We start from the raw sequence: 114,637 nt of genomic DNA, 5'->3' as shown, positions 1-114,637 counted from the left end.
GCCCGCCGCCAAGGCGGTCATGGCGATCACCAGCTCAGTCAGGTTGCCCAGCGTGGCGTTCAGCAGCCCGCCCACGGTATCGCCGGTCCGGGCTGCCACCGCCTCGGTCGCGCGACTCAGCAAGGCGGCCAGCGGGATGATCGCCAGCACGGCCAGGATAAAGAGCAGCGTCGCCGCCTCGGGCCGGAGATGCTCGGCCAGCAGCACGGCGGGCACGAAGACCAGAAGCCAGAGCAAAGGGTTCTGTCGGATGAACAGCCAGAGGGGCCGCATCACGACGCCCTCGCCTTCGATTGCCGCATGCCCAGCACCCCAGCCATCCGCGCATCGGGAGGATGCGCGGAGCGGGGCGCATTTTACCCGCGCGCGCCCTCTTCCGCCTTGCGCGCGCTCAATCCGCTGCCGAATTGCGCCTGGGCCTGGGCGAGTGCCGCGGCTTCCGCCGCGGCCACCGCCTCGGATTGGCGCCGCCACATCTCGGCGTAGAGCCCATCGGCCGCGATCAGCGCGCCATGGGTGCCGCGTTCGGCGATGCGGCCATCCTCCAGCACCATGATCTCATCCGCCTCCACCACGGTGGAAAGCCGGTGCGCGATGACCAGCGTGGTCCGCCCGCGCGAGACATCGCGCAGGGAGGCCTGGATCTCCTGCTCGGTGCGGGTATCCAGCGCGCTGGTGGCTTCGTCCAGGATCAGGATGCGCGGGTTCTTGAGGATGGTGCGCGCAATCGCCACGCGCTGCTTCTCGCCGCCCGAGAGTTTCAGCCCGCGCTCGCCCACGCGCGTCTTGTAGCCATCGGGCAGCTTGAGCACGAAATCATGCACCTGGGCGAGTTTCGCCGCCTGCACTACCTCTTCCTCGGTCGCGTCAGGCCGGCCATAGGCGATGTTGTAGCGGATGGTGTCGTTGAACAGCACCGTATCCTGCGGCACCACGCCGATGGCCTGGCGCAGGCTGTCCTGCGTCACCTGGCGCAGATCCTGGCCGTCAATCAGCACCGCGCCGCCGGTCACGTCATAAAAGCGGAACAGCAGGCGGGAGATGGTGGATTTGCCGGCACCCGTCGGCCCCACAATGGCCAGCATGCGCCCGGGCGGGACCTCGAAGCTGATGCCCTTGAGGATCTCGCGGTCCGGCCGATAGGCGAAATGCACGTCCCGAAAGGCGACCGCGCCGGAGGCAACGACCAGCGGGGCGGCATTGGGCGCATCGGCGATTTCGCGCGGCACATCGAGCAGGAGGAACATCTCCTCCATGTCGGTCAGGCCCTGCTTGATCTCGCGATAGGCGAAACCCAGGATGTTCAGCGGCAGATACAGCTGGATGAGATAGGCATTCACCATGACGAAATCGCCGACACTCATCGTGCCGCCCGCGATGCCCCGCCCGGCCAGCAGCATGACGATGGTCAGCCCCGCCGCCATGATCGCCGCCTGGCCGGCATTGAGCATGTTGAGCGTGGTTTCCGAGCGCACATAGGCGGCCTCATAGCGCGTCAGGCTCTCGTCGTAGCGGCGGGCCTCGTGCCGCTCATTGTTGAAGTATTTCACCGTCTCGTAGTTCAGCAGGCTGTCCACCGCCTTGGTGTTGGCCTCCTGGTCGGTGTCGTTCATCACGCGGCGGAACGCGAGGCGCCAATTGGTGAAGATCAGCGTGAAGGCGATGTACCCGCCGATCGTGATCAGCACCGTCAGCGCGAAGGACAGCGCGAAAAACCACCACAGGATGGCCGCGACGAGGAAGATCTCCACGATCGTCGGCAGGATGTTGAACAGCATGAAATTCAGCACGATGGCGATGCCACGCGTGCCGCGCTCGATCACGCGGCTCAGCCCCCCGGTCGAGCGGTCCATGTGAAAGCGCATGGAGAGCGCGTGCATATGCTCGAAGACACTCAGCGCCACGCGCCGCGCCGCGCGCGCCTGCACCTTGGCGAAGACCGCGTTGCGCAGTTCCGCCAGGGCCGAGGACATGACGCGCAGCAGCCCGTAGCCGATGACCAGCGCTACGGGGATGGCCAGCATGGCTCCCACGCCGGCCTTGGGCGCCAGCGCATCCACCGCCCGCGCATAGGCAATCGGCACCAGCACATTGGCCGCCTTGGCCGCGACCAGGCAGACCACCGCGATCACCACGCGGATCTTCAGCCCGTCCTCCCCCTCCGGCCAGAGGTAGGGGAGGATGGTCCGCAGGGTCCGGCCGTGATTCGTGGTTTTCGCGCTCATTCCTGTCATGTGGCGCGTGGCGCGGGATTTGGGAACCACTGGCCCCCGCGAAGCCTCTCTTCCCGTGGGGCGCCGTCCCTGCCACATGCCGGGCATGAGCAAACCCCTCTCCCGCCATATCGAGGCCTGCAACAATGCGCCCTCCCCCGCGCACCTCCTGCCGTTCCACTTCGGCGCGCAGCAGGTGGGCTGGGTCTCGCCCGAGCTTGCCCGGGCGCTGACCTTCCTGCCGCGCGATTTCCATTTCGAGGGCCGCGGCGTGGCCATGGCCGGACGGCTGCGCAGCGCGGGCCAGCGCAGCGATGCACTGGCCTCCGCCGCGCAGAGCCTGGCGCGGCAGGGCTTCGGCCGCCTGCGCGGCGAGTTGTTCGATATCCGCGCAGCGGCGGAAGGGCCGGTGCTGGGCACGCTGGACCGCGGGATGATTCCGCAATTCGGGGTGATCGGCCAGGGTGTCCATCTGAACGGCCTGGTGCGCCGCGCCGATGGGCTGCACATCTGGGTCGGGGTGCGGGCACGCAACAAGGCGGTGGCGCCGGGCGCGCTGGATAACCTGGTCGCCGGCGGCATACCGGCCGGGCTCTCCGCCGAGGAGACCCTGTTGAAGGAGGCGGAGGAAGAAGCCTCCCTGCCGCCCGAACTGGCCGCCCAGGCGAAGCGGACCGGCCGCCTCTCCTACATTTTCACGGGCGAGGAAGGCCTGCGGCGGGATGTGCTGCACGTCTTCGACCTCGATCTGCCCGAGAGCTTCACGCCCGAGCCCCATGATGACGAGGTGGAGCGCTTCGAGCTCTGGCCGGCGCCGCGCCTGCTGGAGGCGCTGCGGGAGACTGAAAGCATCAAGTTCAACGTCAACCTGGTGCTGATGGACCTGTTCCTGCGGGAGGGGCTGATTGACCCCGCGGGTGCCGAAGGCCGCGCCCTGCGGGAGGGGCTGAACCAGGGTCCGTGATGCGGCGCCTCCTCAGGCCGCATCCAGCCGCAGCACCCGCCCGCGCGATTCATCGGTCAGCAGCAGCAATCCCCCATCGGGCGCGAACAGCACCTGGCGCAGCCGGGCGCGCCCCCAGAGCAGCCGTTCCTCGCTCACCACCCGATCACCGTCCATTTGCAGGCGAAGCAGGCCGGGCGTGTTCAGGCAGGCGACATAAAGCGCCCCACGCCACAGCGGCTGGGCATGGACCGGGGCGAACTGGATGCCCGAGGGGCTGACCGAAGGGGCCCAGTGGCGCAGGGGCTCGGTGATTCCGGGGCCGGAGGTGCGGCCGCCGGCGATCTGCCGGCCGGAATATTCGCGCCCATAGGACACTTCGGGCCAGCCGAAATTCCGGCCGGGCTGGATCAGGTTCAGCTCATCGCCGCCGCGCGGGCCCAATTCCGCGACGAGGAGCCCGCCCGTCGCCGGGTTGAAGGCGATGCCCTGCGGGTTGCGATGGCCATAGGTGAAGATCTCCCCGCGCAGCCCCTCGCGCCCGAAGAAGGGGTTGTCGCGCGGGATTTCTCCCTGGCGCGTCAGGCGGATCACCTTGCCGGCCAGGTCGTTCAGCTTCTGCGCGCGTTCGCGGTTTTCATTGCGCTCGCCCGTGGTCAGAAAGAGATGCGCGCCATCGGGCGAGAAAGCGAGGCGCCCGCCATAATGCAGCCGGCCGCGCGGCTGGGCGGGTGCGGCATCCAGCACGGGGCGCACCCCTTCGATCCCGCGGGGCGTGAGGCGCGCGCAGGACAGTCGCGTCAGCACGCCGCCTTCCACCCATGTGGCAGCGGTGAAGAAGATTTCGGCGCTGGTGGCGAAATCGGGCGCGGGCTGCAGGTCGAGCAGCCCGCCCTGGCCCTCTGCCACCACCTCCGGCAGCCCGGCCAGGGGTGGGGAGAGCCTGCCATCGGGGGACATCAGCCGCGCCCGGCCCGGCCTCTCGCTCACCAGCAGGCGGCCATCCGGCAGGAAGCCGCCGCCCCAGGGATTCTCCAGCTCGGCGGTCAGGGTGCGCAGCCGGAACGCGCCTTTCTCGCTTTGAAACACGTCCCCGGCGGCTTGCGCCGCGGCAAGGCCGGGGGCCGCGAGGAAGCTGGTCAGGAGAGGGCGGCGGGTGATGCGCATGGGGCGGGTTCCGGGCTGTCTTTCGCTCAGATAGGCACGATTTGTCACCCGGCAGCGTTTCCCGACGCGGGGAAGTTGCGTTATGGCGGGGGAATGTTCGGCCGAACCGCGTGACCCGCGCGAATCCAGCCCCCCCTCGCTTGCGTCCCCGCACGCGCTTCGGCGCGCGGCGGCGCGTGGCCGCGCGCCGGGAACCCCAACCCCCCAGCTGGCGCCCAAGCCCGCCGCGCGCGCGCTGGCGTGCGCCCGAGCCGACCAGGCCGATCTTCGGATTTCCGGGCTTCTGGCTGGGGTCCATCGCGGCGCATCTGCTGATCGCGGCGCTGTTCTTCTTCTGGCCGGAGCCGCGGCAGCGCCCCCCCGAGCAAATGCCCCCGCCAAGCTTCGATATCGTCTTCGAGAGCGGCCAGCCGGAACAGCCCATGGCCGAGCCGGTGGACGGCATCGAAACCCCGCCGCAGCCGCCCACCCCGCCCAATCAGGCGGAGGTGCCGCCCCCGCCGAATGCCCCCCCGGTGCCCTCGCAGCCGGCCCTGCCGCCGATCCAGCAGGCCTTGCCGCTGCCGCCGCCCCCCTCGCCAATCCCGCCGCCGCCGGCCCCCTTGCCCCCGATGGCGCAGCCCCAGCCGCCGCCCGTTCCGCAGCCGCCCCGTCCTGAGCAACCGGCCGTCGCGCAGGCGCCTTTGCCGCCCTTGCCGGGTGCCGTGGAGCTTTTCACCCCGCCCACGGAATTGCGCATTCCGGACCGGCTGGCCGAAAGCCTGCCGCCGCCGCCCCCGCCAACGCCGCCCGCGCCACCGCAGCGCCAACCCAGCCCGCCACAGCAACAGGCCCAGCGCCCGCAGCAGGCCCAGCCCAATCTGCCCGGAATCTGGGCGCCTGGCGGCGTGCAGCTGGGCCGCCCCGCCGCCCCCCCGGCCGGCCGGCCCCAGGCGCGCGGCACCGACACGACGGTGGATCCGCGCTTCCTGGAGGGCAGGCCGCGCACCGACCCTTCGGTCCGGGTCACGGGCGCCCAGGTCGGCGCCGATTGGCGGGCGGCCTTCCGCCGCTGGCTGGACCAGAATCTGAGCTACCCGCAGCGCGCCATCGCACTGGGCGAGGATGGCACGGTGCGCGTGATCGTGACGGCGGCGCCGGATGGCACGGTGCGCAATGTGCGCCTGGCCGGGCCTTCCACCTCGCCCTCGCTGAATTTCGGGACGACCTTTCCCTTCCAGGGCGCCCGGCTGCCTGCCTTCCCACCCGGATCGGACCCGAATGGGGTCACGATCGAGCTGACGGTGAATTATCTCCTGATCCGCCGCTGATTCGGAGGAGTCACAACCCACTGTTTCTGAATCCGAAACTGGAACGCCAAGGCTTTTCCACAAGTTTCTGGCGAATCGGAACAATCCAGTGCTTGTGTGTCAAGCCTGTCTTTTGCTACTCTATTTAGTATCAGGGACGGGGGATTGTATCCTATGGACTGGACCAACGAAGCCATTGACCGCCTCCGCGCCCTGTGGGCCGAGGGGCACTCCACCGCCGAGATCGGCCGCCGCATGGGCATTTCGAAGAATGCCGTGGTGGGCAAGGCGCATCGCCTTGATCTGCCGGCCCGGCCGAGCCCCATTCGCCGCGATCCGGCGGCGCCCCGCCCGGTGGCGACCGGGCGCCGCCCCACCCTGCCGCCGCTGCGCGCGGCCATGCCCATCGCGCCGCGGCGCGAGGAGCCCCGGCCGGTGGTGGAAGCGCCCGTGCTCTCCGTCGTGCCCAAGGCGCCCAGTGTCGTCCGGGCCTTCCCGCGCGTCAGCGCCAAATCCTGCTGCTGGCCGATCGGCGAGCCGGGCACCAAGGGCTTCCGCTTCTGCTCGGCCACCGCGATGGGCGGCAAGCCCTACTGCACCGAGCACGCCGCGCTGGCTTATGTCCGCGTGAAGGATCGCCGCGAAGACGCCGCCTGAACTGAGGCGAAGCCGCAAACTCAGCACCATCGGGCACGAAGTTCGTGTCCGGTGGGAGCTTCCCTTTACGCCTCCCGTCCGTCAGATTTGCCGCATGGCAAAGATCTTGGCGTTCACGGCGCAGATTCCAGGCACGGCATGCCGTGCAACGGATTGAATCGCGGGCACGGGCCGCCACCCAACCCTGAGTCCGCAAGGCAGGAACGCACCGCATGAAGGGCGTTTTGCTGCAACTTTGCGCCCTCATGATCTTTGTCATGATGGATACGCTGCTGAAGGTGATGGCGGCCGACTTCCCGGTGGTCCAGATCATCTGGGCGCGTTTCCTCTTTGCATTCCTCGCCGTCGCCATCGCGCTCAGGCTCAGCATGGGGCGCTTTCCCTGGCGGTCCCGTGCGCCCGGGCTTCAGGCGCTGCGTTCGCTGCTGCTGGCCGGGTGCAGCATTCTCTTCACGGCGGCCCTGGCCCGCATCCCGCTGGCGGATGCGACGGCGGTGGGCTTCGCTTCGCCGCTCATCACCGTCGCTCTTGCCGCCCTGCTGCTGCGGGAGCGGGTGAGCCTGCGGCGTTGGTGTGGCGTCGCGCTTGGCTTCATCGGCGTCATGGTGGCGCTGCGGCCGCCCTTCCTGACCGGCGCCGCGCTGCACTGGGCCTATCTCCTGCCCCTCGGCACGGCGACCATGTTCGCCTTCTACCAGATCCTCACCCGCCGCCTGGCTGCGCTGGATGACAGCCGCGTGACGATTTTCCACACCGGCCTTGCGGCCTCGCTCGCCACCTCGCTCGCGCAGCCCCTGGTGTTCCTGCCGCCAAATGCCCTGCAATGGGGCATTCTCGTGGCCGTCGGGGTGCTTGGCGCGGTGAGCCATGGGTTGCTGGTGCTGGCCTATGCCCGGGCGCCGGCCAGCCTGCTGGCGCCTCTCTCCTACACGCAGCTGGTATGGGCCACCTTCGCGGGCATCCTGGTCTTTGGCGATTGGCCGGATGGGATCACTCTTCTCGGCGCCGTGATCATTGCCGCCGGGGGGCTGCTGACGGCCATTCCGCAGCGCAGCCCACCGCGCGGCGCAACCTGATTCCGAGAAAGGCGCTTGCGCCCCCCCTGCCGCCGCGCTAACCCCTGACCCCGATCGAAAGGGAATTGTCACATTCCAACCTTCGGCCTTTCGGAGGGCGACCGCGCCCATCCTCGTGCCGCGCTTGACGCTGCTTCCGTCCGGAGTGCCTATCGGCGCTGGGCGGGGGTCTATGACCTGGTGTTCGGGGGCGTCTCGGCCTTTGGCCGGCGCAGCGCCGTCGCGGCCGTCAATCGCATCTCCCAGACCGCCGGGCGACGCATCCTGGAAGTGGGTGTGGGCACCGGCCTCGCCCTGCCGCATTACCGGCCGGACCTCGATGTCGTCGGCATTGATCTCTCGCGCGAGATGCTGCTCAAGGCGCAGGAGCGTGTGGCCCAGGAACGCATCACCGCCTGCCACGGCCTGCTGGAGATGGATGCCGAAAGCACCGCCTTCGCGGATGACAGCTTCGATATCGCGGTGGCCATGTTCACAGCCTCCGTCGTGCCCGATGCGCGCAAGCTCTACGCCGAGATGTCGCGCGTGGTGCGGCCGGGTGGTTATCTGCTGTTCGTGAACCACTTTGCCGCCGATGCCGGCTTCCGCTGGTGGCTGGAGCGCAGCACCGCGCCGCTCGCCCGCATCCTCGGCTGGCATCCGGATTTCAAGCTGAGCGATCTGCTCGGCGAGGGCGAAACCGAGATCGAGCGGATGGAAGCCTGCCCGCCCCTCTCGCTGTTCACTTTGGTCGAAGTGAAGAACTGCGCCTGACAATCCGGGCGGATTGCGCCACATGATGGGGCGATGACCCATCCACCCAGGACCATGCCCGGCCGCCCACCCATCGCCTGGCAGCGGCTCATTCTTCCAAGCTTCCTGGCGCTGCCCATCCTAGCTGTGCTGTTGGGTCTTGGGTCGTGGCAAGTGCAGCGGCTGGCCTGGAAGCAGGGGCTGCTCGCGGAGCTTGCCGCCGCCCAGGCCCGCCCGCCGATCGACGCCCCCGCCAATCCCTTGCCCTTCGCGCATGTCACCGCCACCGGCCGGTTCCGCCCGGGTGCGGAGGCCATGCTCGGGCTGGAAGTGCGCGGGACGGTGCTGGGTGGCAGCCTGATCGCCGTGCTGGACCGGCCAGGCGCCCCGGCCCTTCTGGTGGAGCGCGGCTGGGCCCCCCTGGACGGCGGCCAGGTGACCCGCCCCGAGGGCGAGGTGACCCTCAATGGCTATGCCCGCTTCTCCGACCGCCGCAGCCTGCTCGCCGCGCGGGATGATCCGGCGGGGCGGCGCTTCTACAGCTTCGATGCCGGCGCCATCGCGCGCAGCCTGGGCGCGGGCGATGCGCTGCCCTATGCGCTGGTGGTGGTGGTTCCCGCAGCACCGCTGGCACCGTCCGGCCTGGGGTCCACGCCGCCGCCGCAGCGCGGGCCGGTGCCCGATGCGGCCCATGGCTTTCCGGCGCCCAATAATCCCCATCTGGGCTACGCGATCACCTGGTTCGGCCTGGCCCTGGCCTGGACCGCCATTTTCCTTCTCTGGGCCAGCAGACGGATCCGCGAGACATGAGCAACGCCGCCTATCAACGCCTGACGCATCGCGCGGCCCGCCTCGGCGCGCTGGGTGAAGCGGCCTCCATCCTGCATTGGGATGCGAGCACGATGATGCCGCGTGGTGGTGGCGCCGCCCGTGGCGAGCAGCTCGCCACCCTCGCCGGCCTCGCGCATGAGATGATGACCGCGCCCGATGTGGCGGAGGATCTGCGCGCGGCAACGGCCGAAGGCGCCTGGGAGGGCGCCAATCTGGAGCTGATGCGCCGCGCCCATGCCCGCGCCACCGCCCTGCCCACCTCCCTCGTCGAGGCCACGGCCCGCGCCAATTCCACCTGCGAGAAAATCTGGCGCGATGCCAAGGCGGCCTCGGATTTTGCCATGGTGCGGCCGGCGCTGGAGGAGGTGCTGCGCCTGCAGCGTGAAACGGCGCAGGCCCTGGCCTCCGCCACCGGCCTCTCGCCCTATGACGCGCTGATGGAGAGCTACCAGCGCGGCGTCACCGCGGCCGAGGTGGAGCCGGTGTTCGAGGCCTATGAAGTCTTCCTGCGTGACGCCCTGCCCCGCGCCGAGGAAATCCAGGCGCGCCGTGGCCCGCCCCTGCCGCTGGCCGGAACCTTTCCCGTCGGCCGGCAGCGCAAGCTGTGCCGTCGCCTCTCGCTCCGGCTCGGGCTGGAGGCGGAGCATTCCCGGCTGGATCAAAGCGTCCATCCCTTTTGCGGCGGCACGCCCAGCGATGTGCGGATCACCACCTTCTATAATGAGGCGGATCCCGCCAAGGCCCTGCTCGGTGTGCTGCATGAGACCGGGCATGCGCTGTATGAGCGCGGCTTGCCGAAGGAATTCGCGCGCCAGCCTGTGGGGGAAGCGGCCGGCATGGCCGCGCATGAATCGCAAAGCCTGATCATCGAGATGCAGGCCTGCCGCAGCGATGCCTTCCTCGCGTTTCTCGGCCCCAGGCTGCACCAGCTGTTTGGCGGTGATGCGGCGCCCTATGCGGCGGAAAACCTGGGCAGGCTCTGGCGCCGCGTATCGCGCGGGTTCATTCGCGTGGATGCGGATGAACTGACCTATCCGGCCCATGTCATCCTGCGCTTCCGGCTGGAGCGGGCCATGATCGGCGGCGAGCTTGCCATCGCCGACCTGCCCGGCGCCTGGGCCGAGGGGCTGCACGCGCTGCTCGGCATCGCGCCGCCCGATGATGCGCGGGGCTGCCTGCAGGATATTCATTGGCATGATGGCGCCTTTGGCTATTTCCCCTCCTACACGCTCGGCGCCATGGCGGCCGCCCAGCTCATGAAGGCGGCCCGCGCCGCGACGCCGGGGCTGGACCAGGCCCTGGCGCTTGGAAACCTTCGGCCGCTGGTCACCTGGCTGCGGGCCAATGTGCATGGCTATGGCGCGAGCCTGGGCTTCCAGGACCTGCTGCGGGCAGCGACCGGAAAACCCCTCGACCCGATGGATTTCCAGGAACACCTGGCGGCGCGCTACCTGCAGGATGATGCGGCGATGGAAGCCTCCGCCGCCTTCTCCCTCCGCGCGCGCGGCGAGGGGATGTTGCGTTGACAAAGGCTTGCGGCACGGATGCCGGCCTGTTGTCCTTCGGTCATTCCGCTCCGTACAACCCATGCCGCATGAACGGATGATGCGCTAGCGATGCCACATGAAACCGGCCTGATCGCCACCATCGCGCTGGGCCTGACCTTCGCGCTGTTCCTGGGCCTTGGCGCGCGGGCGCTGAAGCTGCCCACCATCGTGGGCTATCTGGCGGCCGGCATCTGTATCGGCCCGGCCACACCCGGCTTCATGGGCGATGTGGAGGCGGCGCAGCAGCTCGCGGAAATCGGCGTGATCCTGCTGATGTTCGGCGTCGGGCTGCATTTCTCGCCGCGGGAACTGGCCGATGCGCGGGGGGTGGCCGTGCCCGGCGCCATCCTGCAGATGGCGACGGCCACGCTGCTGGGCTGGGCCTTGGCGCGGCTGATGGGCTGGGGCGATGCGGCGGGCATCATCTTCGGCTTCTGCCTCTCCGTCGCCTCCACCGTCGTGCTGCTGCGCGCGCTGACCGAACGCGGCGAGCTGGCCACCACCCAGGGGCATACCGCCGTCGGCTGGCTGGTGGTCGAGGATATGGCGATGGTGGTGGCGCTCGTCCTCGTGCCGGTGCTGGCCGCCGTCACGCAGGACCGCCCGGCCGCCGGGCTGGTGATCGGCATTGGCGGGGCCGAGGGCGTGGCGCTGACCCTGCTGATCACCCTGGGCAAGGTCGCCATCTTTGTGGCGCTGATGCTGGTGGTGGGCGCGCGGGTCTTGCCCTGGGCGCTGTCCTGGGTGGGGCGGCTGCGCTCGCGCGAGTTGTTCTCCCTCGCCGCGTTGGTGACGGCGCTGGGCATCGCCTACCTGGCCTATGTGCTGTTCGGCGTGTCCTTCGCGCTGGGCGCTTTCCTGGCCGGGCTGGTGCTGGGCCAATCGGCGCTGTCGCAGAAGGCGGCCGAGCAGACCCTGCCGCTGCGCGATGCCTTTGCCGTGCTGTTCTTCGTTGCGGTCGGCATGCTGTTCGACCCGACCATCGTGCTGCGTGAGCCCTTGGCCCTGCTGGCCACCGTCCTGGTCGTGCTGATTGGCAAGACGCTGGCCGCCTATGCCATCGCGCGGGTCCGTGGGCTGACGCCGAAGGCCGCGCTGAGCATCGGCGCGGCGCTGGCGCAGGTGGGGGAGTTCAGCTTCATCCTCGCCGGGCTGGCGGTGACCGAGGGCGTGCTGCCGGAGGCCGGGCGGGACCTGATCCTGGCGGCGGCGATCATCACCATCGCGGTCAATCCCTTCATGTTCCGGCTGGCCGATCGGGTGGCGGCGAAGCTCGGGCCGTGAGGGGGATGGAGCGGGCGAGGGGAATCGAACCCCTGACATTCAGCTTGGGAATATGAAACCGCACCCCCGGAAACTGTGCCCCCGGCCCTATTGATCGCGCTGTAACCCGCCAAATACCGTCTCGACAATCATACCGGAGCATCCCATAGTATCCTGGCGCCGCGCCTGAATTGTGCCCCCGGTGTGCCCCCGGCGAAAATCGGGGGCAAATTGGGGGCAAAATCGGGGGCAAATCTAAGCTGGAAATCGGGACATGAAGCTCGCAATCACCGATGCCTTCCTTCGCACCCTCGCCCCGCCCCCCAAGGGCGAGCGACTGGAGGTGCGCGACGAAACCGAGGCCGGTCTCATTCTCCGCATGACGCATGGCGGCGCCGCGACTTGGAGCGTCCGGGGCCGGGTGGGCACCGATGGCCGGCATTCGCGGGTGAAGCTGGGGACATGGCCGGCGCTGGGCATCTCGGCGGCCCGGAGCGAAGCCAGGAAGGCCAGGGGCACCCTAGAGACGGGCGCGGACCCCGTGGCCAGCAAACGGGCCGTGCGGCAGGCCAGGAAGGCGACCAAGGAAGCCGTGAAGGCCGCTGAGGGTGAAACCGTCTCCGCCCGGCTGCTGGAATGGCAGCGCGCGCGCCTGGGCGATCCTGCCGCCCCATGGTCCCCGCGCTACGCGGCCGAGGTGGTGCGGGTGTGTGACAAGGTGATTGTCCCCGCCCTCGGCGCCAAGTTGCTGCGCGCCACTACGCGCGAGGATTGGACCGCGCTGATTCAGGGCCGCAAGGCCGATGCGGTGGCGCGGAAGGCGAAGCGGAAGACGGATGAGCCGGCGAAGCGGGGCGCCCCGGCCAAGGGTGGCGCGGGTGCCGCCGCCTTCCTCTACCGGACGGCCTCGGCCTTCCTGAACTACGCCGAGGCGCTCGGCTGGATCGCCGCGCCGATGCTGCCCCGCAAGGGTGCCGCCACCATCGCCCCGCCGCCGCCTGACCGCGCGCGGGTGCTGACCGATGCCGAACTCGCCGCGATCTGGAAGGCCGCGGATCGGGAACCGCCCAAGCTGCGGGCCTTCACGCGCCTCTTGATGCTGACCGCCGCGCGGGAGCGGGAGGTTGCCGACATGGTGGCCGGCGAATTGGACCTTGAGGCCGGGCGATGGAGCATCCCCGGCGCCAGGACAAAGAACCGCGTCGGCTATGTGCTGCCCCTCTCCCCGCTGGCACTGGCCGAGCTCCGCACGGTCTGGCCGAATGAGGTGCCGGAGCCGGGAGACTTCATCCTTGGCCGATCCGCCAGCAATGGGTTTCGGGGTTTCGGCCGGTTGAAGCTGCGCCTGGATGCAGCAAGCAAGGTGACGGAATGGCGCTGGCATGATCTGCGCCGCACGGCCCGAACCGGCATGACGCGGCTGGGTGTGCCGCGTGACCATGCCGAGGCCGCCATCAACCATATCAGCGGGCGCAGCGCGCTTGAGCGGACTTATGACCGGCACGATTACGCGCCGGAGGTGATTGCCGCCCTGACCCTCTGGCAAGCCCATGTGGCCGGCCTGGTCAGTGCATCGGCCGAGGTGGTGCCGCTACCCAAGCGGCGGCGCCCTGCCGGATAAGGTGGGAATTTCCCACCTTATCGAGTGATCCGCGCGCGGCGGTTCCGCGCATCTGAGGGCGGCCGGCACGGGAGATACGACCTCCCGAACCGGCCTGACCCCGAACTTGTGGGTGAACACATGAACGAGGCTAGGAAGATGGTTAGCACGGCAGGCACAAGCGCCGAGATAGAGCCGCTGATCTATGATTTGACGGGCGCGGCATGTCTCGCTGCGCTGGTCCTGGAGGCGATTCGGGAGGATGGCAGCCGGGCGACCTCCACCTCCGTCCGGGAGGCATTGGGATGGCTGGATAACCGCTTGACCGTAGCGGCTGAGAATATGCTGGCCGTCCATGAAGACCGCGCGACGCATTGGTTCACGATGATGGAGAACGACTCCATCCGGAAAGCACTGGATCGTGCGGCGGAGCGAGGCGAGGCGCGGGAAACTGCACGGGCCGCGCGGGCGTGGGATGGTAAGGACGCGCCTCTGACCGAGTCGTGATGTAGTCTGACCCTCGGCGGGGCAGGGCCGGCCAGCCCGCGCGGTTTCCGCACCGCGCAGCCCCGCCGCCTCTCGTGCGGAGCGCCAGCGGAGGCGCGTGCGATGGATGATAAGCCCGGCGACTCGCCGCTTCTGACGCGGCTGCGCGCCCTCGCCGCCGAGCTTGGGCCGCCCTTCGATTCGCCGCATGGTCAACGCGCATTAGGCATGCTGCTGTCTGCCCATACCGACGCCGAGCATAGGCGCGGCGCGGCCGAGGTGGCGCTATTCCTCTACAGGGAGTTGGCGCGCGCGCTGCCGCCGCGTCCCGCATCTGATCCGCTAAACCCTGCCGCCCGCCTCGGCCATCTGCTAATTTCGCCGCCAAATCCTGGCGCGGGAACAAAGCCCGCGCGCGATCAGCAAGCGATAGATGACGCTTGGATGCTCGGCCTGAATACGGATTTCGATACGCTGGCGCGCAGCTTGGTGAAGAGCGATGGCGTCACCCTCGCCGCCGCGCGGCGAAGGCTGGAACGGGCCGAGAAGCTGACGGGATTGAAGGCGCCGCGCCGGCTGGCCTTTGGTCGTCGTTCTCCCGCAAAGAAAGATCACTAGAGCCCGTTTTTTTGTGCGGATACTTGGATCGCCTCACAACCATGTTGAGGCACTCCGCAAATGTCGCACCCTACGCCTGACCCCCTACTCCCGGCCGAGCTTGCCGCCGCCGAGGTGGGGCTCTCCCTGCCGGCCTTCTGGCGGGCGGTGGCATCGCAGCGTCTTCCGGCGCCGCTGTATCCCGCGCCCAAGGCGCCCCGCTGGCGCCGATCCGAGTTGAATGCCGCCCTGGACGCCACGCGCGCCCTGCCGCGCGATGCGATGATGGCGCGGCGCGCGGCGCGGCTGCTGAAAGGGGCTGCGTAATGGCCCGGGTGACGCAGAAGATGGATCGGGGGCGTAGCATCGTGGCGCGGCCTGCCAGCGAGCATCTGAGCCAGATGCTTTGGGACCTAGCCGAGCATCTGGTAGGCGCAGCTCACGACGCAAAGGTCGAGGCTGTCCCTCCCTACGTCGAAGCCGCGCAGCGCCTATACGACCACCTATACGACCACGCCGCCGATGATCTTCAGCAAGAGCCGGGATGGGAAGCCGAGAAACAGCGCCTCGAACTGCGCTTCCTCTACAGCTTGTGTTTGTCGGTGCAGGACGAGTAGCGCCCATGCCCTCCCCCCGTGCGAATCATCTCCGGCTTGTGCCGGAGGTGCGGCAAGACGCGCCGAAAATCTTCCGCGACAAGCTGCACGCGCTGGCGCGCAGCCTCGCCATGGTGCCGGCAACCGGCAATGAGCCGGTTTATGTCTCCCTCGCGCGCGGCCTGGTGCATGCCGCGCAGATGGAAGGCCACGCCCGGACGCGGATCGTCCGCCATCTGGAAAAGCAGTTGGTGGCCGAGCTCTTCGCCGCCCTGCCGGCGAAGGAAAGCAGCCTCACCATTCTGCGGATGCCTCTGCCATGAACGCGGCCGAGCTCGCCACACGATTCGCGTTGAAGCGCAACGGCCGTGAGTTTCGCGGCGCCTGCCCATGCTGCGGCAAGCCTTCCCTGACCGTCGAAGACAAGGCCGGCAAGACTTTCTGGCGCTGTTTCTACGGCTGCGATCAAGGCGACCTGACCCGCGCGCTTCTCGGCGGTGAGGTGATGCACTCGCCCATGCCGGCGAGCTCGCCGAACCCCGATGAAGCGGAACGGCGGCGCAAAGCGATGGACCTATGGGGCAAGGGTGTGGAGCTCACGCCAGCCAAGCCGAGCGGCGCCCATGGTTGATCCTGTCACGGTCTATCTCACGGGCCGCCTGGTGCCGCCGCCACCCTCGGCGCCGCTGCGCTATCTCCGGGACGCGAAGCACCCCAGCGACGTGCGCCTGCCCTGCATGCTGGCGCTGGTGACGGATGCGGCCGGCCGAGGTGTCGCGGTGCATCGCACATTCCTGGCGCGCGATGGTTCTGGCAAAGCGAAGGTGGACCCCGTGCGGATGACGCTGGGGCAAGTGCGAGGCGGCGCGGTGCGCCTTTACCCGCACGGGCCGCGCCTTGTGGTGGCCGAAGGGATTGAGACGGCCCTCTCTGCCGCGCTGCTGCTGAAGCTGCCGGCATGGGCCGCCATCTCGGCCGGCAATCTTGGCGATTCGCTGATCCTCCCCGCCGAGGTGCGAGAAGTCATCATCGCGGCTGACCATGACGCTCCAGGGCGAGCGGCCGCGCAGCGTGCGGCGGCCCGGTGGAAGGCCGAGGGGCGGAAGGTGCGGATCGCCCTGCCCGACAAGCCCGGCGAGGATTTCAACGACCTTCTGAGGCGGCACGCCCATGGCGAATGATGGCTTCAGCATCGCTGATGCGGGCGACGATCCGCCTGCCGATGGTGACGCGCCCAAGCGCAACCGCCGCGACAAGCTGGCGCTGTTGCTTTCGGATGTGGACCTCTGGCGCTCGCCCGATGGTGTGGCGCATGCCAGCGTCCCCATGGGCCGGCACCGCGAACATATGCGCGTCCAGTCGCGCGACTGCCGGACCTTCCTGCTCACGGCCTTCTATGGCGCGCATGGGGCCGGCCTCTCCGGCACCGCGCTCGGCGAGACGATCAATCTCGCCGAGGCGCGCGCCCTGAGCTCCGGGGATGTGAAGCTGCCATGGCGGCGCTTCGCGCAGCACGAAGGCGACATCTGGATTGATCTCGGCGGCGGTGATCCGGAGGGCGAGCGGCGCGCGGTGCGGATCACGGGTGAAGGTTGGCGCATCATCGCGCCAGCCGAGGTGACGCCCTGCTTCCTGCGCGCGCCCGATTCGCTGCCCCTGCCATGCCCTGAGCCCGATGGCGCGAAGCCTGCCGACCTGGCGCAATTCGTCAACGCGGATGAAGACGGCTTGGCCCTGATCTGGGCTTGGCTGTTGTGTGCTGCGCGGCCCTTCGCCGAGGGTGGCAGCTATCCCATTGCCCTGCTTCATGGCGAGCAAGGGAGCGGCAAGAGCGGTGCCTCGCGTGCCCTGCAAAGCCTCATTGATCCGAGCACACTCACGGGCCGCGCCCTGCCTCGCGAAGAGCGCGACCTCTTCATCTCCGCCGCGAACCGTCACCTTCTCGCCTTCGACAATCTGAGCGGCCTCGGCGATGCCTTCGCGGATTGCTTCTGCCGCATCGCCACGGGCGGCGGTTTCTCGGCGCGCGCGCTGCATACCGATGGCGATGAGAGCATCTTCACGGCCGTTCGCCCCCTGCTGTTCAACGGGATTCCAAGCACGATCCTGGCCCGCCCCGATCTGGCGGATCGCGCCCTAAGCATCGAGCTCCGCCCCCTCGCGCAGCGACGCGAAGAGGCGGCAATCCGCGGTGATTTCCAGCGGCTGCAGCCCGGCCTTCTTGGCCTCATCTGCGATGGCCTGGCCGCCGCGCTCCGCAACATCGCTGGCATGAAGATCGCCGATCCGCCGCGCATGATGGATGCGGCCCTCTGGGCCGAGGCGGCGGCGCCAGGGCTGGGCCTGGCGCCTGGTGTCATCGCAACCGCCTGGCGCGCGAATCGCCATCAAGCCGACCGTGCCGCGCTCGAGGTGGATGACGTGGCGCAAGCCCTGGTGGCGCTGCTGAATGAGCAACGCGAAAAGGAGGGCCGCGACGAATGGCGCGGCGGGCCAACCGAGCTCTTCACGCGGCTATCGTCACTGGTGCCCGAGAGGGTGTCGCGGTCACCACTGTGGCCAAAAACCGCAAATGTCCTGGGCACCAAGCTGAAGCGTATCGCGCCAGGTATGCGCGCGGTTCACCGCATAGACTTCATCGCAGGCAAGGGCGGCGCCGATGGCGCGCGCTGGTGGCACGTCCGGCGCCTGTAGCAGCTCGGCGCCGGGTGGTGGGCCGTCCCGCCTGGTGCTGCATCCTGACGGCTTGTGGAGTGGTGCAAATGAACTTGAAGACGTTGCTGGGCATGCGCCCGAAAACGGAGAGCGTGGCCGATATTGAGGCCGCGCTCGCCGCCGCGCGCGGCGCGGGTGAGGCCGCCGCCAGGGCCGAGGCCGAGCTTCTGGCAAAGCGGGGCGGTGTGCTGCTGAGTGGCACGCCCGAAGAAGTGACGAGGGCCGAGGAAGCCCTCGCGCGCGCCAGGACGGAAGCTGAACACGCGGCAACCATGGTGCCGATCCTCGAGGCGAAGCTCGCCGATGCCATGCGCGGGGTGCAGCTCAACGCCCTGCGTGCGAAGCTGGCTGAGGCCGGCGCCAAGGCCGACGCGGCGCGGGTGGCGCTCGGCGAGCAATACCCCAAGCTCGCCGCCGCCTTGGTGCATAAGGTGCTGATCCCGGAGCGCGAAGCCCTGGCCGCCATTGAGGATGCGCGCGTGGCATTGGACGCTGCGCTTCGTGCCGGGCTGATCCAGTGGGATGATGGGGCGCCTGTTCCGGCTGAGTGGGTGCTTCCCCCGGCGCCGCTGGCCGAGCTGGCGCCCATGGTGCCCGGTGGCGTGCGTCGCCCAGCCCTTGGGGTTGAGGTGCGGCTTCCGGCCCTGACCGGGCAGGGCTGGCCCGCCGATCCAGCAACGCCCATCTGGCCGGGCGCAGGCGCGTGATGGATGGTCAAACAGTGGGGGGCGCAATACCGGGCGCCCCCCTGCCGCCAGGCGATGATTGGCCCTCACGCGGCGAGACTACCGGGTGGGTGGAAGCCGGGGCCGGCACTCAGGCAGGCCGGGTGACTTTGCTCCTGGCTCGGGAAGAAGAGATCATCGTGCAGTCGGTCCGGTGCAAGCTGACCATGGCGCAGTGTGACCTCTCGCTTCTGTCAACCGGAAGGGCACCGTTGCTGATTGAGCACCGGCAGCCCATCGAATATCTGGCCGGGGTCATTGAGGAGGCGTGGATTGATGCGGGGCGCCTCTTTGCGGTGGCGCGGCTGGCGGGGACGCCCCGCGTGGCCGAGACGCGGCGGTTACTCCGGGAGCGCGTGCTTCGGAATTGCTCCATGGGGTTGCTGCTGCGCTATGGGCGGGAGCCTGGCCCGGATGGGGTGACGCCTGTTTCGTGGTGGCGGCCTTATGAGGTCAGTCTCTGCACCCTGCCGGCCGGATGGCTCGAGGCGCCCCGCGCGAGGGTGTGACGTGCCCCTGAGCCCCAACCATTGGCATCACCCCAATGGTTGGGGCAGAACCCCTGGCGCGCGCCTTCCCGGACCCTTCCTGTCTAGATCGCACGTTCGCCCGCAGGAACTGGGGTGTCGAACCGGAATATTTCCGGTCATACCCCCCTATGGGGTGGGTCCTTCCCCCTCCGAACTCAACACGGCGGCCAAAGGCCCGGCGCCCCGGTAGTGTTTTTGAGACGGAAGGATGCAACGCAACAGCGCGTTTCACCGGAAAAATTCCTCCCACCTCTTGGCGTATCAGGCGGTATCTCGCGCCGGTTGCTGGCTGTTGCGTTGGCGTCTTTTCCCATCGGCCGCCGATCTCAACCTCGGCTGACGGGCACGGATCGGCGCCAGGCTGGCGACCCCTGGCGCGGGCTGGCGACCTTGTTGCAGCGCAGCGAGCCTTAGACATAGGCGGGTTACGGTCGACCCGGACGCGGCTGGCGCGCCTTTTCCTTTAAAAAGACAGGGAGACAGGGAAGGGCGCCAGCGGCCGGCCGGTGCGAGTGTGTTGTCTGGCAGTAGGGAAAATGCCGCCAGCCGCGTCCGGGTCGACCGGAAGTGGCGGGTTTCTGCGGTTCCGTGCTGGCGGGGGCGGGCGACTGCGGGCGAGGGTGAAGAGGAAGGCGGCGGGCTTTTGCCTTCGGCAGGGGTGTCTGTCGGACTGACACCCTTTTCGCCCGCTTCGGCGAAAAGCCCTCCCTCAATGTGCCGGGTGGGCATATTTGCGCTCCCCATTCTCGGGGAGCTCAGGGGCCGAGGCGGCCGGGCGCCTCCCGGTAAGTGTGCCCCCCGTGTGCCCCCGGCGAAAATCGGGGGCAGGGGCAAGCTGGAAATAGGGTCTAAGTCGTTGATTTGATGGAGCGGGCGAGGGGAATCGAACCCCTGACATTCAGCTTGGGAAGCTGACGTTCTACCGCTGAACTACGCCCGCGCTCAGCCTTACCCTTAGCCCTGCGCCGGCCCGCACTCAAGCCCTGCAGCATGGGCCCTACAGCATGGGCCCTACAGAACGCGCCCCGGGCCCTCAGCCGCCCCGCGCGCCGGTCGCCTGCAGGATGGGCACCCAGCGCGCCGTCTCGGCGGCGAGGAAGCGCGCCAGCGCGTCGGGCCCCGGCGCCATCATCTGCAGACCCGCCTCGGCGAAGCGCCGTTGCAGCTCGGGGCGGGCGAGGGCGACGGCCGCCGCGGCCGCCAGCCGGGCCGCCAGCGGCGCCGGCAGCCCGGCCGGCGCATACATCCCCTGCCAGGAGGAGCTGTCAAAGCCCGGCACCACATCGGCGATGCTCGGCAGATCCGGCAGCATGACCGAGCGTGTGGGCGTCGTCACGGCCAGCCCTATCACTTGGCCCGCGCGGGCCAGCGGGGCAAGCAGCGTCTGGCTGTCAATCATGAAATCCAGCCGGCCGGCGGTCAGGTCCGTCACGGCCTGGGGTGTGCCGCGATAGGGCACCACGGTGAAATCCACCCCGGCCAGCTTCTTCAGCAATTCCCCGGCGAGGTGCGATGCCGCGCCAATCCCGGTGGTGCCGAAGGTCGCCGTATCGCGCTTTTCCCGCAGCCAGCCGAGGAAACCCGGCAGGTCCCGCGCCGGGTTGGAAGGGTGCACGGCCAGAAGGAAGGGCTGCTGGGAGATGAGCGTGATCGGCGTGAAATCCCGCGCCGGGTCGGGCGCGTCATTGTACAGCGCCGGCATCACCGCATGCGCCGCGCCGCTGACCAGCAGCGTCTGCCCATCGGCCGCCGCGCGCGCCACATTCCTTGCGCCGATGGTGGCGCCCGCGCCGGGCTGGTTCTCGATCAGCAGGGTCTGGCCCAGCTCCGCGCCCATCGGCTCGGCCATCAGCCGCGCGGCCACGTCAATGATCCCGCCCGCGCCGAAGGGCACGATCACCCGGATGGCGCGGGGTTGCGCCAGCGCGGGCAGGCTGAGAGCCAATGGGGCCAGGAGCGGAGGGCCCAGCAGCGGCAGGGCGAGGATGGAACGGCGGCGCATGGCGAACTCCTGAAACGCGCGGCATCGTGCCGAAGAACCCCCCGACCCGGAAGCCCGGCCATGTCAGCCGCCAAAACGCGCGCGGGGCGTTTTCACGGCACCGCGGGTTTCGGACAAATGCCTGGCCCTGGAACCGGCCAAGATGGGGACTGATTCACGGCTTCAAGCAACGGCCGGCAAATTAGGAAATTATGCCTGAAATGTCAAGGATTTGCCACGCTGCCGCCCGGCTTCCGCCCCTTACAAAAACCCCCGCAGCGCCGCCAGAACCTCACCGGGGGCTTCCTCGGCCAGGTAATGCCCGCTTTGTACCGCATGGCCGCTGACCGGGCCGGCCGCATAGCTCCGCCACACCGCCAGCGGTTCATACCATTGGCCGATCTTTCCCTTAGCGCCCCAGAGCGCCAGCATGGGGCACGCCACCTTCTCGCCGGCCGCGCGGCTGGCGCGGTCATGCACCAGGTCCAGGCTGGCCGCGGCGCGATAATCCTCGCAGATCGCCGTCACCGTGCCGGGCAGATGCAGCGCCGCCAGGTAATCCGCCCGCGCCTCGGGGTGGAAGAAGCTGCGATCCTTCGGCTCGCGCGAGGTGTGGATGTCGAACCACATCTCCACATCCTGGCTGATCAGCCGCTCCGGCCCCGGATGCGGCTGGGCGAACCAGAACCAGTGATAGTAGCCCAGGCCAAAGGCCATATCCGCATGCTCGAAATGATGCAGCGTGGGCACGATATCCATCACGCACAGCTTCTCGACATGCGCCGCGTGGTCGAGTGCGATGCGATGCGCCAGCCGCGCCCCGCGATCATGGCTGACGATGGTAAACCGCTCAAACCCCAGGCCGCGCATGAGGCCGACCACATCCTTCGCCATCTCGCGCTTGGCATAGGGCGCGTGATCGGCACTGGCGCCCGGCTTGGCGGAAAACCCGTAGCCGCGGATATCGGCGGCGATGACGGTGAAGCGCTGCGCCAGCTCCGGCGCGACGAGATGCCACATGGCATGCGTCTGCGGGTTGCCGTGCAGCAGCAGCAAGGGCGGCCCGCTGCCGCCGCGCCGGAAGCGCACCGCCATGCCATCCACCAGCCGCGTTTCCAGCGTGAAACCATCGAAGAACAAAGCCACCTCCCCTTCACCCCTGGCGGCCGCACAAGCCGCGTCGGAGCATGCACGAAAAGAAATGCCGGGATCGTCTCGGCGGCTTCCCTTTCGGTGAAACGCGTCTAGCCTGCGCCATATTGCAACAACCATTCTACAGGACTGGGGAAACTCCAATGGCATTCGATGACGACAAGCTCTTCAAGAAGGGCCTGCCCATCCGCCGCGCCGTGCTCGGTGCCGAATATGTGGATGCCAGCATGGCCAAGGCCGACGACTTCATGATGGCCTTCCAGCGCATCACCACCTCCTGGGCCTGGGGCATGGCCTGGGGCGACCCGACGCTGAACCGCAAGACGCGCTCCATCATCAACCTCGCCATGCTGACCGCGCTCGGCAAGATCCCCGAGGTGAAGCTGCATGTGAAGGGTGCGCTCGCCAATGGCGTCACGGTGGATGAAATCCGCGCGACGCTGAGCCACGCCGCCGCCTATTGCGGCATCCCCGCCGCACTCGACGCCTTCAAGGCGGCGCATGAGGTGCTGCTGGCCGAGGGCGCGATCAAGCCCAAGCCCGAGAAGCCCGCCCGGAAGCCGAAGGCCGCGCCCAAGGCCGTCGTCGCGCCGAAGAAGGTCGCGGCCGCCAAGCCTGCCGCGGCAAAACCCAAGACGAAGAAGTAATCCCATGAAGCGCGTCGCCTTTGCCGGCATCGGCAATATGGGCTGGCCCATGGCCGCCAACCTCATCAAGGCCGGCTATGACGTCACCGTCACCGACATCTCGCCCGAGCGGGTGGCGCGCTTCGTGACGGAGGTGGGCGGCCATGCCGCCGCCTCCCCCGCCGAGGCCGCGAAGGGGGCCGATGCCTTCCTCTGCATCCTGCCCACCAGCAAGGAGGTGGCGATCGTCGCTGATGCCGTCCTGCCCGCCCTCACCGAGGGCTGCCTGTTCATTGACATGACCTCCGGCAACCCGACGAGAACCCGCGAAATTGCCGCGCGATTGGCGACGCGCGGCGTGCGCATGGTGGATTGCCCCGTCTCGGGCGGTGTCACGCGCGCGAAATCCGGTGAGCTCGCCATCATGGCCGGCGGCACCACGCCCGATCTGGACGCGGCGGAGCCCATCCTGCGCGCCATGGGCACCTCCATCCATCGCTGCGGCGAGACCGGCGCCGGCCAGGCGATGAAGGCGCTGAACAACCTGGTCAGCGCCGGCGGCTTTCTCATCGGCATCGAGGCGCTGCTGATCGGCCAGAAGCTGGGCCTGGAGCCGGGGCTGATGGTGGATGTGCTGAACGCCTCGACGGGCATGAACAATTCGACGCAGAAGAAGTTCCGGCAATTCGTGCTCTCGCGCCGCTTCGATTCGGGCTTCGGGCTGGATTTGATGGTGAAGGATCTCTCCATCGCCATCGAGGTGGGCAAGGAAGCGGGCGTGCCGACGCCGCTGGCCGCACTCACGCGGGAGCTTTGGGCGGCGGCAGCCACGCATCTGGGGCCGGGAGAGGATCATACGGCGGTGGCGAAGCTGTCGGAACGGCTGGCCAATCAGACGCTCAGCGGGGGGAATACGTAAGGGCCTCCGGCGGCCGGGGCCGTGGGCCCCGGACCCCGTTCCTTGAAGAACCGCCCGGCACGCCGCGGTCAAAGGCCAACCCAGGAATGGGGTCTGGGGCCAATGGCCCCAGCCGCCTTCAGACCAGGACGCCGTTCGACACCACGGCCAGCGGCCGCAAGCCACCCACCACCGCCTCCGCCACGCAGGACGCCTCCAGGACCACCAGATCGGCCCGCGCGCCGACCGTGATGCCGTAATCCGCGAAGCCGCAGGCGCGGGCGCCGCTGAATGTCACCGCATCCAGCGCCAGCGCCACATCCTCATCGCGCCGCAGCTCGTATTTCAGCGCCACCATCGCCGCGCGGGCCAGCATGTTCGGCGCGTTGTGCGGGCTCCAGGTGTCGCGGATATTGTCATTGCCGGCAAAGAGCGTGACGCCCAGCTCCCGCGCGCGCCTGAGCGGCGGTACGGCGCGCGATGGCGGCACCGAGGTGCAGAGCGCCACCCCCGCCTCGGCCAGCAGCGCCAGCAGCGCATCCGCCCGCGCGGCCGCCACATCGCCCAGCGCGAAGCCGTGGCTGATCACCACGCGCCCCTGCATGCCCAAGGCGCGCGCACGCTCCGCGATCAGCTCCACGCTGAAGGCGCCCAGCTCGCCCGCCTCATGCAGATGGACATCCACCGGCTTGCCATGCCGCTCCGCCAGCTTGAACACGATGTCCAGGTGCCGCACCGGATCGCGGTCAATCAGCGAGGGATCGAGGCCCCCCACCGCGTCGCAGCCCAGGCGCAGCGCCGTATCCAGCCATTCCTCCACGCCGGGCGTGCGCAGGATGCCCGATTGCGGAAAGGCGACGAGCTGGATTTCGACGCGTCCGCGCATCTCCTCGCGCAGCGCCAGCAGCTTCTCGACATGGGTGAGGCGGCTTTCCTCATCCACATCCACATGGCTGCGCAGCCGGGTGGTGCCGGCGGCCAGATGCGCCTCGCACAGCGCGCGGCCTTCGCGGGCTGCATCCATGCCGATGGCGCGCCGCGTCGCCTTCTCATTGTTGATGCGGTCCATCAGCGAGGGCCCGACCTCATTGCGCCACCAGGGCCGGCCCCAGAGCGTCTTGTCCAGGTGGCAATGGCCTTCCACCAGGCCGGGCAGCAGCAGGCGCGGCGCGCCCTCGCGCGTGCTGGGCGTCAGCGCGGTGATCCGCCCCTCGGCCACATGCACATCCACGGGCGCCCCGCCCAGCGGGCTCACATGCTGCAGGATCATGCGAGCACCCATTCGCGAAACAGCGCGAGGTCAATATTCCCGCCACAGAGGATGGTCGCCACCCGCTTGCCGCGCATCTTGTCGCGCTCCTGCATGAGGGCCGCGAAGGGGGCCGCACCCGCGCCCTCGGCCAGGTTGTGCGTGTCCGTCCAAATGGCGCGGATGGCGTCACGCACCTCGTCATCCGTGACGGTTACGATGCGCGCCGCCCCCTGGATGATCATCTCCAGCGCCGCCGGGTCCGGGATGCGGGTCGCCATGCCATCGGCCCGGGTGATGGCGCTGGGCGTTTCGACCACATGGCCGGCGGCGAAGCTTTGCGCATAGGCGTCGGCGCCGGTGGATTGCACGCCGATGATCTCCGTCTTCAGCCCCAGCAGGTCCCGCGCCATGATGCAGCCGCAGATGCCCGAACCCAGGCCGATCGGCACATAGAGCGCATCCAGTGGCGGTGCCGCGCGGAACAGCTCCAGCGCATAGGTGGCCACGCCGCGCACCAAATCCGGCGCGAAGGAGGGCGCGAAATCCAGTCCCCGCTCCGCCGCCAGTTCGCGCGCATAGTGCCGTGCCACGTCGAAATCCGCGCCATGCTCGATCAGTGTCGCACCTTGCGCGCGCATGGCGGCGTTCTTCTCGGTGGAATTGCCTTCGGGCACGATGATCGTGACGGAAATGCCGGCCTTCGCCCCCGCATAGGCGAGCGACTGGCCATGATTGCCACGCGTCGCGCTGATCACGCCGCGTGAGCGCAAATGCTCGAAATAGGTGAGCCCACCCCGCACCTTGAAGGCGCCGGTGGGCGTGTGGTTCTCGTGCTTGACCCAGACTTCGCAGCCGGCGCGCTGGGCCAGCAACGGCCAGGCATATTGCGGCGTGGCGGGGAAATGGCGCCGGATCAGGGATTCGGCGGCTTCAAGGGCGGCTAGGGTGAACATGAGGGAAGGCTAAGGCATCGTCTGGCCAAACGGAAATGCCGGGCGGTGGGGCGGTGCGAGTGGGCTTTGGTCTCGCGCGCTCATTTACTGCGCGTTGAGTGGTCTGATCGATGATTTGGGCGGCCTTCAGCATGGCGGCCAACTGGCCTTCGATGGTGATGCCTGGGGGTTTATGCGGCGGTGCAGGATGGATGACGACGCGGACGATGAGTGCCCGTGCCGTCGCTATGGCCTCAAGGTTGTCGCCGGCGCTGATGGCGTCGTGGAGGTGATCCAGGGTGGCGCGATCGGCATGTCCGAGGTTCGGCATCAGGCGAATATCGGTAGGCTTTGCGTCGGCCAGCGCCTGTCGCAGCCGATCCCGCTCCGTCTCCAGCGCTGAGAGTTTGACCTGCAGGATGGGGCTTCGTAGCCCGTTGGCGATGGCATCCACCAGATGGGCCAACGGCCTGTCCACCGCGTCGAGTTCGCGCGTCAGACGCGTCTCCCCGGCACTCGCATCCGCCGCTAGACGGTTCCATTCGGCCGTGAACTCCGCGGCAAAGAGGGCTGCGAGCTTCGGGTCCATCATTTGCCGCCCCATGGTGTCGAGGACGGTCTGCTCGAGCTTTGCCCGATTGGCGGTGTAGGGTTGGTGCAGAGGCGGAGATCGGCCTTGGTGCAGGCGCAGGCGCGCCCACGCAGAGCGGAGCAGGAGCCGCCGCAGGAGCCACAAAACACCGTGCCGGAGAGCAGGTGCTTCGGGCGGCGCTTTTCCCAGAAACGCCCCTGGGGCGCAGCCGGATCAACCGGCGTCGCCCCTGCCAAGAGGCGGGTCTGGACCTTCCGCCAAAGGGCATCATCGATGCAGCGAAGTTCCGGGACGGGCACGACGACCAGCTTCTCAGCCGCATTGCCTCGCATGCTCGACCGCCCGGAGAAGGGGTCCACGACGCGGTGGCGGCGATTCCAGACGGCCTCCCCGATGTAGAGGCGGTTGCGCGGGAACCCCGCGCCGTGGCCGCTGCGTCTGCGGATGGTGTATTGGCTGCATCCCTGACACATGGGTCCAGGGATGTGATCCTCATTGAGGCGGCGTGCGATCGCGACGGGGCTGAGGCCCGACGCGTACTCGGAGAAAATGCGGCGAGAGGCGCCGGATCGGCCACACCGAACGAGGCCTTCAGCGGCCTGCTTGAAAAAGAGCCCGTGGGGGCAAAATGCAAAACCGCGACGGATATTGAATCCACCAGTTGAATGACCGCAGCCAAGCGCGGCCTGATCCCCGCTTTTGTTTGCGAGAGCGTTCCACCCATGCAAGGCTTGGCTCTATTGTAGTGGAGATTCACGTGACTGCAGGGTTCCGCACGGGCTGGATGCTGTTGATTTCGGTTGCGTCCAACTTGCTCGCGCTGATTCTCCCATTGGCCCTTCTCCAGGTCTATGATCGGATCCTCCCGGCCGCTGAATACGGAACAGCGCTCAGCCTGTTCATCCTTGTTGGCGTCGCGATCCTCCTGGACGGGGTGCTTCGGTTGGCCCGGGCACGTGCTGTCGCCCGCGCCTCCATCCTGGCCGATTATCGGGAAAATATGGGGCTCGCCCATGCCCTTTTGGCCAGTGAGCCTCTCCGGCTCGCCACCACGGACAAGTCCGCCCGGCGCGCGGCCTTCGATGCCGTGTCCCGCGCGCGCGCCGCGAGCGGTCCCGCCGCTCGCCTGCCGCTCTTTGACCTGCCCTTCGCCGCCATCTTCCTGGCGCTTGTCTGGTTCATCGGCGGCCAACTGGTGCTGCTTCCCCTTCTCATCCTGGCGCTGTTTGCGCTGTTGGCGGCCGGCCTCGCCCGACACCATCGCGCAGTCGGCATCCGGCGCGCCGCGGCGGAGCAGGCGGTGCGTGGCCGCATGGAAGATGCGCTGGACGGGCTGCTCGATGGCAAGGGGTTCGGCCTTGCCGGGCGGCTGATGCAACGGCTTGACGCCGCCATGCTCGATCACGCGCGCGAAACTGAGCGCGCGGAGCGGGGAGAGAGCCTGCTGACGGACGGAATCCAGCTCGCCGCCCTGACAGCGACCCTCGCGATCACCCTGGCCGGCGCTCTGCTGGTGCTGCGGGGCGAGATGACGACGGGCGGATTGGCCGCCTGCTCGCTCCTGGGGGGGCGCGCCGTCTCGGCCGGGCTGGGCGCCTTTGGCAGTCTGGCACGCCGCAGCATTGCCAAGGCGTCTGTCAGCCAGTTGGACGGTTTCCGCAGGGCGCTCACCTTGCCCGAGCAGGCCGGTGCGGCGCCCCTTGCCTTGGACCCGGGCATCGCGCTGGTCATGCGCGATGTGCTGGTGCGGGCCGCGGCGCATACCCCCATCAGCCATATCCTCGCCGAAGGCCGCATCGCGCGCGTGACCGGCGGCGATGCCGCGCTCCGCCAGGATGTCCTGCTGGCCGCGGGCGGATTCCAGGCGGTTGCGGCAGGCAGCCTTGTGCGGGCCGGCGCGGCCATCTTCGTGCCGGAGCAGCCCGAACTCTTTGACGGAACCGTGCTGGACAACCTCACCGGCTGGGACCCCGGCCGGACGGCCCAGGCGCGTGGTCTCGCCGTGGCGCTGGGCCTTGCGGCGCTGCTGGACGCGCAGCCGGACGGCCTGCAGGCGCCCATCGGTTCGATGCTGCTGAGCGGCATGAGCGAAGGCGTGGCGAAGCGCGTGGCCCTGATCCGAGCCCTGGCGAGCGACGCACCGCTGCTGCTGCTCCACCATCCCGAATTCGGCCTGGATATCGAGGGCCGGCAGCGCCTCGCGCGGGTCTTGGGCGCGGCCCGGCAGGCCATCCTGCTGGTCACGGACGACCCCATGCTCATCCCCCTGGCCGGCGAGACGATCCCCCTGACCGAGACCCGGGGCCTGGACCGAATGGCGGCATGAGCGGCGTGTCCCCTTCGCTTGCCGCCTTGTCCGGCCCTCTCGGTGGTGTGTTGCTGCCGCTGCTGCGGGCGCTGGGCAATCAGCGGGGCGAGGCGGTGGTGATCTCCGCACTCGGCGACCCGGACCAGCCGCTGGCGTTCGGCCCCTTCGCCAGCACGCTGGAGCGGCTCGGCTATGATGTCAGCCAGGGTGCCCGTGCGCGGGGGCGCTGGCGCCAGGCCGTCGACGGAGCGCTGGTGGCGCAGCAGCCCGGCGGCGAGGTGGCGGTGCTGCTCAAGCGGGCCGGGCAGATCTTCTCGGTTGGCGCGGAGGGGCCGCCGGCCCCCATCACGGGAAGCGAGGCGGACCAACGCGTCGGCGGCGCCCAGGCCGTGCTCCATGCGCGGGCCATGTTCGACCTGCCGCTGACGGAGTTCGACGAGGATTTGCGCCATGTGCTGACGGCGGGCTTCGTAGTCAGCCTGGTGGCCAACCTCTTCGCGCTTGCCATCCCTTTCCTGGTCATGGCGGTCTATGACCGGGTGATCGGCGGCGCCTCGCCCGAGATCGTGCCCGGGCTCGCCATCGGTGGCGCGCTGGTGCTGCTGGCGCTGCTGGCCTTGCGTCTCGCGCGTGGCCGGCTGCTCGCCGCCGCCCATGCCCGCTTCGGCTATGCGGTGCAGAAGCGCGTGGCGCAGCGCCTGTTGCGCGCGCCGGTCGCCATCGCCGGGCGCTTCCAGGGCCATGCCGCCATCGCGCGCCTGACCGAGGCCTGGCGCCCCGTGGACCCGCTTTCGCATGCACTCAGCACCAGTGTGTTTGATGCGCCCTTCATCCTGCTGAGCCTCGCGGCGGTCGCGGCCATTGGTGGCTGGATCGTTCTGGTACCTCTGCTCTACCTCGTCATGTTCCTGGGCGTCGCGCTGCTGCTCGAACGGCGTTCGCGGCTGCAGCTGCAACTGGCGGGTGCTGCGGCGGCGCAGCGCGAGGCGATGCTGGCCGAACTCGCCGGCAAGGCGGAGGCGCTGCGTTATGCCGGGCTGGAGGCGGCCTGGCTCGGTCGCTTCGCGGAGCAGCAGCGTCATGCCGCCGGCACCGCGATGCACGCCGCCACGCGCGCCGCCTTCGGCCAGTCCCTGGGCTACGTGCTGGGGACCGGCATGGCGCTGGCAACGCTGGCGGCGGGCGTCGGCCTGGTGCTGGAAGGCGCCATGACGGCGGGCGGGCTGATCGCGACCATGCTGCTGGTCTGGCGCATCAATGGGCCCTCCCAGGCGCTGTTCTTCTCGCTTGGCCGGCTGCGACAGGCCGGCCAACAACGGGCGCGGCTGGAGGCGGTGCTGAAGACCCCCATCGAGGCCGACCCGCCGAACCGCCTGCATCCCGCGAGCCGGACCGTGCCGGAGATTCAGCTGGACCGCGTGAGCTACCGCCACGCCGGTGCCGCCGAACAGGCCTTGACCGGGATCTCGCTGCGCATCGCCCCGGGCGAGGTGGTGGCCGTGGTCGGGCCCACGGGCTGCGGCAAATCCACCCTGCTGCAGCTTCTGGCCGGGCTGCTGCAACCTCAGCTCGGCGCCGTGCTGGTGGATGGGCGGAACCTGGCCCAGATGGATCCCGATGAGTATCGCCTGATCACCATGGGCTTCGTGCCGCGCAAGCCGCATGTCTTTCGTGTCCCGCTGGAGGAGAATGTGGCGCTGGCGGCACCCTGGCTCTCGGGGCCGGCGCTGCGCGCGGTGCTCCCGGAGGGATGGGCCGAAGGGAAGGCCGGGCCTTCGCTGGCTCAGGCAGCACGGTTGGGCGCGGCGCGCCTCCAGGCCAAGGCGCCACCCGTGGTCATCATGGATACGCCACTGCGCGGTGCCGCGGACCCGGCTCGACCGGACTTCGAGGCTTTCCTGAGTGAGCGGCGCGGCCAGGCTAGCGTGATCTTCGCCGCCGATGATCCCGCGGTCGCGGCGCTGGCGGACAAGGTGATCGTGCTGAACCGCGGCCAGGTCGTGTATTTCGGCCCGCCGCGCATGCCGGTGCCGGCAGAACCAGCGCCATCTGTGGAGACCGCATGACCGAGAACGCTTCCCCGGACGATCCCTATCTCGATGACGGCGTGATCCGTCACACGCTGAATCTGGCGGCCCTGGTCATCATCATGGTTGTCGCCGCGGCGATCGCCTGGGCGGTGGTCACCCCGGTGGATGAGATCGCGCGGGCGCAGGGCGCGGTGGTGCCCACCGGCAATGTGCAGGTGGTGGACGCCCGCGATGGCGGCCTGGTCCAGGAGGTCTTCACCCGGGAGGGCGCGGAGGTCCGCCAGGGCGCGCCCATCCTGCGTTTCAACCGCGTGCGCGAGGCAGCGGAGCTGGCCACCGCACTCGCCAACCGCGCCGCGGCCGAGATCGCGATCGAGCGCCTCAGCGCCTTCATTGACGACCGTGCCCCGGATTTCAGCGCCTTCGCCGCGCAATACCCGAACCTCGTGGCGCGTGAGCAAGCGGCGCTGGACGCGCAGCGGCGGCTGCTGGGCGCCGAAATGAGCACGGTGGAGCAGCAGATCGTCGCGCGTCGGGCGCAGTTGGCCGCGATCGGCGAGCAATTGCCCGCCTTCGAGGATGAGATCAGGGCGCTGACCGCCTCACGCGAGATGATCGAGGGGCTGGCAACGCGCGGCCTGGCCTCGCAGCTGCGCGTGGCGGATCTGATCGAGCAGCAGGCCCGCGCGAACCGCGCCTTCGCCGAGGCGCGCGGCCAGCGCCTGGTGACCATGGGCCAGTTGGCTGAGCTTGACGTCGCCATGCAGGGCAGGCGCCAACGCGCCCAGGCCGAAGCGGCTGAGCACCGCGTCGAGGCTGGCGTGCGCTTCCGCAGCCTGACCGAGCAGGTGGCCACCCTCCGCGACCGGGTGGAGAATGCGGTGGTGACGGCGCCCGTCTCCGGCCTGGTGCAATCCCTGCCGGCACCGCGGGCAGGGATGGTGGTGAACCCGGGCGGCACGGTGGCCGAGATCGTGCCCAGCGCCGAAGGGCTGCAGTTCGAGGCCCGCCTGTCACCGCGCGATGTGGGTTTCGTCACCCCGGGCCAGCGTGCGCGGGTGAAGGTGGATGCCTATGATTTCAGCCGGTTCGGGGCACTGACGGGTGAGGTGGTATCGGTCTCCGCCACCACCGTGAGCGACCCGCGCACGCCACCCTATTACCGGCTGCGTATTCGCCTGGACCAGACCGGTTTCCGCGATGACCCGGGCTTGCAGCTCCAGGCCGGGATGACGGGCGAGGCCGATGTGACGACCGGCGCGAAGACGGTGTTCCGCTACCTCTGGAAGCCGATCTACACCGTGCTCGACCTGGCCTTCACGGAGCGCTGAACATGCCCGGATGGCGGCAGGCATGAGCACGGAAGATCCCAAGCCCCGGCCAGGCGCCGAGGAGGCTGTGAACGCCCCGAGCCCAGCGCGGGCGCCGGCGCGACCGCGCATCTGGGAGGAGATTTTCGCCTGGGTCTGGCGCGGCGGACGCCCCATACCCTCCGCGGCCGAGCCGCCGCCGCCGGTGGCTGGCGTCAGGGTGGCGCCGCCGCATGGCAGCAGTGGCTGGATGCCGGAAGCTCAACCCGCGTCGCCGCCAGAGATCGAGCCGGGCAAAGCTGCGGATCATGGAGCCCTGAAAGCGGCGCCTGTCACGCCGGATCCCGACGTGACCTCCCGGGCCACGAATGGGGTAGCTTTGCCGCAGCCGGCCGTTGGCTCGCCGGATGTGATGCCGCCCAACCAGTCGCCGCAGATGAAGGAGCTGCCGCCGCAGGGACCTGGCCCGCAGGACCCGCCGCTGGTTCAGCCGCCATTGCCGCAGCCCAACCTCCCGCCCGTGGCGAAGGAACCGCCACCGCAGGGGCCGGGCCCACAGGATCCGCCGCTGGTCCAGCCGCCATTGCCGCATCCGCATCTGCCGCCGGTGGCGAAGGAACCGCCGCCGCAGGGACCTGGCCCGCAGGACCCGCCACTGGTCCAGCCGCCATTGCCGCATCCGCATCTGCCGCCGGTGGCGAAGGAACCGCCGCCGCAGGGACCTGGCCCGCAGGACCCGCCACTGGTCCAGCCGCCATTGCCGCATCCGCATCTGCCTCCGCAGATGAAGGAGCCGCCGCCGCAGGGTCCTGGCCCACAGGATCCGCCGCTGGTCCAGCCGCCATTGCCGCATCCGCATCTGCCTCCGCAGATGAAGGAGCCGCCGCCGCAGGGTCCTGGCCCACAGGACCCGCCGCTGGTCCAGCCACCGTTGCCGCATCCGCATCTGCCGCCCGTCTTGAAGGAACCGCCGCCGCAGGGTCCTGGCCCGCAGGACCCGCCGCTGGTTCAGCCGCCATTGCCGCAGCCGCATCTCCCGCCGGTGGCGAAGGAACCGCCGCCGCAAGGTCCCGGTCCGCAGGACCCGCCACTGGTCCAGCCGTCATTGCCGCATCCGCATCTGCCTCCGCAGATGAAGGAGCCGCCGCCGCAGGGTCCTGGCCCACAGGATCCGCTGCTGGTCCAGCCGCCATTGCCGCAGCCGCATCTGCCGCCGGTGGCGAAGGAACCGCCGCCGCAGGGTCCTGGCCCGCAGGACCCGCCGCTCGTCCAGCCACCGCTGCCGCAGCCCAACCTCCCGCCCGTGGCGAAGGAGCCGCCACCGCAGGGTCCTGGCCCGCAGGACCCGCCGCTCGTCCAGCCGCCCCTGCCGCAGCCGCATCTGCCGCCGCAGATGAAGGAGCCGCCGCTGCAAGGGCCGGGCCCGCAGGACCCGCCGCTCGTCCAGCCGCCGCTGCCGCAGCCGCATCTGCCGCCGCAGATGAAGGAGCCGCCGCTGCAAGGTCCTGGCCCGCAGGACCCGCCGCTCGTCCAGCCGCCCCTGCCGCAGCCGCATCTGCCGCCGCAGATGAAGGAGCCGCCGCCGCAGGGTCCTGGCCCGCAGGACCCGCCGCTCGTCCAGCCGCCCCTGCCGCAGCCGCATCTGCCGCCGCAGATGAAGGAGCCGCCGCTGCAAGGGCCGGGCCCACAGGATCCGCCGCTCGACCAGCCGCCATTGCCGCAGCCGCATCTGCCGCCGGCGGTCCAAACGCCGCCGGGCCAGACACCCACCGGCCAGCAACCGCCGCTCGACCAGCCGCCGCTGCCGCAGCCACAACTGCCGCCAGTGGTCCAAACGCCACCCGGCCAGACACCCACCGGACAGCAGCCTCCGCTCGACCAGCCGCCGCTGCCACAGCCGCAACTGCCGCCGGTGCTCCAAACACCACCCGGCCAGACGCCGACGGACCAGCAACCGCCGCTCGATCGACCGCCGCTGCCACAGCCGCAACTGCCGCCGGTGGTCCAAACACCACCCGGCCAGACACCCACCGGACAGCAGCCTCCGCTCGACCAGCCGCCGCTGCCGCCGGTGGTGCCGGTGCCGCCGGGCCAGATACCGACGGGCCAGCAGCCTCCGCTCGATCAGCCACCACTAACGCAGCCACAACTGCCGCCGGCGGTCCAAACGCCGCCGGGCCAGACACCCACCGGACAGCAGCCTCCGCTCGACCAGCCGCCGCTGCCACAGCCGCAACTGCCGCCGGTGGTGCAGGTGCCGCCGGGCCAGATACCGACGGGCCAGCAGCCTCCGCTCGATCAGCCGCCGCTGCCACAGCCGCAACTGCCGCCGGCGGTCCAAACGCCGCCCGGCCAGACGCCGACGGGCCAGCAGCCTCCGCTCGATCAACCGCCGCTGCCGCCGCCACAACTGCCGCCGGCGGTCCAAACGCCGCCCGGCCAGACGCCGACGGGCCAGCAACCGCCGCTCGCTCAACCACCGCTGCCGCAGCCACAACTGCCGCCGGTGCTCCAAACGCCACCCGGCCAGACGCCGACGGGCCAGCAACCGCCGCTCGATCAACCGCCGCTGCCACAGCCGCAACTGCCGCCGGCGGTCCAAACGCCGCCCGGCCAGACGCCGACGGGCCAGCAACCGCCGCTCGCTCAACCACCGCTGCCGCCGCTACAACTGCCGCCGGCGGTCCAAACGCCGCCCGGCCAGACGCCGACGGGCCAGCAACCGCCGCTCGACCAGCCGCCGCTGCCGCAGCCACAACTGCTGCCAGTGGTCCAAACGCCATCCGGCCAGACGCCGACGGGCCAGCAACCGCCGCTCGATCAACCGCCGCTGCCACAGCCGGACCTGCCGCCGGTGGTCCAAACGCCGCCGGGTCAGATACCGACGGGCCAGCAGCCACCGCTCGATCAGCCGCCGCTGCCGCAACCGCAACTGCCGCCACCGATCAACCAGGAGCCCGATTTCGTCGCCCCACGAGGCGACGTGACCGAGGATCGGAACGTCACGCCCCCGGGCTTCCTCGTCACAACCGGCAAGGTCATCGTCTTCGATCCCGATCCCGGCCAAAGCCGCGTCCAGCCAGCGGAACTGCACGGCCATTACGGCACCCTGATCCTGCAGCCCGATGGCGCCTGGACCTATTCGGCCAGGAACGACCAGCCGGCCGTCCAGCAGCTCAACCAGGGCGAGGCGCTGCAAGAGATCTTCACCATCCACAGCGAGGACGGCACCCCACAGAAGATCCTCATCAACATCCACGGCACCGATGATCACGCGATCATCGAGTCCACGCCCCTCGTGGTGCAGGAGGATGTGAACGTCACCGGCGGTGGCCTGCTCATCGCCAGCGGCTTCGTGGCGGTGGAGGACCCCGATCCAGGCCAGGCGCATGTGGTGCCGGGCACCATCGCCGGCAGCTACGGCACCTTCGTCGTGGATGCCGATGGCTCCTGGCGCTACGCCGCGCAGAACAGCCAGCCGGCCATCCAGTCGCTCGGCGCCGGCGATCACCTGACCGACACCGTGCGCATCCATAGCCTGGACGGCACGATGCATGAGTTGCACGTGACCATCCAGGGAACGAACGATGCCGCGCAGATCACCTCCACGCGCGAGGATGTGACCGAGGATCGCAACGTCTCGTCTGCCGGCCTGCTCCTCGCGACGGGCAGCCTGAGCGTGGCGGATCGCGACGACGGCCAGGATCACATGGTGCCGCAGACCCTCGCAGGGCAGTACGGCACCTTCGTCATCCATGCGGACGGCACCTGGCGCTACGCGGCGCCCAACAGCCAGGCCGCGATCCAGGCCCTCGGCGCGGGGGATACGCTGACCGAGCGCGTTCAGCTTCACAGCGCCGACGGCACGATGCATCAGCTGCAGGTCACCATTCACGGCACGAATGATGCCGCCAGCTTCCGCTCGACCCCGGGAGAGGTGACGGAGGACCGCCAGGTCAGCCCATCGGGGCTGCTGACCACGGCAGGCGTGGTCGTGGTGACGGACACCGACCACGACCAGAACCACTTGGTGCCGCAGACCCTGGACGGGCGCTACGGCAGTTTTGTCGTCAATGCCGATGGCAGTTGGCGCTACAGCGCGGAGAACGCCCAGCCCGAAATCCAGGACCTGCGCCAGGGTGAGACACTCACCGAGACGGTCCGCGTCCATGCCATGGATGGGAGCACACACGAGATCCAGGTGCTGATCCATGGCCGGAATGAAGCCTGGGAGGGCGGTGGTGCCATCAGCGGTTCCGTCACCAGCAGCCACGCGGGATGGTTGAGCGGCTGGCAAGCCTCGGGCATGGGCGGCTACGACCACGGGGAACATGGCCGGGGCGCCCCGCCACCCGAGGGGCCAGCCCCACAGGATGAGCCTGGCCATGCCCCGGCCGGCTATGAAAGCCTGATCCCCGCAACCGCCGAGCCTGCTGATGCGCCGGACCCGGTGGGCAACCCCTATCTGACAGCTCTGGGGGCGGAGGCCGCAGCTTCGGCACCGCCCGACGCTGATGCCGGCGACGTGTCCATCGTCCCACTCACCCCCGCGGTGGACCCGCTCTCGGAGATTCCGCACGGACCGAACGCGGCCGAAGATGCGAATGATCCGGCGAACCCGGGCCATGAGGCTGCCGCAGCCCTTGGATCACCGGAGCCGCTGCCGGAAGATCCCACCTTGTCGGGCCACCTGCCGCACGACATTCATGACCGGTGATCCGCTCAGCGGGGCGATGATCCGGCTGCATCCCCCGCCAAATGGGATGGCGCTTCAGCCTGGGCCATCGTGAGCGCGCACGCGATGTTGGCCATGCAAGGACCACGCAATAGAAAGGGGGCCCATGAGACAGCAAAAGCCATTTGCAGCCCGGCCCTTACGCCTCATGGCGCTCAGTCTGCTGGCGTTTTTTCTGAGCCTGGGGACCAGCTTCGCCGTGCCGCCGCCCGCGCCTGGGGCCACCGAATGGCAGGCCTTCGTCCGGCGCTACCTCGGGCCGGAAGGCCGCGTGATCGACACCGCCAACCGCGGCATCTCGCACAGCGAGGGGCAGGGCTATGGCATGCTCTTCGCGGTGCATTTCGATGACCGCCCACGCTTTGACCTGATCTGGCAATGGACCCATCGGCATCTCTCGCGCGCGTCTGATCACCTTCATGCGTGGCGTTTCGAGCCCCATGCCGGCATCGGCGTGAGTGACAGCAACAACGCCACGGACGGCGACATCTTCATCGCCTGGGCGCTGTTGATGGCCTCGGAGCGATGGCAGTCCCCCGAATATGGCGCCGCGGCCCGCGGCATCGCGACCGATATCCTGCGCTGCTGCGTGAAGGAGGTGAATGGCCGCACGGTGATGCTGCCCGGGGCGCTCGGGTTCCAGGATGCCAGCGGGACCACCATCAACCTCTCCTACTACGCGTTTCCCGCATTGAGGGCGCTCTCCCGGGCTGTGCCCGATCCACGCTGGTCACGCCTCGAGCATGATGGGCTGGCCCTGGTGGAGCAGTCGGCCTTCGGACGGTGGCGGCTGCCACCGGATTGGCTTTTGTTGCCAGCCCATGGCGGACCGCCGACCCCGGCCACCCATTGGCCGGAGCGCTTCTCGTGGGACGCTCTTCGCGTACCGCTGAACCTTGCCTGGCAAGGCCACGCTGTGCCGATGCTCCACTCCGCCCATGCCTACTGGAGCGCATCCGCGCATCCGAGACGCCCGCCCGCCTGGGTTGATCTGCGCAGCGGCGAAATTGCCCCTTATCCCGGCCATGCCGGCATCCGGGCCGTGCATGCCCTGCTGCTGACCCGTCGCGGCGAAGATGCCGGCCGACCGATCGCGGTGGCGGAGGCGCCGGATTACTTTGCCGCCGCCCTCGTCCTGCAGAGCCGGATCGCGCCCCACATGCCGGCAGAAGCGCCCGCCTTGGCGCCTGAAGTCGCCACGGCCGATGCGCCATCCCAGTTTTCTCAACTGACCGAAGCGACAGAAGCAGCCTGGCAATGGTTCCGGCATTTCCACGGCCAAACGCAGGATCAGGCGGCGCCCGGGCAATTGGCCCGCGCCGACCGTCATCTTCCTGCGCAGGTTCGGGGTGTGCCACCAGGGCTGCACGGCCTGGCTCCGCCGCGATGAGTGCCACGCCGCGCCGCGCCGTCCTGGCGGGCATCCTGCCTGGTGCCTGGCTGGGGCGCGGCCGGGCGCAGACCCTGCACTCTGCTGAGGCCAATCTTCGGGTCATGGCCGTGGCGGAAAGCGTCCAGCAGTCAGCGGCCGTGTTGCACGACTTGCCGCTGGAGGCAGGTGCCGCCTTGCCCGGCCTGTCAATCCGTGTCGCCGACCTGTCCTCGATCACCAGCGAGTTGCAGCGGGAGGTCGCTGACGGGCTAACTGACACCGAGATCGTGCTGACCAACTTCGCTGGCTACGCGCTAGGTGCGATGCGGGACCTCTGGCAGCCATTGCCCGACAGTATGATCCAGGTGGCCCTGGCTGCGGCAACGCCCGTCGGGCTTCAGGTCCAGGCCGTGCTCGGCAACAGCGGCCTGGTGATCATGGCCGCCCCGGGAGGCCCGCTCCTGATCCACCATCCAACCCGCCTGGTCACGCCACCACGAACGCCGGCGGCGCTGCTCGATTATGCCCGGCAGAACCCGCAACGGTTCCAATATCCTCGCCCGGGGCAGTCCCGCTTCGGCCAGCTTTTCGTCAACGCGCTGCCCCATCTGCTGGGCGATCCTGACCCGCTCGACCCCCTGGCCGGCTGGCCACGCAGCTGGGAGTACCTGGCGGAGCTGGGACGCCATGTCGGCTATTATCCCAGCTCAGGCGGGGCTGCCCTGGAGGAGTTTGCCGAAGGCGGCAGTGACCTCATGCCCTGCGTCCTGAACAGCTATATCGGCGGCGTGACGATGGGCTCGCTGCCAGCCGATACGCGCGGCGTCCTGATGGAGGCTGGCCCCCTGCTCCCCAACAGCATCATCCTGGCCGTGCCACGCCCGGTGCCGCAGGAGCGCTTATCGGCCATCGCGGCGTACATGAACTTCATGCTGGCACCGACAATCCAGATGCGCGTCTTTGGGCGGGGCCTGGTGCCCAGCCATGCCGCGCGCGAGGCACTGCCCCCTGGCGCGGTCACCCCCGCGGACCTCCAGCGATGGACACAGGTGATGACGCCAGAGCTCGCGGAGACCATGACCAGCCGGCATACGGTGGCACCGCTGGCGCCGCGCGCATTGGCTGCCATGGTCCGGCGCTGGGATGAGAGCATCGGCGCACGGTTTGGAGAGGCGCCCTGAACCGGACGCGCCCTGAACCGGACGCGCGCTGACAGGCCTGCCGATCTGCTCAATGCCGGCCATCCCCCCCTCAGCGATCGCAGCTGTCACGCGGTGGACACCCGCGAGGGTAGCGTCGCCCGCAACGGTTTGGCCGGCGCAAGGGCAGTCTGATCGGCAGCGCGCGTCGTTTGCGTTGCCAGCTTGGCAAGATGCGGATCTGTTTGGTTGCGACATCCGCCGATGGCTCACCTCATCTGGCGGTAAAGTGCATCGCGCCCTCTCGCGCTCACTCGCCAGGAAACCGGGTTTCCTGGACCTTCGTTCTGCCGGGGCGCTGGCTCCTGCTTCAGAAATCCAGCCCGCGCTGCGCCTTGATGCCGGCCTGGAACGGGTGCTTCACCTCGCGGATATCCGAGACGAGGTCGGCGTAATCCATCACCTCCGGCTTCGCATCGCGCCCGGTCAGGATCACGCTGGTGCGCTGGGACCGCCCGGCCAGCGCCGCCAGCACCGCCTCCACGGTCAGATATTCGAATTGCAGCGCGATGTTGATCTCATCCAGCACGACCAGGTCATGCGCGCCGCTGGCCAGCATCTCCGCCGCGACGGCCAGGGCCGCGACGGCGGTTGCCGTATCGCGGCTGCGGTCCTGGGTGTCCCAGGTGAAGCCCTCGCCCATGGTGCGCCAGACCACCTGGTCCTCGTATTTGGCGAAGAACTGCTTCTCGCCGGTGGGCCAGTCGCCCTTGATGAACTGCACCACGCCCACGCTGTGGCCCCAGCCCAGCGCGCGGATGATCACGCCAAAGGCCGAGCTGGACTTGCCCTTGCCATTGCCGGTGTGAACGAAAACGAGGCCGCGATCCGGGTCGCCGGCTTCGATGATCTTGCGGCGCTGCTCGGCCTTCAGCGCCTGCATCGCGGCCTTGTGGGTGTCGTCGTCGGGCATGATGGGAATCTCCTGTCGGCGGTCAGATGGTCACGAACTCGCCAAAGGCGAGGGAGGCGGGCCAATCCTCGGCGCGATCGCCGGTGGCCAGCGCCGCCTTGATCACCCCGGCATGGGTCACCAGCAGGTGCCGCCCGGGCCGGGCGCGATGCTCGGCCAGGGCCGCATGGCTGCGCGCCCGCAGCTGCGCCACGGATTCACCGCCATGCGGGCGGGCCTGCAGGAAATCGGCCGCCCAGGCATCCAGCTCGGCGCGCGGGATGTCGTCCCAGGGCAGGCCCTCCCAGGCGCCGAAATCCATCTCGCGCAGGCGCGGGTCGAGCTGTACGGCACGCCCCCTTTGCGCGGCGATCGCTTCCGCCAGGAGCCGACAGCGGCGCAACGGGCTGCTGATCACGCCATCCAGCGCGGGCAGCCTGGCCATCAGCGCGGCCAGCGCCGCCTCATGCCCCTCGGCCAGGTCAAGGTCGGTGGCACCGTAGCAGATGCCCGGGCCGATGGCGGGCCGGAAATGCCGCATCAGCATCAAAGCCATGCCAGCAGCCCCAGGTAGAAGCCCAGCTCGCTCGCCTGCTGGACGGCCCCCAGGCAATCGCCGGTATAGCCGCCGAGCTTGCGTTCAAAGACCCGCCGCATGACGAGATGGCCCAGGCAAAGCCCGGCCAGCCCCAGCAGCAGCGCCGGCACCCCAAGGCCCCAGCCCAGCGCCGGCAGCAAGGCCAGCGCCGTGGCGCCGGCGATGCGCAGGCTGGCCCGGCTTACCCCATCGGCCACGGGCTTGGCGGTGCCGTGGTCGCGCACATAGCGGCTGCTGGCGATCACCAGCACGGCGGAAAAACGGCTGAGCGCATGGGCGCCGATCAGCGCCAGCACCACGGTCATGGCCGGCATCGCCGCCAGCGCGGCCGCCTTGAGCGCGAGTGCGAGGAGCAGCGCCACCGTGCCATAGGTGCCGATGCGGCTATCCTTCATGATCTCCAGCGCGCGTTCCCGCGTCAGGCCCCCGCCCACGCCATCGAACATGTCGGCCAGCCCGTCCTCATGGAAGGCGCCGGTGAGCGCGATGCCGGCCGCGATGCAGAGCAGCACGGCCACCGCCGGCGGCCAGACCAGCGCGGCCAGCGCATAGACACCAGCCGCGACGCCGCCGATCAGCGCGCCGATCAGGGGGTAATAGCGCGTCGCCGCCGTCAGCCGTTCCGGCGTGAAAACATCGCTGGCCGGGACCGGAACGCGCGTCAGGAACTGCACGCCGAGCAGGAAGATGGCCCATTCCTCCCGGAGCGGGGCTTGCCTCATGCCGGGCCGCTCACCGCGGCGCTTTCAAAGCTGGCCATCTCGTTCAGCATGGCGGCGCTGGCGCGCAGCAGCGGCCAGGCCAGCAGCGCGCCCGAGCCCTCGCCCAGCCGCAGGCCGAGATCCAGCAGCGGCTCGGCCCCCAGGGCCGCCAGCAGCGCCGCATGCCCCTGCTCGGCCGAGCGATGGGCGAAGACCAGGTGGCCGCGGATCGCCGGCGCCATGTCGAGCGCCACGCATGCGGCGGCCGAGGCGATGAAGCCATCCACCAGCACCAGGCGGCGCATCGCGGCGGCACCCAGCATGGCGCCGGCCATGGCGGCGATTTCGAAGCCGCCATACTCCATCAGCGCCGTGACCCCATCCAGGCGGGGCGCCGTGCGGGCGGCGGCCCGCGTCAGGATCGCCGTCTTGCGGGCCAGCCCCGCCGCATCCAGCCCCGTGCCCCGCCCGACCAGCCCCTCCAGCGCGCCACCGCTGAGCTTATGCGCCAGCAGCGCAGCCGCGGAGGTATTGCCGATGCCCATCTCACCCAGGCAGAGCGCGTCGAAATCCCCCTCCCGGGCCAGGGCGCGGCCCGTCTCCAGGGCGGCGTCGCACTCGGCCCGCGTCATCGCCGGGCCATGCAGCGCATTCGCCGTGCCGGGCCCGATGCGGCGGGAGACCAGCCGTTCATCCGTGATCGGCGGCCCCGCCACCCCGCAATCCACCACGGCGACGGGGATGCCCGCCTGCCGCGCGAAGACATTGGCCGCCGCCCCGCCCGCCAGGAAATTCAGCACCATCTGGCGCGTCACTGCCTGCGGATAGGCCGAGACCCCCTCCGTTGCGATGCCGTGATCCCCGGCAAAGAGGATCAGGCGGCAGCTTTCCATGCGCGGCGCCAGGCTGCCCTGCGCGCGGGCGATCTGCGCCGCCAGCGCCTCGATGCGGCCCAGCGCGCCGCGAGGCTTGGTCTTGCCGTCAATCCGCGCCTGGAGGGCGGCTTCGAAATCATGCGAGGGGGTATTCATGGCCATGGGCGCCCTTCAAGGCGGTTCCGCGCCGCATGTCCACCTTGGGCCTCCGGCGGAACCCTGCTATCCGCCCCCGCATGCGCGCTCTCCAACTCCTCGCCGACCGTGACCTCCGCCTGATGGAGATTCCGCCCCCGCCGCCGCCCGGCCCGGGCGAGGTGCAGCTCGCGATGCGGGCGGTGGCGCTGAACCATATTGACGTCTGGGGCTGGCGCGGCATGGCATTCGCCAAGCGGGACCTGCCCATCAGCGTCGGCGCCGAAGGCGTGGGCGAAGTGGCGGCCCTGGGTGAGGGTGTGACGGGCCTCGTCATCGGGCAGATGGCCGTCCCCTATGGCGGGCTGACCTGCGGCACCTGCAAGGAATGCCTGCGCGGGCGCGACAATCTCTGCGAAAACGTGAAGGGCATTCGCGGCTTCCACGCCGATGGCTTCGCGCGCGGGCTGATCAACATCCCCGCCCGGCTTTGCGTGCCCGTGCCGGCGGGTGTGACGGCCGAGGATGCGGCCTGTGCCGGCATCACCTTCTCCACCGTGCAGCACATGCTCTTCGACAATGCGAAGCTGGAGCCGGGCGAGACGGTGCTGGTGCATGCCGCGGGCTCGGGCATCGGCACGGTCGCGGTGCGCATGGCCAAGGCCATCGGCTGCACCGTGATCGGCACGGTGGGCGATGAATTCAAGGCGGAGAAGGCGCGCGCCGAAGGGGCGGATTACGTGGTGAACTACAACACCGACCGCTTCGAAAGTGTCGCCCGCCGCGTCACCGGCAAGCGCGGCGTGGATGTGGTGTTCGAGCATGTGGGGGCCGCCACCTGGGCGGGCTCCCTGCTTTCGCTGAAGATGGGCGGGCGGCTGGTCACCTGCGGCAGCACCAGCGGTGTGTCGGCCGAGACCAACCTGATGATGATCTTCCAACGGCAATTGCGCATCCAGGGCAGCTTCGGCGCCACCCTGCGCAACATCGCCGAGGGGCTGGAGAAGATGGCGAACGGCGTGCGCCCCGTGCTGGATACGGTGCTGCCGATGGAGCGTTTCGAGGAAGGCCTCGCGCGGCTGGAAGCGCGCAACGTCTTCGGAAAGATCGTCATCCGGCTGTGAAGCGCCTACAGCGGATCGGGGAATGGCTGGTCGCCTGGCTCTCGCGCCGGGTGTTTGGCGCCTTGCGCCTGCTGGGGCCGGATCGCGCCTCCAACCTGGGCGCCTGGCTGGCGCCGAAGATCGGCCCCTGGCTGCCGCATCACCGCTTTGCCATGGAGAATCTCCGCCTCGCCTTCCCGGAGAAGAACGAAGCCGAGCGCCAGGCCATCGCCCGCCAATCCTGGGCCAATCTGGGCCGCACGGTCTGCGAATACCCGCATCTGGACGTGCTCTATGATGGCGATGGCCGGCGCGTGGAATCGGATGACGCGACCAAGGCGCGCTTCGCCGCGATCCGGGAGGGGGGCCGGCCCGTGCTGATCTTCGGCGCGCATCTGGGCAATTGGGAATTGCCCGCCGTCATCGCCCATGCCTTTGGCCAGCGCGCGGCGCTGCTTTATCGCACGCCGAACAATCCCTTCATCGCGGCCGATATCGTGAAGATGCGGGCACCCATCATGGGCGAGTTGATTCCCGCCGGGCTGTCCGCGCCGATCCGCATGGCGCAGGCGGTGGACCAGGGCATCAACCTGGGCATGCTGGTGGATCAGCGCTTTGGCCGTGGGCCGCGCGTGCCCTTCTTTGGCCATCCCGTCGCGGCCAATCCCTTCATCGCGCGGCTGGCGCGGCGCTTCGAGGCGCCGGTGCATGGCATGCGGGCGATCCGGCTGCCAGGGAACCGCTTTCGCCTGGAACTGACCGCGCCCCTGGAACTGCCGCGCGATGCCGCCGGCAAGATCGACGTCGAGGCGGCGACGGCGATGATCAATCAGGTCATCGAGGGCTGGGTGCGCGAAGAACCCGGCCAATGGCTATGGATGCATCGGCGCTGGCGCCCCTGAACAGGGAAACCGGGCCGCACCCCGCCTGAACCGGTCAGGAGGGGCGTGGCCGACAGTCTCAGTACATGTGCTGGCCGCCATTGATGGACAGGGTGGAGCCGGTCACGAAATCCGCTTCATCCGCCGTCAGGAAGACCACGCCGCGGGCGATATCCTCGGCCGTGCCCAGGCGGCCACGGGGAATGCGCGCGATGATCTTTTCCAGCACATCGGCCGGCACGGCGCGCACCATCTCGGTATCCACATAGCCGGGGGCGATGGCGTTCACGGTGATCTGGTTGCGCGCACCTTCCTGCGCCAGGGCCTTGGTGAAGCCATGGATGCCGGATTTGGCGGCGGCGTAGTTCACCTGGCCCAATTGCCCGGCCTGGCCATTCACCGAACCGATATTCACGATGCGGCCGAATTTCGCCGCACTCATGCCATCCCACACGGCCTTGCACATGTTGTAGCAGGAGCCGAGGTTGGTATCGATCACGTCATCCCACATCTGCCGCGTCAGCTTGCGCATCATCGCATCGCGCGTGATGCCGGCATTGTTGACGAGGATCTCGATCGGGCCGTGCTCGGCCTGGATCTTCGCGACGGCCGCGACGCAGGCATCGAAGTCGGAGACGTCGAACTTCACGCAGGGGATGCCCGTGCGCTCGGTGAAGGCGGCGGCCGCGGCGTCATTGCCGGCATAGCTTGCCACCACCTTGCGGCCGGCGGCCTTCAGCCCCTCGCTGATCGCGGCGCCAATGCCCCGCTGCCCGCCCGTCACCAATGCCACTCGTGCCATATGCAGCCCTCCCTGGGATCTGTTTCCTTGTGGCGGATGATTGGGCCGCCAGCCTTGACCTGTAACAAAAGCCGCCCGGCGGCGCTACGGAAACCGTGGCGCTACTTCCGGCGCAGCTGGAACAGGGCCTGCTGTCCGAATAAGTTCGCAAGCCGCACGGAACGCCGCCATGGCGCCTTCAGGCCGCGCTCATCCACGGCCAGCCAACGCTCGATCACGTAGCCTTCCATCTCAGCGAGGGCGAAGAAATCCTTGATCGTGCAGGGGTGGATATTGGGCGTCTCATACCAGGGGCGGGACCAGGTCTCGGTGTCCGGCATGCGGCCCTGCAACAGCAGCTTCCAGCGCACCTCCCAATGGCCGAAATTCGGGAAGCTGACGATGGCGTGGTGGCCGATGCGCAGCATCTGGCGCAGCACCTCGCGCGGTTGTTCCACCGCCTGCAGCGTGCGGCTCAGCACCACATAGTCGAAAGCGCCATCCGGGTAGAAGGCGAGGTCATTATCGGCATCGCCGTGAATGACGGCGAGGCCCTGGGCCACCGCCTCCGTCGCCTCGCGCATGTCGATCTCGATGCCGCGCGCATCCACATTCTTGTCGGCCGCCAGATGCGCCATCAGCGCGCCATCGCCACAGCCGATATCGAGCATGCGGACCCCCTCGGGGATCATCTCCGCGATGAGCCTGAGGTCGAGGCGCATGTTCTTCGCGACATACTGGATCGCGTCGTTCCGCATCAGCGCCGCTCCATCCAGAGGTCATCCTCGGTCCAGCCGAGGGCCGCGAATTCCGGCGCGCGCAGATGCGCTTCCCCCCAGCAGTAGAATTCATCCAGCTGCGGCGCCGCGCGTCCCAGCATTCCATGCGCCTGGCCGCGATGATGGATCTGGTGCTGGAACAGGTGCAGCAGCAGGCGGTCCGCGCGCTCACGCTGAACGCGATGCCCGCGCTGCACCTCGATGATGCGGGAGAGGTCAGCCTCGTCCAGCGCGTCGCACCAGGCGATCAGGCGCTGATCCACGGCGGATTGCGCGGCTTGCAGGCTGGGCACGTCCTGGCAGGGCTCGCGCTCGGCCCAGGCGGCGGGGCCCAGCGTGCCGCCCTCCAGCGCATCCACGTAGAAGTGGTCCACGATCAGGATGTGGTTCAGCGTGGCGCGCAGCGAGGGGAAGAAACCGACCCGCGTGGCGATGAATTCTGGCTGGCTGAGGGCGGCGCAGGCCGCCAGCAGCCGGTGATTGGCCCAGGCATTGTTGCGCGCCTGGGCGCGCATCAGCAGCGCGCCGCTCATGCGCCCAACCTCATACGCCCACCCTCATACACCGAGCGCCGCCGCTGCGCCGGCCAGGAAACCGCCCAGCGCGCGATGGAATTCCGGCTCATCCAGCAGGAAGGCGTCATGCCCCTTGTCGGTCGTGATCTCGACGAAGCTGACGCGCGCGGCGGCCGCGTTCAGCGCGCGCACCAGGGCGCGGCTCTCGCTGGTGGGGAACAGCCAGTCGGAGGAAAAACTCGCCACGAAGAAGCGCGTGGGCGTGTTCTGGAAAGCGCGGGCCACGCTGCCATGCTCATTCGCGAGGTCGAAATAATCCATGGCGCGGGTGATGGTCAGGTAGGAATTGGCATCGAAGCGGCGGACGAAGCTGCTGCCCTGGTGGCGCAGATAGCTTTCCACCTGGAACACATCCTCAAGGAAGGTCAGGGCACTCGCCCCTTGCAGGCGGCGGCCGAATTTGCGGGTCAGCGCCGCCTCGGAGAGGTAGGTGATATGCGCCACCATGCGCGCGACGGAGAGGCCCTGGGCCGGGATGCGCCCATCCTCCCAGTAGCGGCCGCCCTTCCAGTCCGGATCGGAATGGATGGCGGCGCGGCCCACCTCATGGAAGGCGATGTTCTGGGCGGAGTGATGCGTGGCGCAGGCGATCGGTGCGGCGGCGAAGACGGTCTCAGGATAGGTGGCCGCCCATTCCAGCACCTGCATGCCGCCCATGGAGCCGCCGATCACCGCCAGCAGCCGGGTGATGCCCAAATGATCGATCAGCTTCTTCTGGGCGCGCACCATGTCGCGGATCGTCACGGTGGGGAAATCCGTGCCCCAGGGGCGGCCCTGAGGGATGCCGTTCTCGTCCGTCATTTCCTCACGCGGGCCAGTCGAGCCCATGCAGCCGCCCAGCACATTGGCGCAGATCACGAAGAAGCGGTTGGTATCCACCGGCTTGCCGGGGCCAATGATGGCATCCCACCAGCCTTCCTTGCCGGTTACCGGCTGGCGCTCGGCCACATATTGATCGCCGGTCAGGGCGTGGGTGACCAGGATGGCGTTGCTGCGCGCGGCATTCAGCGTGCCGTAGCTGCGCCAGGCCACGGCCAGCGGGCGGATCACGGCGCCGCAATCCAGCGTCAGCCCCTCCGGCAGGACCGCGCGCTGGTGTTCAACCTCCGGGAAAGGGGCAATCTCGTTCATCCAGGGCGAGAGATAGTGCCTGCCTTCCCAACGGGCAACTTGGCGTAATCGCCGGGCACGGCTATGCGTCTGACACCCATGTCCGATACAAAACCCGACCCCGAGGCGCTGGAGGCGCTGCGCGCCGAGATCGACAGCCTCGACGACGCGATGCATGACCTGTTGATGCGCCGCGCGGAGGTGGTGCAACGCCTGAGCGCCAGCCAGGCCAAGCCGGCGGGAACCGTGCTGCGCCCGGGGCGTGAGGCCGCGATTCTCCGCCGCCTGCTGGCCCGCCATGCCGGGGCGCTGCCGCGCACGGCGCTGGTGCGGTTCTGGCGGGAGTTGTTTGCCAGCTCCATCGCCCAGCAGAGCAATTTCACGGTCTCCCTGCCGGCCGATCCCGCCCTGGCCCGGCTGGCCGCCGAGCATTTCGGCGTCTCCACGCCGCAGCGCCAGCATCCCTCGCTGGGGGCGGCGCTGGCGGCCCTGGGCGGGCGCGACGCCACCATCGCCGTGCTGCCCTGGCCGCGCGAGAGCGATAATCGCGCGGAGGAGTGGTGGACCCGCTTCGACGCGCAGCACCTCTCCGTCATCGCCCGGCTGCCCTTCGTGAGCGAGCGCGAGCCGCCCCTGGAAGCTGCCGTGATCGGCCTGCACCCGGCTGACCCCTCGGGCCGGGATGCGACGCTGATGCGCATCGAATTGCCGGGTGAGCCGAGCCGCTCCGCACTCGCCGCCCATTGCGGCTCCGCCCGCGTGCTGATCATGCGGCGCGAGGCGGGCTTCACCCGCGCGCTGGTCGAGACGCTGGAGGCACCGCCCCCCGGCGCCATCGTGCTGGGCCGCTATGCCATTCCCTCCCGTGGGCCCGAAGCTGGAACCCGAACGCCATGAACGCGCTGCTGCCCCGCCCGTCCATCCTCTCGATCGAGCCCTATGTGGGCGGCGAATCGAAGATCCCGGGCGTGAACCGCATCATCAAGCTCAGCAGCAATGAGGGCGCCTTCGGCCCGCCGCCCATGGCGCAGGAGGCGATCATCGCTTCCGCGCGCGATGCGCATCGCTACCCCGATGGGGGGGCGACGAAGCTGCGCGAGGCGATCGGCCAGAAATTCGGCCTGGACCCGGCGCGGATCGTCTGCGGCAATGGCTCCGATGAGCTGATCGCCTATCTCATCCTCGCCTATGGCGGCGAGGGCACGGAACTCATCATGCCCGCGCATGGCTTCGTCATGTATGACCTGACCGGCCGCTATGCCGGCTGCCGCGTCATCAAGGTGCCGGAGAAGAACCTGGTCGCGGATGTGGATGCGATGCTGGCCGCGGTCGGGCCGCGCACCAAGCTCGTCTGCCTGGTCAATCCGAACAACCCGACCGGCGCCCTGCTGCCGCAAAGCGAGGTGAAGCGCCTGCGCGCCGGGCTGCGCGATGACATCCTGCTGATCCTGGATGCCGCCTATGCCGAATACGTGACGGACCCCGATTACGATCCCGGCCAGGCGCTGGTGGATGCCTCGGGCAATACAGTGATGACGCGCACTTTCAGCAAGATCTTCGGCCTCGGCGGGCTGCGCCTGGGCTGGGCCTATATGCCGCCTGTGGTGGCCGATGTGCTGGCGCGCATCCGCGGCCCCTTCAACGTGAACGCCACCGCCATGGCCGCCGGCATCGCCGCCCTGGCCGAGCCCGGCTGGATCGAGCGCAGCGTCGCGCATAACGAGGAATGGCGCGCGAGGACGGTGGCGGCGCTCCAGGCGGCGGGCATCAAGGCCTGGCCCAGCGCCTGCAACTTCATCCTCGCCGATTTCGAGGATGCGGCGCGCGCGAAAGCGGCCGATGCCAGCCTGCGCGCGCGCGGCATCATCGTGCGCGGCGTGGGCAGCTACAGCCTGCCGACCTGCCTGCGCATCACCATCGGCACGGCCGAGGAATGCGCCATGGTGACCGAGGCGCTGACGCAATTCATGCGCGAAGTGAATGTTTAGCGCCTCCAAACGCCGGGCGCGGCCGCCGGCCGCTGGGCTTCGATGCGCTGAAGCAGGCCGCCGGGCCGGGCTGGCCCGGGTGCATCGCACCCCGTGACCGAACCGCTTTTCAACCGCCTCTGCCTGATCGGCGCGGGGCTGATCGGCGGTTCCATCGCGCGGCGCAACCGCGAAGGGCATGCCCTGGCGCGCGAGGTCGTCGTCACCGCGCATAGCCAGGCGACGCGCGACCGCGTGCGGGAACTCGGCTTCGCCGACCGCGTCGAGGATGACCTGGCCGAGGCGGTGCGGGATGCGGATGCGGTGATCTTCTGCGTCCCCGTCGGCGTCTATGCGCAGGTGATGGCGCAGGTGGCGCCGCATCTGAAGCCGGGCGCCATCCTGACCGATGTGGGCTCCACCAAGGGCTCCGTCATCCGGGACCTGACGCCGCTGCTGCCGGCGGGCGTGCATCTCGTGCCCGCGCATCCCATGGCGGGCACCGAATATTCCGGCCCGGATGCGGGCTTCCCGACCTTGTTCGAGGGCCGCTACGTCATCGTCACGCCGACCGAGGCCACGGACCCGGCGGCGGTGGAGCAGGTGCGCGAATTCTGGCGCCGCTGCGGCTCGATGATCGAGACCATGGACCCCACCACGCATGACAAGGTGGTGGCCATCGTCAGCCACCTGCCGCACCTCATCGCCTTCACCATCTGCGGCACGGCCGACGACCTCTCGGAGGAAACCCGCGAGAGCGTGCTGAAATTTGCCGCCTCCGGCTTTCGCGACTTCACGCGCATCGCCGGCAGTGACGTGAACATGTGGCGCGACGTGTTTCTCAACAACCGCGAGGCGGTGCTGGAAATGCTGGCCCGCTTCACCGAGGACGCCCAGGCCTTCGGCCGCGCCATACGCTGGGGCGAGGCCGGCTTCATCGAGGACCGCATCAAGCGCGGCCGGAAAATCCGCCACAGCCTGATCGAGCGCAAGCAGGCCTGAGGCTGACCAACGGCAGGTGGGCTCGAAGTTGGGCCTCCGGCGGCTGGGGCCATGGGCCCCAGACCCCTTGCATTTTCATTGGTTCCGTGACGCGGGGGATGGGCGCCGAGGGATGGGGTCTGGGGCCCATGGCCCCAGCCGCCGGAGGCCACTTTACGCCCAGCCCGGGCCGCCTATTGCGCCAGGAAAGCGCGTTCTTCCTCGCCCACCGGCTGCGCCATGGCGCGTTCCAGCACTTCCCAGATGATCACGCGCGGCGGCGCCTCGCGGAAGGTGGCGCCGGCGAAGTAGCTGCGCGCGGCCCCCGCGAAACCGCCGCCCGCCTGGGCCAGGTTGGTCACGGCCGCCCCCAGCGCCTCCTGCAGGAAGCCATGGAAATTGGCGTTCAATGAATAGGAGGAGCCGATCAGCGCCACTTGCGGCGAGGCTTCATCATCCAGCAGCCCGCCCGTGGCCGGCGCGGGCGCCGTGGTGGTGGCCAGGTGCTGGCGGTCCGGTGCGGGGCGCCAGCCATCGGGCATGATGTCCAGCCCCATCAGGCGCAGCAGATCCCCCGGGCCATTGGTTTCCTCGGCGGCGAAGCGGGTGGTGAAACCGCCCGGCCGGTCGAAATTCAGGCCGCGCGCGGCCTCGGCGATGCGGGTGGCGGCCAGGGCCGCGCCCTCCTGGTTCCAATGCGTGTCGGTCCGCCAATAGGCGGGGCGCTGGGCGGCCAGGGCACGCAGCGGCTCCAGCAGCGGGATGGGCGTGATGCCGCCGGCGCGGAAGGCGGTGACCAGCTCCGCATGGCGCTCCGCCGCCTGGGCCGAGAGCGGCGCGCCGCAGAGCTGCTCGGCCTGCACCCGCGCCTTGTCGGGCACGATGGCAACGAGGAGGGTGATGTTCTGCGCCGCCAGCCGCTCACGGATGCGGGCCAGGCCGGCCACGCGCTCGGCCATGGCAGCCGCGGCATCGGGCCAGGGGCGAAGCTCCTCGGTCAGGAACAGCCAGTCGTTGCAGCCGACCCGCACCTGCGGCCCGCCCGAGTTGAACAGCCGCCAGCGGAAGAAGCCGCCCGCCGCCCGCACATAGGGGTCCACCGGCAGGTTGTGCGCCATGACGTAGTTCACCGCGGCGGCGAAACGCCCGGCCAGGAAGGCCTCCATCGTCAGCGTCGGCCGCAGCCTTTGCTGCGCGGGGGCCGAGTTGATCGCGGCAACACCCTGCCAGGCGCCCCAGCCCAGGATGGCGATGATCACCACCGCCTGCAGGGTCGCCATCCGCTTGATCCAGTTCTCGATCATCGGCTGCTCCTCAGAACTGGAAATAGAGGAAGGGAACGGCGGCGCGGCTGTAGAGCAGGACCATCCCCAGGATGAACCCCGCGGTCGGCGCCCAGAACCAGCACAGGCGCCAGAAGCCGCCCATCGCCTCCACCGGCCGCTGCCAGGGCAGCCGGCTGCCAAGGAGCGGCAGATAGACCAGCACCACGCCGATCAGCACGCACCACCATTGATCCGGCGTGACCTGCCAGGCCAGCGCATCGGAGAGGGCGATGCTGGAGGGCAGGAACATCGCCCCATACATGGCAAAGGCGCTGGTCACGTCATGCGCGCGGAAAGCGACCCAGCCGAGGATCACCGCCAGCATCAGCAAGGCATTGCCAAGGATGAAGGGCATCGGCCCATTGCCGGCCCCGCGCCAGTAGCGATGCAGCGCCAGCAGCCCGCCATGCCAGAAGCCCCAGAGGATGAAGGTCCAGTTGGCGCCATGCCAGAACCCGCCGATCACCATGGTCATCAGCAGGTTCACATAGGTGCGGATCGGGCCTTTGCGGTTGCCGCCGAGCGAGATGTAGAGGTAGTCGCGCAGGAAGCGGCTCAGCGTCATGTGCCAGCGCTGCCAGAATTCCTGGATGTTCCCCGAGAGATAGGGGTTGTTGAAATTCTCCGGGAAGCGGAAGGCGCACATCTGCGCCAGCCCGATCGCCATGGCCGAATAGCCGGCGAAATCGAAGAACAATTGCAGCGTGTAGCCGATGGCCCCGGCCCAGGCATCCGCCATGGAGGGGTTGGGCAGCGCATAGACCACATCCACCATGGGGGCGATCGTATCGGCGATCAGCACCTTCATGCAGAAGCCGATCATGAAGCGGCGCGCCCCCAGGCCGAATTTCTCCCAGGTATGAACGCGGTGCTTCAGGTCATGCTCGATCTCGGCGTAGCGCACGATGGGGCCGGCGATGAGCTGGCTGAAAATGGCCTTGTAGGCCGCGTAAGCCACGAAGTTGCGGCTGACCGGCACATCCTTCCGCCAGACGTCAATCAGGTAGCTGACCGATTGCAGCACATAGAAACTCAGGCCGATGGGCAGGATGATTTCGGCCCAGGGTGTCGGCGTGAGGCCCAGCGCGGTGACGAGCTGGTTGAAGCTCTGCACGCCGAAATTCGCGTATTTGAAATAGGCCAGCACACCGAGATTGCCGACCAGGCCGACCATCATCCAGCGAAACCTGGAATCCGAGGCTTCCTCCGCCGCGTTCACCCTGAGGGCGACGAAGAAGGTGAAAAGGGTGACACCGCCCAGCAGCGCCAGGAAATCCACGCGCCACCAGGCATAGAAGGCCCAGGACAGGAGCAGGATGGTCCAGTTCCGAAACCGCGCCGGCGTCAGGAAATATAGGACGAAGAACAGCGGCAGGAACAGAAAGAGGAATTCGAAGGAGGCGAAGATCATGCGGCAGTCTCCCGGCGCGGATTCCGGCCGGCGCACGGGCTCGGCGGGGCGGCTTTGCCATGCGTCGCGCTGCCCATGAATGTCCCTCGATTCGTCTGAAGCGGAAGATTCGCCTTAGCATCGGCGCAAATCGTTTCGCAATGGCCGGGGCCACGCCGCGTCAGGCTTTCACCCGTGCCAGCAATGCCCGCCGATGCGGCGCCGAAGCCCGCGCCGCCGCACGCTCCATCGCGCGGAATTCCCGGATCACATCGAGCCCCGCCTCCGTCAGCCGCGCCCCGCCACCACGGGCGCCGCCCGGGCTTGCGGCCACCACGGGTGCTGCCAGCAGCGTGTTGAGCTGATCCACCAATTCCCAGGCGCGCTTGTAGCTCATCCCCAGGGCGCGGCCGGCCGCCGAGATCGAGCCTTCACGGCCGATGGCCTCCAGCAGGGCGATCTTGCCCGGGCCGATGCGGCCACCGGGCACATCAAGCCGCAGGCTGAGCCTTGCGCCATCCTTGGGGGGCACCCGGCTCATCCCGGCCGCGCATGGTCAAAGGCGACCGATTTCACCAAGGCCCAAACCGGCTGGCCGGGCACCAGCCGCAACCGCTCCACCGCATCACGCGTGACGCGGGCGAGCAGCGCCGTGTCACCCAGCGCCTGGCCATCCAGCGCCAGATGCAGGAACACCTCATGCGGGGAGGCGGTGGGCGTGATGGCGGTGAGCGTGGCGGGCAGGATATTCTGCACGGAAAGCCCCTCGGGCGGCTGCAAGGCCACCGCCACATCGCGCGCACGCAGCCGGACGCGCAGCCTGGTGCCAGGGTTGGCGTGTTGCAGCGGCACAAGCAGCTGCCCGCCGGCGAAATCCAGCCGGGTCAACCCGCGCGCCGGGTCATGCGCCGCCACCCGTGCCGCGATCAGCACGCCCGCATCCCGCCGCGCGGCCAGCGGCAGGTCGGTCCGCGCGGTCAATTCCTCCAGCCCGCCGCTGGCAAGCACGCGCCCCGCCTCGATCAGCACCAGGTGATCGGCCAGGGCGTCCACCTCCTCCAGCGCATGCGTCACATAGAGGATGGGCAGCCCGGCCTTGGCGCGCAGCCGGGCCAGGAAGGGCAGGATCTCGGCCCGGCGTGGCGCATCCAGCGCGGCCAGCGGCTCATCCATCAGCAGCAGGCGCGGGCGCATCAGCAGGGCGCGGCCCAGTGCCACGCGCTGCCGCTCGCCACCCGAAAGCCGCGCGGGCCGGCGGCCCAGCAGGCCCGCGATGCCGAGCAGATCCACCACCTCCTCGAAGCCGGGGCCCTCCGCGCCGCGCGGGGCACGGCGGAGGCCGTAGCGCAGATTGCTCTCCACGCTCAGATGCGGGAACAGCCGCGCATCCTGGAACACCAGGCCACAGCGCCGCCGCTCGGCCGGCAGGGCGATGCCGCGCGCGGTATCGAGCAGCATGGCGCCATCCAGCGACACCCGGCCCGCATCGGGGCGCATCAGGCCAGCGACGGCGTTCAGGATGGTGCTCTTGCCGCAGCCCGAGGGGCCGAAAATCGCCGTCACGCCGCGCGGCGCGGCCGAAAACGCGACATCCAGCGCGAAGCCCCCGGCAGAGCCTGGCCCGAAGCGATGGCGCAGTGCGACCTCCAGCATCAGAAACGCCCGAGCCAGAGATGCATGCGCCGGGCGATCAACTCGGCCAGCAGCAAGCCGCCCATGGCGAGGGTGAAGGAGATCAGCGCCAGTCGTGCGGCCATGCCCTCGCCGCCCGGGGTTTGCGTCGCGCTGTAGATCGCCAGCGGCAGGGTCTGCGTCTCGCCCGGGATGTTGGAGGCGAAGGTGATGACCGCGCCGAATTCGCCCAGCCCCGCCGCAAAGGCCGTGACCGCGCCGGCCAGGATGCCGGGGGACATGAGCGGCAGCGTGATGGTCAGGAAGCGGTCCAGCCGGCCCGCCCCCAGCGTTCGCGCCGCCGCCTCCAGGCCGGGGTCCACCTGCTCCAGCCCCAGGCGCACCGCGCGCACGATGAGCGGAAAGGACATGACGGCGGTGGCGAGCGCCGCGCCTTCAGTGGTGAAGACCAGGCGAATGCCGAACCAGTCATGCAGCGGCGCGCCGATCGGCCCGCGAATGCCGAAGAGCATCAGCAGCCCCCAGCCCACCACCACCGGCGGCACCACCAGCGGCAGATGCACCAGCGCATCCAGCAGGAAGCGCCCCGCAAAGCGCCGCCGGGTCAGCAGCCAGGCGATCCCGATGGCCGGCAGCAGCGAAACCAGCACCGAGCGCGCGGCGACATCGAGGCTGAGGCGGATCGCCTGCCATTCCTCGGGCGTCAGGCCCATCACGCGGGCCGCCTCAACGCGGCGCCGTGAAGCCGTGGCGCTGCCAGAGCGGCATCGCCTCGGCCCCGGTCAGGAAGGCGAGCAGGGCGCGCGCCGCGGCATTTCCTTCGGCGCGGCGGGTCAGGGCGAAGGGATAGGTGATGGGCGGGTGGCTCTCGGGTGGGAAGCTGCCCACCACCCGCACGCCCGGCGCGGCCAGCGCATCCGTGGCATAGACGATGCCGAGCGGCACTTCGCCGCGTTCCACCAGCAGCAGCGCGGCGCGCACATTTTCGGCGCGGGCCAGGCGCGGGGCCAGCGCCTCCCATTGGCCCATCCATTCCAGCGCGGCCTGGGCGTAGCGCCCGGCGGGCACATGCGCCGGGTCCCCCATGGCGAGCCGCCCGCGCGGGCCGAGCCGCGCCGCGAGATCGGTTCCGCGCTGCAGGACGATAGGCGCCGCGCCATCGGCCGGCGCCACCAGCACCAGCGCATTGCCCAGGGCGCTGCTGCGCGTGGCCTCCACGATCAGCCCGCGCGCGGCCAGGACATCCATCCAGGGCTCATCGGCGCTGAGAAACAGATCAGCCGGCGCCCCCTGCTCGATCTGCCGCGCCAGCGCCGAGGAGGCCGCGAAGGACAGCCGGGGCGCCGGGTTGCCCTGGGCGGCCCAATCCCGCGCCACCGCGCGCAACCCATCCTGCAGCGAGGCCGCGGCAAAGATCGTCACCGGTGCGGCCCCCGCAGGCGGCGGGGCCGCCGCGGCGGCGGGAATCATGGCGAGCAGCGGGAGGGCGCGGCGGTGCATCCGACCCTTCTAGGGCAGCCGCGCGCTATATTCCATCGGGGATAGCGGTTTTCACCGGGAGCTGGCGCGGCTGGTGAAAAGCCCGCGCGATGGCATCGAGGGGCCAGCCCCTCGAGCTCCCCGGCAGGAAACTTGTTTCCTGCACCTTCATTCGGGGGTTCATGCGATCGAAAATGGACGAAACCGGGTTTCCTGGTGGGGTTGGCCGCGAAGCGGAGTCAAGGCGAGCGGGCGAAGCGCCTTCGTTCATCAGCCGCCTGCCAGAGGTTGTTCCGTTCGCAAGGGCTTACGACACAACCTCTGGCCCATTGATTTCGGAGCAGCTCCATCCGTCCAAACGATCCCGTTTGAACGGATGATGCTCTAAGAAACCTTCATCACCTCCGCCGGATTGGCGCGCGGATCGCGCGGCCCCCAGCGCCCGGCTTCCACCATCGCCAGGAATTCCGCGAGGTGCAGGTTGAACAGCGCCGGCTCCTCCAGGTTCAGCGTGTGGCCGGTCTTGGGCAGGACGACCAGGCCGCAGGCCGGGATCACACGCTTCAGGTAGAGCGCCGGCTGCAGGCAATGATCATCCTCATCACCCACCATCACCAGCGTGGGGAGTGCCATGGCGCGGAATCCGGCTTCCAGGTCATGCAGCGAGGGCCGCCGCGCCTGCACACCCCGCATGGTGAGGGCCGAGCCCTGGCTGCTGTGCTCGCCCAGCTGGGTCGCGAATTCCGCCCAGCCGCGCGGGTCCTTGTTGAGAAACTGCACACGCGATGCGCCCATCGCGTAGGTCTTGGCGAATTCGGCGGCACCGCGCGTCTCGAACCCCTCGGCCACGGCGAGGGAGACGCTGCGGAAGTAATCCTCAAAGGCCTTTTCCGCGCCATAGCCGGCCCCGGCGGCGACGATGGAATGCGCGCGCTCGGGGTGGTTCAGCCCCAGATGCAGCGCGCAGAAGCCGCCCATGGACAGCCCCACCACATGCGCCTTCGCGATGCCCAGCGCATCCAGCACGGCCACCGCATCCGCCACCGCGATGGCCTGGCTGTAGCGCGCCACCTCCCCCGGCACATCGGAGGGCGGATAGCCGCGCGCGGCGAAGGTGATGCAGCGGTGGCGGCGCGCGAAATGCCGCAGCTGCGGCTCCCAGCTGCGATGGTCGCCGCCGAATTCATGGATGAACAGGATGGGGCTACCCTCCCCGCTTTCCTCCACCCAGAGCCGGACGCCGTCGGGGGCCGTGACATGGGGCATCGCGCCCTCCTCTCAGATGATGCTGCCGCGCGCGGCAATGCCGCCATCAATGGTGACGATGGTGCCGGTGATGTAGCCGGCGCGCGGGCTGGCGAGAAACAGCGTGAGATCCGCCACCTCCTCGGCCGTGGCGGGGCGCTTGCCGGGGTATTTGTCGAACAGCTCCTCCCAGCGGCTTTCATCGCCATGCCAGTCCAGCGCGCGGCGCTTCATGATCTTTACCATGCGCTCGGTCGCCACCGGGCCGGGATTGATGCCCACCACCCGCACGCCATGGTCGAGCGAGACGGCGCCGAGCGCCTTGGTGAAGGCCATCAGCGAGGCATTGCCGGAGGAGCCGGCGATGTAGCGCGCGTCGAAATTCTCGCCGCTATTGCCGATATCGTTGATGATCACGCCATGGCCGCGCGCCTTCATCCGCGCCCAATAGGCGCGCGTCAGGCTGATATAGCCGAAGACCTTGAGGTCCCAGCCACGGCGCCAGGCCGCGTCATCCACCGCTTCGAGATCGCCGGCCGGAATATCGCCCGCATTGTTCACCAGGATGTCCACTTCGCCCGCCGCCTCCGCCAGGGCGCGCATGGCCGTGTCATCGCTCAGGCTGCCGACATGGAGCGTCACGCGCACATCATGCGTGGCGGTGATCTCGGCCCGCGCCGCCTCCAGCAATGCGCCGGAGCGCGCGGCCAGGTGCAGGTCACAGCCCTGGGCCGCGAAGCCGCGCGCGCAGGCGAGGCCGATGCCCTTCGAGGCACCGGTGATGAGCACGGTCTTGCCGCGCAGTCGGAGGTCCATGGCGTGATTCTTCCCGGAATGGCCCGGGAAGCGTAGCAAGCGCCGTGCCGCGCGAGCAGGCGGCTGATGAACGAGAGGGCTTTGCCCTCAAGCACCGTCTCCGCTTCGCGGCCAACCCCACCAGGAAACCCGGTGTCCTGGATCTGCGATCGCATAACCCCCGAATGAAGGTGCAGGAAACCGTGAAAACCACGCAGGTTTTCACCCTGCCGGGGAGCTCGAGGGGCTGGCCCCTCGACCCCACCACGGGGCTGTTTCAGCAGCCGCGCGAGCTCCGCGTGAAGACCAGGCCGCGCGCCCGCCCTGCATTCACCACCAGGCTCTGCCCGTCTTCGGCCAGGACCGCATCCGCCCAGCCCTCATACAGGGCGGAGGGCATGGCGATGCGCAGATGCCGCGGGCCGAATGCCGTGATGCCCCAGTCCGGGCCACGCCGGATCGGCCCCAGCGCCCGCACCGCCTGGCCCGAGATGTGCCATTCCGCCGCAAGCTCCCGGCAATGCCAGACGCCATCCAGGGCGGGCGGCGTGACCGGCGTGGCGCGTCGGAACACCGCGCGGTGCCCGGCATCGAACTCCACCGCCATGGTCTCGCCCTCGGGCAGGGCGGCGCGGAAGGGGAAGGCGCCGCGCCGGGCGGTCATGCGGCCATCCTCGGCCGGAACCAGGGCGAAGGGCACGCCATGCATGCGCGCGACGCCCGCCGCCGAGACATCGAGCGAGAGCCCATCCGCCTCGCAAAGCCAGCTGCCCGTCATCGCCGCGTGATCCAGCGCCGGCGGGGCGGGGGCCAGGGCCGGATCGCCATCGAGGGCCGCTTCCAGCACCTGCAGGGCCATGTGGTGTGGATCAAGGCTGGCGTTATTGGCGATGACGATCACCGCCAGCTGCTTCTCCGGGACGCGCAGGAAGGCGGTCTTGAAGCCGGGCCAAAGACCCCCGTGGCTGACCACGCGAAGCCCGCGCCAGCTCTCCACATCGAGGCCGAGGGCATAGCGGTTCACCACGCCGTTGTTGAACGCCGTCGTTGCCTCCAGCGCGGCTTCGAGGCCGCCGCCCAGCCCGCCCACCGCCAGGCTGCGCGCCCAGAGCGCCAGATCCTCCACGCAGGAGACGAGCCCGCCCTCGCCGCCCAGCGGGAAGCCGTGCTGGGCGCGGACGAAGCCGCCCTGGCCGTGGGGCAGATAGCCCGTCACCAGGCCGCGGACCGGCTCGGCCAGATCGGGCGTATGGTGCGTTCGCGTCATGCCCATGGGCTGGAAGATGCGCTCATCCAGGAAGCTGGCGAGGCGCTGCCCCGAGACGCGTTCAATGACACGGCCCAGCAGCCGGAAGCCGCTGTTGGAATAGAGAAAGCGCGAGCCGGGGGTGAAATTCAGCGTCTCCTGCCGGGCGATGGCGGCGTCCAGCTCGGCCTCGGTCACGGGCGTCGCGAGGTCGGCGCCGCCCAGCCGCAGCAATTCCAGCATGTCGCGCAGGCCGGATGAGTTGCGCATGAGGTGATCGAGCGTGATGCTGGCCAGGGATTCGGGCAGTTCGGGCAGATGCTGGCGCACCGGATCGGTCACGCGGAGCAGCCCGTCACGCTCCAGCAGCAGGATCGCGGCGCAGGTGAATTGCTTGGAGACGGAAGCGATGCGGAAACAACTCGTGACGCCGAGCGGCAGGTGCAGCTCCATCGAGGCGAGGCCGACCGAGCGGCGCAGCAGCAGCACGCCATCGCGCGTGACGCCGACCGCCGCGCCAGGCTGTTCCACCAGTGGCGCGAGCATCAGCCCGACCCGGCGTTCCAGCCGCAGCAAATCCAGATCACGCATACCCCGAAAACTCCATGGCTGCCGCCTCCTACACGAAATTCCCGAGTGTGCCACATGGTTATTCTGATCCTGGGCGCGGGCGGCCATGGCCGTGCCGTCTGCGAGGCGGCACGCGATGCCGGCTTCGCGCCGCGCGGCTTTCTGGATGCGCGCGCCCCCTTGCCGGAGGTGCTGGGCCTGCCCGTGCTGGGCGATGAGGCGGCGCATGATGGCGGGCCGCTGCTGATCGCCCTCGGTGGCAATGCGCTCCGGCTGGAGGCGGCCCGGCGCCTGGCTTGCCCGCTGCCCGTGCTGCTGCACCCCTCGGTGATCCGCGCCCGCAGCGCCGAGGTGGCGGAGGGGGCCGTCATCATGCCGCGCGCCGTGCTGGGCGCCCTGGCGCGGATCGGCCGCCTCGCCCTCATCAACACCGGCGCCATCATCGAGCATGATGTGGTGGTGGAGGCGGGCGCCCATGTCGGCCCTGGTGCCATTCTCTGCGGCGGGGTGCGGGTGGGGATGCGCGCCGTGGTCGGGGCGGGGGCCGTGGTCGGGCCCAATCTCTCCATCGGGGCGGATGCGGTGGTGGGGGCGGGCGCGGCCGTGCTGGCCGATGTGCCCCCCGGCGCGGTGGTGGCCGGCGTGCCCGCCCGTCCCTTGAATTGAGACAAAGCGTGACCCGGGCTTGCAATGTGCCCCGAAAGGCGCACTTCTCCGCCTTCTGTCGCCGCCTTGGCAAAGCTTTAAGCTTTCCCGGGCCTCATGATGGTGCATCATGCGGTTTGATCCCGACGATTCCGTCGGCCCGCCTGAGACCATCGGCGGGAAAGGCGTAAGTGACCCTTAGGATGAGGCTGGCTGGATGAAGCTCAAGGTCGGGACCACCGCTGCCGTGGCAGGCGCTTTCGCCGCGGGCATCATCATCGGCCCGATGGTGGCTGCCTGGGCGCAAGGAACCACCGATGGCGGCCGCGCCGAGACCTATCGGCTGCTCCAGCTGTTTGGCGATGTCTTCGCCCGCGTCCGTGCCGAATATGTGGAGCCGGTGCAGGACCGGGACCTGGTCGAGAATGCCGTGAACGGCATGCTGACCGGGCTGGACCCGCACAGCGCCTACCTCAACCCGCGCAATTTCCGCGACATGCAGGTGCAGACGCGCGGCGAATTCGGTGGCCTCGGCATCGAGGTGACGCAGGAGGGCGGCTATATCCGCGTGATCTCCCCGATTGACGAAACCCCTGCCGCCCGCGCCGGCATCCGCCCCGGCGATTTCATCACCCACCTCAACGGCAATTCCACCCAGGGGATGACCCTGCAGGAGGCGGTGGAGCAGATGCGTGGCGAGCGCGGCACCGCCATCCGCCTGAGCGTCCGCCGCGAGGGCGAGGCCCGGCCGCTGGAAATCTCCATCACGCGGGACGTGATCCGCCCGCAGGTGGTGCGTTTCCGGCTGGAGGGGAATGACATCGCCTATATCCGCATCACCTCCTTCAATGAACAGACCGAGGTGAATCTCCGCCGCGCCATGACCACGCTGCGCCAGCAGGCCGGCGGCAACCTCAAGGGCGTCGTGCTCGATCTGCGCAACAACCCCGGCGGGCTGCTCGACCAGGCCGTACAGGTGACGGATGATCTGCTGGACCAGGGCGAAATCGTCTCCACCCGCGCCCGCCGCAGTGAGGACGCGCAGCGCTGGAATGCGCGCGCGGGCGACATCACCCAGGGCCTGCCCATGGTGGTGCTGATCAATGGCGGTTCGGCCAGTGCGAGCGAGATCGTCGCCGGCGCGCTGCAGGATCACCGCCGCGCGGTGGTGTTGGGCACGCGCAGCTTCGGCAAGGGCTCGGTGCAGACCGTGATGCCGCTGGGTGGCAATAATGGCGCCATCCGGCTGACCACGGCGCGCTACTACACGCCCTCCGGCCGCTCCATCCAGGCGACCGGGATCGAGCCCGATTTCGAGGTGCGCGCGACCCGCCAGGATGCGGAGACGGCCGCCGCCAACCCGACGCGGGAGCGCGAGCGCGAGCAGGATCTGCGCCGCTCGCTCCGCGCCGAGGGTGCCGCCACGCCGGCCCCCCCCACCGTGACCCTGCCGCCGCTGAACCTGCCCAACTCGATCACCAGCCGCGTGCAGAACCAGCCGCCCGAGGGCTGGCCGACACTCGACGCGACCAAGCCCGAGACGGATTTCCAGTTGCAGCAGGGGCTTTCGCTGGTGCGCGCCATCGCGGCCAATCCGCAGCGCCGCGCGCAGCGCTAGGGGAGCCACGCCGCCACCGTGTCCGAAGGGGTTTCGCAACAGGGGCGCGGCTGGTTCTGGCTCGGGGTGTTTTGGCTGGTGGTCCTGGCCGGCCTGGGGGGCGGTGGCGTGACCCTGGCCATCCTGGGGCCACCGCCTGCTGCGCCCATTCACCTCGTCCAGAACGCGGCTGAGCGGCCGGCGGCGGTCGAGACGCCTGCCCCCAGCGTGCCGCCGCTGCGCGGCGTGCCGGAAAACCTGGTGCGGCACCTCGATCCGGCTTTGGTGGAGTATACGGCCATGGGGGCCATGCCCCGCATCGGCCCGGATGGCCGCATGCCCATGCGCGTCTATGCCCGCCCCTTCGACCGGCAGGACCCCCGGCCGCGGGTGGCGCTGATCCTGGGGGGAATTGGCCTGCGCACCAGCCTCTCCGAGGAAGCGATCCGCACCCTGCCACCGCAGATCGGCCTGGCCTTCACGCCCTATGCCCTCAATCCCGCATCGCTCATCGAACAGGCGCGTGACCGTGGCTTCGAGACGCTGCTGGCCCTGCCGATGGAGCCGACCGGCTTCCCGATGAATGATCCCGGCCACCGCGCCCTGCTGACCGGGCTTTCCGCCGGCGAAAACGCGCAGCGGCTGGATTGGCTGCTGGCGCGCTATCCTGGGCATGTGGGTGCCGTCGGCGCGCTCACCTCGATGCGGGGCGAACGCTTTGCGGCCCTGGCCGAGCCCTTCGCGCAGATGCAATTGGCGCTGAACGCCCGCGGCCTGCTCTATTTCGACGCCCGCCCCGGCGCCCCCAATCCGGAGCGCGCCTGGGGCCTGGCCGTCGATGTGGTGGTGGATGAACCCCATACCCGCGGCGAGATGGACCAGCGCCTCGCCTTGCTGGAGCGCCTGGCGCGCGAGCGTGGCGGCGCCCTGGGCTATCTGGGCGAGGTGACGCCAGTGTCCCTGCAGCGCCTGTCCGAATGGTTCGCGCGGCTGGACTCGCGCGGGGTGGTTCTGGCACCCGTCACCGCCATGATGAGACGCCCGGAGATGGCCGCCCGATGAAAGATCCCAGCCTTTGGCCCTATCGGCCCAATGTGGGCGCCGTCCTGTTCAATGCGGCGGGGCTGATCCTCGTTGCCCGCCGGGCCGACATGCCCAATGCCGAGGGCGCGCCGGGCGGCTGGCAATTGCCCCAGGGGGGCATGGACAAGGGCGAGGACGCGGCCGTGGCCGTCTTCCGCGAGCTGGAGGAGGAGATCGGCACGGCGCATGCCGAAATCCTTGCCGAACACCCCGAATGGCTGAATTACGACCTGCCGCCGGAACTGATCGGCAAGGCGCTGGGCGGGAAGTATCGCGGGCAGACCCAGAAATGGTTCGCCCTGCGCTTCCTGGGCACGGATGCCGATATCCGGCTGGACCTTGATCCACACCCCGAATTCGACGCCTGGCGCTGGGCGCGGCTGGCGGAACTGCCCGGGATGGCGGTGCCCTTCAAGCGGGCCATCTATGAGCGGCTGGCGGTGGATTTCGCGCCGTTCGCGGCCTGATCGAAGGGCCAGCCCGCCGATCGTCCGGGCCGGAGCCGCAGCGTGCCTGACCAGCCGGGAGGCTGGTTTTCAGCCCCTCAGAACGCGTCGAACAGCACCTTGCTGGCGAAGCCCAGCCCCAGCAGCGCCAGCCCCATCGAAACGCCAGGCCAGTAGGGCCGCACGCCATATTGCAGCACCAGCGCATTGGCGGCGAGCGAACCCACCAGCCCGGCCAGCGGCTGCCACCAGGCGAATTGCCAGAAGCCGAAGCCCAGCAGCCCCAGCCACATGGCAAAGGCTGAACGGCCGAGCCAGCGGAAGGCGCGGTCCGCCGGCTCGTATTCAGGGCGCAGCCCCGGCGTGGAGCAGCGCGCCTCGATCATGCCGGCGATGGAAAGGGCGACGAGTGATAGAAAGTAGATGTCCATCCGCGCCGCATACAGGCTCGTGCTCCGGGAATGAAGGTCCAGAAAACTAGTTTCCTGGCGGGAGAGCGCGAGAGGGCAGCGCCCTCTCGCAATGTGCCCTTTGCCACGACCCCTGAAAGCGCGAAGATGGCGCCCTGCATTCCAAGAGGCCCGCAAGCGTGAAAAAATTCGCCAGCACCGAACGCTACATCGCGCCCCGCGAGCTGGAGGTGGCGGTGAACGCCGCCATCGCCCTGCAACGCCCCCTCCTGGTCAAGGGCGAACCCGGCACCGGCAAGACCGTGCTGGCGCAGGAGATCGCCCGCAGCATGGGCTATCCGCTGATCGAGTGGCACATCAAATCCACCACCAAGGCGCAGCAGGGGCTTTACGAATACGACGCCGTCTCCCGCCTGCGGGACGGGCAATTGGGCGATGAGCGCGTGCGCGATGTGTCCAACTACATCATTCGCGGCAAGCTCTGGGAGGCTTTCACGAGCGAGACGCCGGTGGTGCTGCTGATCGATGAGGTGGACAAGGCCGATATCGAATTCCCCAACGACCTGCTGCTCGAACTCGACCGCATGCAGTTCCATGTCTACGAGACGAAGGAAACGGTGGTGGCCCGCCAGCGCCCCATCGTCATCATCACGAGCAACAATGAAAAGGAGCTGCCGGACGCCTTCCTGCGCCGCTGCTTCTTCCACTTCATCCGCTTCCCCGACCGCGAGACGATGGAGCGCATCCTGCACAGCCATTACCCCGATCTGCGCGCGGATCTGGCGCGGGAGGCGCTGAACGTCTTCTTCCAGATCCGCGAGGTGGGGGAGCTGAAGAAGAAGCCCGCGACCTCGGAGCTGCTGGACTGGCTGAAGCTGCTGATGATCGAGGACATGCCGCCCGAGGCGCTGCGCTCCAGCGACACCAAGGTCGCCATCCCGCCGCTCTATGGCGCGCTCTTGAAGAACGAGCAGGATGTGCATCTGTTCGAGCGGCTGGCCTTCCTGAGCCGCGCGAGGAGGTAAATACATGAATGTATTTCTGAGCTGGAGTGGCTCAACTAGTAGAACGGTAGCCGAGATACTTCAAGAGAATTTGCAGCCGGTACTGCAATCCGCTCGATTCTGGATGTCAAATAATGATATAGCGCCTGGGGGTCGCTGGTCGACAGAAATCGCCCAAAAACTCGAAGATTCAAACTTTGGAATAATTTGTATTACAAATGAAAATTTGTTGTCTCCTTGGATTTATTTTGAGGCTGGAGCGCTGAGTAAGCAAATTGATGCAGGTCGGGTTGTTCCACTATTATTCGATGTAGACGTTAAAGACTTACAGGGCCCTCTCACCCAATTTCAGGCCATTACATGGAAAAAAGAAAACATACTAGAGATTTGTAGTCATATAAATAAATGCACCGGAAATATTATTGACCAAAACATTCTCAATACCGGATTTAATGCGGCGTGGCATCAGATAGAATTTAACATATCAAAGATTGATACCAGAAAGATCGTCAAAAAAACGCGAAATTTTGATGATATTATGGAGGAACTTGTTAGCCAGGTCCGGGGTCTTGACCATAAAACCGACGCTGCGTTTTCGAAGATTGGTGCCAGTTATACGATTGATCCGGAACATGTCATGCTGTTGGGCATCGGTGGCAAAAATGATAAAGATTGGACCGCTGTTGCTCTTGCCGTATCTGTACAGGAACTGGCGCCCTGGATTCTTCAATCCGTGGTGTCAGTAATCAATGAAAAGATAAAAAACAAAGGGAATGTTCCGTCCGAATGCGTCGAATTCCTCAGCCAGGGGATAGCTGCGTTTGAAACTATGATTGAATTCGGTATGATAAAAGCCCCTGGTAACCAAAAACGCACCATCAAGCACCTCAAAGAGTACGTAAATTTCCTTTGGGATATACCGTTTTAGGGAGTTGATCTCGTAATGTTCGCCCCCTTCATCCTCGAACTCCGCAAGGCCGGGCTGCCTGCCTCCATCACCGAATGGTTGATGCTGATGGGCGCCATGAAGGCCGGTGTGGCGGATTACGACCTGGATAATTTCTATCACCTGGCCCGCGCCACACTGGTGAAGGATGAACGCCATCTGGACCGCTTCGACGTCGTCTTCGGCCAGGTGTTCAAGGGGCTGGAACCCGAGGTCACCGTCACCGGCGAGATCATCCAGCGCGAATTGCCGGAGGAATGGCTGAAGAAGCTCGCGGAGCGTCTGTTTTCGGCCGAGGAAATGGCGAAAATCCAGGCGCTGGGCGGCTTCGAGAAGCTGATGGAGACGCTGAAGGAACGCCTGGAGGAACAGAAGAAGCGCCACCAGGGCGGCAACCGCATGATCGGCACCAACGGCACGTCGCCCTTCGGCGCCGAGGGCTTCAATCCCGAAGGCGTGCGCATCGGCCAGGAAGGCTCACGCCACCGCCGCGCCGTAAAGGTCTGGGACAAGCGCGAATTCCGCGACCTGGCCGATGACGCGGCCCTCAGCTCGCGCGCCATGAAGCTGGCGCTGCGCCGCCTGCGCCGCTTCGCCCGCCAGGGGGCGGCGGATGAGCTGGATATTGACGGCACCATCGGCGCCACGGCGCGCAATGCCGGCACGCTGGACCTGAAGATGTGCCCCGAGCGGCGCAATGCGGTGAAGGTGCTGCTGCTGCTGGATATCGGCGGTTCCATGGATGACCATATCCGCGCCTCGGAGGAATTGTTCAGCGCCGCGAAATCCGAGTTCAAGCACCTCGTGCATCTCTATTTCCACAACTGCCCCTATGAGCGCTTCTGGAAATCCAACCGCAGGCGCGCCGAGCAGCAGACCCCCACCTGGGAGATCCTGCGCACCTATGGCCCGGATTGGCGCGTGGTCTTCGTGGGCGATGCCTCCATGTCGCCCTATGAGGTGATCGAGCCGGGCGGCAGCGTGGAGCATTGGAATGAGGAGGCGGGAAAAGTCTGGCTGAAGCGCATCACCGCCCATTTCCGCCGCGTCGCCTGGCTGAACCCCACGCCGCAGAAACATTGGGGCTACACCACCACCATCGGCCTGATTCAGGACGCGATGGAGGGGCGCATGTTTCCCATGACGCTGGAGGGCCTCGACGAGATGGCCCGGGCGCTGCGATAAGCTGGCCCTCCGATCGTGGCTTTCACCCGCTGAAAGCCGCGTGAATCGGCCCACCGCAACACGCGAAGCAGCACCCCGCCCGTCATGATCCGCCTCGACAACATCACCAAGCAAAACGGCCAGCGCCTCCTGTTCATCGAGGCCTCGGCCGCGCTGCAGAAGGGCGAGAAGATCGGCCTCGTCGGCCCGAATGGCGCCGGCAAGACCACACTTTTCCGCATGATCACCGGCCAGGAGGAGCCCGATGAGGGCCTGGTCCTGACCGAGCGCGGCGTCACCATCGGCTTTTTCAGCCAGGATGTGGGCGAAATGTCCGGCCGCAGTGCCGTGGCCGAGGTGATGGACGGTGCCGGCGATGTCAGCACCGTTGCCGCCGAACTGGCCGGGCTGGAAGCGGCCCTGGCCGACCCCGACCAGGCGGATTTCGACGCCGTGCTGGAACGCTTCGGCGAGGTGCAGGCCCGCTTCGAGGAACTCGGCGGTTACGCCCTGGAGGGCAAGGCCCGCGAAGTCCTCGCCGGGCTGAGCTTCAGCCAGGAGATGATGGATGCCGACGTCGCCAAGCTCTCAGGCGGCTGGAAGATGCGCGTGGCGCTGGCCCGCATCCTGCTGATGCGCCCCGATGTGATGCTGCTGGACGAGCCCTCCAACCACCTCGACCTCGAAAGCCTGATCTGGCTGGAGCAGTTCCTGGGCGGCTATGACGGCGCCCTGCTGATGACGTCGCACGATCGCGAGTTCATGAACCGGATCATCAACAAGGTGATCGAGATTGATGGCGGCAGCCTGACCAGCTTCGCCGGGGATTACGAATTCTACGAAGCGCAGCGCGCGCTGAACGAGAAGCAGCAGCTGGCGCAGTTCGAACGTCAGCAGGCCATGCTGGCCAAGGAAATCAAGTTCATCGAGCGCTTCAAGGCCCGCGCTTCGCATGCCGCGCAGGTGCAGAGCCGGGTGAAGAAGCTCGACAAGATCGAGCGGGTGGAGCCACCCAAGCGGCGCCAGGCGCTCTCCTTTGAATTCCTGCCCGCACCGCGCTCCGGCGAGGATGTGGTGAACCTGCGCCGTGTCCATAAGCGCTATGGCAACCGCGTGATCTATGACGGGCTGGATGTGCTGATCCGGCGGCGCGAGCGCTGCTGCGTGCTGGGTGCGAATGGCGCGGGCAAATCCACCCTGCTCAAGCTGGTCACGGGTGCCACCGAGCCGGATGAGGGCAGCGTTGCCCTGGGTGGCAGCGTGAAGATGGCCTATTTCGCGCAGCACGCCATGGAATTGCTGGATGGCGAGCACAGCGTCTTCGAAGCGCTGGAAGAAGCCTTCCCCCGCGCGCCCCAGGGCTCGCTGCGCGCCCTGGCCGGCGGCTTCGGCTTTTCCGGCGATGACATCGAGAAGAAATGCCGCGTGCTGTCAGGCGGCGAGAAGGCCCGCCTCGTGATGGCGCGCATGCTGTATGACCCACCGAACTTCCTGGTGCTGGATGAGCCGACCAACCACCTGGACATCGCCACCAAGGAAATGCTGATCGCGGCGCTGGCGGAATATGAGGGCACCATGCTCTTCGTCTCGCATGACCGGCATTTCCTCGCCGCCCTCTCCAATCGCGTGCTGGAAGTAACGCCGGAGGGCATCCATGACTACGGCGGCGGCTATACCGAATATGTGGCGCGGACAGGCCAGGAAGCCCCCGGCCTGCATCGTGGCTGAGGTTCAGCCATTGGGCCGCAGGATCTGCCGCAGCACGGTGCCCTCGGAGAGCCGGTCGAAGCCTTCATTGATCTCGTCCAGGCTGACAAAGCCGCTCTTCAGCCGCTGCACCGGCAGCTTGCCGCGCCGGTAGAGGTTCAGCAGCAGCGGGATGTCCCGCTGCGGGACGCAGCTGCCCATGTAGCTGCCGCGGATGCTGCGCTCCTCGCTCACCAATGAGGCATGCAGGTAGGAGAATTTGGCCGCCACATTGGGCAGCCCGGCGCTGATCGTGCTGCCGCCGCGCGCAGTGATGGCATAGGCCAGTTCGAGTGCGGGAATCGTCCCCGCCGTCTCGATCACCGTATCCAGCCCGCCCGCCGTCGCCTCGCGCACCGCAGCCGCGCAATCGGCATTGCCGGCGAGGAAACAATCAGTGGCACCCCATTCGCGCGCGAGGTCGAGCTTGGCCTGGCTGGTATCCACCGCGATGATGCGCGAGGCGCCGGCCGCCACCGCCGCCAGCAGCGCATTCATGCCGACACCGCCAAGGCCCACCACCGCCACCTCCTCACCCGGGCGCAGCCGGGCCGTGTTGAAGATGGCGCCCGCGCCCGTCATCACCGCGCAGCCGAACAGGGCCGCATCCTCCAGAGGGATGTCCTTCTCGATCTTCACCAGGCTATCGCGCATGACGACCGCGAATTGCGCGAAGAGCGAGAGGCCGGAATTGTGGTTCACCACCTCGCCATTCAGCCGCTTGAGGCGCCGCGCGCCGGACATCAGCGTCCCCTTGGCGCGCGTGTCGAAGGAGGCGGCGCAGATATTCGGCCGGCCGCGCACGCAATAGCGGCAATCGCCGCAACTGGTGACGAACAGCGCCACGACATGGTCGCCCTCGGCCAGGCCCGTCACCCCCTCGCCGAGCGCGCGGACGATGCCGGCACCCTCATGGCCGATGATGATGGGGAGCGGCCGCGGGCGCTGGTTCTCGATGGTCGAAAGGTCGGAATGGCAGAGGCCGGCGGCGGCGATTTCGATCAGCACCTCGCCCGGGCCGGGCGGGGCCAGCTCCACCTCCTCGATGCTCATCGGGCGGGTTTCGGCATAGGGGCGTGGCAGGCCCTGGGCCTGGAGCACGGCGGCCTTCATGCGCATCTTCGTCTCCTCCGGTGTTGCCCCCAGGCTGGACGGCGCCCGCCCGCCTGTCCAGCATGGCGCAAAGCAGGGAAACGCCATGACCTACGAACTCTATGCCATCCGCTACGCCACCAATCCGCGCCGCGCCGCGCGGGACAATTTCATGGTCTCGCCCGGGGATGCGCATGACGGGCCGATGCCGATGGATTTCTTCGTCTGGGCTGCGGTGCGCGATGGCCAGGCGATCCTGATCGACAGCGGCGCCGACCAGGCGACCTGCACGGCGCGCGGCCATGATTTCCTGCGCTGCCCGACCGAGGGCCTCGCTGCCCTCGGCGTCGCGGCCGAGCAGGTGGTCGGCGTGATCTCCACGCATCTGCACTGGGACCACGCCGGCAATTTCGAGAAATTCCCGCGCGCCCGCTTCCACGCCCAGGCCTGCGAGATCGAGCACGCGGTCGGCCCCTGCATGTGCCGCCCTTTCCTGCGCCGCCCCTATGATGTGGAGCAGGTGGTCAGCTTCGTGCGCCTGGTGCATGGCCAGCGCGTCACCTTCCATGAGGGCGAGGGCGAAGTGGCGCCGGGCATCACCGTGCGCCATGTGGGTGGCCATGCGCCGGGCCTGCAGGTGGTGCGCGTGCACACGAAGCGCGGCTGGGTGGTGCTGGCTTCCGATGCCATGCATTTCTTCGAGAATGCCGAGACGGGCAATCCCTTTCCCGTCGTCGTCAATGTGAATGACTACCTCGCCGCCCAGGAACTGCTGCCGAGTCTGGGCGAGAGTGCCGCGCATGTCATTCCTGGCCATGACCCCAGGGTCATGGCGATGTATCCCGCCGTGGCGGAGGGCATCATCCGGCTGGATGTGCCCCCCACCGGGTGAGTTACCCCACCGGGTTGGTCAATTCGCCGAGCCCCTCGACCGCGATGCGCACCACATCGCCGGTCTTGAGCACCTGCGGCGGCACCATGGCATAGCCCACGCCCTCGGGCGTGCCGGTCATGATCACGTCCCCCGGGAGCAGGGTGAAGCCCTTGGAGAGGTGGTGCAGGATGTCCTTCACGTCGAAGATCATCTTGCTGGTGCGGCTGGACTGGCGCTCTTCGCCATTGATCCAGAGCTGGATGGCGAGGTCGCTGGCGTCCAGATCCTCGGCCGGAATGATCCAGGGGCCGAGCGGGCAGGACCCATCGAGCGACTTGCCCTTGAACCATTGCCCATAGCGGCGCTGCAGGTCACGCCCCGTCACATCATTGGCGATGGTCCAGCCGAAGACGTGGCTGAGCGCATCCTCCTTCTCGATATTGGCGCCCGGCTTGCCGATGATGAGCGTGAGCTCGGCCTCGTAATCGAGCCACTGGGTCACGCCGGTCGCGCCATGGTCGGGGATGGTGTCGCCCGGGGCGATGACCGTCTCGGGCGCCTTGGTGAAGAATTGCGGGAATTTCGGCAATTCCGAGTTGGTGATGCCGCGGGTGCGGTCGCCCTCGGCCACATGGTCCATATAGTTGCGGCCGACGCAGAAGATGTTGCGCGCCGGGCGGGGCAGGGGGGCGAGCAGCTTCACCTCGCTGAGCGAAAGCCGGGCTGCGGCCGGCGGGTTTGCAACCAGGGCGCGGATGGCGGCCACGGCCGGTGCCCCGGCCGCGATGATCGCGGCCATGTCAGGCTGGGGCAGGCCGGCGGCCAGCAGGTCCAGCACCTCCGAATCCCCGAGCATGGCGCCCGGCCGCGCGGCGGAGCCTTTGGAAAAAGTGATGAGTCGAAGGGCCATCTGGATTTCTTTCTTGGTCGAGATGACAGGGGAGGCCGAGAGAAAAGCTTTGACAAGCCCCCGAGAGTTGTGTTTCAAAATGCGCAACAACTCGCCTTTCTGCTACATAGACCTTGCAACCATCGCGTTCATTGCCGGCTTTGCGGGACCCTGACCTGGGGCCCAGGCGGAACCGGAGCGGACGGAACATCGCCGGCATCCCCCTGCCGGAAGACCAGCCTGCCCGACGATTTCCGGATCACCCCGGAACCCCCTGGCCGAGGACAGATGCTTTGACCCTGGTTGCCCCCCCCGCTTCCGATCGGCCCGGCCTGCCGCGGCGCGCCGCCCTGTTCAGCCTGCCCGCCCTGGCCTTGGTGCCGGGCATGGCCCGCGCCCGCGCCCCCAGCGACATGCAGCGGGCGGAATGGTTCGCCTTCCGGGAGCGCTTCGTGATGCCCGAGGGCCGCATCATTGATACCGGCAACCAGAATGTCTCCCACACCGAAGGCCAGGGCTGGGCGATGATGTCCGCCGTCCGCGCCGATGACCGGGAGAGTTTCGAGCGCATCCTGGCCTGGACGGTGACAACGCTGCGCCGCCCGCAGGACGAGCTGTTCGCCTGGCGCTTCCGCCCTGGCGCCAGCAACCCGGTGGATGACCTCAACAACGCGACGGATGGGGATTTGTTCATCGCCTGGGCGCTGCTTGAGGCCGGCGAACGCTGGGGCAACCGCGAATATACGGCCCAGGGCGTGGCCATGGGGCGGGACATTCTTCGGCTTTTGGTCCGCCGCGCCGGTCCCTACACGGTGCTGCTGCCCGGCGCGCGTGGCTTCGAGCGTGCGGACCACACGGTCATCAATCCGTCCTACTACGTCTTCCCGGCCATTCGCGCGCTGGCGCAGGCCGTGCCCGATCCGGCCTGGCTGCGCGTCGCGGCCGATGGCGTGGTGCTGATGCGCAGCGGCCGCTTTGGCCGTTGGGGCCTGCCGCCGGACTGGCTGGCGGTGCGCCGGGTGGATGGCCTGCTGACCCTGCCGGGCGATTGGGCGCCGCGCTTTTCCTATGACGCGGTGCGGGTGCCGCTCTACATGGCCTGGGTCGGCCTGGGGAATGAGCCCGGCCTGACCGGCCCGGCCGATTTCTGGAATGACCCGCGCCACCGGCACATGCCCGCCTGGGCGGATCTGACGACGAATTCCACCTCACCCTACGCAGCCTCCCCAGGGATCTCCGGCGTGGCCGCCCTGGCCACGGCCCGGCGGCAGGGTCCGGCGCCGCATCGGGGGAGCCGCCTTGCCCTGCCGGGAAGCTCGGTTCCGGCCATGCCGGACTACTACTCTGGCGCGCTGAGCCTTCTTTCCACTCTCGCAGCACGCGATTCTGGACTTATCTGAGGCAAACGTAAGCCGAATCAAGTTTGAGACGTCGGAAATAGGGTTTCCTGCGCAAGGCTTTGCAGGCATTCTCCGCCCGCATTTGACACAGGGGTTTGCGTTTTCGATGGGCCAAGAGCCAGACGTTGCGCGCGTGGCCGCTGCCATGAACACGCCAGGCTTGAAGTACCGCAGCTTCGGCAACCTGCCGGTTCGGACGGAAGCGCCGCGTGGCGACGCACTTCCGCTGGATCCGGAGGCGGTCCTGCGCGAGCTTCGCTCGGCCTCCGCCGCATCGCGCGCCGCTGCCGCCCAGGAGGCGGATGTCACGCTGACGGAGCTGCCTTCCGCCATGGCTCCGATCATGGCGGTGCCGCCCATCGAAGACACGATCACCTCGTTTTCCCCGCCGCCAGCCCCCCGTTTCCGCCCGGCCGCGCTGCCCGCCGCAGCCGCGCCGAGCATCCTGGCCGCGCCCGCAAGGCCGCTCCCGCCCTTGCCGCCCGTCATGGCCGCCTCGGCTGAGGCAGCGCCGGCCCCGCCGCCACCGCCCGTGATGTCCATGCCGGCCCCGCCGACCATGCGGGCGCCGCGGCTCGTTGAAGCCAAGATCATGGCCGCCCCGCCCGCCGCCGTGGTCGCGCCGCCTGTGCCGCCGCCGCCGCCGGCGCCGGTGCTGGCCGCCGCGCAAGCCACGATCATGGCGCCGCCGCCGCCGCCCCCTCCCGCCCCGGTTCTGGCGGCTGCGCCGGTTGCCGCCATGGCGCCGCCGCCCCCACCCCCTCCCGCGCCGGTCGTGGCGGCTGCACCGGTTTCCGTCGTGACCCCGCCGCCGCCGCCGCCTCCCGCGCCGGTTCTGGCGCCGCCGCCGCTCGCCGTCGTGACGCCGCCGCCCCCGCCGCCGCCCGCGCCGGTTCTGGCTGCGCCGCCCGTGGCTGTGATGGTTCCGCCGCCGGCGCCACCCGCAGCACCGGTCTTGGCCCCTCCGCCGGTCGCGGTCATGGTCCCGGCCGCGCCGCCGCCTGCCCCCCTTCCGAGCGCTGTTCCGCCGCCCGCTCCTCCGCCGCCCGTGGTCCAACCGATGGTCCAACCCATGCCGGCGCCGGCCATGGTCGCGGCTCCGCCTGCGCCGCCCGTCAGTGCGGCGGCAGCCCCTGCCGCAGCGCCAGCGGAGGATCCGGCGCTTTCGATTTTCGCCCAGCTGCCGGAGCCCGCCCCATCGGCAGCGCCCGCTTCCCCCGCTCCGTCGCTTGCGTCATTCGCCGGGGCGCCCGCTGCCCCATCGCAGTCGCCGCCCAGGGCAGCAACGGCGGCCCCGGCCATGGGCGGCATAGATTGGGCGGCGCTCTCCGCCGCGCCGGCGCCCTTGCCGCCCGGCATCCAGCACGCCGAACCTGCGCCCGTTGCCGCGCCGCCGCGCACCTTCCCGGCGTTTGCGCCGCCAGCGGCACCCATGCCGGCTCTGAGGGATGCACCCCCGGCCCGGCCTGGCCCGGATTTCACCATCTTCTCGTCGCTCGGCGCGCCGCGCGACGAGCCACCCCCCGTTCCGCCGCCGGCGGGCAGCACGCTCGGGCGGCTTCGCCATGTGATCAATCAGTCCGGCGAGGCTTTCCTGCCGCAGCCCCTCATGGGGCGCGGCGGGTCCGATCCGCAGAATGCAGGCCGTGACCCACGCCACGCCGGCGGGAACCTGCTGCCCGCAGCAGCCGTGACAGTTCCCCTGGGGGAGGTTATGCGTCTGATCGCGACGGGCGGCCCGCCCGCCGCATCCCCTTTTGACACGTTCCGCGCCGCCCTGCGGACGCCGTCACCCTTCTAGACTGCCGGAGGCTGCATGCCCCTCATTTGCTTCGCTTCCCCCAAGGGCGGTGTCGGCAAGACCACCCTGGCCGCCAATGTCGCCGATGCCATGCGCCGGCAGGGGCGGCGCGTCCTTGTCATGGATTTCGACCCGCAGAATACGTTGCGGCTGCATTTTGGCGTGCCGCTGAGCGACACCTCGGGCTTCATGACCGAATTGCCCAAGCGCCCGGATTGGCGGGAATTGGTGCGACAGACCTCATCGGGCGTGATGTTGCTGCCGCATGGTTCCATTGACATCCGCGGCGCACTCGGCCTGGCGCATGCGCTGGAGCGCGACCCTGAGCTGCTGGCGGCGCCGCTGCGCGGCATCCTGGCCGACCCGAACCTCCTGGTGATTGCGGATACCCCGCCGGGTGCGTCGCATTCGCTCAATATCCTGGCACCCATGTCGGCCATGGTCTGCGCCGTGCTGCTGGCCGATGCGACCAGCGCCGCGCTGGTGCCCGATATCGACAATGGCCGCTTCCTCGGCGCGGGCACCATGGCGGCGCTCTTCGCCGGGCGGCTGCGTGTGGTGCTGAACGGCGTCGACCCCAATACGCGCCTCTCCCGCGCGGCGGCCGAAACGGTGGCCCGGCATCTCGGGCCACGCCTGCTCGGGGCGATCTGTCGCGAGGAAATCGTGGCCGAGGCGCTCGCCGCGCAGCGCCTGGTGCTGGATATCGCACCAAACAGCCAGGCGGCCGAGGATCTGCGCGAAATCGCTCGGGGGATCGAGGCTGCGTTGCCCTCCGTGCCCGAGCCGTTCAACACCGGCTGGGGCGCCCGATGACAGAAATTGCTGCCCGCAAGGAGCGCCTCGCGCGCCTCCCCTTCATGCGCAACAAGTGGTTCGGCTTGTTCCTGACCTTGCTGGGGGCATCTCTCTCGCTCACCATCATCACCGTTCCGCTGGCCGCCGAGCAGCAGGTGGTCTTCGCGCTGGGCTGCCTGGCCCTGTTCCTGGTGTTCAACCGGTTGCAGGGGCGGACGATCACGCTGCTGCTGATCCTGCTCTCCCTCCTCGTCTCGCTGCGCTATATCTTCTGGCGCCTGAGCGAGACGCTGGATTTCAGCAGCTTCCTGCAGACCTTCCTCGGCGTCGGCCTTCTGCTGGCCGAGGGCTACGCCATCATCGCGCTCGTTCTCGCCTATTTCCAGACGCTGTGGCCGCTGGACCGCAAGCCGGCCCCGCTGCCCGCCAACCCGGATGAATGGCCGGCGGTGGACGTCTTCATCCCGAGCTACAATGAACCGCTCGACGTCGTGCGGCCGACGGTCTTTGCCGCCCTGGCGCTGGACTGGCCCTCGGACAAGCTGAACGTCTACCTGCTCGATGACGGCCGGCGCGAGGATTTCCGTCGCTTCGCCGAGGAGGTCGGCTGCCACTACATCATCCGGCCGGACAACAAGGGCGCCAAGGCGGGCAATATCAATCACGCGCTGGCGCAGACCAGCTCCGAATACATCGTGATTTTCGACTGCGACCACGTGGCCACGCGCGGCTTCCTGCAGCTCAGCCTGGGCTGGATGCTGCGCGACCAGGGCCTCGCCATGGTTCAGACGCCGCATTACTTCTACTCCCCCGATCCTTTCGAGCGGAACCTGGCCGCCGGCCAGCGTGTGCCGAATGAGGGGCTGCTCTTCTACGGGCTGATCCAGCAGGGCAATGACTTCTGGGGCGCCACCTTCTTCTGTGGCTCCTGTGCGGTGATCCGGCGCACGGCGCTGGAATCCGTGGGCGGCGTGCCGACCGAGACGGTGACGGAAGATTGCCACTGCTCGCTGCGCATGCAGAAGAAGGGCTGGCGCACCGCCTATCTGCGGGTGCCCCTGGCCGCCGGCCTCGCGACCGAGCGCCTCATGCTGCATATCGGCCAGCGGATGCGCTGGGGGCGTGGCATGATTCAGATCATGCGCATTGAAAACCCCTTGTTTTCGAAGGGTCTGAATATCGCGCAGCGGCTTTGCTACTTCAACGCGATGTTCCACTTCCTGTTTCCGCTGCCCCGCTTCGTGTTCCTGACCGCGCCTCTGGCCTTCCTGATCTTCGGTGAGAGCATCATCGCCGCCTCGCCACTGGCCATCGTGGCCTATGCGGGGCCGCATATCGTGCTGTCGGTCACCACCGCGTCGCGCATCCAGAAGACGGTGCGGCATTCCTTCTGGTCGGAAATCTACGAGACGGTGCTCACCGTCTATCTGCTCCCGGTCACGCTCTCGACGCTGCTGGACCCGAAGCGTGGCCGCTTCAACGTGACCGACAAGGGCGGCACGCTGCAGGAGGGCTATTTCGACCTTCGCGCCGTGGGCCCGAACATGTTCCTGGCCGCCGCCCTGCTGCTGGGCCTGTTGCTGGGCATCTACGGCCTGGCCGCCAATGCGCCACAGACCCTGGAGTTCCAGGCCTTCGCGCTCAACGTCATCTGGGCGACCTTCTGTCTCATCGCCGTGCTGGCGGGCCTCGCCGTGGGCCGGGAGCGGCGTCAGGTGCGTTCGCGCGCCCGCGTCTCGGCCGAGGTGGAGGCCGCCGTCCTGCTGGCCGATGGCCGGCGCATCGAGGGCATCTCCGAGGATCTTTCGCTGGGTGGTGCCGCGCTGCGCATCCCCGCCCCCGAAAGCTGGGGCGATGACAACCTCGTCATGGTCGAACTTGATGCCGGTTCACAGCGCGTGACGGTGCCTGCCGAGGTGTTGCGTTGGCAGGGAGATCGTCTCAATTTGCGCTTCCTGCCGCAGGACATGCAGGACGAGGGAAGTATTGTGATTGCTACCCTCTGCCGGGCCGATGCCTGGGTGGATTGGGACAGTATCCGCGTGGACCGTCCGCTGCGCTCGTTGAAGGAAGTGCTTGTGTCCATTGGTGGTCTTTTCGCAGGCGGCTCGCAGTTCAGTTTCCGGAAGCGGACACCGATGGGGCGTTCGATCCAGGTTCCCGACACCATGCCCGATCTCGAACCGGCCCGTGCCGGCGAGACGCCGGCGCAGCAGGCGGCCAAGCGTGCCGGCATCGTGCGTCCCTCCGTGCCGGCGGCCGTGGCCCTGGCGCTGCTGCTGACACCCGCGGCAGCCTGGAGCCAGTCACGCGGCACGGCGCCCTTGCCGCCGACACTCTCGCCGCCGCCCGCGCTCTCGGCGCCGCCATCCGCGCAGCCGGCGCTTTCGCCCTTCTCGCCGCCGCCCGCGCTCTCGCCGCCGCCGAGCCTCTCGCCTGCCCCGGCCCTGCCGCCCATCCTGGGCAGCGCGCCCATGGCACCTGCCCCCGGTGACACGACCGGCAGTCTCGCCGGCAATCCGCTGCTGCAAACGCAGGGCCAGGATGCGCCGGGCACCCGCACCGAGACGCGCACGCTGCGCCAGCTGGGCCTGCGCGGCCCGATGCAGATGCGCGGCGTGTCCGACCTTCAGGGCCTGCTCTTTGGTGTGCGCGGTGATGAGGTCGTCACCTCGGCGCGGCTGACCTTGCAGGGCGCAACCTCCCCCGCGCTGATCCCGGAACTCAGCCAGATCGCCTTCACGCTGAACGAGCAGTTCATCGGCACGGTGCAGCCGGACCGCACGCGCCCGGCTTTCGGGCCGCTGGAATTCCCGATCAACCCGTTCTTCTTCGCGGATGTGAACCGGTTGAATTTCCGCTTCACCGGCCGCTACGCCATCGAGTGCAACGACCCGCTCTCCGGCCTGCTCTGGAGCACCATCTCCGACAATTCGACGGTGTCGCTCCGCCTCGAACGCCTGCCCATCACGCGGGACCTCGCCCGCCTGCCGGAGCCTTTCTTTGACCCGCGCCTGCTGCGCGAGCCGCTGGTGCTGCCCTTCATCATGCCGGATGTGCCGAGCAATGACGCGCTGCGGGCGGCGGCCATCGTCTCTTCCTGGTTCGCGGTGCAGGCGGATTACCGGGGTTCGACCTTCCCGGTCGGCAATCTGATTCCGCCGCGTGGCAATGCCGTCGTGATCTCGGCCGGAATCGACAGCATCCCCGGGCTGATCATGCCCCGGCTCGAAGGCCCGACGCTGGCCATCCTGCCCAATCCGAATGACCCCTTGGGCCTGTTGCTCGTCATCGCCGGGCGCAATGGCCAGGAAGCGGTGGCCGCCGCCACGGCACTGGGCGTGGGGCGTGAGGCGCTGAGCGGCGAATTGGCGACCATCCAGGCGCAGGACATCCCGCCCCGCCAGGCCTATGACGCGCCCCGTTGGGTGCGGGTGGACCGTCCGCTGCGCTTCGGCGAGATCATGGACCCGTCGGAACTCCAGGCCTTCGGCTATGTCCCCGGCCCGATCGCCGTGCCCTTCCGCACCGCGCCCGATCTCTACACCGCCCGCGACCGCTCGCTTTCGGCGCTGGTGCGCTTCCGCGCGCCGCCGGGGCCGATCATGGATGTCGCCGTCTCGCGCGTGGATATTGCGCTGAACGATATCTACCTGCGCTCCGCGCCGCTGCGCCAGGCCGAGCTGACCTGGCCCTTCAGCTGGATCCAGCGGCAGATCTCATCGAGTGAAACCGAAGAGGTGCAGATCGGCCTGCCGAGCTACATGCTGTTCGGCCAGAACGAACTGCAACTGCGCTTCGACATGCGCCCGCTGCATCGCGGCGATTGCATCGCGGTGCCGGGCGATATCCGCGCCTCGGTGGACCCGGACAGCACGATTGACCTGACCGGCGCGCATCGTTTCACCACCCTGCCGAATCTGGCTTTCTTCACCTCCTCGGGCTTTCCCTTCACCAAATTCGCCGATCTCTCGCAGACGGCGGTGGTGCTGCCCGAGCGGCCGTCTCAGGCGGAGCTGGAATCCTTCCTCACGGTGCTCGGCCGCGTCGCGGCGCTGGTGGGCTATCCGCCGGTGAACCTCCAGGTCGTGCGGCCGGATGCCCTGCAAAGCGTGGCCGACAAGGACCTCCTGGTGATCGGCACGTTGGGCCGCCAGCCGGCGCTGCAGACCCTGCTGACCCAGGGCCCGCTGCAGCTGGAAGGCAACCGCCTCACCGTGCGCCTGAACGACGTGTTCGGCGATTTCCGCAACTTGTTCGGTGGTGAGCGGCGCGGCGAGCTGGAGCGTGTCTCGGCGCTGCTGGCAGCACCAGGCGAGTCGCTTGGCGCCTTGATCGGCTTTGAAAGCCCGCTGCGTTCCGGCCGTTCGGTGGTGGCGCTGACCGGATCGAGCCCGGCCGGCATGGAGGCGATGGTGACCGCGCTGCGGGACCCCGAGCAGGTGCCGCGCGTACAGGGCGATACCGCCATCCTGAGCGGCGGCCGCGTCCAGGCCTTCCGGGTGAATTCCACCTATCAGGTCGGCAGCCTGCCGCCCTGGCTCTGGCCGGAATTCTACATGAAGGACAATCCCTATGTCCTGCTGGGCATCCTGCTGGTGGTGTTGCTGCTGATCCCGGCGCCGATTTATTGGGTGCTGCGCCGCCGCGCCGCGCAACGCCTGCGGGAGCGCTCGGTTTGAGGCGAAGTGCGATGGAAATGGGTATTGTGCGTGATGTGCTGGGTGAAACTGCCATGAATCATCATCGTCCTCATGTCGTGACGCGCCGTGCTGCCCTGGCGGTGCCGTTCCTGGCCGGGATGGCGGCGCCTGCCGCCGCCCAGCAGCCGACCCTGGTCGAAATCGGCACCAATGGCTGGCTCTTTCCCGTCTGGGACCGTGTCAGCCGCGTGGACATGGCCGCGCTGCGGGCTTCCATCCGGACCGTGACCGAGGCGATCACGGTGCTGCGCAATGCCCGCATCGAGGTCGCGATCTGCCTGATCCCCTCCAAGAAGCGGCTGATGCGCCAATTCCTGCCAGCCGGCACGCAGATCCTGCCCGAGGCGGCGCAGCGCTACAGCCTGACCATCGCCGAGGCGGCGCGCGCAGGTGCGGTCGCCCCGGACCTGGATGCGACGTTTCGCGCGCAATTGCAGCGTGAGCCCGGCCGCAACCTGTTCTTCAAGACGGATACCCATTGGACGCCCATGGGCGCCGAATTGGCGGGTGTTGAGATGGCGCGGCAGATGCGCGCGCAGATGCAGCTGCCGCCCAGCCCGCGCCCCGGCACCCGCCTCGGAGATCTGCGCCCCATGGTGCTGGCCGCCGGCGATCTGACGCAGCATATCGCGCCGGCCCAGCGTGCCTCCTACCCGCCGGAGGAATCGCTGATCCGGCAGATTCTCCCGCCCGAGGGGGCGGCGGCGCTGATCGAGGATGACAGCTACGATACGGTGGTGGTCGGCACCAGCAACATGCAGCCGCGCTTCGGCTTCCAGCCGGTGCTGTCGAACCAGCTGGTCCGGCCCGTCGGCCTGTTCTGGCGGCCGAATAATGTGGGCACCTATGCGGTGCTGCTGGAATATCTTCGCAGTGACGCCTTCAAGCGGCAGCGGCCGCGCGCTCTGGTCTGGAACCATCTGGAGCAGGACATGATGAACGCCACCAACAACAACTCCTGGGGAAGCTACGCCATGCCGCCGGCCGAATTCATCACCCAGCTCCGCCGGGCCGTCGCGTGATGCGCGGCCTTCTTGCAGGATTGATCCTGGCCGGCCAGGTCTTCGCGGGGGCCGCCGCCTGGGCACAGGGCCAGGTCTATGACCCGGTGCCGCCGCGCGGTTCGGCCTATGTGCGGCTGGTGAACGCCCTGCCGGGCGAGGTGACGGCCCGGCCCGATTTCCTGCCCCAGCAAAGGCTGGGCGTGGCGCCGGCGCAGCGCGTCATGGCCTTCACGACGGTCGAGAACGTGGCCAATCGCCAGCTCCGCCTGGAATTCCAGGAGGGCACGCGCCGCGGCCAGGCGACGTTGCGGGTGGAGCCCGGCAGCTTCGTGACCGTGCTGCTGCACGCCGCCGCCAATGGCAGCCTGCTGGCGACGCCGGTGGTGGACGCGCCGGATTTCAATCGCGCCCGCGCCCGGCTCGCCTTCTACAACACGATGGCGGATTGCCCGGCCGCGACGCTCTCCATCCATCCCGCCGGCCCCGCCGTCTTCGAGGGCGTTCCCAGCCTCGCGACGCGGGCACGCAGCGTGAACCCGGTCGCCGCCGAAATTCGCGCCCAGTGCGGGGACCGCGCCAGCGCTCCCTTCGCCCTGGAGGGGCTTGAGGCGGGCGGCATGTACAGCATCTGGATGATCAGCGGCGCGCCGGCGCCCACGGCCTTCCTCACCCGTGATACGACCGCAGTCTGGCGGCCATGATGGATATGTTCGGATGTTGACGGCGAAGCAGCGGATCAGACGCCACAGGCGGCCGCAGGACGGCGCAACGGTGGCCCTTGCCCTCATGCTGGGCGGGCTGCCCGCCGCTGCCCAGCAGCCGCCGGTTCTCTCGCCGCCGCCGCCGCTCTCTCCGCCACCTTCGCTGTCTTCGCCGCCGGTTCTCTCGCCGGCGCCCGTGCTTTCGCCCGCTCCTGCGCTTTCGCCGGCCCCCGCTCTTTCGCCGGCTCCGGCCCTTTCGCCGAGCCCTGCGCTCAGCCCCGCGAGCGCGCCGTCTTCCGGCTTGCCGCCCGCCCTTGCCCCGGCGCCCTCGATGGAGCCGCGCGCGGCCGGTGCGGGGGCTGATGCCCGCATCTCCGGCGGCGCCGCCACGGCGAATCTGCTGGAGCAGGCCGCCTTCTGGCAGCAGCAGGGCCAGCCGGAACGCGCCCTGACCACCCTCGATCGCCTCCTCGTGGTCGAGCCCAACAACATCGAAGCCCTGGCCAGCGCGGTGGAAGTCGCCTCGGTGAGCAACCAGCCCGAGGCTGCGCAGCGCTATCTGAACCGCTTGCGCCGCCTGGCGCCGAACGACCCCAGGCTCGCCCGCGGCGACGAATTGCTGCGCCTGATGAACGACAATTCGGAGGTGCTCAGCGCAGCCCGGCGCTTGTCGGGCAGCGGCCGCGCCGAGGAAGGCCTCGCGCGCTACCGCCAGCTGTTCCGCAACGGCGCCGTGCCCTTGGCACTGGCGCCTGAGTACTATCAGGTCCTCGCGGGTTCCTCGGAAGCGGGTTATCGCGAAGCGGTGCAGCAGCTTGGCCGGTTGGTCGCGGCCTCGCCGAGCGAGGCGAGTCTTGCGCTGACCTATGGCCAGATCCTGACCTACCGGGAGGAAACCCGCTCCGAGGGCGTGGACCGGCTGCAGCAATTGTTCAACCGCCGCGGCTCACGGGAACCCGCCCGGCTGGCCTGGCGCCAGGCGCTGCTCTGGCTGGGTGACGAGCCGGAGACGGCGGCGCGCATCCGCGCCTATCTGGCCGTGAACCCGAGCGACCCGGAGCTGGAAGCCAAGCTCCGCTCCTCGCAGGTGAGCATTTCGCCCGGCGCTTCGGCGCGCATCTTCGGCTGGGACGCCATCGAGGCGCGGCGCTACGGCGACGCCGAGCGCCAGTTCAACGAAGCGCTCTCGGTGGACCCCAATGATACCGAGGCCGTGATCGGCCTCGCGGTGCTGCGCCGCAGCCAGAACCGCATGGCCGAGGCCGGGCAATTGCTGGCGCGCGCCAATGCGCTCTCCCCCGACCGGGCCGAGGAATTCACCCGTGCCTTGGGGGATCTGACCCCCTGGGCCACGGGCGGCGCCGGTGGGCGCGGTGGCGGTGGTGGCGGCTTCCAGGGCCCCAGCGTGCTGGCCTGGCGCGCGCTGGAGCGCGGCGACATTGACCGTGCCGATTCACTGGCGCGGCGCGGCCTCAGCGCGCGCGGCCAGGAGCGGATCGATAGCGAGCTGATCCTCGGCCAGATCGCCATCCTGCGGCGGGATTTCGTGGCCGCCGAGATGCGCTTCCGCAACGCCCTCACGCTGCGTCCGCGCCAGCGGGATGCGCTGAACGGGCTGTATCTGGCGCTGATCGGCCAGGAACGCATCGCCGAAGCCGAGGCCTTCCAGCGCGAGATGGGCCTGCCGCCCAATCGTGACGCGCTGGCCGCGCGCGCCTTCACCCTGCGGGACCGCGCGGCGCTGAGCAACAATCCCGAGCAGTCCCTGGCCCTGCTGCGGCAGGCCATGGCGCTCGCGCCCGGCAATCCCTGGATCATGATTGACGCGATCCGCAAGCTGCGCAGCCTCGGCCAGGATCAGGAAGCGCGGGAACTCCAGGCGCGGCTCGAACAGGATACCAGCGCCGACGGCTCGACCGCAGCGGCCCTGGCGGCCCTGGATGAGGAGCGTTTCGGCGCCGTGGTGGCCCTGCTGGAGCGCGTGCCCGTGCGCGTCCGCAACGCCGATACCAATCGCCTGCTGACGGCCAGCCGGCGCGAGTTCGAAATCCGCCAGATTGAGCTGCAGGTGCGTGAGGGCCGCCCCGGCGCGGCCGATGCGCTGCTGGCCGGCGCTGGCCGGCGCGACCCCTCCTTCACGGTGGGGCCGGCCACGGTGCGGGCCTTTGGCCGGTTGAATGATCCGCTGCGGGCCGGCATGGCCGCCCGCGCCGCCCTGGCCGCCAACCCCAATACCAGCGCCGCCGACCGGATCGCGCTGGCATCGGCGCTGCTGGACGCCAATCGGCTGGAGGATGCGACGGCCCTTGCCACGCCGCTGCTGGCCGATCGCAACCTGCCGGCGGAAACCCGCCGCGAATTGGCGGCCGTCATGGAAGGCGGCGCCGTGCAGCAGGCCGATGCGCTGGCGCTGCGCCGCGCGCCGGAACAGGGCTACCAGGTCCTCGCCCCGGCGCTGGCTGCGGCCCCGAACAGCGTGCCGCTGAACATGGCGCTGGTGCGCCTCTACGTCGCCACCAACCGCACGGCCGAGGCGCGGCAATTGGTGGATGCCGTGCTGGAGCGCGATCCGCGCAACCTCGCGGCCCGGCTGGCCAAGGTGGATCTGGCCCTGGCCGAGAACCGCCCGCGTGAGGCGGATGCGCTGATCACCGAGACCGCCTTCCTCTACCCCGGCGAAATCCAGGTGACCTTGGCCGAGGCGCGCGTCGCCCGGGCCCGCAGCGATTTCGTGCGCAGCCTGCGCCTGGTGGAATCGGCCGGTGCCCGCCGCCTGGAGCATCTGCGCGCCAGCGGCCAGCTGGCCGAAGCCAGCCTGACGCAGCAAGCCCTGAACCCGACGCGCGGCGGGCCGGGCCCGCCGCAGCTGCATGATCCACTGACGGCGCAGATCGCCCAGGAGCTGATCCGCGCGCGCGATGAAGCCGCGACCTGGCTGCAGACCGGCGCCTATATCGGCTACCGCAGCGGCGATGCCGGGCTGTCGCGGCTGACCAACATCACCGCCCCCACCGAAGTCAGCACGCCGATGCGCGGCGGCGTGGGCGGGCGCGTTGTCGTGGGGCTGGATGCGGTGTCCCTCAATACGGGCAATATGAGTTCCAACAGCCAGGTGGGCCGCCTCTTTGCCCAGAACGCGCTGACCACGCCGGATAATTACCGCCAGCCGCGCGAATCCATCGAGGGCCTGGCGCTGCGCGCCGCCTATCTGCGCCCCAATATGCGCGCCGATATCGGAACGACCCCGCTGGGCTTCGCCCGCACCAATGTGGTGGGCGGCGCCGAGGTGGTGCCCCGCATCAACGAACAGCTGCGCATGCGCCTGACGATGGAGCGGCGGGCCGTGACGGACAGCCTGCTCTCCTATGCCGGGCAGCGTGATTCGGCCGTGACGTCGCGCTGGGGCGGCGTGATCCGGACGGGCGGGCGCTTCCAGCTGGAATGGGCGCCGTCGGATCGCTTTGGCACCTATGCGGGCGCGGGCTACAACACCTATCGCGGTGACAATGTCCTTGCGAATAACCGCGTGGATGCCGGCATCGGCGCCTATTACGCCGTCATGCGCCAGCAGAACCAGCAGCTGACCATGGGCGTGGACCTGCGGTATTTCGGCTTCGACAAGAATCTGAGCGGCTTCACCTTTGGCCAGGGCGGCTATTTCAGCCCGCAGCAAAACATCGTCGCCTCGCTCCAGGCGGAATACATCGCGCGGTGGGGGGATTGGTCGCTGCGGACGGTGGGTGCGGTCGGCTACCAGAACTACCGGACATCCTCCTCGCCGCTCTTCCCGACGAATTCTGCCCTGCAGTCGCAGCTGGTGGCCTCCACCAATGGCGATCCGGGGATCTCCACCACCAATCCGGCCACGCGCAGCAGCGGCATCACAGGGTCGATCTTCGGCAATCTGGAATATGCGGTGACGCCGAATATTCGCCTTGGCGTCGCTGGCCGGTGGGAGAGGGTCGGGGATTACGAGGATACGGTCGGCCTCTTCTACCTCCGCTGGCGCCTGGATCGCCCGCGTGAGGATCTGCTGCCGCTCTATGCCGGCGCCGCCGCACCGACGCTCAACGTGAATGACCCGATGCAGTCGAGCTTCGGGGCCGGGCGGCCGGAATGGGTTGGCCTGCCCTCCGGCGCCTCGCGCCCGACCTGGTGAGATGATCCGGCGCGCGCGGCAGCTTCGCGTCGCCGGGGCATGCCGCGAGGCCGCACGCACGGGCCGCACAGCTGCCTTATGCGGGCCTTGGGAATCGGTGAAGATGCACGACGATCACGGCGCGCCGGACCGAGCAGCGGCAAGCCCTTGCGCAGCGGACCGAGCCTAGCCATGCGGCGATTTCTGCTGGCGTTGCTACTTCTGGCCTTCGCCGCGGCACCCGCGCTTGCCGCCTGCCCGAGCCCGCCGCCCGGCCGCCCCCTCCCGCGGGAGGCGACGCCGGATGCACCGAACTGGGCCGAATGGCGCGGCCTGGTGGACCGCCTGACGGCGCGGCTGCGCAGCACGGATGTCTCCCGCACGCAGATCGTCTTCATCGGCGACTCCATCACGCAGGACTGGCAGCCCAACCTGTTTGAGCAATTCTACGGGCATCGCGGGGCGCTGAATCTTGGCATTTCCGGGGATACGACGCAGGGGATGCTGTGGCGGCTGGAGAATGGCCATTGGCCGGCCCGGCTGCAGCCCGCCGCGATCGTGCTGCTGATCGGCACCAACAATATCGGGCTGGGCAACCGCCCGGAGGATGTGGCGGTCGGCATCGGGCAGATCGTCGCGCGGCTGCAACGCCTCGCGCCCCAGGCCAGGATCGTGCTGGTGGGCATCCTGCCACGCGGCATCTACGCGACGGATCCGATCCGCCAGCCCATCGCCCGGGTGAACCAGATGATCGCCGCCTGCGGTGACAACCAGCGTGTGCTGTACAGCGAGCCCGGGCAATTGATGCTGGATGGGCAGGGCGTGTTTCACAGCTGGCTCGCGCGGGATTGGCTGCATCCGACACTGGTGGGGTATGCCATCCTCTCCACCGCCATCGAGGGGCATTTGCGGCTGGCCCTGCAGCGGTAGGGCTGCCCAGACCAGCCGTATGGGCCGCCGCCGGGCCCGGAGCCTCATGCGTTCAGACGGTTGAAGCCATTCGGGAAACCAGAGGTTGGCGCTGGCCCAGGGCGCCCTTGCGAAGGGACCGGGCTTCAGCGGGCCGGCGCATCGCCAGGTGATGGCGGGCCCGGCTGGAGCCAGCGGTCCAGCTCCCGCCAATCGGGCAGGGTCGCGTCACTGACCCGCCCGCCGCGCAGCACCACGCGGTCCGATTGCGGGCGGGAGAGCAGCTCCGTCATGTGGCGCGCGGAAAACAGCACCAGATCGGCCGGGGCGCCGACGCTGAGTCGGCCCGCCGCCAGCCCCATGGCGGCGGCGGGCTCGGCCGTCACGGCGCGCGGCCAGGCGCCGAAGGGGTGATCGAGATGGAGGATGCGCGTGGCTTCGCGATACACCTCCAGCATGTCGAGATCGCCATAGGCGTGGAAGCCGTCCCGCGTGTTGTCCGAGGCGAAGGAGACGGGGATGCCTGCCGCGCGCATCTCCTGCACCAGGGTGACGCCGCGCCAGCGCGGCGTGCGGCCCGGCACGCGGTCCTGCAGATACATGTTGCACATGGGCAGGACCACGACGCGCATCCTGGCCTCGGCCATCAGGGCCAGGGTTTCGCGCTGATGCGCCTCGGGCTGGAGGGTGAGGACGCAGCAATGCCCCACCTGAATCTGGCCGCGGAAGCGCCGGCGCAGCGCCGTGGCGGCGATTTCGCGCAGGGCGCGCGCGCCCGTCTCGCCGCTTTCATCCACATGCAGGTCGAGGTCGAGGCCGCGCGCTTCGGCCAGGGCGAAGACATGGTCCAGCATGGGCTGGAAATCGGCGGGCAGGGGGGCGGCGAAATCCCCACCGAGGCGCGTGACCATGCCGAGCACGCCGCCTGATCGGGCCACCAGATCGGCCAGCGCCGCGCCCTCCTCGCCAACGAGACACTCCATCGGCGCGATGGAGCAGAGTTGCAGCGTGATGCGCCCGGCCCAGGCCTCCCGCAGGCGGGCAAATAGCGGCCAGCTCATCCGCGCGAGCGGCACTTCGCTGTCCAGATGGGTGCGGATGGCGGTGGTGCCGTGGGCGAAGGCGGAGCGCAGGGCGAAATCGGCGCGGGCTTCCATCTCGGCTTCGGCCCAATGGGCTGTGCTGTCGGCCATGACGGAGCTGACGGCGCCGGCGAAATCGCCATTGGGGTTGGGCGCGCGCTGCCAGATATGCCCCTTGTCCAGGTGGGTGTGGGCATCCACGAAGGCGGGCCAGGCCTGACCGCCCTCGAGGCTGGGCGCTTCGGGCGGTGCGGTGCCGAGGGGTGCCAGGCCAGCGATGCGCCCGTCCTCGACCTTCAGGTCAAATCGTGTGAGCCCCTCATGGTCCACCGGCCCCTGCGGCGCATCGAGCAGGCAGGCGGCCCCGCGCGCATCACGCAGCCAAAAGCTCGCCCCCTCCGGCCGCGGAATCAAAGCGGATTGCAAAGGACGTGTCCTTTGCCGGGGTCCAAGGGGCGGCGCCCCTTGCGCGATTGCTTGTCCAAGGGGCGGAGTCCCTTACTTGCTCTCCTCATGCCACCTCCGCAGCAGCAGATGCGAGATGAGCGACAGCGCCAGAAAGATGAGAATCCCAAACCCCGAAACCAGCAACAGTGCGGCAAACATGCGCGGAATTTGCAGCTGATACCCCGTCTCCAGGATGCGCGAGGCAAGCCCCGAGGAGGAGCCGCCCGTGCCCGCCACGAATTCCGCGACGATGGCGCCGATCAGCGAAAGCCCGCCCGAGATGCGGAGCCCCGCGAGGAAATAGGGCAGCGCCGTCGGCAGTTGCAGCCGCGTCAGCACCTGCCAGCGGCTGGCGCGATACAGCCGAAACAGGTCCCGCAGATTGGGGTCCACGCTGTTCAGCCCGGTGGTGGTGTTGGAGAGGATGGGGAAGAAGGCGACGATCCAGGCGCAGATCAGCAGCGCCAGCCAGAGATTATCCGCCCAGATGATGATCAGCGGCGCGATGGCGACGATGGGCGTCACCTGCAGGATCACCGCATAGGGGTAGAGCGACATCTCGATCACGCGCGATTGCGCGAAGAGGATGGCCAGCGCCAAGCCCAGGGTGGCCGCGACGAAGAGCGCCGCGAAGGTGATCTGCGCCGTGATGACCAGCGAGGGCAGCAGCGAGGTCCAGTCCCGCACCAGGGTCTGCGCAATGAGCCAGGGGCCTGGCAGCACATAGGGCGGGATGCCGCGGGCCTGCACCAGCCATTCCCAGCCCAGCAGGAACAGCACGCCCACCAGGCTGGGGGCGGCGATGCGCAGCGCCTGGTTCATGCGGCCATGGCGGCGGTGAGCGCGTGGGAGACGGCGCGGCAATGCGCGGCATAGATGTCGGAAGTTCGGAATTCCGGCGTGACGCGGTCCTCGGGCGGAATGCGTAATTCCTCGGTGATGCGGCCCGGGCGCGGCGACATGACGATAATACGCTCGGCGAGGAACACGCTCTCGAAGGTGGAGTGGGTGACGAAAATCGCCGTGAAGCGCTCATCCTGCCAGAGGCGTAGAAGGTCTTCGTTCAAGCGGTGGCGCGTGATTTCATCGAGGGCGGCGAAGGGCTCATCCATCAGCAGCAGGCGTGGCCTGGTCACCAGGGCGCGGGCGATGGAGACGCGCATCTTCATGCCGCCCGAGAGCATGCGCGGATAGGCGGCTTCGAAGCCGGTGAGGTCCACGCGGGCCAGGGATTCGCGGGCGCGGCGCTCGGCTTCGGCGCGCGGGATGCCGGCGAGTTCCAGCGGCAAGGCCACATTGCGCAAGGCGCTGGCCCAGGGCATCAGCGTGGGCTCCTGGAACACGAAGCCGAGTTGGCCCGTCACATCGGCCTGCCAGGCGAGGCGCCCGGCGCTGGGCTCGATCAGCCCCGCGATCATCCGCAGCAAGGTGGATTTGCCGCAGCCTGACGGGCCGAGGAGAGCCAGGAAATCGCCCTGCGCGATGTCGAGGTGGAGATCCTCGACCGCCGTCACACCGGATGGGAACCGCTTGCCGACGCCATCCAATCGCAACAGGGAAGCGCCTTGGGCCGCGCGGTTCATGCCAGATCCTGATGGGGGCGGCTGTTTGGAGTGAAGCGGCCTCCGGCGGCTGGGGCCGCGGGCCCCAGACCCCTTTCGTTGGTCAAACTCATGAAATGCAGAGAGAAAACAGATGGGGTCTGGGGCCCGCGGCCCCAGCCGCCGGAGGCCCTTCTGCCCGATTGTCACCAGCCCCGCGCCAGTGATCCTCCCGAACACCGCGGATCACGCCCTGGCTCCCCCCGGACGGGGTCAGAGTCCCACCCGCTTGTTCACGAAGCGCAGGTCATAGCCACGCTTGAATTCCAGCCCGGCCGGGTAGATCCCGGCATCGCGCATGGCGTTGTAGAAGCGCTCCCACCGCGCATCGGTCATCGCACCGACGCCCATGGTGTTGGCATCGCCCGAGATGACGATCCCCTGCTCGTTCATCACGCGGATGGCATAGGCGATGCGCTCCTCATTCATCTCGGGATTGTCGCGGATGATGAGGCGGTTGGCGGCGGCGATGTCCTGGCCGCGCATGTATTGCGTCCAGCCCTCGGCGCTCGCGTTGATGAAGCGCTGCACCACATCGGGGCGGGCTTCCATCTGGCTGCGCATGATGTCCACCGTGGTCTGGTAATTCTCATAGCCGGCATCGGCGATGAGGAAGACCTTGGGGCGCGCGCCGGCCTGGATGGCGGATAACGGCTCGGAGGAGAGAAACCCCTGCTGGATGGCCATGCGGTCCACCAGCCAGGGCTGGATGTTGAAGGTGTAGGGGCGCACCTGCTCATCCGTGAAGCCGAAGCGCGCCTTGAGGAAAGGCCAATAGGTGACCCGCCCGCCGGAGCCGACCAGGATGGGCTTGCCGCGCATATCCTCGAAGCTGTTGATGCCATTGCCCTCATGCGTCATCAGGACCTGCGGGTCCTTTTGCATCATGGCGGCGATGGTCAGGGCCGGTACGCTCTCACGTACATAGGTCAGCGCCTGGAAGCCGTTGGACATGATCATGTCCACACGGCCGGCCACCATCAGCCGCACGGGGTCGAGGTTGGGGCCGCCCTGGCGGAGGTCCACCTCCAGCCCGGCGCGGCGATACAGCCCGGCGGCGACGGCCTGGTAGTAGCCGCCATGCTCGGCCTGGGCGCGCCAGTTTGTGTGGAAGGAGACGCGGTCCAGGCTCTGCGGGACCGCGATGCGCGCGCCGGGCACGGCGGCCAGCGCAAAGGCGGCGCCACCGCCCAGCAGGGCGCGGCGTTGGATGCGGTAACGGGTGCGCATGGCGATCTCCTTCTGGCTGCCGCGATTATGTGATGGGTGCAGGGGAAATCGCCAGAGAGACTTGCCGGAATTGCATCTGGCGTGCCGGACCGCGAGGCCCCAGCCTCGGCCGATGACGGGAAACATGATCTTCGCCGGGGTGGCGGGACTGGCGCTGGGGCTGCATCTGGCCGCGCTGGGATGGCGGCGGGCCATGCCCGGGCTGAATGCCACCTGCGCCGCGCTCATCCTGGGCCATCTGGCGTCCCGCCTGCCGCATATCCTGGCCCCGCCAGCCGATGCCCTGCTGCTGGGCGTGATGGGCTTCGAGGCCATGGTGATCCTGGCCGCCTTCCTGGCCCTGCGGGGCCTGGCCTGGGCGCGGCGGCTCTCCTGGCTGGGGTTTGGGCTGCATGCGCTGGCCAGCCTGGCCGGGCTGGTGGTGGCGCTGGGCTTCAGGCTGGACCGGCTGTTCTGACCGGCGCCACGGGGCTGCGCCGCGCCGGGCGCCGATGCGCAGCCCTGGTGTGTGGGCCATCATCCCTGCCCCGGCCAGCATCGGGACGGCTCAAGGGACCGGGCGAAGGCGCGGCCGGGCCCCGCGCCCCCTCAGGCCCGCGGCGTCTCGCGCAGCATGTTGATGATGCCCGAGAAATCGCTCGCGGCCCCACCTTCCGCCGCGAAGCGCTCATACAGCGCCAGCGCCGCCGCGCCGAGCGGCGTGGCAGCCCCCGCCGCCTCGGCCGCCTGTTGCGAGAGGCCGAGATCCTTCAGCATCAGCGCCGTCGCGAAGCCTGGCTTGTAGCCCCGATTGGCCGGGCTGCCCGGCACCGGCCCGGGCACCGGGCAATAGGTCGTGACGGACCAGCACTGGCCGGAGGATTTGCTCGCCACCTCGAACAGCGCCTCGTGACTGAGGCCGAGCTTCTCGGCCAGGGTGAAGGCCTCGCTCGTGCCGATCATCGAGATCGCCAGCAGCATGTTGTTGCAGAGCTTGGCCGCCTGGCCGGCACCCGCCGCGCCGCAATGGACGATGGTGCGGCCCATCTGCTCCAGCATGGGCCTGGCCTTGGCGAAGCTGGCCGCATCACCGCCCACCATGAAGGTGAGCGTCCCCGCCTCCGCCCCCATGGTCCCGCCGGAGACGGGCGCATCCAGCATGGGGCGGCCCTCCGCGACCGCGCGGGCGGTCTGCACATCAATGGTGGAGCAATCCACCAGCACGGCATGCGCCTCGGCCGCTGGCGCCATTTCCGCCCAGGCGGCGCGGACATGGGCGGCGGCGGGCAGCATGGTGATGACCAGATCAGCGCCGCGCGCGGCGTCGGCGGCGGATTGCGCGCGGTGGATGCCGCCTTCGGCCGCCGCATCCATGGCGGCCGCGCTGAGATCATAGCCGCGCACCTCATGGCCGGCGCGGGCCAGGTTGCGCGCCATGGGCAGGCCCATATTGCCGAGACCGACGAAACCGATGCGTGCCATGACCATCTCCTCCTGTTTCGCAGAAGCTAGCAGGCTGCTGGAAAACCCTACAGATCACATCGAGGGGCCAGCCCCTGAGCACCCCGACAGGGTGAAAACCTGCGTGGTTTTCACAGTTTCCTGCACCTGTATTGAAATACTGATTTCAAATGACAATCGAAGATCCAAGAAACTGAGTTTCTTGGTGGGAGAGCGCGAGAGGGCAAAGCCCTCTCGCTTCCTGGCCCTTTTTCAGCAGCCTGCCAGAGCCATATGGCCGCGGGCGAAATCGCCCAGGGCCCGGTCACGCGCAGCCGCCAGCCAGATCGGCCCGCGCGCCGAAGGGCTGCGCCCGGGTGCCGGCTTCACCCCGCGGCGCACCGCGTCAGCCCGGCACCACCCCGCCGCCCCGCCGCTGCGTGACGAAATGCCCGGCGGTGCTGCGCGGGGCATCCGGCTGCTGCACGAAGCCCACGGCGCGATAGATCGCGTGCAGCTGGTCGCGTTCGGCGATGTGCAGCGTATAGCCGCGCCGGTTGCTGTTGAATTTCAGATGCGGATTGCCGGCCATGATCTCCGGCGCGGTCGCCTGAACCTCGCTGCCATCGCCCTCGCTGGTGATGGAGGTGCCGACGAATTCCGCGAGGCCGCCCACCTCATTGGCCCAGGCGCGATGGACGTCTCCGGTCAGGATCACCCCGCCCCCCGCGCGGCCTTCGCCAAACATGTCCAGCACGCGTTGGCGCGCGGCGGGATAGCCATCCCAGCTGTCCATGCTGAGGGTGCCGCGCGGAAAGCGGCGAGGTGCGAAGAAGACCTGCTGCGCCAGCACCTGCCAGCTGGCCTCCGCGCTGCGCAGCCCCTCGCGCAGCCAGGCTTCCTGCACGTGGCCCAGCATCTGCGCATCCGCCCGCGCCACGGCGGCGCAGGGCGTGACCACGCCATCGCCGCAGGGCTGGTCGTCGCGGAAGCGGCGCGTGTCCAGCACGCGCAGATCAAGCCGCCGGCCGAAGCGCAGATGCCGGTATGCGATGATCTCCGTGCCGCGTGGCCGGGCGGAGGGGCGCACCGGCATATGCTCATACCAGGCCTGGAAGGCGGCGGCGGCACGCAGGGCGAAGACCTCGGGCGGGGTCGCCATCGGGAAGCGCGTGCCGCCATCCCGCTGGCTGACCAGGCCGGCCCAGTTGTTCTCCACCTCATGATCATCATAGCTGACGATGAAGGGGTGGGCCGCATGGGCGGCGGCCAGGTCGGGGTCGGTGCGGTATTGCGCGTAGCGGGCGCGGTAATCCTCCAGCGTCAGCGTCTCGGCGCCGTGATGCGTGCGGATGATGGGCCCCCAGCCACGGTCCCCCGGTTGGCGGCCGGCATATTCGTAGATGGCATCGCCATAGTGGAAGACGAAATCCACCTCCTCCTCGGCCGCATGCCGCCAGGCGGTGAAGTAGCCGTGCTCGTAATGCTGGCAGCCGGCATTGATGAAGCGGATATCTGTATCCGTGCCCGGCGCCGGCGCGGTGCGGGTGCGGCCGATGGGGCTGGCATGCGCGCCCAGGCGAAACCGGTAGAAATACGTCCGCGCGGGATCAAGGCCGGTCAGCACCAGATGGACCGAATGCGCCTCCTCCGGCCGGGCCACCACTTCGCCCGATTGCAGCAGCCGCGCCATCCGCGCATCGGCCGCCACTTCCCAGCGCAGGGTGACGGGCAGCGGCGCCATGCCGCCGCCTTCCTGCAACGGCGCGGGGGCGAGGCGCGTCCAGAGCACGACGCTCTCCGGCCATGGATCGCCCGAGGCCACGCCCAGCGTGAAGGGATTGCCGGGCGCCTGGGCGCGCGCGCGTGGCGGCGCGGCGAAGGCCAGGGCGGCCAGCCCCGCCGCACCGCGCAGCAAGCCGCGCCGCGCCAGGCCGAGGATGTGGCGGTTGGCGCTATCCATGGGCCCTATCCCTCCGTCAGTACATCGCGCACCACCGAGCGGAATTCCCTCCGGTGCAACTCCCGCAGCACCATGAGCGAGGCCAGGATCAGCGCCAGCGGGTGCACGATCCAGGCCAGCGCCGCCAGGCCGAAGTAATAGGCGCGCAGGCCCGTGTTGAAATGCCGCGCCGCACGATTGGCCACCTTGGCCGCCATCTCGGCCTGGGGCGTGAAATCCGCACCCATGCCGATGCCGCCCACGACGATGGAGCAATAGTTGAACTGGCGCAGCGCCCAGGTCAGCTCGAAGAAGGCGCGCACGAAGATGAAGACCAGCAGCGCCACCCGCAACTCCCACGCGATGTCACTGGCCGGCGCTTCGGCGAAGGGCAGGGCCGAGAGCACGCGCCGCCCGAGATCAGGCGAGCCGAGCAGGGCCACCAGCCCCGCCAGGATGAAGATGGAGGTATTGGCCAGGAAGCCCGTGCTGTTCATCAGATTGCCGATGATCGCCGTATCGCTGATGCGATTTTCGCGGTTCAGCAGCGCGATCATCCAGCGCCGGCGATGCTCATCCATCGCCGCGATGACCGAGCGGGACTGGATGGAGGGCACGCGGTCCACCACCGCCGTGTAGCCGGCCCAGCAGGCCAGGAAGATGGCCAGTGCGACGACATCCAGCGTGGAGAACAGCCCGGCGATCATCCGCCGGCGAGCTTCTTTTCCACGAAATCCAGCCGGTCCTGGCCCCAGAAGATCTCGCCCTCGATCACGAAGGAGGGGGCGCCGAACACGCCGCGCGCCAGTGCGGCCTCGCTATCCGCCTGGCGCATGGCGGCCCATTGCGGGTCAGCGCCCAGCGCCAGCAGCGCCACGCCATCCTGCCCGCATTCAGCGGCGAGGGCGGCGAAATCCGCCACCGGATCACGATCCTCGGCCCAGAGTGCCGTCATGATGCGGTGCGCCAGGCGAATGGCCGGCGCGTCGCCAACCGTCTCGCGCAGCGCGATCACGGCCTGGGCCAGTGTCGCTTCCGGGAAGGGAAAATGCCTGGGTTCCAGCGTGAGCGGCATGCCCGTCGCCGCCCGCCAGCGGCGCAGCTCCATCATCCGGTAGGCCTGGCGCTGTGGCGAGCGCTTGGGCAGCGGCAAGCCACCGGATGCCGGGAAGATCAGCCCGAAATCCACCGGCCAGAGCTTCAGCGTGGCGCCATGCGCGGCGCACATCGCCTCGATCCGCGTGGAGCCCAGATAGGTCCAGGGCGAATTCAGCGAGCCATAGTAATCCACATGCATCGGGCGGTTCCTTCACCGGAAGGGGGAAACGAAAAAGGGGAGGGGCCTCGCGGCGCCCTCCCCTGTCACCTTGGACCAGGATGCCTGGTTCAGACCATGGCCTTCTTCAGGTTCTCATCCAGTGCGGCGAGGAAGGCCTGGGTCGAGAGATAGGGCTGGTCCTTGCCGATCAGCACCGCGAGATCCTTCGTCATCTGCCCGCCCTCGACGGTCGCGACGCAAACCTTCTCCAGCGTCTCGGCGAAGGCGGTCACATCCGGCGTGCCGTCGAACTTGCCGCGATAGGCGAGGCCGCGCGTCCAGGCGAAGATGCTGGCGATCGGGTTGGTGCTGGTCTCGCGGCCCTTCTGGTGCTCGCGGTAATGGCGCGTGACGGTGCCGTGCGCCGCTTCGGATTCCACCGTGTTGCCATCGGGGGAGAGCAGCACGGAGGTCATCAGCCCGAGCGAGCCGAAGCCCTGCGCCACGATATCCGACTGCACGTCGCCATCGTAGTTCTTGCAGGCCCAGACATAGCCGCCTTCCCACTTGAGGGCGGAGGCCACCATGTCATCAATCAGGCGGTCCTCATAGGTCAGGCCGGCGGCTTCGAAGCGGCTCTTGAACTCGGTGTCATAGACGTGGCGGAAGATGTCCTTGAAGGAGCCGTCATAGGCCTTCAGGATCGTGTTCTTGTGGCTGAAATACACTGAGTAGCCGCGGGCCAGGCCGTAATTCAGGCTGGCGCGGGCAAAGCCCTCGATCGAGGCGTTGAGGTTGTGCATCCCCATCGCCACACCGCCGCTGGCCGGGAAGTCGAAACCGCCCATCTCGACCGGCGCGCTGCCATCGGCGGGAGTGTAGGTCATGCTGACGCGGCCCGCACCGGGGATCTTGGCCTCGACCGAACGATAGATGTCGCCGAAGGCATGGCGGCCGACGACGATGGGCTTGGACCAATGCGGCACCAGGCGCGGCACGTTCTGGCAGATGATCGGCTCGCGGAAGATCGTGCCGTCCAGGATGTTGCGGATCGTCCCGTTCGGGCTGCGCCACATCTTCTTCAGGCCGAATTCGGCGACGCGCGCTTCATCCGGCGTGATGGTCGCGCATTTCACGGCGACGCCATACTGCTTGGTGGCGTTGGCCGCATCCACCGTCACCTGGTCATCCGTCTGGTCGCGGTATTCGATGCCGAGGTCGTAATACTTCAGGTCCACATCGAGGTAGGGCAGGATCAGGCGGTCCTTGATGAACCCCCAGATGATGCGCGTCATCTCATCCCCGTCCATCTCGACGACGGGGTTTTTCACCTTGATCTTTGCCATGTCCTCAATACCCTCTGCGCCGCCCCTTGATGCCATGCGGCGCGGACGGTCTGACGTGATGTTGCGATGCGATACGCACAATCGCACCCGGGCCGGCCCCGGACAAGCCCGCGCCCCGATCTTCGCGGCAAACCGGCCGATCGGCGCAAAGCGGGCCGCGGCAAGATGGAGCTTGCGGCACCCTTCGCGTGGCTGTTTATTGCCATGAAACGTTCTCGGGGTTTCTCAGCCATGGCCATGCCGGGCCGCGCGCTGTTCCAGTCCTTGCTGCACCGCTCCTCCATCGCCTTCATGGTCCTCGTCACGACCCTGCTGGTCGCGAGCTGGGTGCTGATCGAGGATGGCACGCATGGGCTGCGCCAGGCGGCCCTGACGACGGCCACCCAGGCTTCCGCGCGCGCCGCCCTGGCCGTGAAGGATGAGCTGCAGCTGGTGGAGGGGCGGCTGCTGGCCGCCCAGCGCGAGGCGCGGGCCCTGCCGGGCGTCGCCATCGCCGCCCTGCCGCCCGATGTGACCGCGACGCTGAGCGGTGCCGAGCCCGGACAGCTTCGCTTCTGGCCGCTGCCCCGCACCACGACCGGCCCGCGTGAGGTGCTGGCCTTCCTCGTTCCGCCGCAGCCGGGCGCGCCGACCCCCATGCTGCGCATCCCGGTCGCGCTGCTGGAAGCGCTGCTGGCGCCGCCAGCGGGGGCCGCGCTGCGCCTGGTCACCGGCCTCGGCACGGAACTGGCCGCCAGCGGCACGCCGGGCGATGTGCATGCCAGCCTTTGGGTGCGTGAGGGCGCGCTGCGGGTGGATGGCAGCGCCTCGCCCGAGGCCATGTCCTGGGCGGTCTGGCTGATCCCGCTGTTCGGACTGGGCACGCTGGGCTTCATCTTTCGCAAGCATCTGGAGCGGACCGACCGCGTGGAGCTCAAGCTCACCGCGCTGCGCGGCAGCCTCGCGCGGCATGCGGCGCAGCTCAGCGTGAACGAGGCCCGCATGCGCCTCTCCCAGACGGAGCGCGTGGCGGCCGAGCGGCGTGAGGCCGCGCTGATCGAGGCCTGGCCCAATCCGGTGGCGCTGGTGGACCCGGAGGGCAAGCTCTTTGCCTGGAACGAAGCCTTCGCCGCCCTCCTCCCGCCCGAGACGCTGCGGCGGGACCTGCCGCTGGGCATGCTGACGCGGCACCTCGATGTGCGTTCCGCCAAGAACGACAATGGCCGGCGCGGCCCTGGCAATCGCCCGCGCATCCGCGCCATCACCATGGCCGATGGCAGCCGGCTCTTTGAAGCCCAGGCCGATCTCCCGGCGCCGGGGCTGGCGGAGGCGCGCAACCTCTGCCGGGAGGAAATGCTGGCCCTCGCCCCGCAATTGCGCAGCGGTGTGCGCGCGGGGGATGGGGGGGCCACGCGGCTGATGGCGCATGCCCTGCGTGGCCTTGCCGCCAATTTCGGCCTTTCGGCGCTGGTGCCCGCGCTGGAGCAGGTGGAGCGCGCTGCCCAGGCGGAGGATTCGCCCGGGATGGAGGCGGCGCTGGCCGGTTTCGAGCGGGAATTCGCGATTGCGCTGCGGCAGCTCGGCAGCGAGGCCGCTTGACCCACCGCGCCGATGGCGGAAGCTTCGCTGACGCAGAGGAAAGCGGCGCATGATCGCACGGGAGCGGGCGGGCCGGGTCACCACCAGGACCGGCGCGGCACGCGGGCAGGATGGAAGGGTGGATTCTTGACGGGCTCCACTTCGGCAGGCGAGGGGGCGGCAGACCAGGGGTTGGCTGGCCAGGCCGCAGAGGCCCCGGGCAGCCCCGGCCGCTTCGAGATTTGGGCGCCCGTCTCCTTTGGCGAGCTGGTGGACAAGGTGAGCATCCTGCGGCTGAAGGCGTGCTTCATCCGCGATGCGGCCAAGCAGGCCCTGGTGGCGACGGAGCTTGCGATGCTGCTTGAACTTCTGGATGCGGCGCTGCGCCACCGGGATGGGCCCGACATCCGGGCGGGCATGGCGGCGCTGGCCGCGGTCAATCGCCAGCTCTGGGAGATTGAGGATGACATCCGCGCGCATGACGTGCGGCAGGATTTCGGCCCTGGCTTCATCGCCCTCGCACGCGCGGTCTACACCCGCAATGACGAGCGTGCGGCGATCAAGGCGCGGCTGAATGCGCTGTTCGGCTCGCAGGTCGTGGAAGTGAAATCCTATGGGGGAGCGGCATGATGGCTGAAGCTCCCGGAGCATGGGCGCCACCCCTGGGTGCCGCGCAGGACGCTGCCCTGCTGGGCGGGGTGCAAGTCACCGAGGGCGCGGCACTGGGCGGCTGGTTGCAGGACCCTTCGCGCCCGCTTTGGCCCGTCATCTTCGGGCTTGAGGTGAATGGAGCGGCGCTGGGCCGGCACATCGCCAATCTTCCCTTGGCCGTTGCCCCGCCAGGCATCCCGCCGCACGCCCCGCTGGGCTTTCGCGTGGCGCTGCCGCCCGGCCTGCTGCGGCCTGGCGCCAATACCGCCCTCTTCTTCACCGGCGATGGCCAGCGCCGCCTGGAACTCGCTTTCCGCCACGGGCCGGCCGCCGCCGAACCGCCCAAGCCATCTGAGCCCGGGCCACCCGACCCCCGGCCAGCATCGGCAGCCGAGGATGCCGAGATCGCAAAGCTGCTCGGCCGGCTGGAGCCCGAGCAGATCGCCGCGCTGGTTGAGAAGGCTTTCCAGTCGCGGCAATGGAACGTGGTGCTGGCCCTGACGGGCGGGTCCCTTGCCGGCAAGTCGAGGGATGCCCGGCTGGTCACCTGGCGCGGCCGCGCCTTCTACTATCTGGGCCGGCATGCGGAGGCGGTGGAGGCGCTGCGGTGGATTCAGGCGCGCTATCCGCAGCGGCACACCGCGCTGCTGTTCCTGGCGCGATCCCTGGGCCATCTCGGCCAATTGGAGGAGGCGCGCCGTATCCTGCAGAACAGCCTTGCCGCCTATCCGGATGAACCGCGCTACCTGCTCGAAAGCGGGCGCATCGCGGCCAGGCTGGCGCAGGGCGATGATGGCCAGGTGGAGCCCCGCCCGGAACTGGCGGAGGAGGCGCAGCAGCTGCTGCACCGCGCCGCCACGATGCGCCCGCAAGACCATCGCCCGCTGCGCGCCCTGGCGCATCTCGTGCTGCATGCCGGGCGGTTGCCCGATGCGCTGGAACATCTGGAGGCGGCGATTGCCCGCGCGCCGGACCAGCCGGAGCTGCATATGGAGCGGGCGAGGCTGCTGACCCGGCTGGGCCGCATCGAAGCGGCGCTGGAAGCGGCCGAGACCGCGGCGGCGCTCGATCCATCGCGCGGCGGCGCGGGCTTCGCGGTGCGCATCCTCCAGCGTTGGCTGGAAGCCCGCCATGCGGGACCGCTGGCCAGCCTCGTCGGAGTCCGCACGGGTTGAGCGAGGGCCTGCCCCAGGCGGAGCCGTTGTCCTGCTCGCAGGCGGAGCCGGGGCATCTTCGCTTGGCCGGCCAAGTCGCGGCGCTGGATGCGGATTGGGTGGAGTTCGATCCGGCCCAGCCAGCCGCCATGCTGCCCAACCTGCCGGACCGCGCGGCGCTGGTGGAATGGGAAGGGGCGCCTGGCGCGCCCCCCCGGCGCATCTGGCGCCTGGCCTATCTGCGCGAGCTGCTGGCGCATGGTCTGGTCGCCCCCGAGGAACCCGTCGAAGCACTGCTCGCCCTCGCGCGGCAACACCCGCTGGCGCATCGCCCGCGCCAGACCTTGCCGGAGCTTCGGCCAGGCCCGGCGGCTGGCCGGGAGGTGGCGCTGATCTCACGCTTCGGTGTCGAGAAATTCGGCGGGGTGGAGCATTTCCTGCTCCAGATGGCGCGGCTGTACCGGGCACTCGGCTACCGGCCGATCATCCTTGGCACCCGCGCCGAACGCCTGGGCGAGACGGGTGAAGTGGAGGGGATTCCCTACGCCTTCCTCGCCGAGACGCCGGAGGCGCTGTTCCGCTTCGCCCTGCAACGGCGCCTGGGGTTGATCCATGTCGTTTCCGGCCTGGGGTTCGAGGTGGCGGCGGCGCTGCGCTTCCTGGATGTGCGGATCATCTTCGGCGTGCATTTCTGGCGTGAGCTGTTCCACCCGACCACCGCGCATGGCGGCTATTTCCCGCATTGCCCACAAGGCCACCAACGCCGCGCCGAATTCGAATTCCTGCTGAGCGATGCCGATGCTGTCTATGCCAATTCCGAATTCACGCGGGATGTGGTGGAGGCGCATTTCGGTCCGCGCGTGACGGTGCTGCCCTCCCTGCCGGATGATGCCCCGTCCATGGCAGCGCCGGATGCGGGCGCGCGGGACGTCGTGCTGCTCGCCAATGCCAGGATGGACAAGGGCTTTGGCATGATGCTGGCACTTTCGGCGCGCCTCTCCGCGCGCTTGCCCAGCTGCCGTTTCGTCGCGCTTGCCACCCAATCGGATATCGGCGGCGCGCAGGCGATGGCGCGGGATGCGGGGCTTTCGAATGTGGAAGTGCTGGAGCGCGTGCAGGACATGCAGCCGCTCTATGCCCGCGCCCGCGCGGTGCTGGTGCCGAGCTATCGCTTCGTCGAGACCTTCAGCCGCGTGGTGATCGAGGCGCAGCGGGAGGGCATCCCCGTGATCGGTTCGGATCGCGGCAACCTGCCCTATCTGCTGCGCGAAAGCGGGGTCAGCCTGCCGGAGGAACCCGGGCTTTGGGCGGAGGAGCTGGCGCGGCTGTTTGAAGATGCCGAATACTGGCGCGAGAGGTCACGCCGCGCGCGGGAGAATGCCGACCGCCATCGCTTCGCCGCGCAGCAGGGGCGCCTCGCGCAGTTGCTCGCCGGGCTGGATCAGCCGGTGCTGGTGGCCGTCGGTTCGGGCATCGGCAATGTCATCCATACCACGCCGCTGCTGCGCAACCTGGCGCGCCGCCTGGGCCGGCCGGTGGATGTGGTGGTGGCGGGAGATTCGCCGGGCGCCCTGGCCGTGGTGGCGAACAGCGCGCATGTCCGCCACGTGTTTCCGCTGACCGACATCGTTCTGCGCCGGCGCTATGCGCTGGTCTTCGTGTTGCAGAGCTTCGGCTCGCTCGTGCCGGAATTCAGCGCCGAACGCGTCGTGCATTCGCGCGAGTGGGATGTGTTCGATGCCTCCCACGCGCTGCATGAAGCCGAGTTCAACCTGGCGTCGGCTTCGGCCCTGCTGGGCATCCCCTATGACGCCGAGGATGTGCGCGCCTGCCAGATGGGGGAGCTGCATCGCCAGGTGCCGCCGCCGCGGTTGCTGGTGGGCCTGCATGCCGGCTCCAAGGGGGGGATCTGGGCGGCCAAGCGCTGGCCGTATTTCGAGGAGCTGGCGCAGCGCCTCCTCGCCCGGGGCATCGCTGTCGCCTCCTTCGGCACGCCGGAGGAGCATGTGCCCGGCACCGAGGACCGCACGGGCGGCACGGTCGAGGAAATGGCCCGCGCGATGCGCGATTGCAGCGCCTTCCTGGCCAATGACAGCGGCGTGATGAACATCGCCAACGCGCTCGGCCTGCCGCTGGTGGCGCTGTTCGCGCCGACGGCGCCGCGCACGCGGGGCCCGCTGGGCGCGCAGAGCGTCATCATCGCGCTCGACAAGCCCTGCGCACCCTGCGAATTGGCCGGGCCGGACGGCGCCTTCCGGCAATTGCGCTGCCGCTGCATCAGCGAGATCACGGTGGAGCAGGTGGAGGCAGCCCTGCTGGAACGGCTGAGGGCCGGGGAAGCGATCGGATGATGCTGGACCAGCCGGAATATCCCGCCATGGCGTGCCGTCAGAGCGGAGGATCGCATGGCCGTCGTTGATCGCATCGAGGGCTCGGATTGGCTGGTGGTCTGGAAGCGGGACTCGGATGCCCGGGCCGGCCAGGCGAAGCTCGCCACGCCGGAGGGCACTGCCATCCTGGTCGATGGCCGTGCCTGCAACGCGACGTTGCGCCTGATCCTGCCCCTGCCGGCCCAGCTGGATGGGGTGATGGTCGGCCAGCTCGACATCGCGCTGGAATTGCGGGCCGAGAAAGCCAGCCAGGCGCGGCCGGTCGAGTGGATCGCGCTGCTGCAAGGGCCATCCGCCGATGATCTCGGCATTGCCCGCAGGCTGGAAAACCTGCCGGCCATTGCGGCCAATGGGCGGCGATGGAACTGGTCCTTTGCGCGCGGCGAATGGCCCGAGGCGAAGGGCGCGCTGTATCTCGCCCTGCAATTGGCGCCGCGCAGCCAGCCGGTGCTGGTGGATGTGGAATTGCGCCCGACGCTGGATGCCGCAGCAACCGCGCCCTCCGCTTTGCCCGCCGAAGACATGCCCGACGCGCAGGCGGCCCCGAAGCCAGACCCGGCCCTGTCGCCGCCCGCTGACGCAGCGCCGCTGGTTGAGGCGTTTTCCTGGGCGGAGGCCGCGCTGCCCGCATCGCCCGCCACGCCGCGTCCTGGCGGCACGGCGCCCGCTGCTGCGGCCGAGGCAGCCTTGCCCCACGCGCCAGCCGCGACGCATGAGGCGGATGCGTCCAGCGCTCCGGCCATACGGGCCGAGCCTTCCCCGCCCGGCGTCGCTCCGCCAGGGCCAACACCGCCGCTGGCAGCCGGGGCTGCCCTGGCCGGGGCGCCAACGCCTGTGCCCCCTTCGACGGCGGCCGGGCTGATTCGGCCTGGCGCGGCAGCGCCTGAAGAACCCGGCGCGGCTGCGCGCGAGGAACATCGAGCGGCTGCGCCTGAGGAACCGGGCGCGGCAGTGCCTGAGGAACTGGGCGCGGCAGTGCCTGAGGAACCCGGCGCGGCAGTGCCTGAGGAACCTTGTGCGGCTGCGCGAGATGAACCCGGCGCGTTCGCCGATACGGCATGGTCATCCGAGCAGGCCCGCATGGCCTCGCCACAGGCGGAAGCGTCGCAGCCTGGGCTCGCACCGGCCCCACCCCCAGCGGCAACCCCGGCCGCCCCATCCGCGCCCGAGCGGCCTGGCCCCCCCTTGCCCAGCCCCCTCTTGCCCGGCCCCGCCCAACCCGGCCCCGCCCAGCGCCGCCGTGTGCGGCCGCTCATCGGCGAAGCCAGCGTGGTGTTTCGCTCGGCGGCGGATGCCCAGGCCTGCGTGATCACCATCGAGGATGCCACGCGCGGGATCATCCAGCTGGACCCGTCGCGTTGCGAGAAGGATGTCCGTGTGATCCTTCCGCTGCCGCCGCAATCCCTCCCCGATCCCCTCCCGCCTGGCCTGTGCCTGCCATTCGGCCTCGGCTTGCAGGCGGCCGAACTGGGCCCGCGGGAGAACCGGACCCTGCTGTGGCTCGGCGTGACGCAAGGCGCCTCGCCCGTCAGCCTCGAGATGCACCTGCTGCTGACCAAGCGCATCCGCGCCAAGGCGCAGCTCGAATTCATGGCCTGGCATGGCGGGCTTGATCCCGTCGTCGAGCCGGGTGCGGCGCTCTATGCGACGCTGCAGCTGGCGGGCGGCGGCGCGCCCGTGCGCTTCACCCTGCCTGAACCCGTCGCATCACCCAGCGGTGGCCAATGGCTGGAGGGCGAGGGGTTACTCGCGCAATTCGCCGAGGGCGTGGCCCCGGGGCGCATCCTGCTGCACCGGTCCGGGCGCAGCCTGACCGCCGCCCCCCGCGCTCTGGCCGGGCCCGCCGGCGAGGCGCGGCTCTGGCTGCCGCCGGCCGAACTCGCCAGCCTGCTGCATGAGGCCGGCTGGGCGGATGGCGGGCGCGTCGAGGCGCTGCTGCTCAGTGGCGATACCCTGCTGGACCGCCGCGAACTCCGCATCCATCCCGTGCGGGAGGAGGGCGGGCTGCGCGAAGCCACGGTGGAGCGCATCCGCGGCTGGGCGGCCCTGGCCGGACAACCGGAGCAAGGGGTCCCGCTGGAACTCCTGGTGAATGGGGAGGCCTATCAATTCCTCACCGCCCGGGGCGAATTCGAGACGCGCCTGCTGCTCACGACCACCACGGAAGGCGATGTGGTCGAGCTGCGCGGCCGGTTGACCGGGCAGCGCCTGGGGCCGCCCATGCGCCTCACCGGCCTGCCGCGCCGCGTGATGGATCCGGCGCGGGCGCTGCGCGCGACGCTGGGGCTGCGTGAACGCCGGCCGGGTGTCAGCGTCATCGTGCCGCTGCGTGATGGCGATGCCGAGGCCGCGCGCTGCCTCGCGGCGCTGCGGGCGCATGGGCCGGCCTCCGCCCGTGTTTTCCTGGTGGATCACGGCTGCACCAGCCCGGCCATGACCGCGCTGATCGCGGCCCATGACCCGGCTTGCGTGCTCCGCGCCGAGGGCGGGCGGGCGGCGGCCTGCAACCGCGGCATCGCGGCGGCGGGCCGCGATGACGTGGTCCTGCTGATGCCCGAGGCTGCGCCCGGGCCGCGCTGGTTGCAGCGCCTGGTTTTCGCGGCGCTGGCGGGTGACAGTCTGGCCAGCGTCAGCGCCCTGCCGCCCGAGATCGCGCATCGCGCCGCACCGCTCTGGCAGGAATGGGGTGCCGAGGATGCGCAGCGCCTGGTGGCGCAGGCCGCCGGCGGGCTGCTGCCCGGCATGCCGGCCATGCAGGGGGCCTGCCTGTATCTGCGCCGCGCCGCCCTGGACGAGGTGGGCGCCTTCGATGCGGCGGGCTTCCCGGACGATGATGGCTGGCAGGCGGATTGGTCCCTGCGCGCCCGCTACCTGGGCTATGCGCATGGCATCGAGGATGGCTGCCTGATGGGCGTCACCGCCCCCTTGGCTTCCCCGACGCAGGAGGCGCTGCTGGGCCACCGCTACGCGGAATGGCCGCGCCTGCGCGAGGCGGCGCTGGCGGACCCTGCCTGGCTGACCCTGTCGCACCGCCTGGCCATCACCACGCGTGATGCCCTGGCGGGCGGGGCGCGGCCCCGGCCGCGATGGCTCTTCGCGCTGGGGCTGCCCGATCCGGATCTGGAGGCGGCGGAGCTCGCCTTCATCGCGGCGCTGGATGCCGTGTGCGAGCCGCTGCTGCTGCGCTGCACCGGCCGCGAGATGCAGCTCTCGCGCCTTACGGCCGGGGCGGAGGCGCTGCTCGCGACGCATCGGCTGCGGCATCCGCTCGGCGTGCTCGATCATCGCTCGGCCGAGATGGATGCGGTGGTCACGGAATGGATGCAGGGCGAGGCGGTGGAAGGCCTGCATATCCGGCATATCGCCGGCCACAGCCTGGGCCTGGTCGAGCGGGCGCGGCTGCTGGAGCTGCCGGTGGTGCTGGCGCTGCGGGATTTCTATCCGGTCTGCCCCAATGCCGCTTTGCTGGACGCGCAGATGCAGGCCTGCGGCGGGCTCTGCACGGCCGGCGCCGGGGATTGCCAGCCGGCCTTCTGGCCGCGCGACGCGGTGCCGCCGCTGCGCGACCGCTGGGTGCATAACTGGCGCGCCATGCTCGGCCCGGTGCTGGCGCAATGCGATGCCTTGCTGCTGCCCTCCGATGCGGCGCGGGACAGTGTCCTGCGGATTTTTCCGGCCCTGGATGAGCGCCGGTTCCATGTGCTTGGCGCCCCCAACCAGGCTGCCCCGGTCACGCCGCCAGCACCACGGCCGGGCGAGCCACTGCGCGTGCTGGTGGTCGGCGATGATGCGAACCTGGCCAGGCTCCAGCGCGAGGCGAGCGCGCTGGACGCGAAGGAGCGGCTGGAGATCCTGCGGATGCGTGAGGCGCAGCCCGCTGTACCGCTGCCGCCCGCCCATCTGGCCGCCATCCTCTCGCCAGAGGTTGAGGCGGCGCTGCCCATGCTCTGGTCCGCCGGCTTGCCGGTCCTCACGCTGGAAGGCGGCGCGGCCGCGGCCGCCATCCGGCAGACCGGCGGCGGCTGGGTCCTGGCGGATGCCACACCCCAGGCCATCCACAAGGCGCTGCTGCGGATCGCGGCGGATATCGAGGGCCATGCCGCGCGCGCCGCGGCGGTGCAGGCCTGGTCGCAGGGTGAGGGGCGCTGGGCCGGCCTGATGGCAGCGGCCGCCGCATGCGCCGCCCTGCATGCGCGGCTGGGCGCGGCGGCGCGCCCAGCCCCCAGCCGGGAGGCATGAGCCGATGACGACGCCCGATGCACGCCGCGCCATCAAGGCCGCCGCGCCGAAAACCCGCCTCGATGATCTGCACACCCATGATTGCCGCGTCGTTCCCGACCGCGAGGCGCTGCTGGAACGCCTGCCGCGTGGCGGTGTCGCGGCCGAGATCGGCGTGGCCTTTGGCGATTTCACGCGCCAGATCCTGCGCCGCAACAAGCCCGCCCGCCTGCACCTGATCGATGTGTGGGATTCGCCCCGCTACGCCGAGGGCCTGGCCAGGATCGAGGCCGAATTCGCCGAGCGTTTCGCGGCCGGCCAGCTGGTGGTGAACCGGGGTATGTCCGTGCAGGTGCTGCCCGGCTTCCCGGATGCCACCTTCGACTGGGTCTATATCGACACGGATCATTCCTACGCGACCACGGCCAAGGAGCTGCGGCTGTGCCATGCCAAGGTGAAGAAGGACGGGCTGATCCTGGGCCATGACTATTGCAACGGGAATGTCATCACCCCCTGGCCCTATGGCGTGATCGAGGCCTGCCACGAATTCTGCGTGGATTACGGCTGGAAATACGCTTACCTCACCCTCGAAAGCCATGGCCATCTGAGCTTCGGCCTCAGCCGGCAGGCCTGAGCGTCTTGGCTGGCTCCCCCGCCGCCCTGCTGCTGCAGACCGCGGACCCCGTGGTGTATCGCGGCTTCCTGGAGGTGACCGGCCTGGTCAATCGCGCCTATTGCACGCGCCAGGGCATCCGCTACGCGGCGCATATCGGCATTGCGCGCGGCTGCCACCCCTGGCACGCCACCTTCAACCGGATCCTGCTGTTGAAGGGCCTGCTGGATGAGGGCTTCACCGGCTGGCTGCTCTATCTGGACGCCGATGCCTATGTGGCTGATCTCGACTTTGACCTGCACGGATTTCTGGCCAGCCGCGCGCATCGTTCCATCCTGGGCGCGCTGGGCCACAACAAGGCCCTGTCGGACATCAATGCCGGCGTCGTCTTCTTCAATTTCGCCCATCAGGACACGGCGCTCATCCTGACGGAGTGGCACCGGCTGTTCCTGCAGGAGGTGACGGAGGAGATGCTGGCGGGCAGCACGGCCGGCTGGAGCTTTGCGCCGAATGACCAGGATCTGCTGCAACGCGTCCTGGCGGAAAACCTGGTCCGACTCTGGCCGGGCATCGGCATCGAGGAGCGGGATGTCTTCAACAGCACCAAGGCCAGCTTCATCCGCCAGATCCTGCGCCGCGACGCGCCCAGCCTGGCGGAACGGATGGCGCTGGCGCGGCGCGACATCACGCGCATCGCGCTGGCGGCGGGCCTCCCTGTTCCGGACTGATCCGGGTTAGGATGGCGGACCCTGCGCAGTGGAACCCAGCCTTGAAGTCGCTCCGCGACATCACCCTCCCGGCCGATAGCGCCGATGCCGAAATGGCCTTCCGGCTGGTCCTGGGCCGCTGGCCGGCGCGCGCGAGCGACCTGGAGGCGCATCTCGGCCGCTCGCTGGCCGAGGTTCTGCTGCATCTTCTGCGCTCGGCCGAGTTTCGCCAGAAGGTGCTGCCCCGGCTGCAAGGCGATGACACCGCGCCGCAGACGCTGCTGGACCCTGACCTCATCGCCTGGGTGGCGCAGGCGCTGGGGCTCTCCGGCGCGCGGCGCTGGCCCACGGCCCTGGCGGAATGGCTGCGCCATCCGGCCAACCTCGCGGCGCTGGCCCAGAGTGAGCCGGGCCTCGCCCAGGCGCTTGGCGGCACGGTGCAGCGCGCTGGCGCCGGCGATTGGCGGCAGACGCTGCCACATCTGCTCTGCGGCCCCGCCCCGCCTCTGCCCGTCACGGAGGGCAATTGCCTGGCCGCCGCGCGGCAGATGATTCTCTCGCCCGCCTGGCGGGAGGCGGTGCTGGCGCCCTTGCCGGGGTTTGCGGCCATCGAGGCGCCGCCCGAATGGCGCGCCCTGGCCGAGGCCCAGTTCCTGGCACCCGGCAAGCCGCCTTCTGGCCAGGCTTGGGCCGGGCTGCTGCTGCATCTGCTGACGGATCGGCATTCGCGGCTGCGGCTGGAATCGGCGCTGGACTGGTTCGAATGCGGCGCGGCGGAGGAGGCGGCCCTGCCCGGGCTGATCGCCTTGCGGGATGCGGTGTCGCAGGCCAGCGCCGCATCACCCAGCCCCGCATCATCCAGGCCGCCATCGGGCCATCGGCAGGTGCAGCGCGCCCTGGCCATGGCCGAAGCCGGGCAGCGCGGCGAGGCGATCCGGCTGCTGCGCCGCCTCACCACGGAAACCCCTGCCCTGGCCGAGGCGTGGCTGTGGCTGACCGAGCTTCTGGCCAGCATGGACGACCTGCCCGGCGCCCATGCCGCCCTGGCCGAGGCCGCACGGCTGGACCCCCCCGGGGATATGGTGCCGCAGTTGGCCGCGCGGCTGGCGCTGCGCGAGGGCCAGGCCGCATCCGGGTCGGCGCTGCCGGCGGAGGGCCCCTTGCGCCTCGCCCTCGGCTTCGCACCGCCCGAAATCCTGGCCGAGGCCCTGGCCCCGACCCCCCTGGCGCTGCTGGGCGCGCCGGCGCTACAGGGGCGGGCATGGCTGCTGCATGCGGCCCTCGCGCGGCTGCCACCGCCGCCCGCCGCCCCGCATGCGCTGCTCTGTGCCCTGGCGCGCACCGCCGCCGCGGCGGGGGACGCCCTCGCCGCGCGGTGCTTCGCCGAAGCCGCGCTGGCGCAACGGCCGGATGAGGCGGAGACCATGCTGCTGCGCGCCCTCGCCATCCGCCAGGCGGGCGATTACCAGGGCGCCGCCGATGCGCTGGACCAGCTTCTGGCCGCCCACCCCACGCATGAGCTGGCGGCCGAACGGCGCTTCACCTTCGAGCTGGACCTCTGCCGCGCCGACCCGTTGCGCCCTCGCGCCCGGCTGGAGGAATTGCTGACGCAGCGGCGCGTCGTCCTGCACCGCAAGCTCGCGCTGGACCCGCTTTCCCCCGCGCTGCGGCTGGAGCATGCGCGTCTGGCCATCGCCGGCGGCCAAGTGGCGGAGGCGCGGGCGCTGCTGGAGGCGCTGGCCGAGGCCCGGCCCGGCTGGGCGCCGCCCATCGCCGCCCTGATGTATCTCGCGCAGGATCTCACCGACCATGCCGGCGTGCTTGCCGCCTGGGCGCGGCTGCCGGCGGAGGCGCGGGGCGAGCGCGCGGTGATCGCCGCCGCCAAGGCCATGCGCCTCTCGGGCGGGATCGAGGCCGCGCAGGCGCTGCTGGCGGAGCACCTTCCGCGGGGCGATCCCGGCATCCTGCGGGAGCATGCGCGCAATCATTTCTTCGCCGGCCGCTTTGCCGAGGCGGCGCTGGAGGCGCAGGCCTGGCTGGACGCACCCGTGCCCGATCCGGAATTCGGGCTGCTCGCCATGGCCATCGCGCTGGAGCAGCGCGCACCCGATGCCGCCCTGCGCCATGCGGCCCGGCTGGAGGCCACGGGCGTGGCGCGCAGCTTTCCGATCGAGGCGCCGCTGTTCCGCTGCGCCGCCCTCACTCAGGCGGGCGATTGGGCGGCCGGCCTCGCCGCGCTGGATGGCATGTTCGCGCGATACGGCGCGCGGCCGCTGCGCCGGGACGCGGGCCTGGGCGGCGCCGCCCTGGACCAGTTGCGCGGCGCGGGCCCGGACCCCGATGGCCTGGTGCTGGACGGGCCGAAAATCTCGGTGGTGATGACCAGCTTCAATAGCGCGGCCTATCTGCTGACGGCGGTGCGCTCCATCCTGGAGCAGAGCTATCGCAACCTCGAGCTCATCATCGTGGATGATGCGAGCAGCGACGCCACCCCCGCCCTGCTGCGCGAGATCGAGCAGCGTGACCCCAGGGTGCGGGTGATCCTGAAAACCACCAATGACGGCACCTATGTCAGCAAGAATATCGGCCTGCTGCATAGCACGGGCGCCTTCGTGGCGTTGCAGGATTCCGATGACTGGTCCCATCCGGACCGCCTGGCCTGCAGCGTGGGCATGCTGCTGCGCCGGCCGGATCTGATCGGCCTCACCACCGATTGGCTGCGCATGACGAGCGAGGGCGAGATCATCATCAAGGCGGGCGGGCAGATCGCGCATCTCTGCTGCATTTCGCTGATCTTCCGCCGCGCGGCGGTGATGGAGCGGATCGGGTTCTTCGACAGCGTGCGCGTGGCGGCGGATCTGGAATTCATCCAGCGCATCGGTCTGGCCTTTGGCGAACGCGCGGTGCCGCGGCTGCGCTGGCCCCTGCTCGTCGGCCGCGCCCGCGCCGACTCCCTCACCGCGAGCGAGGAATTCGGCCTGGGCCGCACCGGCTTCACAACCATCCGCAGCGATTACCACGCCAGCGCCGAGGCCTGGCATGAGCGCATCCGCGCCGGCGAGGCGACGCCGCGCCTGCCCTTCCCGCTGGGCACGCGGCGCTTTGCCGCGCATGCGCTGATCCTGCCCGGATGAGCGGCACGGGCATCCCGGTGGTGAATGCCACCATCTATCAGGACAACCCCTATCACGGCCTGCTCCATGCCGGGCTGGCCGGGCGCTATGACGCGATTCGCGGCACGGTGGAGGACGCCTTTTCCCTTCTGCCGGAGGGCACCGCCCTGCTGCATCTGCACTGGGAGGAGCATCTGCTGCGCGGCATCCCGAGCGCGGCCGAGGTGCTGCTGACCGTGCGGCACCTGGCCGCGCGGCTGGCGGCATTCCGGGCGGCCGGCGGGCGCATCCTCTGGACGCTGCACAATGCCGCCCCGCATGAGGCGCTGGACGCGGATGCCTTCCTGGAGCTGCGCCGGGCCATCGCCGCCACGGCGCATCGCATCCTGCTGCACAGCACCGAGGCATTGACCCTGCTGGAGGCGCAGGTGGGGCCCGTCGCGCAAAAGGCGTTCCTGCTGCCGCACCCCTCCTATCTCGGCGTCTATGAGCCCGAGCCAGGGAGTGCCGCACCCGCCACCGGGGCCGGGCTGCTCTGCTTCGGCAAGCTGCGCGGCTACAAGCGGCTGGACCGTGTGGTGGAGCGGCTGCCGGAGGCGTTCCTGAGCGGGTTGGGGGCCCGGATCACCATCGCGGGCGAATCTCAGCCGGGCGATGCGGCGCTGGATGCCCTGCGCGCCGCCCAGGCCGGCCGCGCCACGCTCGACTGGGATATCCGCCGCATCCCGGAGGCTGAGACCGGCGGGCTGTTCCGCGCCGCCCGCGCCGTGGTGCTGGATTACGACCGGCCGTTGAGTTCGGGCGTGGCGCTGCTCGCGCTCACCTTCGGGCGGCCGCTGCTGGCGCCGCGCCTGCCCGGGCTGCTGGAAATCCTGCCGGCCGAGGCGCATGGGCTGCTGTTCACGCCCGGCTCCGCCGAGGATATGCGCCGCGCCGCGCGCGATGTGCTCACCATGCCCGAGGCTGCCCATGGCGCCCTGGCGGCGGCCTGTCTGGAACGCGCGCGGCATTATCGCCCGGCCCGGATCAGCCCGATCCTGGGCGCTGTCTATGACGCGGTGCGGCTGGAGGGCTGATGGTGCCTCGGCGCGCGACCGCGCGCCGCCCAGCGGCGACCCGCCGGGCGAAGGCCCATCTGGCGGAGGCCCATTTGGTGGAGCACCGGGCGGCGCAAGGCTGAGCCCCCCGGAGCGGCCGGGGCCGAAATCGCCCTCAGGCGAGCTTGGAGGCGATCCAGTCCTTCATCTGGCCCTTCGGCATGGCGCCGACCTTGGTATCCACGGGCTTGCCGTCCTGGAACAGGATCATCGTCGGGATGCCGCGTACGGAATAGGTGTTCGGCGTCATCGGGTTGTCGTCGATATTGACCTTCGCCACGGTCAGCTTGCCTTTGTATTCCGTGGCGATCTCATCGAGGATGGGCGCCACCATGCGGCAGGGGCCGCACCATTCGGCCCAGAAATCCACGAGCACGGCGCCCTTCGCGTCCAGCACATCGGTCTGGAAGCTGTCATCGGTCACGGCCTTGGTCACGTCACTCATGGGGGGCTCCCTTAATTCGTATCGCTGCAAGGTTGTATCGCGCGGCCCGCAGGTCAAGCGCCCCCCTCGGGCGGGGCATGGGCGTCCAGCAATTCGGCCGGCAGCGGCATGACCCGGGCGCCATAGGTCCAGACCAGCGCGCAATCCACAGGGCGCCCCGGAAAGGCCAGGCGCAGCACGGCGCGATAGGCGGCCATCTGGCGCAGATAGGCGCGGGGCGCGTCTTCCACGCGGGACGGGGGCGGGCGATTCGTCTTGAAATCCAGCAGGGTGATGCGCTGATCGGTGATCAGCAGCCGGTCCACCTGGCCGAGGATCAGCCGTCCGCCAGGCCCGCCCCCGCCTGCTGCATCCCCGCCGATCCGCCCGGCCAGCGGCGCCTCGGCGAGGCTGTCTGGCCCGAAGGCGGCGGCAATGGCCGGATGCGCCATGACCGCCAGCGCCTCCTCCAGGATATCCGCCTGTTGCGCCGCATCCAGCCCATGGCCGGGCCGGGCCAGGAAGCCACGCCCTATGGCGGGGCGCTGATCCTCCGGCAGATCCGGCAGGGATTGCAGCAGGGCATGGATCAGGTTGCCGCGCCGGAAGCGCGCCCCCAGCGGA

General features: G+C 69.2%; 98 protein-coding genes and 1 tRNA gene (2 of these 99 cut by a window edge). 59 read left to right on the top strand and 40 right to left on the bottom strand.

From position 1 onward, the window contains the following. Window positions 1-273, bottom strand: partial view of a calcium/proton exchanger gene (gene cax / locus LHU95_RS22925; protein ID WP_248711609.1) — the 5' portion only. 864 nt of this gene lie to the left of the window's left edge; the window shows 273 of its 1,137 coding nt (coding positions 1-273); its start codon is at window positions 271-273; the stop codon falls past the left edge of the window. An 83-nt stretch (window positions 274-356) separates the two neighbouring features. Then, entirely contained in the window at window positions 357-2,234 is a 1,878-nt protein-coding gene (locus LHU95_RS22920; RefSeq protein ID WP_248709268.1) for an ABC transporter ATP-binding protein/permease, read from the bottom strand. An 85-nt stretch (window positions 2,235-2,319) separates the two neighbouring features. Between LHU95_RS22920 and LHU95_RS22915 the strand changes: the two genes are divergently transcribed. Further along, window positions 2,320-3,177 carry a DUF4743 domain-containing protein gene (locus tag LHU95_RS22915; protein WP_248709267.1) on the top strand — a complete coding sequence of 286 codons (858 nt, stop codon included), beginning with the start codon at window positions 2,320-2,322 and terminating at the stop codon, window positions 3,175-3,177. A 12-nt stretch (window positions 3,178-3,189) separates the two neighbouring features. On the opposite strand, the gene LHU95_RS22910 is transcribed toward LHU95_RS22915, so the two are convergent. Beyond that, window positions 3,190-4,323: a PQQ-dependent sugar dehydrogenase gene (locus tag LHU95_RS22910; RefSeq protein ID WP_248709266.1), complete on the bottom strand. Its 1,134-nt coding sequence runs from the start codon at window positions 4,321-4,323 to the stop codon at window positions 3,190-3,192. 140 nt (window positions 4,324-4,463) lie between these two features. Between LHU95_RS22910 and LHU95_RS22905 the strand changes: the two genes are divergently transcribed. The 18 genes from LHU95_RS22905 to LHU95_RS22820 all read left to right on the top strand — a co-directional run bounded on the left by LHU95_RS22905 (window position 4,464) and on the right by LHU95_RS22820 (window position 18,946). Next, window positions 4,464-5,633 carry an energy transducer TonB gene (locus LHU95_RS22905; RefSeq protein WP_248709265.1) on the top strand — a complete coding sequence of 390 codons (1,170 nt, stop codon included), beginning with the start codon at window positions 4,464-4,466 and terminating at the stop codon, window positions 5,631-5,633. A gap of 153 nt (window positions 5,634-5,786) precedes the next feature. Next, complete coding sequence (locus LHU95_RS22900) at window positions 5,787-6,269, top strand: GcrA family cell cycle regulator (protein WP_248709264.1); 483 nt, start codon at window positions 5,787-5,789, stop codon at window positions 6,267-6,269. 212 nt (window positions 6,270-6,481) lie between these two features. Continuing rightward, complete coding sequence (locus LHU95_RS22895) at window positions 6,482-7,345, top strand: DMT family transporter (protein WP_248709263.1); 864 nt, start codon at window positions 6,482-6,484, stop codon at window positions 7,343-7,345. A gap of 180 nt (window positions 7,346-7,525) precedes the next feature. Then, the gene (locus LHU95_RS22890; protein ID WP_248709262.1) at window positions 7,526-8,098 is read left to right on the top strand and encodes a class I SAM-dependent methyltransferase; all 573 of its coding nucleotides are present in this window, start codon (window positions 7,526-7,528) and stop codon (window positions 8,096-8,098) included. 33 nt (window positions 8,099-8,131) lie between these two features. Continuing rightward, window positions 8,132-8,887 (top strand): SURF1 family protein, encoded by a 756-nt coding sequence (locus tag LHU95_RS22885; protein WP_248709261.1) that lies wholly within the window; start codon window positions 8,132-8,134, stop codon window positions 8,885-8,887. Next, a complete protein-coding gene (locus LHU95_RS22880; RefSeq protein ID WP_248709260.1) occupies window positions 8,884-10,434 on the top strand; it encodes a carboxypeptidase M32 in 1,551 nt (516 codons plus the stop codon). The genes LHU95_RS22885 and LHU95_RS22880 overlap by 4 nt, the downstream gene beginning before the upstream one ends. Window positions 10,435-10,524: 90 nt before the next feature. After that, on the top strand, window positions 10,525-11,739 hold the full coding sequence (locus LHU95_RS22875; RefSeq protein ID WP_248709259.1) for a cation:proton antiporter: 1,215 nt from the start codon (window positions 10,525-10,527) through the stop codon (window positions 11,737-11,739). Between the two features lie 253 nt (window positions 11,740-11,992). Next, window positions 11,993-13,339 carry an integrase arm-type DNA-binding domain-containing protein gene (locus LHU95_RS22870; RefSeq protein ID WP_248709258.1) on the top strand — a complete coding sequence of 449 codons (1,347 nt, stop codon included), beginning with the start codon at window positions 11,993-11,995 and terminating at the stop codon, window positions 13,337-13,339. Window positions 13,340-13,477: 138 nt separating this feature from the next. Then, window positions 13,478-13,825: a hypothetical protein gene (locus LHU95_RS22865; protein WP_248709257.1), complete on the top strand. Its 348-nt coding sequence runs from the start codon at window positions 13,478-13,480 to the stop codon at window positions 13,823-13,825. 102 nt (window positions 13,826-13,927) lie between these two features. Then, window positions 13,928-14,422, top strand: a complete 495-nt coding sequence (locus tag LHU95_RS22860; protein ID WP_248709256.1) for a hypothetical protein — start codon at window positions 13,928-13,930, stop codon at window positions 14,420-14,422. Between the two features lie 60 nt (window positions 14,423-14,482). Next, a complete protein-coding gene (locus LHU95_RS22855; protein WP_248709255.1) occupies window positions 14,483-14,728 on the top strand; it encodes a hypothetical protein in 246 nt (81 codons plus the stop codon). Further along, window positions 14,728-15,018, top strand: a complete 291-nt coding sequence (locus LHU95_RS22850) for a hypothetical protein (protein WP_248709254.1) — start codon at window positions 14,728-14,730, stop codon at window positions 15,016-15,018. Before LHU95_RS22855 ends, LHU95_RS22850 begins: the two co-directional genes overlap by 1 nt. Before the next feature lie 5 nt (window positions 15,019-15,023). Next, window positions 15,024-15,320 (top strand): hypothetical protein, encoded by a 297-nt coding sequence (locus LHU95_RS22845; RefSeq protein ID WP_248709253.1) that lies wholly within the window; start codon window positions 15,024-15,026, stop codon window positions 15,318-15,320. Next, complete coding sequence (locus LHU95_RS22840) at window positions 15,317-15,628, top strand: hypothetical protein (protein ID WP_248709252.1); 312 nt, start codon at window positions 15,317-15,319, stop codon at window positions 15,626-15,628. The genes LHU95_RS22845 and LHU95_RS22840 overlap by 4 nt, the downstream gene beginning before the upstream one ends. Further along, entirely contained in the window at window positions 15,621-16,178 is a 558-nt protein-coding gene (locus tag LHU95_RS22835) for a toprim domain-containing protein (protein WP_248709251.1), read from the top strand. The genes LHU95_RS22840 and LHU95_RS22835 overlap by 8 nt, the downstream gene beginning before the upstream one ends. Further along, window positions 16,168-17,691: a hypothetical protein gene (locus LHU95_RS22830; RefSeq protein ID WP_248709250.1), complete on the top strand. Its 1,524-nt coding sequence runs from the start codon at window positions 16,168-16,170 to the stop codon at window positions 17,689-17,691. Before LHU95_RS22835 ends, LHU95_RS22830 begins: the two co-directional genes overlap by 11 nt. A gap of 17 nt (window positions 17,692-17,708) precedes the next feature. Beyond that, on the top strand, window positions 17,709-18,419 hold the full coding sequence (locus LHU95_RS22825; RefSeq protein ID WP_248709249.1) for a hypothetical protein: 711 nt from the start codon (window positions 17,709-17,711) through the stop codon (window positions 18,417-18,419). Between the two features lie 230 nt (window positions 18,420-18,649). Further along, on the top strand, window positions 18,650-18,946 hold the full coding sequence (locus LHU95_RS22820; RefSeq protein WP_248709248.1) for a hypothetical protein: 297 nt from the start codon (window positions 18,650-18,652) through the stop codon (window positions 18,944-18,946). 886 nt (window positions 18,947-19,832) lie between these two features. Here the strand turns inward: LHU95_RS22820 and LHU95_RS22815 are convergent. The 3 genes from LHU95_RS22815 to LHU95_RS22805 form a co-directional block, all read right to left on the bottom strand. After that, window positions 19,833-19,907 (bottom strand) — tRNA-Gly (locus LHU95_RS22815). A 93-nt stretch (window positions 19,908-20,000) separates the two neighbouring features. Then, window positions 20,001-20,969: a tripartite tricarboxylate transporter substrate-binding protein gene (locus tag LHU95_RS22810; RefSeq protein WP_248709247.1), complete on the bottom strand. Its 969-nt coding sequence runs from the start codon at window positions 20,967-20,969 to the stop codon at window positions 20,001-20,003. Window positions 20,970-21,209: 240 nt separating this feature from the next. Beyond that, complete coding sequence (locus LHU95_RS22805; RefSeq protein ID WP_349292641.1) at window positions 21,210-22,094, bottom strand: alpha/beta hydrolase; 885 nt, start codon at window positions 22,092-22,094, stop codon at window positions 21,210-21,212. Window positions 22,095-22,243: 149 nt separating this feature from the next. Here LHU95_RS22805 and LHU95_RS22800 point away from each other — a divergent pair, with 149 nt between their 5' ends. Next, on the top strand, window positions 22,244-22,747 hold the full coding sequence (locus LHU95_RS22800) for a carboxymuconolactone decarboxylase family protein (RefSeq protein ID WP_248709246.1): 504 nt from the start codon (window positions 22,244-22,246) through the stop codon (window positions 22,745-22,747). 4 nt (window positions 22,748-22,751) lie between these two features. Continuing rightward, the gene (locus tag LHU95_RS22795; RefSeq protein WP_248709245.1) at window positions 22,752-23,645 is read left to right on the top strand and encodes an NAD(P)-dependent oxidoreductase; all 894 of its coding nucleotides are present in this window, start codon (window positions 22,752-22,754) and stop codon (window positions 23,643-23,645) included. A gap of 118 nt (window positions 23,646-23,763) precedes the next feature. On the opposite strand, the gene LHU95_RS22790 is transcribed toward LHU95_RS22795, so the two are convergent. From LHU95_RS22790 to LHU95_RS22780, 3 genes are read right to left on the bottom strand one after another with little or no spacing between them, the layout of a single operon-like run. Next, entirely contained in the window at window positions 23,764-24,894 is a 1,131-nt protein-coding gene (locus tag LHU95_RS22790; RefSeq protein WP_248709244.1) for an amidohydrolase, read from the bottom strand. Then, window positions 24,891-25,829, bottom strand: a complete 939-nt coding sequence (locus tag LHU95_RS22785; protein WP_248709243.1) for a threonine dehydratase — start codon at window positions 25,827-25,829, stop codon at window positions 24,891-24,893. Before LHU95_RS22785 ends, LHU95_RS22790 begins: the two co-directional genes overlap by 4 nt. Continuing rightward, window positions 25,807-26,397: a hypothetical protein gene (locus LHU95_RS22780; RefSeq protein ID WP_248709242.1), complete on the bottom strand. Its 591-nt coding sequence runs from the start codon at window positions 26,395-26,397 to the stop codon at window positions 25,807-25,809. The genes LHU95_RS22785 and LHU95_RS22780 overlap by 23 nt, the downstream gene beginning before the upstream one ends. Before the next feature lie 664 nt (window positions 26,398-27,061). Between LHU95_RS22780 and LHU95_RS22775 the strand changes: the two genes are divergently transcribed. From LHU95_RS22775 to LHU95_RS22750, 6 genes are all read left to right on the top strand, one after another. Then, complete coding sequence (locus LHU95_RS22775; RefSeq protein WP_248709241.1) at window positions 27,062-28,726, top strand: ABC transporter transmembrane domain-containing protein; 1,665 nt, start codon at window positions 27,062-27,064, stop codon at window positions 28,724-28,726. Then, on the top strand, window positions 28,723-30,774 hold the full coding sequence (locus LHU95_RS22770; RefSeq protein ID WP_248709240.1) for an ATP-binding cassette domain-containing protein: 2,052 nt from the start codon (window positions 28,723-28,725) through the stop codon (window positions 30,772-30,774). The genes LHU95_RS22775 and LHU95_RS22770 overlap by 4 nt, the downstream gene beginning before the upstream one ends. Further along, window positions 30,771-32,069, top strand: a complete 1,299-nt coding sequence (locus LHU95_RS22765) for an HlyD family type I secretion periplasmic adaptor subunit (RefSeq protein ID WP_248709239.1) — start codon at window positions 30,771-30,773, stop codon at window positions 32,067-32,069. Before LHU95_RS22770 ends, LHU95_RS22765 begins: the two co-directional genes overlap by 4 nt. 328 nt (window positions 32,070-32,397) lie before the next feature. Further along, complete coding sequence (locus LHU95_RS22760) at window positions 32,398-36,765, top strand: VCBS domain-containing protein (RefSeq protein ID WP_248709238.1); 4,368 nt, start codon at window positions 32,398-32,400, stop codon at window positions 36,763-36,765. 166 nt (window positions 36,766-36,931) lie between these two features. Continuing rightward, entirely contained in the window at window positions 36,932-38,173 is a 1,242-nt protein-coding gene (locus tag LHU95_RS22755; RefSeq protein ID WP_248709237.1) for a glycosyl hydrolase family 8, read from the top strand. After that, entirely contained in the window at window positions 38,170-39,336 is a 1,167-nt protein-coding gene (locus LHU95_RS22750) for an extracellular solute-binding protein (protein ID WP_248709236.1), read from the top strand. Before LHU95_RS22755 ends, LHU95_RS22750 begins: the two co-directional genes overlap by 4 nt. Before the next feature lie 328 nt (window positions 39,337-39,664). Here LHU95_RS22750 and cobO read toward each other — a convergent pair whose 3' ends face one another. From cobO to cobT, 4 genes are read right to left on the bottom strand one after another with little or no spacing between them, the layout of a single operon-like run. Then, window positions 39,665-40,267, bottom strand: a complete 603-nt coding sequence (cobO, locus tag LHU95_RS22745; RefSeq protein ID WP_248709235.1) for a cob(I)yrinic acid a,c-diamide adenosyltransferase — start codon at window positions 40,265-40,267, stop codon at window positions 39,665-39,667. Between the two features lie 22 nt (window positions 40,268-40,289). Further along, window positions 40,290-40,802 (bottom strand): histidine phosphatase family protein, encoded by a 513-nt coding sequence (locus LHU95_RS22740; protein ID WP_248709234.1) that lies wholly within the window; start codon window positions 40,800-40,802, stop codon window positions 40,290-40,292. Beyond that, window positions 40,793-41,566 carry an adenosylcobinamide-GDP ribazoletransferase gene (locus LHU95_RS22735; RefSeq protein WP_248709233.1) on the bottom strand — a complete coding sequence of 258 codons (774 nt, stop codon included), beginning with the start codon at window positions 41,564-41,566 and terminating at the stop codon, window positions 40,793-40,795. The genes LHU95_RS22740 and LHU95_RS22735 overlap by 10 nt, the downstream gene beginning before the upstream one ends. Then, window positions 41,563-42,582 carry a nicotinate-nucleotide--dimethylbenzimidazole phosphoribosyltransferase gene (gene cobT, locus LHU95_RS22730; protein WP_248709232.1) on the bottom strand — a complete coding sequence of 340 codons (1,020 nt, stop codon included), beginning with the start codon at window positions 42,580-42,582 and terminating at the stop codon, window positions 41,563-41,565. The genes LHU95_RS22735 and cobT overlap by 4 nt, the downstream gene beginning before the upstream one ends. Before the next feature lie 74 nt (window positions 42,583-42,656). On the opposite strand from cobT, the gene LHU95_RS22725 reads away from it, so the two are divergent. Together LHU95_RS22725 and LHU95_RS22720 are read left to right on the top strand one after the other, a co-directional pair. Continuing rightward, a complete protein-coding gene (locus tag LHU95_RS22725) occupies window positions 42,657-43,679 on the top strand; it encodes a zinc-binding dehydrogenase (protein ID WP_248709231.1) in 1,023 nt (340 codons plus the stop codon). Next, entirely contained in the window at window positions 43,676-44,560 is an 885-nt protein-coding gene (locus LHU95_RS22720; protein ID WP_248709230.1) for a lipid A biosynthesis lauroyl acyltransferase, read from the top strand. Before LHU95_RS22725 ends, LHU95_RS22720 begins: the two co-directional genes overlap by 4 nt. A gap of 58 nt (window positions 44,561-44,618) precedes the next feature. Here LHU95_RS22720 and phbB read toward each other — a convergent pair whose 3' ends face one another. The 4 genes from phbB to LHU95_RS22700 all read right to left on the bottom strand — a co-directional run bounded on the left by phbB (window position 44,619) and on the right by LHU95_RS22700 (window position 47,805). After that, window positions 44,619-45,341, bottom strand: a complete 723-nt coding sequence (gene phbB / locus LHU95_RS22715) for an acetoacetyl-CoA reductase (RefSeq protein WP_248709229.1) — start codon at window positions 45,339-45,341, stop codon at window positions 44,619-44,621. Window positions 45,342-45,442: 101 nt separating this feature from the next. Further along, complete coding sequence (gene metW, locus LHU95_RS22710) at window positions 45,443-46,042, bottom strand: methionine biosynthesis protein MetW (RefSeq protein ID WP_248711607.1); 600 nt, start codon at window positions 46,040-46,042, stop codon at window positions 45,443-45,445. A 35-nt stretch (window positions 46,043-46,077) separates the two neighbouring features. After that, window positions 46,078-46,632 carry a DinB family protein gene (locus LHU95_RS22705; RefSeq protein WP_248709228.1) on the bottom strand — a complete coding sequence of 185 codons (555 nt, stop codon included), beginning with the start codon at window positions 46,630-46,632 and terminating at the stop codon, window positions 46,078-46,080. 24 nt (window positions 46,633-46,656) lie between these two features. Next, complete coding sequence (locus tag LHU95_RS22700; RefSeq protein WP_248709227.1) at window positions 46,657-47,805, bottom strand: homoserine O-acetyltransferase; 1,149 nt, start codon at window positions 47,803-47,805, stop codon at window positions 46,657-46,659. 78 nt (window positions 47,806-47,883) lie between these two features. Here LHU95_RS22700 and LHU95_RS22695 point away from each other — a divergent pair, with 78 nt between their 5' ends. The 3 genes from LHU95_RS22695 (at window position 47,884) to LHU95_RS22685 (ending at window position 50,753) form a co-directional block, all read left to right on the top strand. After that, window positions 47,884-48,681, top strand: a complete 798-nt coding sequence (locus LHU95_RS22695; RefSeq protein ID WP_248709226.1) for a chorismate mutase — start codon at window positions 47,884-47,886, stop codon at window positions 48,679-48,681. Further along, a complete protein-coding gene (hisC, locus tag LHU95_RS22690) occupies window positions 48,678-49,772 on the top strand; it encodes a histidinol-phosphate transaminase (RefSeq protein WP_248709225.1) in 1,095 nt (364 codons plus the stop codon). Before LHU95_RS22695 ends, hisC begins: the two co-directional genes overlap by 4 nt. Window positions 49,773-49,865: 93 nt before the next feature. Further along, window positions 49,866-50,753, top strand: a complete 888-nt coding sequence (locus tag LHU95_RS22685; protein ID WP_248709224.1) for a prephenate/arogenate dehydrogenase family protein — start codon at window positions 49,866-49,868, stop codon at window positions 50,751-50,753. Window positions 50,754-50,926: 173 nt separating this feature from the next. Here the strand turns inward: LHU95_RS22685 and LHU95_RS22680 are convergent, their stop codons facing one another. The 9 genes from LHU95_RS22680 to LHU95_RS22640 all read right to left on the bottom strand — a co-directional run bounded on the left by LHU95_RS22680 (window position 50,927) and on the right by LHU95_RS22640 (window position 60,435). Further along, the gene (locus tag LHU95_RS22680) at window positions 50,927-52,036 is read right to left on the bottom strand and encodes a cell division protein FtsQ (protein WP_248709223.1); all 1,110 of its coding nucleotides are present in this window, start codon (window positions 52,034-52,036) and stop codon (window positions 50,927-50,929) included. Between the two features lie 10 nt (window positions 52,037-52,046). Next, window positions 52,047-53,468, bottom strand: coding sequence for an MBOAT family protein (locus LHU95_RS22675; protein WP_248709222.1), 1,422 nt, complete (start codon window positions 53,466-53,468; stop codon window positions 52,047-52,049). Window positions 53,469-53,628: 160 nt separating this feature from the next. Then, complete coding sequence (locus LHU95_RS22670) at window positions 53,629-53,988, bottom strand: LysR family transcriptional regulator (RefSeq protein WP_248709221.1); 360 nt, start codon at window positions 53,986-53,988, stop codon at window positions 53,629-53,631. Further along, window positions 53,985-55,100 (bottom strand): molybdenum ABC transporter ATP-binding protein, encoded by a 1,116-nt coding sequence (modC, locus tag LHU95_RS22665; RefSeq protein ID WP_248709220.1) that lies wholly within the window; start codon window positions 55,098-55,100, stop codon window positions 53,985-53,987. Before modC ends, LHU95_RS22670 begins: the two co-directional genes overlap by 4 nt. Next, window positions 55,100-55,792 (bottom strand): molybdate ABC transporter permease subunit, encoded by a 693-nt coding sequence (gene modB / locus LHU95_RS22660; protein ID WP_248711606.1) that lies wholly within the window; start codon window positions 55,790-55,792, stop codon window positions 55,100-55,102. Before modB ends, modC begins: the two co-directional genes overlap by 1 nt. A 13-nt stretch (window positions 55,793-55,805) precedes the next feature. Then, the gene (modA, locus tag LHU95_RS22655) at window positions 55,806-56,579 is read right to left on the bottom strand and encodes a molybdate ABC transporter substrate-binding protein (RefSeq protein ID WP_248709219.1); all 774 of its coding nucleotides are present in this window, start codon (window positions 56,577-56,579) and stop codon (window positions 55,806-55,808) included. A gap of 363 nt (window positions 56,580-56,942) precedes the next feature. Further along, a complete protein-coding gene (locus LHU95_RS22650; RefSeq protein ID WP_248709218.1) occupies window positions 56,943-57,824 on the bottom strand; it encodes an alpha/beta hydrolase in 882 nt (293 codons plus the stop codon). Between the two features lie 12 nt (window positions 57,825-57,836). Then, window positions 57,837-58,619, bottom strand: coding sequence for an SDR family oxidoreductase (locus LHU95_RS22645; protein WP_248709217.1), 783 nt, complete (start codon window positions 58,617-58,619; stop codon window positions 57,837-57,839). Between the two features lie 256 nt (window positions 58,620-58,875). Beyond that, window positions 58,876-60,435, bottom strand: coding sequence for a serine hydrolase domain-containing protein (locus LHU95_RS22640; RefSeq protein WP_248709216.1), 1,560 nt, complete (start codon window positions 60,433-60,435; stop codon window positions 58,876-58,878). A 54-nt stretch (window positions 60,436-60,489) separates the two neighbouring features. Here LHU95_RS22640 and LHU95_RS22635 point away from each other — a divergent pair, with 54 nt between their 5' ends. The 4 genes from LHU95_RS22635 to LHU95_RS22620 all read left to right on the top strand — a co-directional run bounded on the left by LHU95_RS22635 (window position 60,490) and on the right by LHU95_RS22620 (window position 64,206). Further along, a complete protein-coding gene (locus tag LHU95_RS22635; RefSeq protein WP_248709215.1) occupies window positions 60,490-61,080 on the top strand; it encodes a NeuD/PglB/VioB family sugar acetyltransferase in 591 nt (196 codons plus the stop codon). A gap of 196 nt (window positions 61,081-61,276) precedes the next feature. Further along, window positions 61,277-62,677 carry a S41 family peptidase gene (locus LHU95_RS22630; RefSeq protein ID WP_248709214.1) on the top strand — a complete coding sequence of 467 codons (1,401 nt, stop codon included), beginning with the start codon at window positions 61,277-61,279 and terminating at the stop codon, window positions 62,675-62,677. Window positions 62,678-62,695: 18 nt separating this feature from the next. After that, window positions 62,696-63,718 (top strand): divergent polysaccharide deacetylase family protein, encoded by a 1,023-nt coding sequence (locus tag LHU95_RS22625; RefSeq protein WP_248709213.1) that lies wholly within the window; start codon window positions 62,696-62,698, stop codon window positions 63,716-63,718. After that, window positions 63,715-64,206, top strand: coding sequence for an RNA pyrophosphohydrolase (locus tag LHU95_RS22620; protein WP_248709212.1), 492 nt, complete (start codon window positions 63,715-63,717; stop codon window positions 64,204-64,206). Before LHU95_RS22625 ends, LHU95_RS22620 begins: the two co-directional genes overlap by 4 nt. A 77-nt stretch (window positions 64,207-64,283) precedes the next feature. Here the strand turns inward: LHU95_RS22620 and LHU95_RS22615 are convergent, their stop codons facing one another. After that, complete coding sequence (locus LHU95_RS22615) at window positions 64,284-64,616, bottom strand: hypothetical protein (protein WP_248709211.1); 333 nt, start codon at window positions 64,614-64,616, stop codon at window positions 64,284-64,286. 158 nt (window positions 64,617-64,774) lie between these two features. Here LHU95_RS22615 and LHU95_RS22610 point away from each other — a divergent pair, with 158 nt between their 5' ends. From LHU95_RS22610 to LHU95_RS22595, 4 genes are all read left to right on the top strand, one after another. Then, window positions 64,775-65,620 (top strand): MoxR family ATPase, encoded by an 846-nt coding sequence (locus tag LHU95_RS22610; protein ID WP_248709210.1) that lies wholly within the window; start codon window positions 64,775-64,777, stop codon window positions 65,618-65,620. Window positions 65,621-65,624: 4 nt separating this feature from the next. After that, window positions 65,625-66,527, top strand: a complete 903-nt coding sequence (locus LHU95_RS22605) for a toll/interleukin-1 receptor domain-containing protein (protein ID WP_248709209.1) — start codon at window positions 65,625-65,627, stop codon at window positions 66,525-66,527. Between the two features lie 15 nt (window positions 66,528-66,542). Beyond that, window positions 66,543-67,730, top strand: a complete 1,188-nt coding sequence (locus LHU95_RS22600; protein WP_248709208.1) for a VWA domain-containing protein — start codon at window positions 66,543-66,545, stop codon at window positions 67,728-67,730. An 84-nt stretch (window positions 67,731-67,814) separates the two neighbouring features. Continuing rightward, window positions 67,815-69,437 carry an ABC-F family ATP-binding cassette domain-containing protein gene (locus LHU95_RS22595; RefSeq protein WP_248709207.1) on the top strand — a complete coding sequence of 541 codons (1,623 nt, stop codon included), beginning with the start codon at window positions 67,815-67,817 and terminating at the stop codon, window positions 69,435-69,437. Between the two features lie 3 nt (window positions 69,438-69,440). Here LHU95_RS22595 and LHU95_RS22590 read toward each other — a convergent pair whose 3' ends face one another. Continuing rightward, window positions 69,441-70,574, bottom strand: coding sequence for a zinc-dependent alcohol dehydrogenase family protein (locus tag LHU95_RS22590; protein ID WP_248709206.1), 1,134 nt, complete (start codon window positions 70,572-70,574; stop codon window positions 69,441-69,443). A 79-nt stretch (window positions 70,575-70,653) separates the two neighbouring features. Here LHU95_RS22590 and LHU95_RS22585 point away from each other — a divergent pair, with 79 nt between their 5' ends. Further along, window positions 70,654-71,439 carry an N-acyl homoserine lactonase family protein gene (locus LHU95_RS22585; protein WP_248709205.1) on the top strand — a complete coding sequence of 262 codons (786 nt, stop codon included), beginning with the start codon at window positions 70,654-70,656 and terminating at the stop codon, window positions 71,437-71,439. Between the two features lies 1 nt (window position 71,440). Here the strand turns inward: LHU95_RS22585 and LHU95_RS22580 are convergent, their stop codons facing one another. Continuing rightward, complete coding sequence (locus LHU95_RS22580; RefSeq protein ID WP_248709204.1) at window positions 71,441-72,331, bottom strand: fumarylacetoacetate hydrolase family protein; 891 nt, start codon at window positions 72,329-72,331, stop codon at window positions 71,441-71,443. Window positions 72,332-72,603: 272 nt separating this feature from the next. Here LHU95_RS22580 and LHU95_RS22575 point away from each other — a divergent pair, with 272 nt between their 5' ends. From LHU95_RS22575 to LHU95_RS22540, 8 genes are all read left to right on the top strand, one after another. Next, complete coding sequence (locus LHU95_RS22575) at window positions 72,604-73,710, top strand: glycosyl hydrolase family 8 (RefSeq protein WP_248709203.1); 1,107 nt, start codon at window positions 72,604-72,606, stop codon at window positions 73,708-73,710. Between the two features lie 145 nt (window positions 73,711-73,855). After that, window positions 73,856-75,511, top strand: a complete 1,656-nt coding sequence (locus LHU95_RS23415) for a hypothetical protein (protein WP_283094276.1) — start codon at window positions 73,856-73,858, stop codon at window positions 75,509-75,511. A 15-nt stretch (window positions 75,512-75,526) separates the two neighbouring features. Further along, window positions 75,527-76,327 carry a cellulose synthase operon protein YhjQ/BcsQ gene (locus tag LHU95_RS22565; RefSeq protein ID WP_248709202.1) on the top strand — a complete coding sequence of 267 codons (801 nt, stop codon included), beginning with the start codon at window positions 75,527-75,529 and terminating at the stop codon, window positions 76,325-76,327. After that, complete coding sequence (bcsA, locus tag LHU95_RS22560) at window positions 76,324-80,991, top strand: UDP-forming cellulose synthase catalytic subunit (RefSeq protein WP_248709201.1); 4,668 nt, start codon at window positions 76,324-76,326, stop codon at window positions 80,989-80,991. Before LHU95_RS22565 ends, bcsA begins: the two co-directional genes overlap by 4 nt. A 53-nt stretch (window positions 80,992-81,044) precedes the next feature. After that, entirely contained in the window at window positions 81,045-82,034 is a 990-nt protein-coding gene (locus LHU95_RS22555; protein ID WP_248709200.1) for a hypothetical protein, read from the top strand. Further along, a complete protein-coding gene (locus LHU95_RS22550; protein ID WP_248709199.1) occupies window positions 82,034-82,717 on the top strand; it encodes an alginate O-acetyltransferase AlgF in 684 nt (227 codons plus the stop codon). The genes LHU95_RS22555 and LHU95_RS22550 overlap by 1 nt, the downstream gene beginning before the upstream one ends. 331 nt (window positions 82,718-83,048) lie before the next feature. Continuing rightward, window positions 83,049-86,876, top strand: coding sequence for a cellulose biosynthesis protein BcsC (locus LHU95_RS22545; RefSeq protein WP_248709198.1), 3,828 nt, complete (start codon window positions 83,049-83,051; stop codon window positions 86,874-86,876). 171 nt (window positions 86,877-87,047) lie between these two features. Then, a complete protein-coding gene (locus tag LHU95_RS22540) occupies window positions 87,048-87,785 on the top strand; it encodes a GDSL-type esterase/lipase family protein (RefSeq protein ID WP_248709197.1) in 738 nt (245 codons plus the stop codon). Window positions 87,786-87,910: 125 nt separating this feature from the next. Here the strand turns inward: LHU95_RS22540 and LHU95_RS22535 are convergent, their stop codons facing one another. The 4 genes from LHU95_RS22535 to LHU95_RS22520 all read right to left on the bottom strand — a co-directional run bounded on the left by LHU95_RS22535 (window position 87,911) and on the right by LHU95_RS22520 (window position 92,124). Further along, window positions 87,911-89,272, bottom strand: a complete 1,362-nt coding sequence (locus LHU95_RS22535) for a cytosine deaminase (protein ID WP_248709196.1) — start codon at window positions 89,270-89,272, stop codon at window positions 87,911-87,913. Window positions 89,273-89,344: 72 nt separating this feature from the next. Next, window positions 89,345-90,115 (bottom strand): ABC transporter permease, encoded by a 771-nt coding sequence (locus tag LHU95_RS22530; RefSeq protein WP_248709195.1) that lies wholly within the window; start codon window positions 90,113-90,115, stop codon window positions 89,345-89,347. Beyond that, window positions 90,112-90,876, bottom strand: a complete 765-nt coding sequence (locus LHU95_RS22525; RefSeq protein ID WP_248709194.1) for an ABC transporter ATP-binding protein — start codon at window positions 90,874-90,876, stop codon at window positions 90,112-90,114. Before LHU95_RS22525 ends, LHU95_RS22530 begins: the two co-directional genes overlap by 4 nt. Window positions 90,877-91,107: 231 nt before the next feature. Further along, a complete protein-coding gene (locus LHU95_RS22520) occupies window positions 91,108-92,124 on the bottom strand; it encodes an ABC transporter substrate-binding protein (RefSeq protein ID WP_248709193.1) in 1,017 nt (338 codons plus the stop codon). A gap of 124 nt (window positions 92,125-92,248) precedes the next feature. Between LHU95_RS22520 and LHU95_RS22515 the strand changes: the two genes are divergently transcribed. Beyond that, window positions 92,249-92,581, top strand: a complete 333-nt coding sequence (locus LHU95_RS22515; RefSeq protein WP_248709192.1) for a hypothetical protein — start codon at window positions 92,249-92,251, stop codon at window positions 92,579-92,581. Window positions 92,582-92,712: 131 nt separating this feature from the next. Here the strand turns inward: LHU95_RS22515 and mmsB are convergent, their stop codons facing one another. From mmsB to LHU95_RS22490, 5 genes are all read right to left on the bottom strand, one after another. Next, entirely contained in the window at window positions 92,713-93,585 is an 873-nt protein-coding gene (mmsB, locus tag LHU95_RS22510) for a 3-hydroxyisobutyrate dehydrogenase (RefSeq protein ID WP_248709191.1), read from the bottom strand. 364 nt (window positions 93,586-93,949) lie between these two features. Continuing rightward, complete coding sequence (locus LHU95_RS22505; RefSeq protein ID WP_248709190.1) at window positions 93,950-95,506, bottom strand: alkaline phosphatase D family protein; 1,557 nt, start codon at window positions 95,504-95,506, stop codon at window positions 93,950-93,952. 5 nt (window positions 95,507-95,511) lie between these two features. Further along, window positions 95,512-96,192: a DUF599 domain-containing protein gene (locus LHU95_RS22500; RefSeq protein ID WP_248709189.1), complete on the bottom strand. Its 681-nt coding sequence runs from the start codon at window positions 96,190-96,192 to the stop codon at window positions 95,512-95,514. Continuing rightward, window positions 96,189-96,782: a 2-hydroxychromene-2-carboxylate isomerase gene (locus LHU95_RS22495; RefSeq protein ID WP_248709188.1), complete on the bottom strand. Its 594-nt coding sequence runs from the start codon at window positions 96,780-96,782 to the stop codon at window positions 96,189-96,191. The genes LHU95_RS22500 and LHU95_RS22495 overlap by 4 nt, the downstream gene beginning before the upstream one ends. Window positions 96,783-96,871: 89 nt before the next feature. Continuing rightward, on the bottom strand, window positions 96,872-98,089 hold the full coding sequence (locus tag LHU95_RS22490) for an NADP-dependent isocitrate dehydrogenase (protein WP_248709187.1): 1,218 nt from the start codon (window positions 98,087-98,089) through the stop codon (window positions 96,872-96,874). A 231-nt stretch (window positions 98,090-98,320) separates the two neighbouring features. On the opposite strand from LHU95_RS22490, the gene LHU95_RS22485 reads away from it, so the two are divergent. The 9 genes from LHU95_RS22485 to LHU95_RS22445 all read left to right on the top strand — a co-directional run bounded on the left by LHU95_RS22485 (window position 98,321) and on the right by LHU95_RS22445 (window position 113,568). After that, entirely contained in the window at window positions 98,321-99,667 is a 1,347-nt protein-coding gene (locus LHU95_RS22485; RefSeq protein WP_248709186.1) for an Hpt domain-containing protein, read from the top strand. A gap of 126 nt (window positions 99,668-99,793) precedes the next feature. Next, window positions 99,794-100,276, top strand: a complete 483-nt coding sequence (locus LHU95_RS22480) for a DUF6165 family protein (protein ID WP_248709185.1) — start codon at window positions 99,794-99,796, stop codon at window positions 100,274-100,276. Next, window positions 100,276-101,472, top strand: a complete 1,197-nt coding sequence (locus LHU95_RS22475; RefSeq protein ID WP_248709184.1) for a tetratricopeptide repeat protein — start codon at window positions 100,276-100,278, stop codon at window positions 101,470-101,472. The genes LHU95_RS22480 and LHU95_RS22475 overlap by 1 nt, the downstream gene beginning before the upstream one ends. A 62-nt stretch (window positions 101,473-101,534) precedes the next feature. After that, complete coding sequence (locus LHU95_RS22470; RefSeq protein WP_248709183.1) at window positions 101,535-103,802, top strand: glycosyltransferase family 9 protein; 2,268 nt, start codon at window positions 101,535-101,537, stop codon at window positions 103,800-103,802. A gap of 54 nt (window positions 103,803-103,856) precedes the next feature. Beyond that, a complete protein-coding gene (locus tag LHU95_RS22465) occupies window positions 103,857-108,080 on the top strand; it encodes a glycosyltransferase (protein ID WP_248709182.1) in 4,224 nt (1,407 codons plus the stop codon). Window positions 108,081-108,084: 4 nt separating this feature from the next. Continuing rightward, a complete protein-coding gene (locus LHU95_RS22460) occupies window positions 108,085-108,693 on the top strand; it encodes a class I SAM-dependent methyltransferase (protein WP_248709181.1) in 609 nt (202 codons plus the stop codon). A gap of 5 nt (window positions 108,694-108,698) precedes the next feature. After that, entirely contained in the window at window positions 108,699-109,400 is a 702-nt protein-coding gene (locus LHU95_RS22455) for a hypothetical protein (RefSeq protein WP_248709180.1), read from the top strand. A 41-nt stretch (window positions 109,401-109,441) separates the two neighbouring features. Then, a complete protein-coding gene (locus LHU95_RS22450) occupies window positions 109,442-112,513 on the top strand; it encodes a glycosyltransferase (RefSeq protein ID WP_248709179.1) in 3,072 nt (1,023 codons plus the stop codon). Further along, window positions 112,510-113,568, top strand: a complete 1,059-nt coding sequence (locus tag LHU95_RS22445) for a glycosyltransferase (RefSeq protein WP_248709178.1) — start codon at window positions 112,510-112,512, stop codon at window positions 113,566-113,568. The genes LHU95_RS22450 and LHU95_RS22445 overlap by 4 nt, the downstream gene beginning before the upstream one ends. Before the next feature lie 136 nt (window positions 113,569-113,704). Here the strand turns inward: LHU95_RS22445 and trxA are convergent, their stop codons facing one another. Further along, a complete protein-coding gene (gene trxA, locus LHU95_RS22440) occupies window positions 113,705-114,034 on the bottom strand; it encodes a thioredoxin TrxA (protein WP_248709177.1) in 330 nt (109 codons plus the stop codon). 53 nt (window positions 114,035-114,087) lie between these two features. Further along, window positions 114,088-114,637: the 3' end of a double-strand break repair helicase AddA gene (gene addA, locus LHU95_RS22435; protein WP_248709176.1), read on the bottom strand. It continues 3,080 nt past the right edge of the window; 550 of the gene's 3,630 nt are visible here — the last part of the coding sequence; its start codon lies beyond the right edge, outside the window; its stop codon occupies window positions 114,088-114,090.

The sequence above is a fragment of the Sediminicoccus sp. KRV36 genome, from assembly GCF_023243115.1.
In the GTDB taxonomy this organism is placed as follows: Bacteria; Pseudomonadota; Alphaproteobacteria; order Acetobacterales; family Acetobacteraceae; genus Roseococcus.
The sequence above is the reverse complement of the archived record's forward strand: the minus strand, read 5'-3'. Positions and strand labels throughout refer to the sequence as shown.

Coding starts and splice junctions, on each gene's coding strand:
- LHU95_RS22920 (WP_248709268.1), bottom strand. CDS start 2,234: ATGACAGGAATGAGCGCGAAAACCACGAATCACGGCCGGACCCTGCGG.
- LHU95_RS22915 (WP_248709267.1), top strand. CDS start 2,320: ATGAGCAAACCCCTCTCCCGCCATATCGAGGCCTGCAACAATGCGCCC.
- LHU95_RS22910 (WP_248709266.1), bottom strand. CDS start 4,323: ATGCGCATCACCCGCCGCCCTCTCCTGACCAGCTTCCTCGCGGCCCCC.
- LHU95_RS22900 (WP_248709264.1), top strand. CDS start 5,787: ATGGACTGGACCAACGAAGCCATTGACCGCCTCCGCGCCCTGTGGGCC.
- LHU95_RS22895 (WP_248709263.1), top strand. CDS start 6,482: ATGAAGGGCGTTTTGCTGCAACTTTGCGCCCTCATGATCTTTGTCATG.
- LHU95_RS22885 (WP_248709261.1), top strand. CDS start 8,132: ATGACCCATCCACCCAGGACCATGCCCGGCCGCCCACCCATCGCCTGG.
- LHU95_RS22880 (WP_248709260.1), top strand. CDS start 8,884: ATGAGCAACGCCGCCTATCAACGCCTGACGCATCGCGCGGCCCGCCTC.
- LHU95_RS22875 (WP_248709259.1), top strand. CDS start 10,525: ATGCCACATGAAACCGGCCTGATCGCCACCATCGCGCTGGGCCTGACC.
- LHU95_RS22870 (WP_248709258.1), top strand. CDS start 11,993: ATGAAGCTCGCAATCACCGATGCCTTCCTTCGCACCCTCGCCCCGCCC.
- LHU95_RS22865 (WP_248709257.1), top strand. CDS start 13,478: ATGGTTAGCACGGCAGGCACAAGCGCCGAGATAGAGCCGCTGATCTAT.
- LHU95_RS22860 (WP_248709256.1), top strand. CDS start 13,928: ATGGATGATAAGCCCGGCGACTCGCCGCTTCTGACGCGGCTGCGCGCC.
- LHU95_RS22855 (WP_248709255.1), top strand. CDS start 14,483: ATGTCGCACCCTACGCCTGACCCCCTACTCCCGGCCGAGCTTGCCGCC.
- LHU95_RS22850 (WP_248709254.1), top strand. CDS start 14,728: ATGGCCCGGGTGACGCAGAAGATGGATCGGGGGCGTAGCATCGTGGCG.
- LHU95_RS22845 (WP_248709253.1), top strand. CDS start 15,024: ATGCCCTCCCCCCGTGCGAATCATCTCCGGCTTGTGCCGGAGGTGCGG.
- LHU95_RS22840 (WP_248709252.1), top strand. CDS start 15,317: ATGAACGCGGCCGAGCTCGCCACACGATTCGCGTTGAAGCGCAACGGC.
- LHU95_RS22835 (WP_248709251.1), top strand. CDS start 15,621: ATGGTTGATCCTGTCACGGTCTATCTCACGGGCCGCCTGGTGCCGCCG.
- LHU95_RS22830 (WP_248709250.1), top strand. CDS start 16,168: ATGGCGAATGATGGCTTCAGCATCGCTGATGCGGGCGACGATCCGCCT.
- LHU95_RS22810 (WP_248709247.1), bottom strand. CDS start 20,969: ATGCGCCGCCGTTCCATCCTCGCCCTGCCGCTGCTGGGCCCTCCGCTC.
- LHU95_RS22800 (WP_248709246.1), top strand. CDS start 22,244: ATGGCATTCGATGACGACAAGCTCTTCAAGAAGGGCCTGCCCATCCGC.
- LHU95_RS22795 (WP_248709245.1), top strand. CDS start 22,752: ATGAAGCGCGTCGCCTTTGCCGGCATCGGCAATATGGGCTGGCCCATG.
- LHU95_RS22790 (WP_248709244.1), bottom strand. CDS start 24,894: ATGATCCTGCAGCATGTGAGCCCGCTGGGCGGGGCGCCCGTGGATGTG.
- LHU95_RS22785 (WP_248709243.1), bottom strand. CDS start 25,829: ATGTTCACCCTAGCCGCCCTTGAAGCCGCCGAATCCCTGATCCGGCGC.
- LHU95_RS22780 (WP_248709242.1), bottom strand. CDS start 26,397: ATGGACCCGAAGCTCGCAGCCCTCTTTGCCGCGGAGTTCACGGCCGAA.
- LHU95_RS22770 (WP_248709240.1), top strand. CDS start 28,723: ATGAGCGGCGTGTCCCCTTCGCTTGCCGCCTTGTCCGGCCCTCTCGGT.
- LHU95_RS22765 (WP_248709239.1), top strand. CDS start 30,771: ATGACCGAGAACGCTTCCCCGGACGATCCCTATCTCGATGACGGCGTG.
- LHU95_RS22755 (WP_248709237.1), top strand. CDS start 36,932: ATGGCGCTCAGTCTGCTGGCGTTTTTTCTGAGCCTGGGGACCAGCTTC.
- LHU95_RS22750 (WP_248709236.1), top strand. CDS start 38,170: ATGAGTGCCACGCCGCGCCGCGCCGTCCTGGCGGGCATCCTGCCTGGT.
- cobO (WP_248709235.1), bottom strand. CDS start 40,267: ATGCCCGACGACGACACCCACAAGGCCGCGATGCAGGCGCTGAAGGCC.
- LHU95_RS22740 (WP_248709234.1), bottom strand. CDS start 40,802: ATGGCTTTGATGCTGATGCGGCATTTCCGGCCCGCCATCGGCCCGGGC.
- LHU95_RS22735 (WP_248709233.1), bottom strand. CDS start 41,566: ATGAGGCAAGCCCCGCTCCGGGAGGAATGGGCCATCTTCCTGCTCGGC.
- cobT (WP_248709232.1), bottom strand. CDS start 42,582: ATGGCCATGAATACCCCCTCGCATGATTTCGAAGCCGCCCTCCAGGCG.
- LHU95_RS22725 (WP_248709231.1), top strand. CDS start 42,657: ATGCGCGCTCTCCAACTCCTCGCCGACCGTGACCTCCGCCTGATGGAG.
- phbB (WP_248709229.1), bottom strand. CDS start 45,341: ATGGCACGAGTGGCATTGGTGACGGGCGGGCAGCGGGGCATTGGCGCC.
- metW (WP_248711607.1), bottom strand. CDS start 46,042: ATGCGCCTCGACCTCAGGCTCATCGCGGAGATGATCCCCGAGGGGGTC.
- LHU95_RS22705 (WP_248709228.1), bottom strand. CDS start 46,632: ATGAGCGGCGCGCTGCTGATGCGCGCCCAGGCGCGCAACAATGCCTGG.
- LHU95_RS22700 (WP_248709227.1), bottom strand. CDS start 47,805: ATGAACGAGATTGCCCCTTTCCCGGAGGTTGAACACCAGCGCGCGGTC.
- LHU95_RS22695 (WP_248709226.1), top strand. CDS start 47,884: ATGTCCGATACAAAACCCGACCCCGAGGCGCTGGAGGCGCTGCGCGCC.
- hisC (WP_248709225.1), top strand. CDS start 48,678: ATGAACGCGCTGCTGCCCCGCCCGTCCATCCTCTCGATCGAGCCCTAT.
- LHU95_RS22680 (WP_248709223.1), bottom strand. CDS start 52,036: ATGATCGAGAACTGGATCAAGCGGATGGCGACCCTGCAGGCGGTGGTG.
- LHU95_RS22675 (WP_248709222.1), bottom strand. CDS start 53,468: ATGATCTTCGCCTCCTTCGAATTCCTCTTTCTGTTCCTGCCGCTGTTC.
- LHU95_RS22670 (WP_248709221.1), bottom strand. CDS start 53,988: ATGAGCCGGGTGCCCCCCAAGGATGGCGCAAGGCTCAGCCTGCGGCTT.
- modC (WP_248709220.1), bottom strand. CDS start 55,100: ATGCTGGAGGTCGCACTGCGCCATCGCTTCGGGCCAGGCTCTGCCGGG.
- modB (WP_248711606.1), bottom strand. CDS start 55,792: ATGGGCCTGACGCCCGAGGAATGGCAGGCGATCCGCCTCAGCCTCGAT.
- modA (WP_248709219.1), bottom strand. CDS start 56,579: ATGCACCGCCGCGCCCTCCCGCTGCTCGCCATGATTCCCGCCGCCGCG.
- LHU95_RS22650 (WP_248709218.1), bottom strand. CDS start 57,824: ATGCCCCATGTCACGGCCCCCGACGGCGTCCGGCTCTGGGTGGAGGAA.
- LHU95_RS22645 (WP_248709217.1), bottom strand. CDS start 58,619: ATGGACCTCCGACTGCGCGGCAAGACCGTGCTCATCACCGGTGCCTCG.
- LHU95_RS22640 (WP_248709216.1), bottom strand. CDS start 60,435: ATGCGTGATCTGGATTTGCTGCGGCTGGAACGCCGGGTCGGGCTGATG.
- LHU95_RS22635 (WP_248709215.1), top strand. CDS start 60,490: ATGGTTATTCTGATCCTGGGCGCGGGCGGCCATGGCCGTGCCGTCTGC.
- LHU95_RS22630 (WP_248709214.1), top strand. CDS start 61,277: ATGAAGCTCAAGGTCGGGACCACCGCTGCCGTGGCAGGCGCTTTCGCC.
- LHU95_RS22620 (WP_248709212.1), top strand. CDS start 63,715: ATGAAAGATCCCAGCCTTTGGCCCTATCGGCCCAATGTGGGCGCCGTC.
- LHU95_RS22615 (WP_248709211.1), bottom strand. CDS start 64,616: ATGGACATCTACTTTCTATCACTCGTCGCCCTTTCCATCGCCGGCATG.
- LHU95_RS22605 (WP_248709209.1), top strand. CDS start 65,625: ATGAATGTATTTCTGAGCTGGAGTGGCTCAACTAGTAGAACGGTAGCC.
- LHU95_RS22600 (WP_248709208.1), top strand. CDS start 66,543: ATGTTCGCCCCCTTCATCCTCGAACTCCGCAAGGCCGGGCTGCCTGCC.
- LHU95_RS22595 (WP_248709207.1), top strand. CDS start 67,815: ATGATCCGCCTCGACAACATCACCAAGCAAAACGGCCAGCGCCTCCTG.
- LHU95_RS22590 (WP_248709206.1), bottom strand. CDS start 70,574: ATGCGCATGAAGGCCGCCGTGCTCCAGGCCCAGGGCCTGCCACGCCCC.
- LHU95_RS22585 (WP_248709205.1), top strand. CDS start 70,654: ATGACCTACGAACTCTATGCCATCCGCTACGCCACCAATCCGCGCCGC.
- LHU95_RS22580 (WP_248709204.1), bottom strand. CDS start 72,331: ATGGCCCTTCGACTCATCACTTTTTCCAAAGGCTCCGCCGCGCGGCCG.
- LHU95_RS23415 (WP_283094276.1), top strand. CDS start 73,856: ATGAACACGCCAGGCTTGAAGTACCGCAGCTTCGGCAACCTGCCGGTT.
- LHU95_RS22565 (WP_248709202.1), top strand. CDS start 75,527: ATGCCCCTCATTTGCTTCGCTTCCCCCAAGGGCGGTGTCGGCAAGACC.
- bcsA (WP_248709201.1), top strand. CDS start 76,324: ATGACAGAAATTGCTGCCCGCAAGGAGCGCCTCGCGCGCCTCCCCTTC.
- LHU95_RS22555 (WP_248709200.1), top strand. CDS start 81,045: ATGAATCATCATCGTCCTCATGTCGTGACGCGCCGTGCTGCCCTGGCG.
- LHU95_RS22550 (WP_248709199.1), top strand. CDS start 82,034: ATGCGCGGCCTTCTTGCAGGATTGATCCTGGCCGGCCAGGTCTTCGCG.
- LHU95_RS22545 (WP_248709198.1), top strand. CDS start 83,049: ATGGAGCCGCGCGCGGCCGGTGCGGGGGCTGATGCCCGCATCTCCGGC.
- LHU95_RS22540 (WP_248709197.1), top strand. CDS start 87,048: ATGCGGCGATTTCTGCTGGCGTTGCTACTTCTGGCCTTCGCCGCGGCA.
- LHU95_RS22530 (WP_248709195.1), bottom strand. CDS start 90,115: ATGAACCAGGCGCTGCGCATCGCCGCCCCCAGCCTGGTGGGCGTGCTG.
- LHU95_RS22525 (WP_248709194.1), bottom strand. CDS start 90,876: ATGAACCGCGCGGCCCAAGGCGCTTCCCTGTTGCGATTGGATGGCGTC.
- LHU95_RS22520 (WP_248709193.1), bottom strand. CDS start 92,124: ATGCGCACCCGTTACCGCATCCAACGCCGCGCCCTGCTGGGCGGTGGC.
- LHU95_RS22515 (WP_248709192.1), top strand. CDS start 92,249: ATGATCTTCGCCGGGGTGGCGGGACTGGCGCTGGGGCTGCATCTGGCC.
- mmsB (WP_248709191.1), bottom strand. CDS start 93,585: ATGGCACGCATCGGTTTCGTCGGTCTCGGCAATATGGGCCTGCCCATG.
- LHU95_RS22505 (WP_248709190.1), bottom strand. CDS start 95,506: ATGGATAGCGCCAACCGCCACATCCTCGGCCTGGCGCGGCGCGGCTTG.
- LHU95_RS22500 (WP_248709189.1), bottom strand. CDS start 96,192: ATGATCGCCGGGCTGTTCTCCACGCTGGATGTCGTCGCACTGGCCATC.
- LHU95_RS22495 (WP_248709188.1), bottom strand. CDS start 96,782: ATGCATGTGGATTACTATGGCTCGCTGAATTCGCCCTGGACCTATCTG.
- LHU95_RS22490 (WP_248709187.1), bottom strand. CDS start 98,089: ATGGCAAAGATCAAGGTGAAAAACCCCGTCGTCGAGATGGACGGGGAT.
- LHU95_RS22485 (WP_248709186.1), top strand. CDS start 98,321: ATGGCCATGCCGGGCCGCGCGCTGTTCCAGTCCTTGCTGCACCGCTCC.
- LHU95_RS22475 (WP_248709184.1), top strand. CDS start 100,276: ATGGCTGAAGCTCCCGGAGCATGGGCGCCACCCCTGGGTGCCGCGCAG.
- LHU95_RS22465 (WP_248709182.1), top strand. CDS start 103,857: ATGGCCGTCGTTGATCGCATCGAGGGCTCGGATTGGCTGGTGGTCTGG.
- LHU95_RS22460 (WP_248709181.1), top strand. CDS start 108,085: ATGACGACGCCCGATGCACGCCGCGCCATCAAGGCCGCCGCGCCGAAA.
- LHU95_RS22445 (WP_248709178.1), top strand. CDS start 112,510: ATGAGCGGCACGGGCATCCCGGTGGTGAATGCCACCATCTATCAGGAC.
- trxA (WP_248709177.1), bottom strand. CDS start 114,034: ATGAGTGACGTGACCAAGGCCGTGACCGATGACAGCTTCCAGACCGAT.